The organism is Streptomyces sp. NPDC018263 (assembly GCF_055562575.1).
The window spans coordinates 507,156-618,492 of record NZ_JBVHFA010000003.1; the positions used below are offsets into that span (position 1 = coordinate 507,156).

Sequence of the window (111,337 nt, forward strand, 5' to 3'; positions counted from 1 at the left end):
CTTCGGCCTGGTCTACGCCCTGGTCTGGGAGGCCCTGTTCGGCTCCCTGGTCTCCGGCGCCCGCACCCTGAGCGTCCAGCAGTGGTCGCTCGCCGTCGCGCACAAGGTGGTCGGCAGCAACCTGATCACCTCCGACGTCGGCCTCCCCGCGGCCACCGCCCTGCTGGTCGTGGTCACCGTCGCCGCCACCTGGTACGCGGGGCAGCGGCTGCGCGCCTTGACCCTGGCGGGCGAGGAGTAGCGGGTGCCTTGACGGGGCCCTCGTCCCCGTCCGGGCACACCGGTGGTAAGCCGGACGTACGGCGAGGAGGACGCCCATGGTGCGGGAGCGGCCCGCCGGGGACGGGGAGACGGCGCCCGGCCCCTGGGACGGCGTCGAACCGGACGAGGACTTCGTCCGGGCCGCCGAGACCTCCGAGCCGTCCGCCCGCGCCGGGGTTAATTCGCTGGCGCCGGGCTTCCGGGCGGGGGCACAGTGGAGAAGCCGACGCCGGGTTCACGGAGCCCGGCGCGCCCCCGTACCGGGAGCGGAGCCGGACGACGCCATGTCCGGCTTCCGTGAGGACGGTCCGGGCGGGCTCCGGTGCGGTTGCTCCACCGTCGAGCCCGCTCCCGCACACGGACCGTCCGGGGCGGCCGCTTCGAGCACGCGATGTCGCTCTCGCGTGGGCCGCCCACCCGGAGAACCGGCTGAGAGGCAGGGCCCGACCCGGTCGCGCCCTGCCTCTCAGCCGAGCAGTCGCTCCAGCACCAGCGCGATGCCGTCCTCCTCGTGGGAGGCGGTCACCTCGTCGGCCACGGCCTTGAGATCCGCGTGGGCGTTGGCCATGGCCACGCCGTGCGCGGCCCAGGCGAACATCGGCACGTCGTTCGGCATGTCACCGAAGGCGATCGTGTCGGCCGCCTTCAGCTTCAGCCGCCGGGCCGCCAGCGACAGACCCGTCGCCTTGGACAGTCCGAGCGGGAGCAGCTCCACGATGCCCTCGCCCGCCATGACGACGGTGACGAAACCGCCCGCCGCGCGCGAGGCCGCGTCCGCCAGCTCGTCCGTGGAGAGCGTCGGATGCTGGATGTAGATCTTGTTCAGCGGGGCTTCCCACAGGTCGGCCGCGTCCGTGAACGCCTTGGCCGGCAGCCGCCCGGTGACCGCGTAACCGGGGCCCACCATGACCTCGCCGTCCAGGCCGTCCCGGCTCGCCGCCAGGTACAGCGGGCCCACCTCGGCCTCGATCTTGGCCAGCGCCACCCCCGCCAACTGCCGGTCCAGCGTCACCGAGGTCAGCAGCCGGTGCTGACCGGCGTCGTAGACCTGGGCGCCCTGGCCGCAGACGGCGAGGCCCTGGTAGCCGAGGTCGTCCAGGATGTGCCGGGTCCAGGGCACCGCCCGGCCGGTGACGACGATGTGCGCGGCACCCGCGGCCGTGGCGGCGGCGAGCGCCTCACGGGTGCGCGGCGAGATCGTCTCGTCGCCGCGCAGCAGCGTGCCGTCCAGGTCGGTCGCGACCAGCCCGTACGGGAAGGGGTTGCTCACTTGGCGACCGGCTCCAGGACTTCCCGTCCGCCCAGGTAGGGGCGCAGGACCTCGGGGACACGGACCGAGCCGTCGGGCTGCTGGTGGTTCTCCAGGATCGCCACGATGGTGCGCGGTACGGCGCACAGCGTGCCGTTGAGCGTGGCCAGCGGGCGGACCTGCTTGCCGTCGCGCATCCGGATCTGGAGCCGGCGGGACTGGTACTCGGTGCAGTCCGAGGTCGAGGTCAGCTCGCGGTACTTGCCCTGGGTCGGAATCCACGCCTCGCAGTCGAACTTGCGGGCGGCGGAGGAGCCCAGGTCACCGGTGGCCACGTCGATCACGCGGAACGGCAGCTCCAGCGAGGTCAGCCACTGCTTCTCCCAGTCCAGCAGGCGCTGATGCTCGGCCTCGGAGTCCTCCGGGGCGACGTAGGAGAACATCTCCACCTTGTCGAACTGGTGGACCCGGAAGATGCCGCGGGTGTCCTTGCCGTGCGAACCGGCCTCGCGGCGGAAGCAGGGGGAGAACCCGGCGTAGCGCAGCGGCAGCCGGTCCGCGTCGATGATCTCGTCCATGTGGTACGCGGCGAGCGCCACCTCGGAGGTGCCGACCAGGTACAGGTCGTCCTTGTCGAGGTGGTACACGTCCTGCGCGGCCTGGCCGAGGAAGCCGGTGCCCGCCATGGACTGGGGGCGGACCAGCGCCGGGGTCAGCATCGGGGTGAAGCCGGCCGCGGTGGCCTGCGCGATGGCCGCGTTGACCAGGGCCAGCTCCAGCAGGGCGCCGACGCCGGTGAGGAAGTAGAACCGGGAGCCGGAGACCTTGGCGCCGCGCTCGGTGTCGATCGCGCCGAGGATCTGGCCGAGTTCGAGGTGATCCTTGGGCGTGAAGCCCTCGGCGTCGAAGTCGCGGATCTCGCCGTGCGTCTCCAGGGTGACGAAGTCCTCCTCGCCACCGACCGGGACGGCGGGGTGGACCAGGTTGCCGAGCCCGAGCAGCAGGCGCTGGGTCTCCGCGTCGGCCTCGTCGCGCTCGGCGTCGGCCGCCTTGACGTCGGCCTTGAGCTGCTCGGCACGGCTGAGCAGCTCGGCCCGCTCCTCGGGAGTGGCCTTGGGGATCAGCTTGCCGAGCTGCTTCTGCTCGGCGCGCAGCTCGTCGAAGCGGACACCCGATGACCTGCGCCGCTCGTCGGCAGACAGGAGGGAGTCGACGAGCGCGACGTCCTCTCCACGAGCACGCTGGGAGGCGCGCGCACGGTCAGGGTCCTCACGAAGCAGGCGAAGGTCAATCACAGGCCCCAGGCTACCGGTGTGCGCGGACCGGCCGGGACCCGTATACCCGGGGTGCGCCCAGGGCTGCCGTGCGCATCCACACCCTGGGAAAAGTTATCCACAGGCTGTGTGGAGTGACTGTGGATTTCGGAATTGATCATTCCGAGTGTGTTGTCTCCCGAGGAATTCCCGGTTCAAACTCCCTGGATAACCACTTTCGAGTGGAAAGTGGTCGTCCCAAAAGCTGAATCGATGGAAACAGGTGGACGAAGGGTGATCCGGACTGGGCTGAATGCACCTGCGGGCTGTGGGCCGATTTGTCGATCCGGTGGGCCTTGTTGTCGACTTGTCCCCAGGTAGAGAAGCGGACCTGTGGATAACTTCTGTGGATAACGAAGAGCGCTAGAAACGGCCGTCCTGGCAGCGGGTCACCCAGTCGGACGCGGCGAGGAACTCCTGGTCCGAGGTGCCGGGCCGCAGGGGCCGGGCGCCCCCCGGCGCGATGTCGGCACGCGGATAGGAACCCAGGAATCGCACCTGGAGACAGACCCGCTTCAGCCCCATCAGCGCCTCCGCCATCCGCCGGTCGGAGATGTGCCCCTCGGCGTCCACGCAGAAGCAGTAGTTTCCGATGCCCTCGCCGGTCGGCCGGGACTGGAGCAGCATCAGGTTGATACCGCGGGTGGCGAACTCGTCGATCAGATCACGCAGGGCGCCGGGGTGGTCCTCCCGCTGCCACAGCACCACCGAGGTCTTGTCGGCACCGGTCGGCGCCGCGGGCCGGGCGGGCCTGCCCACCAGCACGAACCGGGTCTGCGCGTTCTCCGCGTCGTGGATGTCCGTCTCCAGCGGCACCAGGCCGTACCGCGCCGCCGCGAACTCGCCCGCGAAGGCCGCGTCGTAGCGGCCCTCCTGGACCAGGCGGGCGCCGTCCGCGTTGGAGGCGGCCGACTCCCACAGGGCGTCGGGGAGATGGGCGCGCAGCCAGTTGCGGACCTGCGGCTGGGCGGCGGGGTGGGCGGTGACCGTCTTGATGTCGGCCAGCTTCGTGCCCGGCCGGACCAGCAGCGCGAAGGTGATCGACAGCAGCACCTCGCGGTAGATCATGAGCGGCTCGCCCGCGACCAGCTCGTCCAGGGTGGTGGTGATCCCGCCCTCTACCGAGTTCTCGATCGGCACGAACGCGGCCTCCGCCTCGCCGGCGCGCACCGCGTCCAGCGCGGACTGCACCGAGACGTACGGGATCAGCTCGCGGGTCGCGGCCTCCGGGAGAGTACGGAGGGCGACTTCGGTGAAGGTGCCTTCGGGACCGAGATACGCGTAGCTCGCTGGCATGCCCTCACCCTAATGGCCCTGCGCCGACCCGGCCCGACCGTCTCATCACCGCCACCCTTCCGGGTGGTTTCGATCCCGGACGCCTGCGAAAAGGGCGCCGGAATGCCTGGTCAGCCCTCCAGCAGCCGTTGCCCGACGTACTCGCCCTCCGCCGCGCCGCCCGGCACCGCGAACAGTCCGCTGGCCTCGTGCCGCAGATAGCGCGACAGCGCGTCGCCCCGGTCGAGCTTGCGCTGCACCGGTACGAAGCCGCGCAGCGGGTCGGCCTGCCAGCAGATGAAGAGCAGCCCGGCATCGGGGGTGCCGTCCGCGTCGAAGCCGTCGTGGAAGGAGAACGGGCGGCGCAGCATCGCCGCCCCGCCGTTCTGGTCGGGCCGGGTGATCCGGGCGTGCGCGTTCAGCGGGACGACGTACTCGCCCTGCGCGTCCGCCTTCTCCAGGTCCATCGGCGTGGTCTCGTGGCCGCCGGACAGCGGGGCGCCGTCCGACTTGCGGCGGCCGATCACCGCCTCCTGCGCCGGGCGCGCCAGCTTCTCCCAGTCGTCCAGCAGCATGCGGATGCGGCGGACGACGGCGTAGGAGCCGTTCGCCATCCACGCGGGCTCGCCCGACGCGGGTACGAAGATCCGCCGGTCGAAGTCCGGCTCGGCGGGCTTGGGATTGCGGGTGCCGTCGATCTGGCCCATCAGGTTGCGCGTGGTCAGGGCGTGCGCGGTGGTACCCGGTGAGCGGTTGAAGCCGTTCATCTGCCAGCGGACGCGGGCCGCGTCGCCCGCCTCCTTCTGCAGCGTGCGCAGCGCGTGGAAGGCGACCAGCGCGTCATTGGCGCCGATCTGCACCCAGAGGTCGCCCTCGCCGCGCTTCTTGTCGAGGTGGTCGGCGGAGAAGTCGGGCAGCGGGTCCAGCGCGGCCGGCCGCTGCTTCTCCAGTCCGGTGCGGGCGAAGAAGCTGTGCCCGAAGCCGAAGGTGACGGTCAGCGAGGAGGGCCCGGCGTCGCGGGCCACGTCGGTGTCCTCGTGCGGGGCCGGCTCGCCCGCCATCAGCCGCTCGGCCGCCGCCGACCAGCGGCGCAGCAGGGCTGCCGCCTCCTTGCGGCCCGCGCCCGGCTTCAGATCGAAGGCGACGAGATGGCCGTGGGCCTGGAGCGCGTCGGTGATGCCGGGCTGATGTTTCCCGTGAAACATCGCGCGGTTCGTGCCGATCGAGGTGAGCGGGGTGGCCGGGGCGGGCGCGGCGGCGTACCCCACGGCGCCGCCCGCCGCGCCGAGCACGAGGCCGGTGGCCCCGGCGGTGCCGAGCAGGGTGCGGCGGGAGACGCCCCGGTTCTGCTCGGGGGCGGGCTGTGCGGCTTGTGGAGTGCGGGCCTGGGGGACGGACGGGTCGGGCATGGTGCGGTTCAGCCGATCTGCGCGTTCTTGGAGACGGTCACCTGGTCGATGTCGGAGGTCCGTACGGTGACGGCGACCTCCCAGTCGCCCGCCATGGGGACCTGGACACCGCTCGCCGCCCAGTGGCCGGTGGTGATGTGTTCCGGGGCCACGGGGAGCGGACCGATCTTCTTGGCCTTCAGGGTGAGGGCGACCTTCACCTCGGGGATGTCGTACGGGCGGCCGTCGGGGCGCTGGACGTACAGGTGCATCTCGTTGGCGCCTACGCGGGCCGGGTCGAGGTCGATGCGGACCAGGCCCTTGCCGTTCTTGCCGCCGGTGTCGAACGGCATGTCGAGGGTGAGGGCGCCGGAGGTGTCGGCCGGTGAACTCGCGGCCGGGGCGGTGGCCGCTCTGGCCTCCTGCTCGGTACGGCCCGGCTCGGTCTGCGTGAGCGCGGTGGTCACCGCGAGCAGCACGACCGCGACACCGGCCTCCGCCAGCACCGACCGACGCAGCCCGGCCCGACCCGGATCGGCATCCCGCACCCGCTTGCGCCGCGCGGCCTCAACAGCAACCCGCTGCCGGGCAAGCTGCGCGGCCCGACCGGGGTCGGTACCGACCGGCATGGTCACGACGGCGGGTGCCCGGGCCTCGGGCCGCGCGGTATCCGCCCCTGCCTCGGGCCCAGCCTCAGCCGTGCCCCCGTCCGCCAGCCGCCCCGTCCACCGCCGGGAGATCCACGCCAGTCCGATCATGACCGCCACGAGACCCAGCTTGATCAGCAGCAACTGGCCGTAGCGCGTGTCCGTGAAGGCCGACCAGGAGCCGAGCTGGCGCCAGGACTGGTAGACGCCCGTGGCGACCAGGGCGACGACGGAGCCGAAGGCGAGGCGAGAGAAGCGGCGGACGGCGTCCGTGCCGAGGGGGGTGTCGGCGGGGGCCCGGTACAGGGCGACGAGCAGGGCGGTCAGTCCGCCGAACCAGCAGGCGACGGCGAGCAGATGCACGATGTCGACCGGCATGGCGACGCCCGGCTGGAGCCCGGTGGACGCGTGCTCGGCCATCGCCCAGCTCGCAGCGAGCCCGGCCGCGACGACGACTCCGCCGATGGCGAGCCCGAAGCCGAGGTCACGCCGCTCGGCGGCCGCGTCCTCGTCGGTGCCCTCCTCTTCCTCCCGCCGCGCGTAGGTCCCGAAGAGCACCGCGACGAACAGCGCGGCGGCGGCGAGCAGCAACAGCCGGGAGACCAGCGCGGCCCCGGTCTTGGTCTGAAGCACCTGCCCCAGCAGATCGAGGTCGAAGACGTCCCCGAACTTGCCGGAGGAGGTGTACGAGCCCCGGAGCAGCAGCAGTCCCAGCGTGGCCGCGGTGAGCGTGAGCCAGCCCCCGACCACGAGCCGCTGCAGGGCCCGTACACCCGCGCCCTGCCGCCAGCAGGCCAGCACGAAGGCGGCGCCGCCGGCCAGCACGATGAAGCCCGCGTAGGAGAGGTACCGCCCGGCGGCGTACAGCCCGCCCACGGCGCCGCCGCCCGCTCCCGCCCCCGTGTCGGAGACGACCGTGCGCGAGGGCGCGCCGATGGAGAAGGTGTAGGCCCCGGCGACGGGGTGGCTGTCGGCCGAGACGACCTGGTAGGCGACGGTGTACGTGCCGTCCGCCAGCCCGGCGTGCAGCCGTACCGCGTAGGTGGTGCCGCTGACGTTCGCCGGCTTGCCGGACTGGACCGGCTTGCCCTTGGGGTCGAGCACGCGCAGCGAGTTGTCGCCCATCGCCACCTGCTCGGAGAAGGTGAGCGAGATCTGGGAGGGCGCCCGGTCGACCACCACCCCCTGCGCGGGGTCGCTGCCGGTCAGCGCGGCGTGCGCCGAGGCGGGCGCCGCGCCCGCGAACAGCACGCCGGTGACGGCGAGGAGCAGCAGTACCAGGGTGCGCAGCCGGGGGGTGATGGTCCGCGTCAAGGTGGTCCCTCCCTCAGTGTCCGGTCGACGGGTTGTACGTGGCTGACCGCACCGGCATCTCGACGGTGAGCGGACCGGACCGGGCGAAGCCCAGCTTGAGCGTGACGGTCTGGCCCTGGCGCGGCTTCTGCTTGAGCTGCTCGAACATCAGGTGGTTGCCGCCGCTTTTGAAGACGAGCCGGCCGTGCGCGGGCACCGCGAAGGAGGTGCGCTCGGCCATGGTGCCGCCGCTGGTGCTGTGCATGGTGACCCGGCCGATGTCGCTGCTGACCGAGGTCAGCTCGTCCTGCTCGCCCCCCTTGTTGGTGACGGTGAGGAAGCCCGCCGCCATGTCGGCGGCGACCGGCTGGGGCATGTAGGTGGCGCTCACCGACAGCTCGGGCTCGCCGGCCCCCTGTCCGGAGCCGCAGCCCGCGAGGGCGAGCGCGGCGGCGAGGGCGGTGACGGGCAGCGCGGCCCGCTTCACGGCTTCGCTCCGCGCACGAGCTCGGGCAGGTCCTTGGTCCAGTCGTCGACGGTGGCCTCCTCGCCGTAGAGGACGTAGCCGCCGTCCGTCTTCGGGGAGAAGGCGATGACCTGGGTGCCGTGGACGGAGACGGTCTTGCCGTTCTTGTCCTTGCTGGTCGGCTCGACCGAGATGCCGAGCGAGCGGGCGCCCGCCTGGATGGTGGAGAAGTCGCCGGTCAGACCGGTGAAGCGCGGGTCGATGCTCTTGAGCCAGGTGCCCAGCTCGGCCGGGGTGTCGCGGCCGGGATCGGTGGTGACGAAGACGACCCGCAGGTCGTCCTGCTCCGCCTTGGGCAGCGCCTTCATGGCGACGGCGATGTTGCTCATCGTCGTGGGGCACACGTCGGGGCAGTGGGTGTAGCCGAAGTAGACGAGCGTCGGGTGGCCCTTGGTCTCGGCCCGCAGGTCGTACTTCTTGCCGTGGGTGTCGGTGAGGACCAGGTCGGGCTTGGCGAAGGGCTGGTCGAGGACGGTGGCGGCCTTGTCGGAGCCGCCCTCCTCGGAGACCACGGAGACGGGCGAGGAGGAGTCGTCACCGCTGCCGCAGGCGGACAGGGTGAAGGCGGCGGTGGCCAGCAGCGCGGCCGCGGCCAGCGTCTTCTTGCGCGGAGAGAGCATGGAGAGATGTCCCAGGGTTCGAGAACTCCCGTGTGCGCCGGGGCCGTACCGGGCGGGCACGACCCCGGCGCACACGGATGAGGTGAGGGTCAGGCGGTGCGGCGGCGGCCGGCGAGGACGCCGTAGCCCACGCCCGCGACGCCGATCACGATGCCGACGACGCCCAGCACCCGGGCGGTGGTGTCGGTGCCGTCGGAGTCGGCGGCCGCCTCCTGGTGGGCGTCGGCGGCATCGCCATCGGCACCGCCCTTGGCGTCGTCACCGGCGGCGGCGGCCGCCGTGCCGTGGTGGTCGTCGGTCGCGGCGGACAGCGCCAGCGTCGGGGCCGGGTTCTCCGGCTCGTCCTGGCCCTCCTGCGGCACCTCGATCCAGCGGACGACCTCCTTGTTGGAGTACGTCTGGATCGCCTTGAAGACGAGCTGGTCGGCGTCCTCGGGCAGCGCGCCCAGCGAGAGCGGGAACTTCTGGAAGTAACCCGGCTGGATGCCCTTGCCGTCGGCGGTCCAGGTGACCTTGGTGACGGCCTCGCCGATCTTCTCGCCGTGCACGGTGAGCGGCTTGTCCAGCTTGGACTTGGTCACCTTCACGCTCCAGCCCGGCACCGGCTGCGGCATGACGGAGGCCAGCGGGTGGTCGGCGGGGAGGTTGACCTCGAGCTTGGTGGTGGAGGCGTTGTCGCGCTCGTTGGGCACCTTGAAGTCGACCGTGGCGTAGCCGCCCTTGGCCGCCGCGCCCTCCGGCTGGACGGTGACGTGCGCGAAGGCGGGGGCCGACACGGCGAGGACGGCCGCGCCCGCCACGGCGACGGCGGCGGTGACACGGGAGGCGGTACGGGAGATCTGCATGCTGGGGAAACTCCGCTCTTGAGCGAGATCCGGTGCTGAGCCCGGTGACGGTGAGGGGTGCGCGTGGCGCGTGGAAGGAGGCGCACGCGCGCGTGCCGCGCGACGGCGGCCCCTCCCCTCCCCGTACGTACGGGAGCGGTGGTCGCGTCAGGCGGCGAGACGGAACGCGTCGGCGGGCGGGCCGCGCCGGATCACCGAGTGCTGGAGCGCGGCGGCCCGCGGGACCGGCGCGTCGTCCCGCTCGGTACGGCGCAGGCGGGGGGCGGGGCCGGTCGCGGGCAGCAGCCCGGCGTACAGCGCGCGGGTCAGTGCGAGCGCGGCGCGCAGGGAGCGGACGAGCGCGCCCTCCGCGACCCCGTGCGTCGACAGCTCGACCAGCCGCAGCACGGCCAGATCGCCCCGGCGCAGTACCCAGGCCAGCGCGAGCGCCGCGAGGAGGTGGCCGAGAAGCATCGGCAGCGAGAGCAGCGACGGCACGGTCCCGGCCGAGGAGCCGGCCATGTCGGAGGCGTGCCCGCCCGTCGGCGCGTGCCCGGTGAAACGGCCCGAGGCGTCGATGAGACGGGCGTCGAGCAGCAGCCGGTAGGCATGGCCGGGGGTGAGGGTGGCCGGTCCCGACCCGCACAGCAGTTGGGCGGCCCGCTGGACCATCTCGTCGTCGGCCGGACCGGAGTGCGCCGTGCCCATGGACGCCATGGGCTGCGCGGTGTGCTGGCCGAGGCCGAACAGCGTGTGCAGGGCCACCTGGCCGAGGGTGAGGAGGGCCGCGATGGCGGGCACCGAGCGGGCCCGTCCGGCGAGCGGCGCCATGACCAGCAGGGAGCCCGCGAACCCGGCGCCCAGCGTCCACAGCGGGACGTTCGCGCAGGAGGCCACGGTGTGCCCGGCGGCGGCCAGCACGACACAGACCGCGGCGAAGACCGCGGCCCGCAGAAGCCGGACGCGGGGTCCGGGTCGCGCCGTGCGCGGACGGGGGGCACTCATGGCGGGGCTCATCATCGCACTGCGCCCGCCGCACCCCCGAGGCAGGGCCGCCGGATCGCGCCACGGCCGGGACGCGCGCTGCCGCGTCGGCCGTACCTCATACCCCGATTCGTCCCGGCGCACATCGACCATATGGGCGGCATCACGTCACTTGAGGGCTTACGGGCGCTCACGCGCGGCAATAGGTAACGGTATGTCGAGCCGCGGCCAGGAGGCTGGAGCATGAGCATCTGGTGGTCACTCCATCTGCGCCGCGATGCCGCGAGCGTCCCGCTCGCCCGGCGCCTGCTGATCGGCACCATGGAGACGGCCGGGGTCGACCCCGACGTCTCCTACGACATCTCCGTGGCCCTCACCGAGGCGTGCGCCAACGCCGTCGAGCACGGCGGGACCGCGTGCGGGGAGCACACGGAGGCGTACCGGGTGACCGCCTATCTGGACGGCGAGAAGTGCCGCATCGAGGTCGCCGACTCCGGGCCCGGTGTGGCATCCTCCCCGGCGCTGGGCATCCGGATGGCGCGTGTGGACGCCGAGGACGGCCGGGGCCTGTGTCTGATCCGGGAGCTGGCCGACCACGTGCACATCGGCGCCCGGCCGGGCCGCACCGGCACCGTGGTCAGCTTCGACAAGATCCTGAAATGGAAGAAGGACCCCTCGCTGCTCACCGCGTGAGGGGTCCTTCGTCGTGAGGGTCAGCCCTTGAGCGACGCCATCCACGCCTCGACGTCCTCGGAGCGGCGCGGCAGGCCCGCCGACAGGTTCCGGTTGCCTTCGGCGGTGACCAGGATGTCGTCCTCGATCCGGACGCCGATGCCCCGGTACTCCTCGGGCACCGTCAGGTCGTCGGCCTGGAAGTACAGGCCGGGCTCGACGGTGAGGACCATGCCGGGCTCCAGCGTGCCGTCGACGTACGCCTCGGTGCGGGCGACCGCGCAGTCGTGGACGTCCATGCCGAGCATGTGGCCGGTGCCGTGCAGGGTCCAGCGGCGCTGCAGGCCCAGCTCCAGGACGCGCTCGACCGGGCCCTCGACCAGGCCCCACTCCACCAGCTTCTCGGTGAGCACACGCTGGGAGGCGTCGTGGAAGTCGCGGAACTTGGCGCCGGGCCTCACCGCCGCGATGCCGGCCTCCTGGGCCTCGTACACCGCGTCGTAGATCTTGCGCTGGAGGTCGGTGTAGGTGCCGTCGACCGGGAGGGTGCGGGTGACGTCGGCGGTGTAGAGGGTGTGGGTCTCCACGCCGGCGTCGAGCAGCAGCAGGTCGCCGGAGCGGACCGGGCCGTCGTTGCGTACCCAGTGCAGGGTGCAGGCGTGCGCGCCGGAGGCGCAGATCGAGCCGTAGCCGATGTCGTTGCCCTCCACACGCGCGCGGAGGAAGAAGGTGCCCTCGATGTAGCGCTCCGAGGTGGCCTCGGCCTTGTCGAGGACCTTCACCACGTCCTCGAAGCCGCGCACGGTGGAGTCGACGGCCTTCTGCAGCTCGCCGATCTCGAACTCGTCCTTGACCAGGCGCTGCTCGGACAGGAAGACCCGCAGCTCCTCGTCGCGCTCGGCGGTGACCTTGTCGGTCAGCGCCGCCTCGATCCCGGCGTCGTGGCCGCGCACCACGCGCACCGGGCCGGTGGCCTCGCGCAGCGCGTCGGCCAGCTCGCGCACGTCGGCGGCGGGGATGCCGTACAGCGCCTCGGACTCGGCCAGCGAGTGGCGGCGGCCGACCCACAGCTCGCCCTGGCCGGAGAGCCAGAACTCGCCGTTCTCCCGGTCGGAGCGGGGCAGCAGGTAGACGGTCGCGCGGTGGCCGTCGGCGGTGGGCTCCAGGACCAGGACGCCGTCCTCGGTCTGGTTGCCGGTGAGGTACGCGTACTCGGTGGCGGCGCGGAAGGCGTACTCGGTGTCGTTCGAGCGGGTCTTCAGATTGCCGGCGGGGATCACCAGGCGCTCGCCGGGGAAGCGGGCGGACAGCGCGGCGCGGCGGCGCGCGGTGTCGGCGGCCTGCGGGATCGGCGCCAGGTCACGCAGCTCGGTGTCGGCCCAGCCGGAGCGCATGTTCTCCGCCAGCTCGTCGGAGACACCGGGGTAGAGGCCGTTCTTGCGCTGCTTGATGGGCTCCTCGGCCTCGGTGGCCTCGTCGGTAACGGCCGGGTTGAGCTCGTCGGACACTGATCCTCCTCGGTACGGCGTGTGGTCTCCCCCAGGGGGCACGCGGCGCTCGCGTCCACGCCCGAGCGAGGGTGCCTCCATCATCGTACGTTCGTACCGAAACCGGACCTGCCGGGCCTGCCTCTACTCAGTCGAAGCGGGCCGCCAGTAGCACCACGTCCTCGTCGCCGGCGGTGTCCTCCTCCGGCAGGAGGGTGGCGAGGACGTGATCGGCGACGGCGCCGGGGTCGGCGCGCAGGGCGCGGGGCACACCGGCCGCGGCCGCGTGCAGCCGGGCGAAGGCCCGGTCCATGGCCTCGCCGGTACGGCGCAGCAGCCCGTCGGTGTAGAGGAGAACCGTCTCTCCGGGCTCGACGCCGAACTCCACGCTGGGCGCCTCCCAGCAGGCCAGCATGCCGAGCGGGGCGGACAGGGAGGTCTCGGCGTACTCGGTGCGGCGCTCCCCGGTCAGCAGCGGCGGGCTGTGCCCGGCACCGGCCAGGGTGACCCGGCGCGCGGCGGGCTCGCAGTAGGCGAACAGGGCGGTGGCCGAGCGGGCGGGCTCGGTCAGCCGGAGCAGCAGCTCCAGGTCGGAGAGGACGGCGACCGGGTCCTCGCCCTCCATCACGGCGTACGCCCGCAGGGAGGCGCGGAGCCGGCCCATCGCGGCGACGGCACCCGGACCGCTGCCGGTGACGGAGCCGACGGAGAGGCCGAGGGCGGCGTCGGGCAGCGGCAGCGCGTCGTACCAGTCGCCGCCGCCGCGCGGGCCGGTGCGGTGCCGGACGGCGAGCTGGACGCCGGGGACGCGGGGGAGCCGGGAGGGGAGCAACTCCTCGGTGAGGGTGGCGGTGTGCAGGCGGGCGCGCTCCACCTCCAGCAGCAGGGCGAGATGCTCGGTGGCCTGGCGGAGGTAGAGCGCGACCAGATGTCTGTGGTGTTCGTCGGGGGCGGCCGGTTCGTCGTAGAGCCAGACGGCGGCGCCGAGGTGCGCGGTCTCGGTGGCCAGCGGCAGGGCGTGGCTGGCGGCGTAGCCGAGGCGGGCGGCGACCTCGCGGTGCCGGGGGTCGAGAGCGGGCTCGGCGAGGAGGTCGGCGGTGCCGGTCAGCAGGGAATCGCGCGGGACGGTCTCGATGTGGCCGAGATCGGCGCGGCCGAGGCCGAGACCGACGGTGGCGCGGGGGCCGAGCCCGTCACCGGGTTCCAGTACGACGAGACCGCGCCGGGCGCCCACGAGGGCGGCACCGGCGCGCAGCAGTTCATCGAGTGCGGCTGGCAGGGCGGATGTTCGGCACATCCGCTCGGTCAGCTCATGGAGGGTGGTGAGGTCGGAGACCCAGCCGGCCAGCCGGTCCTGGAGCAGGCTGCCGGGGGCTTCCGTGGCGGCGACGGGAGGCGGGGTGCCTGCCGTGGCGTCCGGTGCGGGACCGGCTTCCGGGGCGGGGGGTGCGGGCGCGACAGTGTGGGCGGGAGTGGGAACCGTGGGATCGATTCCGGCCACTTTCGGAGGGTGCGGGGCGTTCATGGCGTCCGGCTCTCGGACCGGTGCGTCTTACTGAAAAGCATCGCAAACCCCCATGTGATTCTGCGCCGCCAGCAGTGTCTCCACATGTACACGCACTCGTGAGGGGATGTCCAGCATTGTCCTGCGGGGATTCCTGGTGTTGGTGGGGCGTGGAAGGGATGCCCCGGAACCCCTTGCCCTACTGACAAGTTGGCTGGAAACTGCCTCGGGTGGAGCGTCATTGCGGTCGACTGGCCCTGCTCGACGGAGCGTCACCACGGCCGTGCGGGGTACGTACTCGAGAGAAGTCCAGGGGTGGCCACAGGCCGCCCGGAACCTGGCGAGAGACTCGGACGTCATAACCACCGACGGCCGAGCCCCATCCTCCCGTGGCGGAGGCGGAGAGAAACACGCGCGACGGCAAAACGCCAGACTTCGCCACCCCCGTGCCGTGTCCGTGCTCCTGAAGAACCGCACGTCGGACGCGACAGTTGCTCCATCCCTGGGGGTTCCCCCCGCCGTGTGCGGGGGCGTGATGCGCCAACAGGTACGCACAGTGAAGTGATCCACACATGTTGTGATGTCCACGGTGTTGCCAGCGGTGCAACGGAAAGGAACGAGCGCTCATGCGCGAGATCCTCGGAAGCCGAAGCGGGCTCCCGCCCCGGCGGGATGACCACGGCCCGGCGCTGATCGACGCGGCCTCGACCTTCGCGGCGACGTGGCGGTGGCCCGTACTGCCGGGCGCGGCCCCCGATCCGCAGGGCCCGGCCGGCTGCTCCTGCCCCGATCCCGCCTGCACGGTTCCCGGTGCCCACCCCGGCGACCCCGACCTGCTCGCGGCCACCACCGACGCGCGCATGGTGCGCTGGTGGTGGACCAGCCGGCCGGACGCGCCGATCGTCCTCGCCACCGGCGGCCAGGCCCCCTGCGCGGTCAGCCTCCCCGCCGGGGCCGGCGCCCGCGCGCTCGCGCTGCTGGACCGGCGCGGCATGCGGCTCGGCCCGGTCGTCGCCGCCCCGCACCGCTGGGCGATCCTCGTGAAGCCCTACTCCATGGAGCAGTTGGGCGAACTTCTGTACGCCAAGGACTTCGTCCCCGGCTCGCTCCGCTTCCACGGCGAGGGCGGCTATCTCGCCCTCCCGCCCTCCACCACCGGCCCGGGCGAGGTCCGCTGGGCGCGCGCCCCGCTGCCCGGCTCCGCCTCCCCATGGGTCCCCGACGTGGAAGCCGTGGTGGACGCGGTGGTCGAGGCCCTCACTCGTACGGGTGTGAGCGCGCCCGAGTTGTAGGGGTGTCGGGGGCGCGCGGGGCCTTCGGGCCGCGTGCGCTCGTTATGTTCCGCCCATGCTGCGAAATCACCGGTCCCGCGCGGGCGGGCCGGGATCCGGACCGCTCCGTACCTCCGCCCTGGCGGCCCTCGTCGCGGCGGCGCTGCTGCTGCCGCTGGGCGGGGCGTCGGCGGGACAGGTGGAGGGGCCGGTGGAGGGGCGGGGCGGAGGAGCGCGGGTGTCCGCGCCTTCGCAGCCGGCCTCGGCTGCTCCTTCGCGGGTCACGCTCACCCGTTGCGGTCCCGAACTCGCCTCGCCCGAGGGGTTGGAGGCGCAGACCTGTGTCCTGACGCGGGGCGGCGACACCTGGGCGCGGGTCTACTACCGCAACACCACCGGCGACGCCCTGGACGCCTACCTGAGCCTGCTGGGTCCGGACGGCCGGGCCGTGCGCACCACCTGTGCCACCGGCGCGGACGACGCGCCCGCCACCTGTGAGACCCCGCGCGAGCGCACGCGGGGCGCGGGGGCCGCCTACACGGCCGTCTCCGAGTTCGCGCGCGGCGCCGAGGGTCCGCTGCTGCTCCGCTCAGCCAGCAACTCCGTTGATGTAAATGGGAGTTGAAGGAGGCAACGGCTGAACCCGCCGGGCGCGGGCATGGAAAGGCCCGGTTGCTGGCGACGGGGGATGCACCAACAACCGGGCTACTGGAACGGTAACAAGAGATCGGCGGTTCGCAAATTCGGTCCGGCCCATTCGGACACCGATTCGCTTGTCAGGCCGAGGAGTTGTGACAGGAGTCACCTGTTCCCCAGGCGTCCGGCCAGGTCAGCTCAGGGTGACCTGGCGGTTGGTGAGGCCGCCGCGCGCCCGGCGCTCCTCCGGGGTGAGCGGCTCGGTCACCGCGAGGGCCGCGGCCAGCCGCTCGGCGAACTCGGCGGCCGGCTTCTCGATCTCCTCGGCGCCGACCCCGCTCGGCAGGTCCCACACCGGCACGGTCAGCCCGTGCGCGCGGAACGAGCCGACCAGCCGGGTGCCCTCACCGAGGCTGGAAGTGCCCGCCGCGTGCAGCCGGGCCAGCGCGTCCAGCAGGTGCTCCTCCTCGTGCGGCATGACCCAGCGCAGGTGGTTCTTCTCCGGGGTCTCGCACCAGTACGCGGCGTCCACCCCGGCCAGCTTGACCGTGGGGATCGCGGCGGAGTTGGCCCGCTCCAGGGAGGCGGCCACCTCGGGCGTCGCGTTCTCCGCGTCCGGCACCCAGAACTCGAACCCGCTGTGCACGACCGGCTCGAAGGCGCCCTCGGCGTCCAGCAGGTCCTGGAGGCGGGGCGCGCCGGAGGGGGCGCGGCGGCCCTCCACCGGCGTGCCCGGCTCGGCCACCAGCGCCCGCTGGAGGGTGTCGGCCAGGTCGCGGCTGATGTCGCCGGAGGCGGTGTCGTTCTGCAGGCCCAGCAGCACCGAGCCGTCGTCGCGGCGCAGCGCGGGCCACGCCATCGGCAGCACGGTGGCCAGGGTCACCGAGGGGACGCCCTCGGGCAGGCCGTCCTTCAGGGTCAGTTCGACGGTGGCGGCCGGAACCAGCTCGCGCAGCGCCACCCAGTCGCATTCGCCCGGCAGGCCCTCGAAGGGGCGCTGCACCAGCTCGGTCGCCGCGTGCGCGGCCGCCCGGCCGTGGCACGCCTTGTAGCGGCGGCCGCTGCCGCAGGGGCACGCCTCGCGGGCACCGACGACCGGAACCTCGCCCCCGGCCCCGTGCGGCTGCGGGCGGCTGCCCTTGGGCTGGGGTCGCTTCTTGGCCATCGTGGCTGTCTCCCGGTAACGGCTGGTCTCGTACGGGCGGGAGCCTAGCCGTTCGGGCCACGGGCCACGGGAACCTGTGGACGACGCGGGCCGGGGCGGCCGCTGCCTGTGGACAACCGCCCTTCTGGAGCCGCCCGTTCAGTCCAGGCTCTCGAACGCCTCCGTGAAGCCGAGTTCGGCCAGCGCGGTGACCGGCTCGGGGGTGGTGACGCGCGTAGCGAAAGATTCGAGCGGGGCGCCGGCATCGGGATCGTGCACGTCCGCGTGGACCACCACCCAGACCGTCACCTCGCCCGGTACGTCGTCCCGTACGCCCCAGTCGTCGGCGAGCGCGTCGATGATGCTCAGGCCGCGGCCGCCGTGCGCGGTGACCGAGGGGGTGGCCGGGGCGGGGCGGGTCGGGCCGCCGCCGTCGGTGACCTCCACGATGAGCCGTCCGCGCGGGTCGACACGCCAGTCCGCGCGCACCGCGCCGTCCCCGGCCCGCGCGCCGCCCAGCGGGCGGCCGTGCCGGTACGCGTTGCTCAGCAGCTCCGACAGAATCAGCACGGCGTCGTCCACGACCGGTTCCGGGACCCCGCCGCCGCGCAGTTGCGCACGCATCCGGTGCCTCGCCTGCCTCACGCCGGCAGGGCCATGAGGTACGGCCATGCTCGACGACGCGGGCACTTCCTGTGCCACCACCAACGCCACCCCCGAGACCTCCTTCGCCCCACGCCACGGTGTGGATGCCCCATTGGCCTGAACCGGAAACCGGCCAGTCTCGTTCCGGCGACGCATTCGCAACGTCCGCGCGGGGAGCGAACGCGCCGGAGCACTCCCCGAGGTGGCGGGAAGTCAGCGCCCGAGGCGGCCCAGCACCGCGCGCGGGCGGTTGGTGATGATGGCGTCGACCCCCAGGTCCACACAGAGGTCCACGTCGGCGGGCTCGTTCACCGTCCACACGTGCACCTGGTGACCGGCCTCCTTGAGCCGTCGTACGTACGCCGGGTGGCTGCGCGCGATCCGGATGGAGGGGCCCGCGATGGTGACGCCCTCGGGGAGGCGCCCGTCCCGCAGGCGGGGGGTGACGAACTGGGCGAGCAGCACCAGGGGCAGGGCCGGGGCGGCGGCGTGCACCCGGTGCAGGGAGCGCGCGGAGAAGCTCATGACGCGGACCGGGGAGGCTTCGGGGGAGGCGGGGGCGTGCAGCCCGTACCGGCGCAGCAGGGTCAGCAGCCGTTCCTCGACCTGGCCGGCCCAGCGGGTGGGGTGCTTGGTCTCGATGGCCAGCTCGACGCGGCGCCCGGCGTCGGCGACCAGTTGGAGCAGGCGCTCCAGGGTGAGGACGGAGGTCTCCTCGCGGTCCTCGGGCCGGTGTTCCCAGTCGGGCTCCTCGTCCCGGCCCGCGCGGCCCTTCCAGGAGCCGAAGTCGAGGGCGGAGAGGTCGGACAGCTCCAGGGCGGAGACGGCACCGCGGCCGTTTGAGGTGCGGTTCACCCGGCGGTCGTGGACGCAGACCAGGTGTCCGTCGGCGGTGAGCCGTACATCGCACTCCAGGGCGTCCGCGCCGTCCTCGATCGCCTTGCGGTAGGCGGCCAGGGTGTGTTCGGGGGCGTCCTCGGAGGCTCCACGGTGGGCGACGACCTGGATCGTGTGGTGTGGTGCGTGGGTCACCGCGTCATGGTGCCACCGACCGGGGGTTGTGCGGGGCGCGCGAGTGGGCAGGGGACGGGAGGAATGCGCCTCCGGGCGGGCCTCCGTGCATACTTATCTCACTTATGCCCGAGAAGTCTTATATAAAGGGTCCCCGCAGTCCCACAGGGACCGCTTACGGTGCCCTGACGGCCTGTGGGAAAAGCTGAGTGCGTACAACAGGAACACACACGGGACCATGTGCGGCCCGCTCGCGCCGGTCCGCGCGTCTCGGGTGACGGGCGTGCGCGCGGCCACGGGCATGACCGACCATGGACCGGCGCGAACCGTACGCGACCCGTTTACGACGTGACGCGACCGGTGGGCGACCGAGCATGATCGAGCGCGACCGACGACAACAGCCGTGGATCGAGGAGAGAAGAGCTGTGAGCACCGAGAACGAGGGCAACGCGGTACCCCCGGCCCCGTCCGCACCTCCTGTGCCGGTGGCATCTCCCGCTCCCCCGCAGGGTGACGCGGGTGCGACGGCTCAGCTTCCGCCGGTGCCCGCCGGCCCGCCGGAGCAGCACCCCTACGGGCCCGCCCCCACCGCGTCCTACGGCGCCCCCGAGGGCTCCTGGCCGCCTCCGCCGCCGCCCGGCACTCCGGGGTACGGCGAGGCGGGCGCGGGTGGCGCCGGCGGCGGCTGGGGTGCCGCGTACCAGCAGCCGGCGCCGAAGCCGGCCGGTGGCGGGCGCGGCGGGCTGATCGCCGCGGTGCTGGTGGCCGCGCTGGTCGCGGGCGGTCTGGGCGGCGGCCTCGGCTACACCCTGGCCAAGGACAACGACGGCCAGGGCTCCACCACCGTCTCCGCCGCTGACAACGGCGCCTCGCAGGTCAAGCGGGCGCCGGGCACCATCGCGGGCGTGGCCTCCAAGGCGCTGCCCAGCACGGTGACCATCGAGGCGGAGAGCAACAGCGGCGAGGGCGGCACGGGCACCGGGTTCGTCTTCGACACCCAGGGCCACATCGTCACCAACAACCACGTGGTCGCCGAGGCGGTCGACGGCGGCAAGCTGTCCGCCACCTTCCCCGACGGCCGCAAGTACGCCGCCGAGGTCGTGGGGCACGCCCAGGGCTACGACGTGGCCGTCGTCAAGCTGAAGAACGCGCCCTCGGACCTCAAGCCGCTCTCCCTCGGCAACTCCGACCAGGTCGCGGTGGGCGACGAGACGATCGCCATCGGCGCCCCCTTCGGGCTGTCCAACACGGTGACGACCGGCATCATCAGCGCCAAGAACCGCCCGGTGGCCTCCAGCGACGGCAGCTCCAGCAGCAAGGCGTCCTACATGAGCGCCCTGCAGACCGACGCGTCGATCAACCCGGGCAACTCCGGCGGACCGCTGCTGAACGCCTCCGGCGCGGTGATCGGCATCAACTCCGCGATCCAGTCCACCAGCGGCGGCAGCTTCGGCTCCGGCCAGTCCGGCTCGATCGGCCTCGGCTTCGCCATCCCGATCAACCAGGCCAAGTACGTCGCCCAGCAGCTCATCAAGTCCGGCAAGCCGGTGTACGCCAAGATCGGCGCCTCGGTCTCCCTGGAGGAGTCCGCCGACGGCGCGAAGATCACCGACCAGGGCACCGGCGGCGCCGACGCGGTCGAGCCGGGCGGCCCCGCCGCGAAGGCCGGCCTCAAGCCGGGTGACGTCATCACCAAGCTGGACGACTCCGTCATCGACAGCGGCCCCACCCTGATCGGCGAGATCTGGACCCACAAGCCCGGCGACAAGGTCAAGGTCACCTACACCCGGGGCGGCGACCAGCACACCGTCGACCTCACCCTCGGCTCCCGAGTCGGCGACAGCTAAGCCGGTTCCCCCGCCCGCTCCCCGCTCCCGGTACGCTGTACCCCGCTCCGCCCCAGGTGGGCGAAGCGGGGAGGTGTGCCCGAGCGGCCTAAGGGAACGGTCTTGAAAACCGTCGTGGCAGCGATGTCACCGTGGGTTCAAATCCCACCGCCTCCGCAGAGGTCAGAAGGTTGCAGGTCAGAAGGGGTGCCCTCTCCGGAGCGGCACCCCTTCTGCGTTCACCCTGTCTCACCCCGGATCGGGTCTGTACCGCCTCTGACCAGTACGTGTGGGCCATACGCGGGCCAGGATCAGGCGCCCTCAGCCTCCTCTAGCCCCTTCTGGATCAAGCTGTTCGCGTGGGCCGAACTCCCCTTGAGGAGCTTCGCGTAGAAGCGGTAGAGCACGGCCACGCTGTGGCCGGCGCGGTAGGCGACCTCCACCGGGTCTACCCCCTGCTTGATCCACAGGGACACGGCAGCGTGGCGCAGTACGGCACGCTGGCCATCTCCGACTTCACCTCAGCCGGAGTGAGGACGTCTTCACGGGCCGTGTCCCAGGCCGAGCAGTACTCATTCGACGTGAGCCGCCCGCCGCGAGCGGCCCAGAAGAGCCGACCGTCCGGGGCGAGGCCGCGTGCGATATGCGCCCGGACCATCCGCACGTACACCGGAGGGATGGGAACGGCCCGCACGGCGTTACGGGCCCGGTGTTTGAGCCCGCGCTGATCGTGAGACTTTCCGTCGTCCGTCCACCCCGCCCCTACCTCCGGGTGACTCTCGGAGATCAGTACTTCGCCCCATGCGTCCGGCTCACTCTCGGATGGAAGCGTGAAGTCCTGCTCCCGGAGGGAGACAGCCTCTCCAGGGCGGGTGGCCACGTAATAGATCGCTCCGAAGAACGTCTCCAAATGCTCACCGCGGGGGCCCTGCGCCGCGACCGCACTCAGGAGCCGCCGCGCAAGCCGAGGGTCCGGGACGTACCGGAAGTCGACTTCGTCCGAGGTGGTCGGTGCATTCCAGTCGACCGCGAGGAACGGGTGACGGTTCAGCAGTGTGCGCTCTTCGACTGCGTACCGAAAGGCATTGCTGAGGACCATGCGCTTTCGGTTCGCCGTGTTCTCGGCTGCGGGGGTCCCGTTCAGCTTCTTGGAACGCCGGACTACACGCCTACTACGAACGGCTCGGCTTCCGGCATGTCCGTACCGAGACGCCGCAGCACCGCCGTTCGGGATGGCTCGCACAGCGGCCGGCGGGGGAGCTAGCCATGCCGGACGACCTCTTGCCTGTCCACCCGGCCGCGAGCCAGGGCGGACCGACGGACGGCCACCTCGGACTCCCGCACCAAAGAGATTGAAGCGCAGGCCAACAGGCTTGGTGCTGAACGGATTACGCGCGATGGGCCTGGCCACTAAAGCCGGGCCCATCGTCTTCCCCGTCACCACGCACTCACTGGCCTGAGTCACCGGTGGGGGGGCAGGTGGGCGGTCCACCGCACCTCGGCGATGTCGCAGATCAGTAGGGCCCGGCGAACGTGATGGATCACACATCGGGTAGTTCTGGGGAGGCTACTACCTGGTCATGCCTGCGTCATACGACGTAGGCGCATCCCCCCGCTCCGAACTCGCACGTTGCGAGCCGACGCGGAAATACAGGTCTCAACAGCCGCGATTCGGTCGCTAGTTCGCAGCCCGCACTCCGTACGCATGGGTAACTACGATAATCAACTAATCGTCAAACGGCGATTATCGCCGGTAGTTGGGGCACAGATGCACGCTCGCTGACCGGTGTTGCACGTGGGACCCGGTAAGCTCGACCCGACAACTTCTCTCGCGTGGCGTAACCCGTCGATCGGTTGACCCGATCGGGGCCGATCGGCTCCGCGACCGAGAGGAGATGTTGCGTATGGAGAACCCGCCGGAAGGCGGGGAGCGGGTCCACCGGAAGATCGTTAAGAAGGCGTTCGGCTGGCTGGCACTGCAGGCACTGGGTGCCTGTTTGCGTCACCTGATCGACAAGTTCTTCTGAACGTCGAAGGCCCCCTGCTGGCACAGAGGGCCTTCCGGGAAAACGCTCCCAGACGCTGGCCCTGTGCCCCCGCCAACGGACTAGCGCTAGCCGTGGAGGTGCAGGGCCTCTTCGTAACTGATATCTGCGGACCGCTTCCCCAAAACCATGCGGCCAACGGCGTCTAACGTCGCTGATTTCCGCGTCAGCATCCACTTGTTCTGCCGCTAAAAGACACGACCGCCCAGGTCAGAGCGCCAGCGATCAAGAGGGCTAGACCGACCGTGGACACTGCAATGGTACCCCTAAAGTGGTCCCTGCGACGAGGGGAACACGTCAATGACACGGGGCATGACGAACTTCAGCCCTGCTGAGCTGCGGGCTCATCGGATGAACCTGTATGCCCAACCGCTTCGGACGTCGATGACTGCCGAAGAGTTGGCGGAGGCAGTTGGAGCTACCAAGGCACAGATTCTGGCCTACGAGAACGGGCACCGCGTGCCAGACCCGCCGCGCGTGCGCACCCTCGCTCGAGCTCTCGAAGTGCATCCCTGGCAGCTCATGGACTCCGAACGTGAATCCTGGACCCTGGCGGACTTCCGTCGTGCCTCCGGCCTGCGGGCTCAGGACGTTGTGGAGCGCCTAAGCGTCTCACCGAAGAACTATCGTCGCTTCGAGAACGAAGGCATCGTCCCAAGTCGGCGTCCCCAGTTCGTAGATCAGGTCGCCTCCGTCCTAGGGATCACTCACCAGATGGTCGAGCGGGCCATAGACCGAACACCTGCTGTACAACAGCGACAGTCTCGGGCCTTCGAGCTGGTTGTAGCCATGGCCGAACGGTACGTTCCGCATCCTGGTCCTTGGCGGGGGCCTTCGCTGGATGATCCATACCTGCTCGAACTAGCGGCTGCGTACGGCCGCCCAGCACAGCGCATACAGCGTGTCCTCGCATATGAGCTGGGCGAGCTACGGCAAAGCCACGTACGCGCCCAACGGGAGCGCGTCATCGCGGACTACGACACGGACCTCTCTCGGCAATCAAGCGCTCGCCATGCAATGAATCGCTGGTACGAGATGTTCGACAAGGAACTTCTCCGGATTCCACGTCGGCTGGAGAGGTTCCACCGCACAGCCCAGCCCTCAGACGTCTGGCAACTTCTCGTCGACCTGAACAACGTCGATGCTGCAGTGCGCCTCGATCCCTCAACGTGGGCTGTGACCAGACTGCTGTGCAAGGACGCGGACGTATTGCCTCGTTACCTGGTCGAGCGCACCCGTTTCCATGATGTGGAGGCTTGTCGCCTGACGGGGCCCGGCACGGCACACGTGCTGCAGTACGCGGGCCTGTACGCGGCGCTGTACCCAGGAGTCCGCAAGCCTCTTCGCGGGAGTACCCGCACCCTCACTAAGGGTCGCAGCACCGCAGGGCCGGACGCATTCACCCTCCCAAACCGGACCGAGCGCCTTGTGGTGCCGCAGCCAGTCCTCGAAGCGATGCGGGCCGTGATCGCGACCTCTAAGAACGGACTGTCTAGGTCTCTGAGCCCTACCTACGAACTCGTAGTGGGCTTGAACATCCTCGCAGCAGTGGTTCCGCATGAGGATGACAAGCCTCAGTGATGTACCGGACGGTCGTACCCATGCCGTGCTGCCCGATCAGGCGGGGAACACCGGGTGCCTCAGAAGCTGAGGCGAGAAGGCCCCCGGCCAGACAACCCGGCCAAGGGGCCTCACATTCAGGGGTGGACGCCGACGTGCATGAGAGTTCGGCCGTCGGCTGTCGTTGAACTGCCGGACGGACGTGGACCCCGGTGAACGCCTAGGTATCAGCCTGCTACTCCAACAGACTTGGAAGGCGTGTGGGCCATACGCGGGCCAGCGGGCTCGCACGCGTGACTGGAACGGTCCCTGACCTGCGCGGACTAGGTGGAAGCTCTACGGTCTTGAAAACCGTCGTGGCAGCGATGTCACCGTGGGTTCAAATCCCACCGCCTCCGCAGAGCAAGGGGCGCTCCCGTCCAAGGGGGCGCCCCTTCTGTGTGTGCTACGCCCCCTTGTCCTCCGGGTACCACCGCAGCTCGATGGTGTTCCCGTCCGGGTCCTGGATGTAGATCGACGTCGCCTCGCCCCGTGCGCCCGAGCGTTGGACCGGGCCCTCCAGGACGGTGAAGTGGCCCGTGGCGATGACCTCGGTCCAGTCCAGGGGGTCCACGACCAGGCAGAAGTGGTCGACGTTGGATTCGTGCCGGGGGCCCTCGACGATGTCGATGATGGTGTCCGGGGTGATGCGGACCGAGGGGAACGGGGCCTTGCCGGCGCGCCATTCGTCGACGTTCTCGGGCTGGAGGCCGAGCAGGGTGGTGTAGAAGCCGAGGGAGCGTTCGACATCGGCGACGTTGAGGACCAGGTGGTCGAATGCCTTGACGTGCAGGGCGGGCACTGTGCCTCCAGGGGCTGTCGGGGACGGGTCCACGATCCACCGGTGCGGGGGCTTCATCAAGGTCCCCCCGCCCTCCGCGCCGCCGACCCCAGCGTCGCCCGCGCCTCCGCCTCCGGCAGGCCGGTGTCCAGGGCCGCGTCCAGGAGCGGGCCCGACAGCGCCGCCCCCATGCCCTGTTCCCAGGCCCGGCACGCCGCCCAGAAGAGGCGGGAGTTGCGCTCGCCCTCGTGGGCGGTGCGGACGAAGTGGAGCAGGGCCGCGCCCCCGTCGGCGGGGTGGGCCCGCGAGGGCCGGGGCGGCGGGGGCAGGAGGAGGTGCAGCAGCGCCGGGGGACAGGGTGCCGGGCGGAGCCGGGCCGTACCCGGTGCCGTCGCGTACGTGCCGCGCGTACCCCGTGAGCCGGGGCCGACCAGGTAGCCGCCCACGCCCCGGATGTCGATGCCGGGGGCCAGCCGACTCGCGGAGTTGGGGACCGCCACGTCCGGGGGCCCGGTGAGCCAGAGGTGGCGGCCGCCGCTCGGGGTGAGGACGACGACCGTCTCGGGGATGGTGAACCGGTGCCGTGCCGCGAGGGCGCGCAGCGCGGCCGGGGAGTCCGTGCCGGGCTTGGCGTCCAGGTCGACGCCGATCAGGTGGTGCGGGGGCAGCCCGCAGGCGATGCCGTACCCGGTGGCCCAGGGTGCGGCGGCGAAGAGGGCGCGTACGCGGGCGGGGTCCGCGGAGGCGTCGTGCACCCCGTGCCCGAGCCGGCCGCACTCGCCGTGGCAGGGCGGGTGCGCGGGGTCGTCGTGGTGCGGGGAGCGCAGCGCCGGGAGCTTCCGCCGGGACAGGGGGATGACTGCCAGCCCGCGCGCGGCGGCCGACAGCGCGTGGGCGAGGGCCAGCGGCGTGGCCTGCCGGTGAGAGGTGGCCATGACTTCATGGTCGTACAGCCGTTCGAAAAGGGAAAGTGGGCGTCGATGTCCGGTGCGTGCGGCATGGCGAAGAAATGTGGTGATGGGGGTTTATCGACTTGTGGTCACGCTTGCGTGGTAATCGCGCCCCCTGAGGAGATTGGGGTGGGGTGGGGCGGGCAGTACTCCGGTGCGACGTCGCAGGAAAACGAGTCGGGACGGTCGGCCAACCACCCCGATTCAAGCCGTAGTCGGGTCTGGAGGAAGAGATGGACAGCAGTCACCGCGGACCTCTCCGGTGAGCCGGGGGCGGGGTCCCTGGGGAGGGGCTCCGCCGGGGTGTGCTTCGGGGTCATGACAGCGGCGCGGCCGGCACTTCGGTGCCCGCCGCGCCGCTGTCGTACGCCCGCCCGTCTCCAAGCCGTCCACGAGCCCCGAACCCCTCCGGGACAACCCCCAGGCCGGGTGGAGGTCCACTCCACCTTCAGGAGGTCCGGCGAGCCCCACCCCTACAACCTGAGGCGGACCCGTCTTCGGGACCTCCGGCCGATCCCCGGCGCCGTACCCGCTCCTAGCGTGGAGACATGACCGCACCCGTCTGCACCAGCGCCTCGGCCGCCGCCGCACCAGCGCGGCAGACTCTCCCCCACCCCAGGCTCGCACCGGCCGGAACCTCGCTGTACCCCTCCTTCGCCTCCTACGTCCGCGCCCGCCACCCGGCCCTGCTGCGCACCGCCCGCTCGCTCACCGCCAACCCGAGCGACGCCGAGGACCTGCTCCAGACCGCGCTGGCCAAGACGTACGTCGCCTGGGAGCGCATCGAGGACCACCGGGCGCTGGACGGCTATGTGCGCCGCGCCCTGCTCAACACCCGTACCTCGCAGTGGCGCAGACGACGGGTGGACGAGTTCGCCTGCGACGAGCTGCCCGAGCCCGAGCCGCGTCCCGGCGCCGACGACCCGGCCGAACGGCAGGCGCTGCGCGACGCCATGTGGCGGGCGATCCTGCGCCTGCCCGCCCGCCAGCGCGCGATGGTCGTCCTGCGCTACTACGAGGACCTCAGCGAGGCCCAGACCGCCGAGCTGCTCGGGGTCTCCGTCGGCACCGTGAAGTCCGCCGTCTCCCGCGCCCTCGGCAAACTCCGCGAGGACCCGGAACTCGGTCTCTCCCGCTGAGAAGCCCGCACGGGGCCCGGCCGCGAGGCGCAGGACACAGCGCCGACTTTCCCTCCCCCTAGTGACATACCGCGCGGTATGTGCGCAGAATCAGCGCGACTCTACTTCCGTACAGGCAACGCTGCCGGGGAGGACGCCCGCCGTGCTGAGCACCATGCAGGACGTACCGCTGCTGATCTCGAGGATTCTGACCCACGGCTCGACCGTGCACGGGTCGTCGCGGATCACCACCTGGACCGGCGAGGCCGAGCCGCACCGGCGCACCTTCGCCGAGATCGGCACCCGCTCCGCCCGGCTCGCGCACGCCCTGACCGGCCTCGGGGTACGGGACGACGACCGCGTCGCCACCCTCATGTGGAACAACGCCGAGCACGTGGAGGCGTACTTCGCCATCCCGTCCATGGGCGCCGTGCTGCACACGCTCAACCTGCGGCTGCCCGCCGAGCAGCTCGCCTGGATCGTCAACCACGCCGCCGACCGCGTGATCATCGTCAACGGCTCGCTGATCCCGCTCCTCGCGCCCCTGCTGCCCCAGCTCCCCACCGTCGAGCACATCGTGGTGTCCGGCCCCGGCGACCGCGCCCCGCTCGCGGCCGGCACCGCCCAGCTCCACGAGTACGAGGAGCTGCTCGCCGGCCAACCGGAGACGTACGACTGGCCCGAGCTGGACGAACGCCGGGCCGCCGCCATGTGCTACACCTCCGGCACCACCGGCGACCCCAAGGGCGTGGTGTACAGCCACCGTTCGGTCTACCTGCACTCCATGCAGGTCAACATGACCCAGTCGATGGGCCTGACCGACCAGGACACCTCGCTGGTGGTCGTCCCGCAGTTCCACGTCAACGCCTGGGGCCTGCCGGACGCCGCGTTCATGACCGGCGTCAACCTGCTGATGCCGGACCGGTTCCTCCAGCCCGCGCCGCTGGCCGAGATGATCGCCGCCGAGCGCCCGACGCACGCGGCCGCCGTCCCCACCATCTGGCAGGGCCTGCTCGCCGAACTCGGCGCCAACCCGCGCGACGTCTCCTCCCTCACCCAGGTCACCATCGGCGGCGCGGCCTGTCCGCCCTCCCTGATGGAGGCGTTCGACGCGCTCGGCATGCGGGTCTGTCACGCCTGGGGCATGACGGAGACCTCCCCCCTCGGCACGGTCGCCCGGCCGCCCGCCCACGCGATCGGCACCGACGAGGAGTTCGCCTACCGGCTCACCCAGGGCCGCTTCCCCACCTCCGTCGAGGCCCGCCTCACCGGCCCCGGCGGCGAACGCCTGCCCTGGGACGGCGAGTCGGCGGGCGAGCTGGAGGTGCGCGGCCCCTGGATCGCGGGCGCCTACTACAACGGCCCCGACGCCGAACCCCTGCGCCCCGACGACAAGTTCAGCGCGGACGGCTGGCTGAAGACCGGCGACGTCGGCACCATCTCCCCCGACGGCTTCCTCACCCTGACCGACCGCGCCAAGGACGTCATCAAGTCCGGCGGCGAGTGGATCTCCTCGGTCGCGCTGGAGAACGCCCTGATGGCCCACCCGGACGTCGTGGAGGCCGCCGTGGTCGCCGTGCCGGACGACAAGTGGGACGAGCGCCCGCTGGCCACCGTCGTACTGAAGGAGGGCGCGGAGGCCGGCTTCGAGGCGCTGCGCCTCTTCCTCGCCGAGGAGTGCGGGATCGCCCGCTGGCAGCTCCCCGAGCGCTGGACGATCGTCGAGACGGTCCCGAAGACCAGCGTCGGCAAGTTCGACAAGAAGGTGCTGCGCAGGCGGTACGCGGACGGCGAGCTGGACGTCACGCGGCTCTGAGTCCCCCGAGACGACGAAGGGGCCGAGGGTACGAACACCCCCGGCCCCTCTGTCAGTTGATGCCGCTCAGTTGGTGCCGATCCTGGCCAGCAGATCCACGATCCGCCCCTGCACCTCGTCGCTGGTGGACCGCTCCGCGAGGAACAGCACCGTCTCGCCCGACGCCAGCTTCGGCAGGTCCGCCTGCTCGACCGCCGCCGTGTAGACGACCAGCGGGGTCCGGTCGAGTTGCCCGTTGGCGCGCAGCCAGTCCACGATCCCGGCCTGGCGCTGCTTGGTCTGCATCAGGTCCATCACCACGAGGTTCGGCCGGAACTGCCCGGCCAGCGTCACCGCGTCGGCGTCGCTCGCGGCCCGCGCCACCTGCATCCCGCGCCGCTCCAGCGTCGCGGTGAGCGCCAGCGCGATCTCCGCGTGCTCCTCGATCAGCAGCACCCGCGGCGGATGCTGCTCGCTGTCGCGCGGCGCCAGCGCCTTCAGCAGCACGGCCGGGTCGGCGCCGTACGCCGCCTCGCGGCTCGCCTGGCCGAGGCCGGCCGTCACCAGCACCGGCACCTCGGCGGCCACCGCCGCCTGACGCAGCGACTGCAGCGCGGTCCGGGTGATCGGGCCGGTCAGCGGGTCCACGAACAGCGCGGCGGGGAACGCCGCGATCTGCGCGTCGACCTCCTCGCGGGAGTGCACGACCACCGGCCGGTAGCCGCGCGTGCTCAGCGCCTCCGCGGTCGTCACGTCCGGCGCGGGCCACACCAGCAGCCGACGCGGGTTGTCCAGCGGCTCCGGGGGCAGCTCGTCGTCCATCGGCTGCGGACGCGGGGTGTCCGCGACCTCCACGGCACCGCCGGGACCGTCCAGCGGCTCGGGCCCCTCGGCGGCGTTCGCGTCCGGCGCCCCTATGGCGTACGACCGTCCGACGCCCTCGGTACCCGGCGCCCGGCGCGGCTGCGCGGGCGTCAGCGTGGCCTCGGGGTGCGGACGGGCGCCCGCCTCGGGCTGCGCCTCCGGACGCGGCGGCGGGGTGCCCAGCTTGCGGCGCCGCCCGCCGCCGTTGGTCGCGTGCGGAGGCGGGGTCGCGGTCGGCTGCTGCACCTGCGCGGCCTGCCGCACGAACGGCACGCCCTGGCCCAGCGTGCGCACGCTGATCGCCCGGCCCTGGGTGGCGTCGGGCGCCTCGGCGGGAAGAGGCTGCGCGGCCCGCGCCTGCGGCGTGAACTGCGGCGGCAGCGCGGCACCGGGCAGACCCGCGCCCGCCGTGTCGTCGTCCTCGTCGTCGGGCCACGGCTGCGGAACGGGCGCCGAAGCGGCGGGCGCGGGCGCGGCCTCCGCGGGCAGCGGCTGCGCGGGTACGGCCGCCTCGGGGGCGGTCGCCTGCGCCGGTACCGGCACGGGCTGCGCGGGGGGCGCCGCCTGAGCCGGGATCGCCGCCTCCTGCTGCGCCGGCTGCGCCACGGCCCGGCGGCGCCTGCCGGTGGGCGCGGTGGTCGGATGCGGCTGCGGCGGCGTGTGGTCCTCGGACTGGTCCACGGGCACGGCGTCGTGCCGCCCACCGCCGGAGGGCTCACCCTCGGCGGGGGGCTGCGGCGGTACGGGGGCGGACTGGGCCGGGGCCGCCGGTACGGGGGGCTGGGCTGCGGCGGGGGCCGTGCCCGGAGCGGCGGGGCTCTGTACCGGAGCGGGACCCTGTGCCGGGACGGGCCCAACACCCGGCGCGGCGCCGGGCATCGGTGCGGGGCCTTGGGTCGGGACGGGCCCAACACCCGCAGCGGCGCCGGGCATCGGAGCGGGACCCTGTGCCGGGACCGGACCCGCACCCGCAGCGGCGCCGGGCATCGATGCGGGACCCTGTGCCGGGACGGGCCCAACACCCGGCGCGGCACCCGGCATCGGAGCGGGACCCTGTGCCGGGACCGGACCCGCACCCGCAGCGGCACCCGGCATCGGAGCCGGACCCTGTGCCGGAACGGGACCCGCGCCCGGAGCAGCACCCTGCACCGGAACCGGACCTGCCCCCACACCCTGACCAAGCCCCTGCACCGGAACCGGACCTGCCCCCGAAACCGGCCCCACACCCTGACCAAGCCCCTGCACCGGACCAACCCCCGGCCCGGCGTTCACCGTCATCCCGGGAGCAACCCCGACCCCCGCGGCCGTACCCGCCCCGGGAACCGGAGCTCCCGACAGCGGACCCACCCGCACACCCGGCGCGGCGGCCTCCGGCTCCGGCGTCCGGTCCGCCTCGGCAGGCGGCAGGGCGAAGACCGTACGCGCACCCGCGTCCTGCGCCGCCGCACGCTCGGCCGCGGCGGCCAGCGCACGCCGACGACGGCCGGTCGGCTGGGCATCCTCCGACGCGCCCTCCGCGCTCGGCGCGGGAAGGGCGGGCGGCAGCGCCGCCTGCTCACCGGCGCCCTGCGGAGCCCGCTGCCCGGCGGGCACCGGTACACCCTGCGGCGGCACGGCGCCACCAAGTCCCGTGTTGGAGGCGGCTGTTCCGGCGGCGTGCTCGGCCGCCGTCATCACGGCGCCCTCGGCCGCCACCCCGTCGCCGACCTCGGCGGGACGACCCCGCCGCCGGCCGGTGCCGCTGGAAGCCGTCTCTGCGCTCTCGATCGCGGCCGGGGCCAGTTCCTCGGCCGCCGGGGCACCGCGCCTGCGGCGCCGCCCGGTGGGCGCGGGAGCCCCCGGTCCCTCCGCTGCCTCGACCTCGCTCTCCAGGAACGCGTCGGTCGACGACCGCCGTGCCCGCCGCCGGCCGCCCTGCTCGCCCGCGTCACCCACGAGGGCGACCTCGGCACCAGAGGACACGGCGGCGCGCGGGTCCGGGACGCGCGCGGCGACCGTACCGGCGCCACCGCCGAGCGGGACTTCGAGGACGTAGGCACGCCCACTCATGCCCGGCACTTCATGTGTCTGGAGCACACCTCCGTGCGCCCGGACGATGCCCCGCACGATCGGCTCGTGCACCGGGTCGCCCCCGGCGTACGGCCCGCGCACCTCGATCCGCGCGACCTCGCCGCGCTGGGCGGCCGCGACCACCACGGTGTTGTCCAGGTAACCGGCCGAGGAGACGGGGGCGTTGCCGGTGGCGTCCACGCCCGCGACGTCCGCCACCAGGTGGGCCAGCGCGGTGGCGAGCCGCTGCGGGTCGACCTCGGCCTCGATGGGCGGGGCGTGCACGGCGAACTGCACGCGTCCCGGCCCGATCAGCTCCACGGCACCGTCGACACCGGCCGCGACGACCGCGTCCAGCATCACCTTGGTGCGGGCGATGTCCTCGGTGCCGGAGTCCAGGCGCTGGAAGCCGAGGACGTTGTCGATGAGGGCGGTGATGCGGGCGTACCCGGCCGAGAGGTGGTGCAGCACCTGGTTGGCCTCGGGCCAGAGTTGGCCCGCGTCGTCGGCGGCGAGGGCGGCCAGTTCACGGCGCAGCTCGTCCAGCGGGCCGCGCAGGGAGGAGGCGAGGAGGGTGAGGAGCTGCTCGTGGCGGGCGGCGAGGGCGTCGTAACGGTCCTTCTCGCGCTCGCCGAGGGCCGCGTACCGCTCCTCGCCCGCGGCCAGTTCCTCCTGGAGCTTCTCGCGCAGCTCGGTCAGTTCGGCGGCGCCGCGCTCGGTCAGTTCCTCGACCTCGGTGGCATGCTTCTGGCGCAGCGCGGTGAGGTCGGCGGCGTGCTCCTCGGCGAGCCGCTCCAGCTCCTCGGCGTGCGCCTTCTCCAGCGCCTCCTTCTCGTCGGCGAGGGACTGGTACGGGCGCCGGTCGGTGAAGGTCATCACGGCGCCGACGAGCTGGTCGCCGTCGCGCACCGGGGCGGTGGTCAGGTCGACGGAGACCTCGTCCCCGCTCTTGGACCACAGCACCTGCCCGCGCACCCGGTGCTTGCGCCCGGAGCGCAGGGTGTCGGCGAGCGGCGACTCGTCGTACGGGAAGGGGGAGCCGTCGGCGCGGGAGTGCAGTACGAGAGTGTGCAGTTCGCGGCCGCCCAGCTCACCGGCGCGGTAGCCGAGGATCTGCGCGGCGGCGGGGTTGACCAGCACGATCCGGCCGTCGGTGTCCGTGCCGACGACGCCCTCGGAGGCGGCGCGCAGGATCATCTCCGTCTGCCGCTGCGAACGGGCGAGTTCGGCCTCGGTGTCGACGGTGCCGGAGAGGTCCCGTACGACGAGCATCAGCAGCTCGTCGCCGGTGTACGCCGAACCGTCGTACGCCTGCTGGGGGTTCTCCAGGTTGGCGCTGGTGACCTCGACCGGGAACTCGGTGCCGTCGGTGCGCCGGGCGACCATCCGCGTCGGCTTGGTGCGGCCGGCCGGGTCCATGTGGTCGGGGCGGCGCATCGAGCCGGGGATCAGCTTCGAGTCGAACTGCGGCAGCAGATCGAGCAGGCCCCGCCCCACGAGTGCCGTACCGGGTGCCTCGAACGCCTCCAGGGCGATGGTGTTGGCGTTGACGACCGTGCCGTTGGCGTTGACCAGGAGCAACGCGTCGGGCAGGGCGTCGAGTATGGCTGCGAGGCGAGCAGCGCCTCGGGATGGCCTGCTGCTCACGAGACGCTTCCTCCCTGTCACCGCACCTTGCCGACCGCTCGGGCCATCTTGCCAAGCGGCCCGCGGGGTGTCACGCGAGGGAGTCTAAGGGCTCCGCCCGCGCGCACGCCGCCGGATGGGAGGGAGGTACCACGACGAAGTGACGCCGAACATATGCCCGCATCCCACCACGGGTCGCCTTTCCCCGCCCACGACTTGCCGCTGACGTGCGCCGCGGCCCGCGTCCTCCCGCGCGCCACCACTCCCTGAGACCTTCGCGGGACCTTTACGGGGATTTCTACGACCCGGCACCCGGCAGGAACGGCACCAGCCGGTCCCACCGCGCGATCTCGCACCCGTTCCTCCGGCTGAACTCCGCGTCCACCGGACGGCCGGCCCAGTACCCGGTGACGTGCGCGGTCGCGGGCCCGCCGTCGATCATCGTGCAGACGCTGTCCGGGGGGACGGGGGCGAAGGTGTCCCGCCCCCACTGAGTGCTCTCGTCGAGCACCCGGCAGGCGGCGCCGGGGTCGGGGTGATCACCGCCTCCGGGATGACAGAAGAGCTCCCGCACCCCGTCCCGGCCGGGCCCGGCGCCGCGGACGACAAGGGTGAGGTGGTCGGGGGTGCGGTCGTCGGGGAGCGGGGGTGGGGGGATGGCGGGGGTGGCGGTGCGGGCGGCGAGGGTTGGGATGGCGAGGGTGGCGGTGCGGGGGGCGAGGACTGGGATGGCGGGGGTCGCGCGGCCGGGAGCGGGCGGGACGGCATGAGCCGGGCTGGCGAGGGCGGCATGGGCGAGGGGGCTGGCAGTGGGCGTGCGGTCGAGGGTGACGGGGGCCGGGGCGGCGGGGTTCGCGCGGCCGGAGGCGGCCGGGACGGTGTGCGCCTCGTGCGCGAGGGGGCCGCCAGGGGGCGTGTGGGTGAGGGTGACGGGGGCCAAGGCGCCGGCGGTCGCGCGGGCTGGGGCGGCTGGGACCGCATGGGCCGGGCCGGGGGCGAGGCCGCAGAGGAGCGAGACGGCGGAGACGGCGAGGGACGCGATGCCGCGCCGCGGGAGAGCACTCATACCCACCCAACGCGCACCCTCGCCGGACGTTGCGCCCACCTGCGGTACCGCCCGTGGGAGCGGCTCGCGCCTCGCCGGGAGAAGCCCTTTGCCCTGCGGCCCTGGTGCCTAGTACCGTGGGGACCGATTGGTGACACCGCGCTTGCCTGTGTCATCATCTGCACGCACCATTCGCGCGCTCGCGGGAGTGGTTGTGCTGGAGGCGTCGCCTAGTCCGGTCTATGGCGCCGCACTGCTAATGCGGTTTGGGTCTTAAAGCCCATCGAGGGTTCAAATCCCTCCGCCTCCGCCCTGATCCGAAGCCCCGGTCCACCTGGACCGGGGCTTCGGCGTTGCCGGGACCCGTACGGGGTTGCTCGTTCGATCTAGGTTTCGACGTTTCCGCAGGTCAGGCAGGGTGCGGGGAACGGATTTCACATGACGGCGGCAGTCATGTAATGTTCTTCCTGTCGCCGGGACGGGCCGAAAGGCCAGGGAAACGGAGACAAAAACAAAAGAACAAGCACTCGTAGCTTAACGGATAGAGCATCTGACTACGGATCAGAAGGTTGCAGGTTCGAATCCTGCCGAGTGCACAGTAAAGAGGCCCCGGAGAAATCCGGGGCTTCTTGCGTTTTCCGTGGCGTCAGCAGCGAAGTACGGCAACTCGGTGTCCGCAGCGGGACGACGTCCCCCAGTTGTCAGTGGCGGCTGTTAGGTTCCCGTTCGCGCTGCCGAGGAGATCACTCGCCGCCCCCCTCAGCCCGATTTGATCGGTACCTGACATCGGCAGCCGTGTGCGTGATGCAGCCCGGTCCATCAGGACCGGGACCGCTCCTTGTGAAGGGGAAGCTTGATGAGAAGCAGTGTGCTGGGCCTCGGCCTGGCCCGTACGGTGGCTGTCCTCACGGCGGCCTTGGCCCTGGCGGTGACGGCGGCACCGCTGACGGGCACGGCGGAGGCCCACGAGGCGGTGACGGGATCGCTCAGCTTCGGCGGGGAGCCGGGCGAGTACATCTCCGGCGGCCAGTCGTACAGCTACACCCCCGAGACGACCGAGATGTTCGACATCTCGGGCCCGGTCTCCGAGTCCGCCGTGGGCGCCACTGTCGTCACGCCCGAGGGCGAGCGCTGGTACCTGCACATGGAAGCGCCCTACGGCCAGAAGCTGGCTTCCGGCACCACCTACACCAACGCCTCGAGCTGGCCCAACGCCCAGCCGGAGGACCCCAAACTGGAGCTGAGTTCGACCGACCGGTACTGCGACACCGGCACCGGCTCCTTCACCATCTCCCACATCGCCTACGGCCCCTACGGCTACATCAGCGAGGTCGACGCCACCTTCGAGCGGTACTGCAGCGGCTCCACGCTGCCCGTGCGCGGCGAGCTGCACGCCCGTATGGCCGAGCCGCCGGCGGAGCTGGCCATCGGCATGAGCCTGAACACCACGGGCACGGTCGACACCCACACCGGCGAGATCACTGTCGGCGGCGCGGTGACCTGCAACAGGCCGGCCCGCATCACCCTCACCGCCAGCGCTTACCAGACGCAGAAGACTGAAACCGCGTCCGGCTCGTACGAGGACCTGGTCGTCGTCTGCGAGCCCGGGGGCCCGGTCCAGTGGACTGTCTCCTTCCCCAGCAACATCGACCCCACCGCCTCCTTCAAGCCCGGCGCCGCCGTGCTCCGGGGCGTCGGCAGGGCGGACGACCCCGACTACCCGGTGACCGTCGACACCGGCTTCCCGAGCACCGACATCACTCTCGTCAAGCCCTGACGCCTGCGCGGGCCCGGCTGCGCATGACAGCCGGGCCCGCCTGGGGCGGTCGGACGGAACCCCGGGCCCGCCCCGAGGACGGGGTCACACCGCAAAGCACCGCGCTCGCCTTCCTCGACGCGTGACTTCGTCACTGACCCGCTTGTTCCCGCCCGCGAGTTCGGGTTCTCCACCACAACATCGCCTCCGCACCGAAGCCGGCCACCACGAGCAGGCATCCCAGCCAGAAGAGGGACGCGACGCGCCGCTCCACAGCGCCAAACAGCATCACGGCGATGCCGAGGACAGGAAGAAAGGTCGATCCGGCCCTCAACCACTGGCGCTTACGGGCCTGGACAACCGCAGAGCCCAGCCCGAGAACGAAGATCAGCGCCGTCACTGCCATGGCTGTCCGCATGAGAGCACTCTGCCGTGTCGTCCTGCCACGTCACACCTGTTCTCCTCAAGTGGGAGCGATGCTCGGAGGCCCGGGGCCGGGGCGGGGTTCCTGTGACGGAGGGCTTGTGCAGCGGCGGGTCGAGCCTCTCCGGTGCGTCAGGGCGACAGTTCCGCTCTCGACTCGTGGGCCAGGGCCGTCGCTCGGGTGAACCAATCGGTGATGACTGCCAGTTCGGCCGGGGTGTAGTCCGCGAACAGGGTCATCAGGCGGGTGTAGTGGGGGCCGTAGGCCGCCTCCACGCGGGAGACCGCCTCCGGGACCGCCGCGACACGGACACGGCGGCGGTCCGTGGGGTCCGGGCGGCGGGTCACGAAGCCGGCGCGTTCCAGGCGGTTCAGGATGCCCGTGACCGCGCCCGTCGTGACCTGGATGCGGGAGGCGAGGTCACCGGCGGTCAGGAGGTCGGGGCCTGCCTGGAGGACGTAGCCGAAGCAGGTGAGGTCGGTGACGGTCAGGCCCAGGCGCCGGGCCATTTCCTGCTGGCCGATCAGGTGCGCGGCGATGAGGTCGTCCATCGCGGTCAGCGCCTGCGCGGGGGTCGCGGGCGGGCGGGGCGTGCCGTCCATCTTCCTTGATTCCTTAGTTCGTGAGATATTCGATGTATAAATCTCTTAGGACGTGAGAGACCTGGAGGAGGTCAGCCATGAGTCTGTACGACGAGGGTCACACGATCGCCGGGTGGACCGGGTGTGCCGTCGCCACCGTCGGCAGTGGTGTCGTGGGTGCGGGAGTGTGTACGGGGTCCGTTCCGGCTCTCGTGGGCGGCGGGGTGCTCGTGGCGGTGAGTGTGCTGGTCACCTGGGTGCTTCATCTCGCCGGCTGGGGGAAGCCTCCGGGCGTCCGGCCGCGGGAGGAGTGGCGGCTGGGGGTGCGGGACACCCAGGCCCGTGACGGGCACGCCGGGTGCGTGGGCTGTGCGCTGGCGGGCCGCCGCCCCGCTTCCGCGCCCGTGGTCGCCCGTGCCGAATCGATACCTCTGCCTTCTATCGAGTGAACGTGCCCTGCACCGGACGTAGTTGCTGATCAGCCTCCCTAGCTTCCGGGGTGGAGGTGATGCTCGATGTACGAGCACAACGACACGACCCGGCTGCCCGAGCGCGGCGCCATCGACGTTGACGACTTCGTGTTCGCGGCCACTGGAGCCCGTGTGCGGAGGCTGACCACTCCGGACGGCGAGCACTGGTTCCCGGCCGTCGACGTGGCGACGAGGCTCGGGTACGTGAATACGCGACAGGCTCTGCTGCACCATGTCTCGCCGAGTGGCCACCAGACTCTCGAAGACCTGGTGCGAAGCGTCTATGGAAGAACTACTTCGCGCAAAATCGCAGGTCACGGGCTCAAGAAGTCGATGCGGATGGTGAATCTCCGGTCCCTGATCATCCTGGTGAACGGATGCACCAAGCCCGAGAGCGCCCCGTTCAAAGCCTGGGTTGCCGAGGTGATCGCCACCATCCAGCAGAGCGGCACCTACAGCCTCGCCCCCGCCCCCCTCCAGACCACCGAGGGCACCTCCTACGTCATGCCCCCGCAGGTAGCCGACGCCATCGTCCGCCTTGAGGAGCGCAACCTCCGAGCTGACGAAGCCCTCGCCGCCGCCCAGGCCGAGCACCTCGCGGAACTCCGCCGTGCGAACGAGGAGCGCAGCCGGGTCAGCGAACAGCTCGGCACCCTCACCCACCGAGTAACCGGCGTCCAGGACGTCCTCACCCGCATCGCCGACGCCCTCGACCAGATCGTCGACCGCATGCGCCCCACCCCACCCCCCGAGCCGCAGCAAGCAACACTGACCCCCCAACACCTCCTCGCCACCTGGCGAGACCGCAACCTCGTCGTCACCGATGACGTGCACGCCGTAGCCGCTCACCTCGCCCCCGCCCTGGTGCACGGCCCCGTCGCCTGCCGCCTGGAGGACGTCGCCGCGCGCACCGGCCTCACGCTCGCCCGCGTGCACGACTGCGTACGCATGCTGATCAAGCGGGGCTGCGTACGGCAGACCGGCAGCGCGGCGGACGGCGTCCCCGTCTACGCACTCCCGTAGTCAAAGAAACAGAGCCCGAAGTCGCACTCAGAGGATGCGGCTTCGGGCTCTTCACGTACCGTACCCGCCCCAGCCGCCGGACGGGCGATGTCGGCGGCATCTCCTACCCTCACGAGTGATGGCAGCACAGATGTGGACGTGTACGGGACTGCGCTGGTCCCCTGAAGGGCCCGGGCTGGTCTGGTCCGGTGGCCGGCGCAGCGCGCTGACGTGGGGAAAGCGGATCGCGTTCGGGGTACGGGAGGACAGCGGACGGCACTGCGTCGGCGCGCGGGGCCACGCGTGCCCCACCCGCACCCCCGTACCGGCGCGCAGCACCGGCGCCCGCTGTGAGGGCTGCGCCCGCCTGGACCGCGCGCACTCCGTGGCCGCCGACACGATCGCCGACGACCCCCGCCCGTACCGCGTCTACCTCGCCTGGTTCGGCCCCGGACTGCTCAAGGTCGGCATCACCGCCGAAGAGCGCGGGTCGGCACGGCTGCTGGAGCAGGGTGCCGTCTGTTTCACCTGGCTCGGCACCGGCCCACTGATGGCCGCCCGCCGCACCGAGGAGCTGCTGCGGGCCGCGCTCGGCGTCGCGGACCGCATTCCGTACGCCCAGAAGCGCACCGTACGCGCCACCCTCCCGGCCGGAGCGGAGGAGCGGGCGGCGGAGGTGCGGGAGTTGCACGCACGGGCCCTCTCCCTCGGGAACTGGCCGGAGTCCGTCACCAGCGAACCGTGCCAAGTCACGGACCACCTGGCCGACTTCAACCTCCAGCACGCCGGCCCCGCCACCGGCGCCGTGACCGAGCTGGTCGCCGGAGGACACGTGGCCGGGGAACTCGTCGCCGCCGCAGGCCCCGACCTGCACCTGGACACCGGGGCATCGAGAGGCGTACTCGTGCTCGACACCCGTCTGCTCCCCGGCTGGGAGCTGACTCCGGCTCGGCCGAGCAGCGAAATCACCCTGCCTGTAAAGGACTTCGCCGCCCGTCAAGACGGCCTCTTCTGACCCCCGCCCCTTTCTCAGCGAAATCACAGACTCCCGAAAGGGCTCTCTCAGAGCGGGCGGACAAGGTCCCACCATGACCACGACCTCGCCCCAGGGGCGCACCGAACTGCTGAGGCCGGACGGCAGCCCCGTCCGCGTGCTGGTGGTGGACGACGAGCTGTCGATCACCGAACTGCTGAGCATGGCGCTGCGCTACGAGGGCTGGCGGATAAGGAGCGCGGGGGACGGTCAGGGCGCGCTGCGCGCGGCGCGCGAGTTCCGGCCCGACGCGGTGGTCCTGGACATGATGCTGCCGGACATGGACGGCCTGACCGTGCTGAGCCGGCTGCGCCGTGAACTCCCGGACGTACCGGTGCTGTTCCTCACGGCCAAGGACGCGGTGGAGGACCGTATCGCCGGGCTCACCGCGGGCGGGGACGACTACGTCACCAAGCCGTTCAGCCTGGAGGAGGTCGTGGCCCGGCTGCGCGGGCTGATCCGGCGCTCCGGCGCCACCGACCGGCGCCCGGACTCCGTGCTGGTGGTGGGCGATCTCAGCCTGGACGAGGACAGCCACGAGGTCTGGCGGGGCGGGGAGTCCATCCACCTGACCGCCACCGAGTTCGAGCTGCTCCGCTTCCTGATGCGCAACCCGCGCCGGGTGCTGAGCAAGGCGCAGATACTGGACCGGGTCTGGTCGTACGACTTCGGCGGGCAGGCGAACGTCGTGGAGCTGTACATCTCCTATCTGCGCCGGAAGATCGACGCGGGCCGCGAGCCGATGATCCACACCCGGCGGGGGGCGGGTTACCTGATCAAGCCCGCCGTGTCGTGAGGCTCGCTCGCCGCGCGGGCACCCCACGCACCCTCCGGACGCGGCTGGTCGTCGCGTCCGTCGTGCTGATCGCCGTGGTCTGCGCGGTGATCGGTACGGTGACCACGCTCGCCCTGCACGAGCACCTGTACCAGCAACTCGACGGCAAAGTGCGGGAGATGGCCGAGCGGGCGGTCGGCCGCCCGCGCCCGAACCTGGGCGCTCCGGACCCGGCCGCCGCCGCGCTCGCCTCGGCGGTGGCCACCGAGAGCCCCGCCGAACGGGTCACCAACCTGCTCACCCGGGGGCCCACCCAGAAGCAGACCGTCGCCGCCTACGTGCGCGACGGCGCGATCGTCTCCGGGGCCGTGTCCGACGAGCAGAAGGACGGCAGCGGTGTCTTCCGGCGGATGCGCGCCGCCCAGCTCAGCAAGGCCCAGACCGACGCCCTCGCCACCGTCCCCCGGGACGACAGCGCCCACACGGTCCACCTCCCCGGCCTCGGCGACTACCTCGTCCGGTACGCGGAGAGCCACGACAGCGCCGACCGGTACTACGTCGCCCTGCCCACCGCCGACATGGACGGCGTCGTCGACACCCTGATCCTGGTCGAGGTCTGTGTCACCGTCGCCGGTCTCCTCGCGGCCTCGCTGGCCGGCACGGTCATCGTCGGTGTCGCCACCCGCCCCCTGCGCCGGGTCGCCCGCACCGCCACCCGCGTCTCCGAACTCCCCCTGCACTCCGGCGAGGTGAACCTCCACGAGCGCGTCCCGGAGTCCGAGTGCGACCCGCACACCGAGGTCGGCCGGGTCGGCGCCGCGCTCAACCGGATGCTCGACCACGTCAACGGCGCCCTGCACGCCCGCCAGGAGAGCGAGACGCGGGTCCGGCGCTTCGTCGCCGACGCCAGCCACGAGCTGCGCACCCCGCTCGCCTCGATACGCGGCTACGCCGAGCTGACCCGGCGCGGCCGGGAGCGGGTCGGCCCGGACACCCGGCACGCGCTGGCCCGGATCGAGTCCGAGGCGGGCCGGATGACCCTGCTGGTGGAGGACCTCCTGCTGCTGGCCCGGCTGGACGCGGGCCGCCCGCTCCAGTTCGACCGCACCGACCTGGTGCCGCTGGTCGTGGACACGGTCAGCGACGCCCGCGCGGCCGGGCTCGACCACACCTGGCGGCTCGACCTGCCCGACGAACCGGCGCCGGTGACCGCCGACGCGGCCCGGCTCCAGCAGATTCTGGTCAACCTGCTGGGCAACGCCCGCAGCCACACCCCGCCGGGCACCACGGTGACCGCGCGGGTGCGCCGGCAGGGCGACCGGATGTGCGTCCAGGTCGAGGACGACGGGCCGGGCATCCCGGCCGCGCTGCTGCCGCACGTCTTCGAACGGTTCGCGCGCGGCGACTCCGCCCGCACCCGCGCCACCGGCTCCACCGGGCTCGGCCTCGCCATCGTGCGGGCCGTCGTCACCGCGCACGGCGGCTCCGTGGACGTGTCGAGCGCGCCCGGCCGGACCGTGTTCACCGTACGGCTGCCCGCGGCCGGACCCGAGCCGGTGCCGCCCTCACAGCCGGGCCATAGCGTCACCACACGGGCGCGACAGGGGAGTTGAGAAGAGTCGGTCCCATGCGAACCGACTCTTCTCCCGGCGCCCTCCCGGCACGGGAGCACCTCCCCGCCACGGCCGCCGGCACCCCGGTGCTGGACGTGGTCATCCCCGTCCACAACGAGGAGAAGGACCTGCGCCGGTGCGTGCTCAGACTGCGGGAGCACCTGGCGCGCACCTTCCCCTACGCCTTCCGGGTCACCATCGCGGACAACGCCTCCACCGACGGCACCCCGCTCATCGCCGCCGAACTCGCCGCCCGCTACCCGGAGGTGACCAGCTTCCGGCTGGAGCGCAAGGGCCGGGGGCGTGCCCTCGGCACGGTGTGGTCCGCCTCCGACGCGCCGGTCCTCGCGTACATGGACGTCGACCTCTCCACCGACCTCAACGCCCTGCTGCCGCTGGTCGCCCCGCTGATCTCCGGCCACTCCGACCTGGCGATCGGCTCCCGGCTCAGCCGGACCTCGCGGGTGGTGCGCGGGCCGAAGCGGGAGTTCATCAGCCGGGCCTACAACCTGATCCTGCGCGGCTCGCTCCAGGCGCGGTTCTCCGACGCCCAGTGCGGCTTCAAGGCGATCCGGCGCGAGGTGGCCCAGGTGCTGCTGCCGCTGGTGGAGGACACCGGCTGGTTCTTCGACACCGAGATGCTGGTACTGGCCGAGCGGGCGGGGCTGCGTATCCACGAGGTGCCGGTCGACTGGGTCGACGACCCTGACTCCACCGTGCACATCGTGCGCACCGCGACCGACGACCTGAAGGGCGTATGGCGGGTGGGGCGGGCCCTGACCACCGGTTCGCTGCCGCTGGACCGGCTGGCGCGGCCGTTCGGCGACGACCCCCGCGACCGCGAGATCACCGACGTGCCGAAGGGCCTGGCCCGCCAGCTCGTCGGGTTCTGCGTGGTCGGCGGCCTCTCCACCCTGTTCTACCTGCTGCTCTACAGCGGTTTCCGGCAGTTCGGCGGCTCGCAGGCGGCCAACGCGCTCGCCCTGCTGCTCTCCGCGCTCGCCAACACGGCCGCCAACCGCCGCCTCACCTTCGGGGTACGCGGCCGGGGCGGTGCCGTACGGCATCAGGCGCAGGGCCTGGTCGTCTTCGCCATCGGCCTCGCCCTGACCAGTGGCTCCCTGGCCGCCCTGAACGCGGCCACCACCAGCCCCGCGCACACCACCGAGATCGCGGTCCTGGTCGTCGCCAACCTCGCCGCGACCGTCCTGCGCTTCCTCCTCTTCCGCGCCTGGGTCTTCCCCGACCGCCGCGACCCGGCGCCGGTACCCGGCCCCGCTCCCGCACACGCCGAACTCACCACCATCTCTACGGGGGACCCCCGATGACCACCCAGTACGACCAGCCCCCGCAGGTTGCCGAGATGCCATCGGCGCCACGAGCCTCCCTCGCACAGCGTGCGTGGCGTGGCCGCCCCGAGGACCCGAGCTGGGCCCGCCCCGCCTTCTGGGCGCTGCTCGCCGCGACCTTCGTGCTCTACCTCTACGACCTGAGCGCCTCCGGCTTCGCCAACTCCTTCTACTCGGCGGCCGTCCAGGCGGGCAGCACCTCATGGAAAGCCTTCTTCTTCGGCTCGCTGGACGGCGGCAACGCCATCACCGTCGACAAGCCCTCGGCGTTCCTGTGGCCCATGGAGCTGTCGGTCCGGATCTTCGGCCTGAACTCCTGGGCGGTCCTGGTCCCCCAGGTCCTCATGGGCGTCGGCGCGGTGGCGGTCGTCTACGCGGCCGTACGGCGCCGGTTCAGCGCGGTGGCCGGACTGGTCGCGGGTGCGGTGCTGGCGCTGACCCCGGTCGCGGCGATGATGTTCCGGTTCAACAACCCGGACGCGATGCTGGCCCTGCTGATGGCGCTGGCCTGCTACTTCACCGTCCGCTCGATCGAGGACGGCCGGACCCGCTGGCTGGTCTGGGCGGGCGTCGCCATCGGCTTCGCCTTCCTCGCCAAGACCCTCCAGGCGTTCCTGATCCTGCCTCCGCTGGCGATCGTCCACGCGGTCTGCGCGCCGGTGCGGCTGGGCAGGCGGCTGCTCCAGCTCGCTCTGGCCACGCTCGCGCTGGTGGTGTCCGGCGGCTGGTGGGTCGCGGTGGTCGAGCTGTGGCCGGCCTCCTCCCGCCCGTACATCGGCGGCTCGCAGCACAACAGCTTTCTGGAGCTGACCTTCGGCTACAACGGGCTCGGCCGGATCAACGGCGACGAGACCGGCAGCGTCGGCGGCGGAGGCGGCGGCATGGGCGGCGGCGGTGGCCGCTGGGGCTCGACCGGCTGGGACCGGATGTTCGGCGCCGAGGTCGGCGGCCAGGTCTCCTGGCTGCTCCCGGCCGCGCTGATCCTGCTGATCGCGGGCCTGTGGGCCACCCGCAGGCTGGGCCGCACCTCGGTCACCCGCGCGTCGTTCCTGGTCTGGGGCGGCTCGCTGCTGATCACCATGGCGGTGTTCAGCTTCATGGCCGGCATCTTCCACCAGTACTACACGATCGCCCTCGCGCCGTACCTCGCCGCCGTGGTCGGCATGGGCGCCGGGCTGCTGTGGGAGCGCCGGAAGGAGACCTGGGCCGGCTGGGCGCTCGCGGCCGCGTCGGTGGCCTCCGGCGCCTGGGGGTACGTGCTGCTCAACCGCACCTCCGACTATCTGCCCTGGCTGAAGTGGCTGGTGCTCGTCGGCGGCCTGCTGGCCGCGCTCGGCCTGCTGTTCCTCGGCCGCGCGCCCCGGAACCTGACGCTCGGCGCGGCCGCCCTGGGCCTGATCGCGGCGCTCGCCGGGCCGACGGCGTACACGCTGAGCACGGTGAATTCCGCTCACACCGGGTCGATTCCGACGGCCGGTCCGGCGGGGGCCGGCATGATGGGGTTCGGCGGGGGAGGGCCGGGGGGCCGGGGCATGCGCGGGGGCTTCCCGGGCGGGATGCCGGGTCAGCAGGGCCAGGGCCAGGGCCGGCCGAACCAGCAGGGGCAGACCCCGCCCGACGGCGGCACCGGCCAGAACGGCGGCCAGGGCTTCCCCGGCGGCGGCTTCCCAGGCCAGGGCGGCCAGAACGGACAGAACGGCCAGCCCGGCCAGAACTTCCCCGGCAACACCCGCACCGGCGAATCCGGCCGCATGGGCGCCCCCGGCGGCGCGGGCGGCCTCCTCAACGGCGCCACCGTCTCCGCCAAGGCCAGGAAGCTCCTCCTGGCCGACGCCGGCTCCTACACCTGGGTCGCCGCCTCCACCGGCTCCCAGAACGCGGCCAGCTACCAACTCGCCACCAACAAAGCGGTGATGGCGATCGGCGGCTTCAACGGCACCGACCCCTCCCCGACCCTCGCCCAGTTCAAGCAGTACGTCGCCGACGGCAAGATCCACTACTACATCGCGGGCGGCGGCATGGGCGGCGGCATGGGCATGGGCCGCACCGGCGAAGGACGCGGCATGGGCGGCGCCAGCGGCACCGCCTCCGCCATCAGCACCTGGGTCGAGGCCAACTTCGAGAAGGTGACGGCCGGTTCGGCCACCTTCTACGACCTCACCCGGAAGAAGGCGAGCTGACCGAAAACACCCCCGGCCGATAATGCCGTACACCGTATAGGGAAACCGCTATACGGTGTACGGCATGTCCGCTCCCGACGTCTCGGCACCACCGCTCCCGAAGGCCCCCCAGGGCCACCCCCGCCGCTGGCTGATCCTCGGCGTGATCTGCCTCGCCCAGCTCACCGTGCTGCTCGACAACACCGTGCTGAACGTGGCGATCCCCTCGCTCACCCACCGGCTGCACGCGGCCACCTCCGACATCCAGTGGATGATCAACGCGTACTCCCTGGTCCAGTCCGGCCTGCTGCTCACCGCGGGCAGCGCCGCCGACCGGTACGGCCGCAAGAAGATGCTGATCGCGGGCCTCGCCGTGTTCGGCCTGGGCTCGCTGGCCGCCGGACTCTCCACCACCACAGGTCAGTTGATCGCCGCCCGCGCCGGGATGGGCATCGGCGGCGCCCTGCTGCTGACCACCACGCTCGCGGTCGCCATGCAGATCTTCGCGCCCGAGGAGCAGCCGAAGGCGATCGGCATCTGGGCCGCGGTGAACTCGCTCGGCTTCGCGGCCGGCCCGCTGATCGGCGGCTTCGTGCTCGACCACTTCTGGTGGGGCGCCATCTTCCTGATCAACCTCCCCGTGGCCGCCCTGGGCCTGGTCGCCGTGGTGGTCCTCGTCCCGGAGTCCAAGGCCACGCGTGCCGTCGGCGCCTCTGGGCTGCCCGCCCGCCCCGACCTGCTGGGCGCGCTGCTCTCCACGATCGGCATGACCGCCCTGGTGTTCGCGGTCATCTCCGGCCCGCACCACGGCTGGACCTCGGCCCGCGTGCTGGGCTCGGCGGCGGTCGCGGTGGCCGTGCTGGCGGTGTTCGCGTACTGGGAGAGCCGGGTCGAGGAGCCGATGCTCGACCTCGCGTTCTTCCGGGACCGCAGGTTCACCGGCGCGGTCGCGGGTGCGGTGCTCATCACCTTCGGCATGGGCGGCGCCCTGTTCCTGCTCACCCAGCACCTCCAACTGGTCCTCGGCTACGGCCCCCTGGAGGCGGGCGCGCGTACCGCACCGCTGGCGCTCACCGTCGTCCTGCTCAACTTCAGCGGGCTCTCCGCCAAGTGGGCGGCCAGGCTGGGCACCCCGGTGGCGATCGCCCTGGGCATGGCGCTGATGGCGGGCGGCCTGGTCTCCATCGCCGAGCTGGCCTCCTCCGGGTACGCCGGGACGCTGCTCGGCCTGGTGCTGATCGGCGCCGGATGCGCGCTGGCCAACCCGGCCATGGCGCACGCGATCATGAGCGCCATCCCGCCGGAGAAGGCCGGGGTCGGCGCCGGGATCAACGGCACGCTGGCCGAGTTCGGCAACGGGCTCGGGGTGGCCGTGCTGGGCGCGGTGCTCAGCTCCTTCCTGGCCGACGGCCGCACCCTTTCGGCCGGACTCAGCGCCGGGCAACTGGTCGGCTCCGTCTCCGTGCTGGCCGGTGGCCTGGTCGCGGCGGCCCTGCTCAAGCGGGCCCAGCGCGATGCCGTCTGAGCCGGGGTGGTTGAGCCGCCCGGACCTGGCAAGGTGTGCGGTGAGCGACGGCCCACGGAGGGAAGCCCGGTGGTGAAGGAAGACGGCCCCCATGAGGACCGCCCCAAGGCCGGGCGACGCGGCAGCGTCTGGCTGACCGGCAAGGAGCGGCGCGGCCGGGGCGGCCAGCCCTCCGGCCTGGACCGGGCCCGGATCACCGCGACCTCCGTCGCCCTGCTCGACGCCGAGGGCCTGGACCGCTTCTCCATGCGCCGCCTGGCAGGCGAGCTGAACGTGACCGCGATGTCCCTGTACTGGTACGTCGACACCAAGGACGACCTGCTCGAACTCGCCCTCGACACCGCCTTCGGCGAGCTTTCGCTGCCCGACGCCGAGGACACGGAGGCCGACTGGCGCGAGCAGCTCCGCGCCCTGGCGACCGACTACCGGGCGATGATGGTCCGCCACCCCTGGCTGTCCCCGATCGCGGGCCGCTTCCTCAACATCGGCCCGAACTCCCTGGCCTTCTCCCGCGCGGTGCAGCGGGTCGTCGGCCGGGCCGGGCTGCCCGCGCACGGGGTGACGGGCGCGATCTCGGCCGTCTTCCAGTTCGTGTACGGCTACGGCACGATCGAGGGCCACTTCCACGCCCGGATCGCGGACACCGGGCTGAGCGCCGACGAATACTTCCAGCAGTCCCTCACCGTCGCCTCCGAGGTGGCCGGCACCTCCGAGGTCCTCCGGGAGTCCCGTGCCCTGATGGCCGCGCGCGGCGGCGACACGGTGCAGGAGATGCTCGACCGCGACTTCGCCTTCGCCCTGGACCTGCTGGTCGCGGGCATCGAAGCGATGGTGGCCCGCGGCTGACCCTTGCGAGGGGCCGGCCACGGGCCACCAGAGTGCTGTTCTACGAGTCGGACGCCAGCCGTGCCGGGAACCCGCCCGTCGCCACCGGCCCCCACCGCTCCGGCGTGACGCGGATGATGGACTTGCCCTGCTCGGCCATGGCCTTGCGGTACTCGTCCCAGTCCGGGTGCTCACCGGCGATGTTCCGGTAGTACTCGACCAGCGGCTCGACGGAGTCCGGGGTGTCCAGCACCTCGGCCGTGCCGTCGACCTGGACCCAGGGCCCGTTCCACTCGTCGCTCAGCACGATCAGACTGACCCGCTCGTCCCTCTTGGCGTTCCGGGTCTTGGCCCGTTCCGGGTACGTGGAGGCCACGATCCGGCCGGAGTCGTCCACCCCGCAGGTCAGCGGGGAGCCCTGCGGCGAGCCGTCCGAGCGCCGGGTCAGCAGGATGGCGCGATGGCGGGGTCGTACGAAGTCCAGCAGTTCCGGCAGGGTCACTCGGGTGTTCGTAGCGATGTCGGGTGCCATGCGCCGAGCGTAGGACCTACCGGTGTCAGAGGGCGGGCAGCGCGTCGCCCTGGACCGCCTGGATGTCCAGCTCGATCCGCAGGGTGGTGCCGATGGCGGCGATGCCGGCGGCGAGGACCTGGTTGTAGTTCATGGCGAAGTCGTCCCGGTGCAGCTCGGCCGTCGCGCGGAACGCGGCCCGCGTGCCGCCCCAGGGGTCGGCGCCGGTGCCGAGGTAGGCGAGGTCCAGGTCGACCGGGCGGACGATCCCGTGCATCGACAGCTCGCCGTGCACGGTCCAGCGGTCCGGCCCGGCCTGGGTCAGCCCGGCCGAGCGGTAGGTCAGCTCGGGGTACTTCTCCACGTCCAGGAAGTCCGCGGAGCGCAGGTGGGTGTCCCGCATCCCGTTGCCCGTGTCGATGGACGCGGCCCGGATGACCGCCTCCACGCGGGACTTGGTGATGTCGTCGGGCGCGATCTCGATGCTTCCGCCGAACTCGGTGAACCGGCCCCGCACGCTGGAGATGCCCAGGTGCTGCGCGACCGCGCCGACCGAGGAGTGCACCGGGTCGATGGTCCACGGGCCGGGCGGCGGCAGCTCGCTGCCGCCCTGCCGGGCCAGGGTGACCGAGCCGACCTCGGCCCGGCCGCTCGCGGTGACCAGCGCGCTGGAGGCGACGGGCGCGTACCCGACGGCGGTCACGATCACCGTGTACGCCCCCGGAGCCAGCGCGGTGTCGTCGCGCACCACGCCCTCGGCGTCGGCCTCGGCCCGCAGCACCTGCGTACCGGTCATGTCGGCCACCGTGACCACCGCGTGCGAGACGGCCCAGCCGTCACGGGTGCGGATTCTCGCGGTCAGTGCCATGGCGTTCTTCTCCCTGCGCGGCTGAGCGCGCGTCGATCAGGGGACCGGCCCGTGGCCCGCCCTCGAAGGCGGGCCACGGGCCGGTCGGGTGAACTACTCGCCGGGGTGGGCGAGTTCGATGTCGTGACCGTCCGTGCCGGTTCCGGCGACGGTCAGCGCGGTGGCCACCGGCGGGTAACCCGTGGCGATCACGGTGTACTCGCCGCCGTCCAGGTCGGTGAAGGCGTACGCGCCGTCCGCACCGGTGGTGGCGGTGCCGACCACGTTGCCCGCCTGGTCGACCAGGGTGACGCGGGCGTCGGCCAGCGGACCGTGCGGGGCCCGGACGACACCGCTGAGCAGCGCGCCGGTGTCCAGGTCGACCTCCACGCGGGTGACCCCGGTGGTGGCGACCTCCACGGGCAGCGCGCGCGGCCGGTAGCCGGCGGCGTTGACCGCGATCGTCACGGTGCCGGGCACCAGCTCGGTGAACCCGAACTCGCCCTGCTCGCCGGTCTGCGCGGCGGCCAGCAGATCACCGCGCACATCGGTGACGACGACCATCGCGTCCTTCACCGGCAGCGCGTTCCCGGCGGCCCGGACCACACCGGTCAGCCCGCTGGTGCCGCTGAGCAGGATGTCGTACGACAGCGGCTCCTCGCCCACCACGACGGTGGACGCCTGCGGCTGGAAGCCGTCCGCGGAGGCGATCAGCACGTACGAGCCGGTGCCGGGGGCGGCCAGCGCGTAGGAGCCGTCGCCCTGGGCGACCGCGCGGCCGAGCTGGCGGCCGGCCAGCGAGATCAGCGTGACCGCCGCTCCCGGGACCGGGGCGCTCTCGGCGCCGCGCACGAAGCCGTGCACCGGGGTGCCGCCGGCCGGAGCGGGCTCGGCGGCCATGGCGACCGCCGTGACCTGCGGGGCGGTGGCGGTGGCCGTGCCGTCGGCCGAGGGGGTGCCCTCGGTGGTGGCGAAGGCCATGGCCGGGACCTGCTGGGCCTCGGCGACCGCGGGGACGGCGGCCGGGTCCGTGACGGGGGCCTCGGACGCGGAGGACTGCGCGAGCGCGCCCTTCGTCTTCAGCGGGACCTCCTTGATGAACAGCGTGATCAGGAAGGCGACGGCGGCGAGGCCGCCCGCGATGAGGAAGACATCGGCGATGCCGTGGCCGTAGGCGCTCTCCAGCAGGTTCCGGATGGGACCCGGGAGGCTGTCCATGTCCGGGATGGTGTCGGTCGAGCCGGACTTGGCCATCGCGGCCTGGTACTTCGGGCTGAGCCCGCCGATGCCGTCCGTGACGTAGTGCGTGATCCGGTGGGCCATCACCGCGCCGAGCGCCGAGACGCCCACCGCGCCGCCCAGGGAGCGGAAGAAGGTGACCGTGGAGCTGGCCGAGCCGAGGTCGGAGGGCGCCACCTGGTTCTGCGTGGCGAGCACCAGGTTCTGCATCATCATGCCGATGCCGAGACCCAGCAGGGCCATGAAGATGGCCATCTTCCAGTAGTCCGTGTCGTACCGGATGCCGCCCAGCAGCAGCAGTCCGGCGGTCACCAGGACGCCACCGCTGACCAGCCACGCCTTCCAGCGGCCGGTACGGGTGATGAACTGGCCCGAGACGGTCGAGGAGACGAACAGACCACCGATCATCGGGATGGTCAGGACACCGGACATCGTCGGGGACTTGTCGCGGGCGAGCTGGAAGTACTGGCTGAAGAACACGGTGCCGCTGAACATGGCCACGCCGACGAACAGCGAGGCGAGCGAGGCCAGCGTGATGGTGCGGTTCTTGAACAGGCGCAGCGGGATGATCGGCTCGCTGGCCTTGGCCTCGACGAGCACGAACAGCGCGCCGAGCACGATCGAGCCGGCCACCATCGCGTAGGTCTGCCAGGACAGCCAGTCGTACTTGTCACCGGCGAAGGTGACCCAGACCAGCAGCAGCGAGACGGCCGCGGAGATCAGCGCGGCGCCACCCCAGTCGACCTTGACCTCACGCTTGACCACGGGCAGGTGCAGGGTCTTCTGGAGCACGATCAGCGCGAGGATCGCGAAGGGGACACCGACGTAGAAGCACCAGCGCCAGCCGAGCCACGAGGTGTCGGTGATGACACCGCCGAGCAGCGGGCCGCCGACGGTGGCGACGGCGAAGGTGGCGCCGAGGTAGCCGGAGTAACGGCCGCGCTCACGCGGGGAGATCATCGCCGCCATGACGATCTGCGCCAGGGCGGACAGACCGCCGACGCCGATGCCCTGGACGACACGGCAGGCGATCAGCATGCCGGGGTTCTGCGACAGACCGGCCGCCATCGAGCCGACGACGTAGATGACCAGGGCTATCTGGACGAGCGCCTTCTTGCTGTACAGGTCGGCGAGCTTGCCCCACAGGGGGGTGGCGGCCGTCATCGACAGCAGGGCCGCGGTGACGACCCAGGTGTAGGCGGACTGGCCGCCACCGAGGTCACCGATGATGTGCGGGAGGGCGTTGGAGACGATCGTGGACGACAGGATCGCCACGAACATGCCGAGCAGCAGCCCGGAGAGCGCCTCCATGATCTGCCGGTGGGTCATCGGGGCCTCGTCGGCCCCGCCCCCGTGCTTGGCGTGAGCCCGCACACCGGATGGTGTGGTCGTTGCCATGGGCTTCCTTTACTTACGTGATCGCGGGTGTACGGGTTTCTGCGGAAACGGGGGCGGCCGGTCTCGGCACACCGGAGCGGCAGTCGCCGAACGACGCGCGCAGCCGGCTCATGAGCTGGATGAGCTGGGCGACCTCGTCGTCGGTCCAGTCGCTCAGCCGCTCTTCGAGCAGCCGGCTGGTGCGCAGCGACAGCTCCGCGAGCTGGTCGTCGCCCGCGGGCGTCAGGCGCAGGATGCGCGAACGCTTGTCCGCCGGGTCCGGCGACCGCTCGATCCAGCCGCGCGCGGCCACGTGGGCGACATGCCTGCTGGTGACCGACATGTCGACGGCGAGCAGCTCGGCGAGCTTGCTCATGCGCATCTCCTCGTGGCGGCCGAGCAGGGTCAGCACGGCGGCCGAACCGGCCGGGCAGTCGGGCGGGAGTATCCGCCCGATGTCGCGCTTCACGGCACCGACGGCACTGAGCTGACGTGCCAGCTCCTCGAACTGCGCCTGCCCGGCCATCACACCTCCCGTATTCGTTGCTTTGGGCAACCATAGAGATGCTTGGTTGCTGTAGGCAAATAAATCGGCGGCCAACGGCGCAAAAACTTGGCAAAGGCAAGTATTGCGATCGTAAACATGCAGGTGGACGCGGGTGACCTGCCCGCCTCTGTCCCCATGGCCCCGCACTTGGGGTGGGCACCCGGATTCGCTAGTGTCTCGGCCCATGGCTAACACCCAGGGCCCCCAGGGCAATTACGACCCCGCAGGCAGCACTCAGATGTTCCGCGCGTTCGTCGACGAGACTCCCCCGGCTCGCCAGCAGGAGGCGGCTTCCTCCGGCCCCCGCGTCGGCCTGATCATCGGCGTCGTCGTGGCCGTGGCCGTCGTCGCGGCCGTCGCCTGGCTCGCGCTGAAGTGACCCCCGGCTCCGTCACGGAGCCCCTCGAAAGGCCCGCGGCCCGCGTCCGCGCCGAAGCGCGCGACACGGGCCGGGCGGGCCTTCTCGGTCCGTCGGTTCTCGGGTCCGTCAGTCCGAGACGAGACCCTCGCGGAGCTGGGACAGCGTCCGGGTCAGCAGCCGCGAGACGTGCATCTGCGAGATGCCGACCTCCTCGCCGATCTGCGACTGGGTCATGTTGGCGAAGAAGCGCAGCATGATGATCCGGCGCTCGCGCGGCGGCAGCTTGGCCAGCAGCGGCTTGAGCGACTCCCGGTACTCCACGCCCTCCAGCGCCGTGTCCTCGTAGCCGAGGCGGTCGGCCAGCGAGCCCTCGCCGCCGTCGTCCTCGGGGGCCGGGGAGTCGAGCGAGGAGGCGGTGTAGGCGTTGCCCACCGCCAGACCGTCGACCACGTCCTCCTCGGAGACACCGAGCGCGACCGCCAGCTCCGGCACGGTCGGGGAACGGTCGAGCCGCTGGGACAGCTCGTCGCTCGCCTTGGTCAGCGCCAGGCGCAGCTCCTGGAGCCGGCGCGGCACCCGCACCGACCACGAGGTGTCGCGGAAGAACCGCTTGATCTCGCCCACGACCGTCGGCATGGCGAACGTCGGGAACTCCACGCCCCGTTCGCAGTCGAAGCGGTCGATCGCCTTGATCAGGCCGATGGTGCCGACCTGGACGATGTCCTCCATCGGCTCGTTGCGCGAGCGGAACCGGGCCGCCGCGTACCGCACCAGCGGGAGGTTCAGCTCGATCAGGGTGTCCCGGACGTAACCCCGCTCGGGGCTGTCCTCACCGAGCGCGGCGAGCCGCAGGAACAGGGAACGGGACAGCGTGCGGGTGTCGATGTCCCCCGAGGGCACCGGAAGTTGTGCGGCCTCCTCGACGGCCGGGGCCACGTCGGGCGCCGGGGCCGGGACGGCGGGGGCGGGTGCGGCGTCGAGGGCCGGAGCACCCTCGAAGCCGTCGAGGACGTCGAGAGCGTCGAGCTTCTGCGGTGCTGCCACGGTCTTCGTGAGCACCTTCGAGCTGCCCTGTTCTGCGGACATGCCACCCCCTTTGGGTCGCGGGACGGTCGCGGCGCACTGCCCTGATCGGACAGCGCGGCCTTCACCTGAATACCGGAGCCGAAGCCTCGGCAAACGCGCTTCCCGCAGAATGTCACATGTCGGCAACGCGCTGTAGTGACATGTCGACACGTGAGACGCCAATAAGCCCTGGCAGAACGGGGTCTGACGGGCTTTCGGCGCACAATTGCCGACACTGTCGACGTGCCGTGATTCGCTCCTGACGGTGATCTTTCGATCCCGCATGCGAACGGGCTCTACCTGCTGTTTTCCGTTCCGTGCTCCCGTGCGCCGGTCATGCCTCGATCCGGTTGGCCGATCTGAGCCGCTGGAAGCTCCGGGCGAGCAGCCGGGAGACATGCATCTGGGAGACACCGAGCTCGGCGCTGATCTGCGACTGGGTCAGGTTGCTGTAGTAGCGGAGCAGCAGGATGCGCTGCTCGCGCTCGGGGAGCTGGACCAGCAGGTGCCGGACCAGGTCGCGGTGCTCGACGCCGTCCAGCGCCGGGTCCTCGTACCCGATGCGGTCCAGCAGTCCGGGCAGCCCGTCGCCCTCCTGCGCGGCCTCCAGCGAGGTGGCGTGGTACGAGCGGCCCGCCTCGATGCAGGACAGCACCTCCTCCTCGCTGATCCTGAGGCGCTCGGCGATCTCGGCGGTGGAGGGTGATCTGCCGAGCGCGGTGGTGAGGTCCTCGGTGGCCCCGTTCACCTGCACCCACAGCTCGTGCAGCCGGCGCGGTACGTGCACGGTGCGGACGTTGTCCCGGAAGTACCGCTTGATCTCGCCGACCACGGTCGGCATGGCGAAGGTGGGGAACTGCACGCCCCGGTCGGGGTCGAAGCGGTCGATGGCGTTGATCAGCCCGATGGTGCCGACCTGGACCACGTCCTCCATCGGCTCGTTGCGGGAGCGGAAGCGGGCGGCGGCGTAGCGCACCAGCGGGAGGTTGGCCTCGATGAGCGCCCCGCGGACCCGGTTGTGCTCCGGGGTGCCCGGCGTCAGGTTCTTCAGCTCGCCGAAGAGCACCTGGGTCAGGGCCCGGGTGTCGGCGCCCCGGCGCTTCTCGGGAGGGGGTGCGGCGGAGGGTTCGGCGGAGGGCTCGGGGAGGGTCGCGGGCGCCTCCGCCTGGGGCGGCGCAGTACTGGCCGACACGGTCAACGCCACCTCTTCATCGGTCAATCATCCGTCAAAAGCGGTCATAGCATCACAAGACATGTGCACTGTGTGCAAGCACCGCATAACGCCGTGTTGGCCCTCAAACGACGCCAATGGATGGATCGCCGGACACGGGAAAGCCCCCCCGCCGTAACGGCGGAGGGCTCGTGTTCCGGGGGCGCCCGGCCCTCAGAACTCGTAGTCGGCGATCACCCACGTGGCGAACTCCCGCCACAGCGCGACGCCCGCCTGATGGGCGGGGTGCTCCAGGTACCGCTGGAGGGCGCCGGTGTCCTCGACGGAGGAGTTGATCGCGAAGTCGTAGGCGATGGGGCGGTCGGTGACGTTCCAGCCGCACTCCCAGGAGCGCAGCTCGTCGATCTGCCCGCCGAGCGCGCGGAAGGCGGCCACGCCCTCCTGGACGCGCGGGTCGTCGCGCTCGACACCCTCGTCGAGCTTGAACAGGACCAGGTGCCGGATCATGCGACGTACCTCTTGCTCTTGCGGCCGGTCAGTTCTTCGCGCCGCCCACGACCCAGGTCATGAAGTCCCCGATGGCCCCGGCGGCGTCCGATATGCCCTCGAAGGCTATCTGGACGTAGTCGGCCGCCTTGGCCGGGTCGGTGATGATCACGTACATGGCGAAGACCACGAGCGCGAACACGACGATCTTCTTGGCGTTCACCGCCACCGCGGCCTCCCCTGTCTCTCGAAGTCCCTCGAACCCCACTGACCTGCCTGCGGCGGCGAGTGTAACCGCCACGGTCCTGCGCGCACCCAACAGGACGGCCACGATTGTCGATTGAGGGCCCCTGAGGCCCAAGGCCGGGACGCACGAAGGGCCCCGTCCGAAGACGGGGCCCTTCTCAAGCGGTAGCGGAGGGATTTGAACCCTCGGTGACTTGCGCCACACTCGCTTTCGAGGTCTGTTCGTACTGGTCAGAGCCGCATTCGAGGCAGTTCAGGCCCGTTCATTCCCGTACTCACGCCGTCCGCGTGAACCGCTGTGGACGGCATTGGACGGGGCTGAATGAGACGGAAACTGAGACGGAGCGCCCCGGGCTGACCTGCGCATTAACCATCCGAAGAGGCCAATAGGCCGAGGGCCGCAAGCACGGTTTCGGGGTCGCCCTCATACAAGAGGTGTGGTTCGTCCGGCTGAGGGGGGATGAACCGCGTCCGGTACCGCTGTAGGTCGCTCTCCGAGAAGAAGATGGAGTTGGGATCGCTCTCGTGGAAGTCGTTGCGCTTGCTGATCCGCGCCCAAAGCTGGTCGTGGCTGGCAGCCAGGTAGACGAGAACGGGGACAGCGCCGGCGTCTGTAGCGATGGCCTGCCACCTCGCTCGGTCCTCCGGGGTCCAAAAGCCGTGGTCGACCACCACGTCATTGCCTGCCTTGAGCTGTTCTCTGAGGTCAGCGGCCACATCTTCGAGAACCGGTCGCTCAAGCGTGGGAAAGATACCGCGGGGGAAGTCCACGCCGTAGACGCCATGCCGCCGGTACATCTCTTCATCGGGGCAGAGCCGTGCGAAGCCTCGGGCCGTGAGGACGCGTGAAAGCGTCGTCTTCCCTGAGCCGGGCAGTCCGGCCATCAGCACGCAGAACGGCGGACGGGGGATCGTCACGAGGAGACCTCCGACTCCGTACGCCATGTGCGGTTGGGTCCGCCGAGGTCTACACCGTATTCCACGATGTTTCCCTCGCTGTCGATGAACTTTGCAGTCATCACGACCACAGGTTCCGCAGGCGGGTTGTCGGGGTCAAGTTCCAAGAGGCGCGCGTCTTCAGGCGTGAGCAGTCGCGCGGATGCGGTGTCGATCCGGTGGCTGATCGGGTGACCGGTCGCCTGAGCGATGAGCTGAAGCGACGTTCCCCCCGTCAAACGCTCACTCGCCGCTAGCTGAGGGATCAGCTCGCCGTACTGAGCGGGAATCCACGACGTGCTGTGGGCCACGATGCCATGTCGATCCCTGTAGACCCGGCTACGGCGGATCACGTCGGCGCCGCGTTCGATGTCCAGCGCTTGTGCGACGTCTGCGGGCGCAGAGACCACGGACGCTTGGTGTGAGTCGGACCTCTCTCCCTGCCCCCAGCTAGAGCCGGTGCGCCGTCCCCGGTCTAGGCGCTGGGAACCCGAAGACATGGCGGCCGGCTGGTCCAACACCTCAGTTCCGATGCCGTGGATACCGCGAACGAGACCATCGTTGCGGAGCTTACGCAGGGCTTTCTCGGCGGTCGCGGTGCTTACCTTCCACTCTTCCGAGAGGTTCTTGATGCTCGGCAAGAGAGACCCCGGCTGAAGCTGACCGGACGAAATCAGCTCCGTGTAGTGGGCGGCAATCTTCGCGTAGGGCGCCCGATTGTCGGCCTGACCTGCCATGTCGGCTGCTCCTTGTCGTCACTTCCCTTAGGTTCCCTAGCTTACCGCTTGACACCGCAGGGAACCCTAGGGAACCTTAGGGATGTGCCCGACGGTCAGTCAGATCGGCCAACGGGTGCGGGATCTCGACATGCCCGGTTCCACGAAGGGCTGGTCGAGGTCAAGGGGCCCGGGACAGAGCGGGCCGAGGGACCCGGACCCCTGGTCAACCGGAGGGCTTGAGACCGAAAGGTCACATCTCCATACGCCTGAAACGGGAGCCCGTGTTCCCGAAGGAGACACACCCGCATGACCACAACTCCGCAGCTCACAACGCTGCGCCGGTTGCCTCCGCTGCTCGTCTCGTACGAGCAGCGCTGAGGGGAGCCGGATGTTCCGACTTCAACGGCGCGCGGCCCCGGTGCTCGAACACCGGGGCCGCTGTTCGGGCCGTTCCTCTCTGGAAGGAACCAGACCCAATGAGCCACATCGTTACTGTTCAGGACGCTGTTACCGCGTTCGCCGACTTCATGGAGCCCACCGACGCCGAGTTGGACGCGATCGAGCTGGAGATGCCGCTGATCCTGGCGGACGTCGACCTGCTCGACGCGCAGATCGTCACCCTCGACCGCACCCCGACCGAGCTGGACATCCGGCGCATCCGCCGGGCCCGTCGCCGGGCGCTCGCCGCGCGGGTCGCTCTGCTCAACCGGACGGCCGGCGCGCTCGCGCCGGGTGGTGCGGCATGAGCGGGACGAACCTGCCCGCGCTGCGGGCGCAGATGTCGCTGCGGGACGGCCGTGAGTGGCGCGTGTACGTGTGCGCCGGTTACTGGCCGACGCACTCGTTCGCTCGTGCGCTGCCGGTGCCGACCGTGACCGAGCGGGCGGAAGCGCTCGCGGTCCTCGGGTTCGAGCCGGTGCCGGGTGCGGTGTGGGACTGGTCGGAGGACGCGCAGGACGTCGGGGACCCGTTCTCGCCGGCCGTGCTCATCACCGGCGTGGCCGTGCGCCCGATCGGGGGTGCGCGGTGAAGGCCAAGACCGTACTGCCGGCCGTCGCGATGACGGCCGTCTCGATGGTCCTCACGCTGGCCGTGGTGGTGATGTGGCTGGGCACAGCGATGCCGTGGCTGGTCGCGCTGGTCGTCGGTCTCGGCATCGACGGCGGATGGCTGGCCACCCTCGCCTACGAACGCCGGCTCGCCGCGCAGGGAGACCACAGCCCCGTCGTGACCGCCGTCGGCTGGTGCTTCGGTCTGATCGCGGCCGGTGTTCTGGTCGCGCACGCGCTGACCGCCGAGTCGTCGGCCGGCGCGTGGCTGGCCGTGGCGTGGCTGCCGATCGCGGCGAAGGCGCTGTGGCTGGTGCACGGGCTGTGGGAGCGGACCGCGCTCACCCCGTCCGCGCTCGGAGCCATCCGGGGAATCCAGCAGGAGGCCCGGGACGAAGCGGCCGTGGCCCGCGCCCGACTGCGGGCGGAAGCGGCCACGGAGGAGACGCGGCTGACGGCCGTGACGGAGGCCGGAGCCCGCGTCGCACGCGTCCAGGCGAAAACCGCGCAGACCCTCGCGGGGGCGTGGTCGACGCTGGAGACGGCCCGGGACGGGGAGGACACCGGCAGGGCGCTGACCAGCGTGACGACCCGCGTCACACCCGGCGTCACACCCATGTGGGAACTGCCCGTCTGGGGCCCCTCGGAGCCCGTCCCGGCGCTGGAGACCGGACCCGCGTTGTCCGATGACGCGCTGGACGCCCTGGTGGACGCGATCCGCCTCAGCGAGGTGCCGGCGCTGTCGTACCGGGAGATGGCCGCCCGGTTCCGTGCGTCCGGCCACGCCGCCTCCGAGGTCCGCCTGCGGGCCGCGTGGAAGCGGGTCGCCTGATGGCCGCGCTGCCGGTCTACCGGTGGCGGCTCGCCCCGGACGGCTACGCCACCCGCCGACAACTCCGTGCGCGGGGTCTGCGGCCGGGTGGTCAGGAGGTGGCGGCGCAGCTCGAACGGCCGTGCCGCCGCCGGGGCCCGCTGGTCGCGTACCTGTACCGGGTCGACCTGGCCAAGCCGGTGCGCCCGATGACCCCGGCCCGGTGGGCGGCGCTCGCTGCGGCCAACCGTGCCCGCCGCGTCTGCCCGCGCTGCCGGCGGGAGGCGGGCTACGTCATCCCCTCTTCGCTCGGCACCTGCGTGCCCTGCGCGGAGCCGGCATCTGCCACCTGAACTGCGGCCACTCACACGAGGAGTCCTCCATGGCCTGGCACCCCTATTCCTGCTGCCCGGGCTGCCGCAAGCCCGTCCCGCAGCCGAACCCCCGCACGTGCCCGAAGTGCGGCATGCCCCTCAACCCCAACCCCCGCTGACCCGCCCCGCCGCCTGGCGACGAATTCGACAACTGGGAGCACCGACATGGGCAAGCGCGACACCCGCCGCCTGGACAAGGCGATCCAGCAGGCCACCCGCAACCTCGAAGCGGTCAAGAACCGGGAGATGTGGCCGCTGGACGGCCGCGAGCGCCGCGCCGTCCTCGGCGGCGCCGTCAGCGGCTCGTACCGGATCGCCCGGGGCCGGAGTGCCGGTGGTGCCGAGAGCCGGATCGACACCGCGTGGCAGAGCGCGGAGATCCGGCTGATCGCGGAGATCACCGCGTTGCAGACCGAGCGGACGCGGATCGTGCGCGAGGCCGCCGCCGACAAGGCCGCGAAGAAGTCCTCCGGCTGGTTCTGAACCGACCCGCCTCCCTCCCCAACTTCCGACCCCCCGAGGGGTCGTCAGGAGTCTTCCTGCCATGAGCGAAACCGTCGTTCACCTGCACGAGAGCCCTGAACCGTACACCCCCGACGCCTATCCCCCGCTGACCTTGGCCCCTGACTGGCAGGCACCTCCGGCGCCGTCGGTGCCGCTGTGGGTGCGCTCCGGACGCGCCCTGCGCACGGCCGTCACGCACGAGAACACCCGCACGACCGCCCGCGCGGTGGCCCGACACTCCCTCTACATCGCCGGCGGCGCCCGCATCGTCGGCAAGCGGGCGTGGGACGGCCGGACCGCCGCCCGCTACGAGCGGTACATGCGCACGGCGGAGGCGGCGGGGAACTTCGAGGCGGCGGCGGAGTGGGAGGAGCGCGGGCAGCGCTTCCGCGACGCCCGCCACCGCCGCCGTATGGACCTGCTGCACTCCCCGATGGACGCGGCCAAGGGCGCCGCCGCCACGGCCGGCATGGGCATGGGCGGGCTGGTCCTGCTCGGCATCGCCATGGCCATCGCCACGAAGGACGCCACCGAGATCGTCACGCCCCTCATGGCGGTCATCAAGTTCATCAACCTGATGGTCACCATCGTGCGCGTGGTGTGGGGACCGGCCGTGTCCGTTGCCCCGTTCCTCGCGCTGCTCGCCCTGTGGTCCGTCGGCGCACACCAGCAGGCCGCACCCCAGTGGGCGCTCCCCGACCGCGTCCGCAACGGCGAGGGCGAGCCCATCACGCCCTCGATCGTGGTCAAGGCCCTGCGCGACCTCGGGGTTCCGGCGCTGCGCAACGCCATCAAGGAGATGGGCGACGCCGGCGCGTCCATGCTGGGTCCGATCGTCATCGCCGGATGCGGCGTGGAGGTCGACGTCACGCTCCCGTCGGGGGTGTCGACCAACGAGGTGCAGAGCAAGCGCCGCAAGCTCGCCGAGAACCTGTCCCGGCACGAGCACGAGGTGTTCATCACCATCCCGACCGCCGCCCGCACCGTCCGGCTGTGGGTGGCCGACTCCGGTGCGCTCGATGAGCCGATCGGCCCGTCTCCGCTGGTCACCGACGAGACCATCACCGCCGACTACGCCAAGGGGAAGGCCCCGTGGGGTCAGGACCTGCGCGGCGACGCCGCTTCCTTGAGCCTGTATCAGCGGCACCTGCTCATCACCGGCCTGTCCAACCAGGGCAAGACCGCCGCGCTGCGAGCGCTCGCCCTGTGGCTTGCCCTCGATTGCACGGTTGAGTTCCGGGTCGCTGACCTTAAGGGCGCGGGTGACTGGGCCATGTTCGACGGGCTCGCCACCCGGCTGATTCAGGGCCCGACCGACGACCACGTGGTCGAGGCGACCGAGATGGTCGAAGGCGGGGTGTCGGAGATGGAACGGCGGTTGACCGCGCCTCCCGGCACGCAGTTCCCGCCGCTGATCGTGCTGGTCGATGAGGCGCAGGTCGCGTTCATGTGCCCGGCCAAGGATGAGGACAAGCGCCCCTACGGCGGGTCCAAGGCCACCTCCCGGTACTTCATGGCCGCCCGCAAGATTCACAACCAGGGTCGGGCCGTGAACGTGCTGCTGTGGCAGGGCACGCAGGACCCCACCGACCAGAACCTTCCCAAGCTCGTGCGGGAGGGTGCCCACACGCGTGCCTCGCTCGCGCTGGGCACGGAGTCTCAGGCGCGTATGGCGCTTGGGGACAAGGCCGTGGACGGCGGCGCGGCGCCGAACCTGCTGCGTCCGGGGCTGGACAAGGGCACGGTCGTGGTCGCCTCCGACGGGATCGCCATCCCCGCCGGTCAGGCGTCCATCACGGTGCGGACGCACTACATCGACACCGACACGGCCACCGAGATCGCGGACCGGGCCAAGGCCATGCGGGATGGGGTCACCACGCTGCGGGTCATCGACCGGGGCGAGGACCGCGACCCGCTCGCCGACATCGCCGGCGTTTTCGGGACCGCCACGCGGTTGTTCACGCAGGACGTTCTCAAGCGGCTCGCCGCGCTCAACGAGACGGCCTACGGCGCGTGGACGCCGGGCGACCTCCGGCGCGTGCTGGAGGGTACCGGTGCTGAGCCGTACAAGTCCGACGGGCGCATGGTCGTCGCCCACGACCGCGTCACCCGCGCGCTCGCCAACCGTGATGACGAGGGTTCCGCTTCCGCCTCCGAGTGACAGGGAGCCGACACCTCCCGGGTCAGGGAGTCAGGGAGAACTCCCTGGCAGCCTCCCTGACCCGCCTCCCTGGCTCTGACCAGCACGAATGATCGTGCAGGGAGTCAGGGAGGAACGCAGGTCAGCGCCCCTGAAACCCCCTCCACAGCCACCCCGCAAGGGGGTGGTTCCGCCTCCCTGACCGCGCACCGGAAGGGATTCCACATGTACCCCGAACACACCGCCGCCGCGCCCGTGCTGCGGGCCGTCGAGGTCCACCAGCCCACCCCTGCCGTCGCCATGCCGGCGCCCCTCATCCCCATGCAGCCGGCCACGGTCCCGGCGGTGGCGAGCGTGGTCCTGCCCGACGGCCGCGTCGTCACCGGCTACGCCGTCCACCCCGCACAGCCGGAGCCGATCACCGCGAAGCCGGTCGTCTCCCGCGCCGCGGTGAACGTCGCCCTCGGGGGCGTCGGGTTCCTCGCCGTGTGCGGCGGGCTGCTGATGCTCACCACCTTCATCACCGCCCTGACCGCGCTCATCACCCAGCTCATCACCCTCGCCGCCGTGCTGTTCGGCGGGTTCATCGCCGTGCAGGTCCTCACCGCCGGCCGCCACAACAGCGGCGGGACCACGGTGAACATCCGCCGGGCGGTCTTCAAGCGCAACCACTTCCACGGCTGACCAGAAAGGCCAACCACCTTGAAGCGAATCCGCCTTGAGGTCATGGACTACCCCCGCCGGACACTGGTCCTGACCGACACCCCCCGCCCCGACTGCCCCGACTGCGACGGCGTCGGCGGCATCGAGAGCTACTACGGCGACAACGACACCGGCGAGTACGCCGGCAGCGACTGGGACCCCTGCGACTGCGGCACCGAGTGGCGCATCGTCCTGCTGCCGCTCCCGCGCCTGCCCCGCTGGCTGCGCCGCAACGCCGCGCACCGCGACCCGTGGGGCGACGAACCGCCCTTCTAGATACGCCAAGGGCGGCCCCCGTCTCGCCAAAGTCACGGGCCGCCCTTGTCACCCAGCACCCTGCAACAGGACTGGAGACACCCAGCATGACCCAAGACCCCCGATCCGCGCTGCTACGCGCAGCACTGAACGCCGCCGCCCGCGGCTGGCACGTCTTCCCCCTGCGTCCCGGAGGCAAGCCGCCGGCACTGCACGGCGAGCAGTCCTGTCCCCGCACCGGCGAGTGCGCGAGCGGGCACCGGAAGTGGGAGGAGCGGGCCACCACCGACCCCGGCCGCGTCCGCGCCGCCTGGTCGCGGGCCCCGTTCAACGTCGGTATCGCCACCGGCCCCTCACGGCTGGTCGTCATCGACCTCGACATGCCCAAGGACAAGGGCAGTTCGGACGCGCCTTCCGGCGCGACGACCTTTCGAGCGCTCTGCGAGCGCGCCGGCCACGCCGTCCCCCACACCTACCGGGTGCGGACCGCGAGCGGCGGGGAGCACCTGTACTTCACCGCCCCCGACGGGGTCAGGCTCGCCAACACTGCCGGGACCGTGGCGACTTCGGTCGACACCCGCGCATGGGGCGGATACGTCGTCGCGGCCGGCAGCATCACCCCCGCCGGACCGTACGAGGCTCTGTGCGGCCCTGAGGCGGCCGTACTGCCCCCGTGGCTCCAAGGCGTCCTGCAACCCGCCCCCAAGGCGCCTCAGGCCCCCTCGACGGCCGTCACGGGGCAATCCCGCCGATACGCGGATGTAGCACTCACCGCGGAGACACGAAACGTCGCATCGGCCCAACAGGGTTGCCGCGAGGGGACGTTGTTCCGGGCGGCGCGCGCGTTGGGGCGGTTCGTCGCGTGGGGCGACCTCCCCCGACATGTGGTGGAGCAGGCTCTTCAGGAGGCGGGGGAGGCGGCCGGACTGTCCGCGGCCGAGTGCCGCTCGACGCTCCGTAGCGCGCTGAACTGGTCCATCTCCCACAACCAGGCACGCCGGGCGGCGGCATGAACCACCCCTCCCGTCCCCGCCTGAAGAGCATCACCACCATCCCCGCCGGGCCGTGCGCCGCCGAACCGGCCGCGTCGCCGGCGGCCGTGGGCGAGCCGAAAGGCGCCGCCCGCAAGGGCGTCGTAACTGCCCTTCGCTCGAACCGGTTCCGGACCGCCGACGTGCGCCCCAGCGCTGATCCGACGCCGGAGCGGCCCGGTATCCGGATCTTCGCTCCGCCGGTCTACCGCGACCACTGGGACGGGGCCCGCTGGTCCACGCGTCCCGGCGCCACCCCCACCGCCGCCTACGCCTGCGCGTGCGGGGAGACCGCCACCGCCACGGGCACGGACGCCGTGGCCGCACTCGTCTGGGAGTACGCCGCTCACACGTCCGCCTGCACCGGCACACCCGCCTCGCTCACCGACGGGAGGAACGCCGCATGACCCCCACGCCCATCGACGGGGCCGCGCTGCTCAACGAGGTGGAAGCCTTCCACCGGCGCTTCAACGTCTTCCCCACCGAAGCCGCCTACGTCGCCGTCGCCCTCTGGGACGCCCACGCCCACCTGCTCGACTGCTTCGACTCCACCCCGCGGCTCGCGTTCCTGTCCCCGGAGCCCGGATCGGGCAAGTCCCGCGCGCTGGAAATCGTGGAAACCCTCGTGCCACAGCCCATGGTCGCGGTGAACGCCTCCGCCGCCGCCCTGTTCCGCGCCGTGTCCGGGCAGAACGGCCGACCCACGATCCTGTTCGACGAGATCGACACGATCTTCGGCCCGAAGGCGGGCGACAACGAGGAACTGCGCGGCTTCCTGAACGCCGGCCACCGCCGCACCGGGGTCACCTACCGGTGCATCGGCGACGGCGGCAACCAGACCGTTCAGGCGTTCCCCTCGTACTGCGCGGTCGCGGTCGCCGGACTCGGCTCCCTCCCGGACACGATCCTGACCCGCTCCGTCGTCATCCGCATGCGCCGCCGCGCCCGCAACGAGCGGGTGGAGCCCTTCCGGGCCCGCGTCCACGAGGCGGAGGGGCACAAGCTCCGTGACCGACTCGCCGACTGGACGGAGCAGGCACGCGGGTTCGTCATGGGCGCCTGGCCCGACATGCCCGACGGTGTCACCGACCGCCCGGCGGACGTGTGGGAACCGCTGCTCGCCGTCGCCGACGCGGCCGGCGGGGACTGGCCGCGCCGGGCGCGGGAGGCGTGCGTGACGCTGGTCAAGGCCGCGCAGTACACCGACAAGCACAGTCTCGGTATCCGGCTGCTGACCGACCTGCGGGATCACGTGCTGATCGGTGTGGACCGGTTGCCCACCATCGCCATCCTGGACCGGCTCAACGCCCTGGACGACGCGCCGTGGGCCGATCTGGACGGCAAGGCGCTCGACAACCGCAGGTTGTCGCGGATGCTCGGGGAGTACATGACCGGGGACAACGAGCCGATCCGGTCCCGGAACATCCGCACGACCGGCGGTGTCCTCAAGGGCTTCCACGCCGTCGACCTGACCGACGCGTGGTCCCGCTACTGCCCTGCCCCCCAGGGCTCCGCTACATCCGCTACGCCGCTACAGCCCAGCTCAGAGCCCCTGAATCTGTAGCGGCACCGCAGCGTGTAGCGGCTACGCACGCCAACCCGCAATGCGTGCGTAGCCGCTACACGCCACCCCTCCGCTACAAAAAACCAGCCGCTGACCTGCGATGTAGCGGCGTAGCGGATGTAGCGGACTTCTCGGAAGGGGGCCGAAGAGCCCCCGCTCCTCCCCGCGAGACGAAGGAGCACCACGCGCATGGACACGGCCCGACTCGCCGAAGTCGTAGACCCCTCCCTTGTGCTGCTGACCGTCGAAGAGGCCGCCCGTCGCCTCCAGATCGGTCGAACCGTCTGCTACCGGCTCATCAGCTCCGGAGAGCTGGAGTCCATCACCGTCGGCCACCTCCGCAGGGTCCCGGCCGACGCCGTCCCGGAGTTCGTTTCCCGCCTCCGCAAGACCGCACGTACCACGCACACCGCCCACGCCGCCTGAGGAGCACCTGTATGGCCGAAGAGAAGAACGACAAGAAGCGCACCCGACAGCCCAACGGTCGAAGCTCGATCTACCTCGGCAAAGACGGCAAGTGGCACGGCCGCGTCACCGTCGGCATCCGCGACGACGGCACGCCGGACCGCCGCCACGTCGAGCGCAAGACCCGGGCCGAAGTGACGGCCGCCGTCCGTGAACTGGAGAAGCAGCGCGACGCCAAGACCCTCGCCAAGCCGGGGAAGCCCTGGACGGTCAAGACGTGGCTGACCCACTGGGTGGAGACCATCGCACCGCTCGCGGTGAACGAGAACACCATGGTCGGCTACGGCGTCGCCGTCCGAAAGCACCTGATCCCCGCCCTCGGTGCCCACCGGCTCGACAAGCTCAGGCCGGAACACATCGAGCACTTCTACGGGAAGATGCAGGCCGATGGCCGTAAGGCCGGCACGATTCACCAGATCCACCGGACCTTCCGCGCCGCGCTGAACGAGGCGGTACGGCGTGGCCACCTCGGACGGAACCCTGTCCAGCTCGCCAAGGCGCCCCGCCTGCGGGAAGAGGAGGTGGAGCCGTACACCGTCGAAGAGGTGCAGCGGCTCCTGCGGACCGCCGACGACCGCCGGAACTCTGCACGCTGGGCCGTGGCGCTTGCGCTCGGGCTCAGGCAGGGTGAGGCTCTGGGTCTCAAGTGGACCGATGTGGACCTGACGCGAGGTGTTCTGATGGTCCGTCGGAGCCGCCGCCGCCCGCGATACGCCCACGGATGTGGGGACACCTGTGGCAGGAAGGCGGGCTACTGCCCGCAGCGTCAGCGGACCAACCCCGAGACGGCAGACACCAAGTCTCGCGCGGGCCGGCGCGCTGTGGGCTTGCCCTCACAGCTTGTGGACCTGCTCAGGCTGCACCGCACCAGGCAGGACGCCGAACGCACGGCGGCCGGCGACGACTGGGCCGACGAAGGGTGGCTGTTCGCGACGCCGACCGGGCGGGGCACATCCCCTCGAACGGACTACGACGACTGGAAGGAACTGCTCGCAGCGGCCAAGGTCCGCGATGGGCGCTTGCACGACGCGCGTCACACGGCCGCTACGGTCCTGCTCATCCTCGGAGTCTCCGAACGGGCCGTGATGGGCCTCATGGGATGGTCGACAACGGCCATGGCTGCGCGGTACCAACACATGGTGGACAGCGTCCGGAGCGAGGTCGCGCAACGGGTCGACGGACTCATCTGGAAGTCACCCGGAGACGGGGCGGACGACGATGACGACGGGCTCGCCGGGGCCCTCGTACCGGCCAACTGAGACGGAAACTGAGACGGACGCCGAAGAGGCGCCAAGCTCAATGAGCCTGGCGCCTCTTCTACCTGCGGTAGCGGAGGGATTTGAACCCTCGGTGACTTGCGCCACACTCGCTTTCGAGGCGAGCTCCTTCGGCCGCTCGGACACGCTACCGAGGGAGACCTTACAGCAAGGTGCCCCATGGGCAGAAATCGATACCCGGAGCCTCTCCCAGCAGGGCTTTCGGCGCCTCTTCAGCGCCCTCTGAAGAACTCCGTCAGCGGCCGGGCGCACTCCTCGGCGAGCACGCCCTCCACGACCTCGGGCCGGTGGTTGAGCCGCCGGTCGCGTACGACGTCCCAGAGCGAGCCGGCCGCGCCCGCCTTGTCGTCGCGGGCGCCGTAGACGACCCGGTCGACGCGGGACTGCACCAGGGCGCCCGCGCACATCGTGCACGGCTCCAGCGTCACCACCAGCGTGCAGCCGGTCAGCCGCCACTCGCCGAGCGCGGCGGCGGCCCGGCGCAGCGCCAGCACCTCGGCGTGGGCGGTCGGGTCGCCGGTCGCCTCGCGCTCGTTGTGCCCGGTGCCCAGCACGGTGGTGCCGTCCGGGCCGAGCACGACGGCGCCCACCGGGACGTCACCGCCGAGCGCGGCCCGCCCGGCCTCGGCCAGGGCGAGCCGCATCGCGGGACGCCAGGGGTCGCGCACCGGGTCCATGTTCCTCGGGGGCCTCGGGATCTCGTGCGGCGCGGTCAGCGGACGGTCTCCAGTACCTCCGAGGCGCCCAGCACCTCGGCGATCGTGCCCAGGGCGTCATTGGCGTCCAGGGCACGCAGCTCCCTCTCGCCGATCCCGAGATCGCCGAGGATCTCGCGGTCGCCGACCGGGCTGTGCGGGACGGCTTCGCCGTCCGGGGCTTCCTCGGCCTCCTCCGGCTCCTCGGACTCGCCGTCCTCGGTGCCGTCGAGGTCCAGGGAGTCGAGGTCGGGACCGTCGTCGGCGCCGGGCTCGCGGCCCAGCAGCTCATCGGTGAGGAGCAGCTCCCCGTAGGCGCTGCGGGCTGCTGCGGCGGCGTCGGAGACGTAGATACGGGGGTCCTCCTCCCCGTCCACCCGGACGACCCCGAACCAGGAGTCCTCCTGCTCGATCAGGACGAGCACCGTGTCCTCCTCCGGCGACGCCTCACGGGCGAGGTCGGCCAGATCGGACAGGGTCTCCACATCGTCGAGCTCCGTGTCGCTCGCTTCCCACCCGTCTTCGGTGCGCGCGAGCAGTGCGGCGAAGTACACCGTGACTCTCCCACTGGTCATAGGTGTGCCGGTCGGGGGGTCCCCCCGGCGGAGGTCCGGGCGGGGGAGCAGGTGCGCTCCGGGGTCCGCCCACTGGGAATCGTGGCAGAAACAAGTCGCTCAGGGGACGTCTTCGGCTCCCTGTGTCCGGCTGTTTCGGTCGTCCGTCACCGAACGGCCGACCGTGGGTCCGTGAAGGGCTCACCAGCACACCCGTCGCCGCCACCTGCGGATCGTACGCGGCGTCGCGAGCGCCGATGACAGGACCGTACGACGGCCGGGGCTACCAGCGGAACGTTCGCATGCGCATGGCGTGGCGCAGCCGGGCCGCCTTGGCGCGGCGCGGCTGGACCCGGTCGCGCAGTTGCCGGGCCTCGGCCAGGTCCCGGAGGAACTGGGCCCGCCGGCGCCTGCGTTCGGCGTCCGTCTCGGGCCGCGGGGGCCTGAAGGGTCCGGTCTCCCCGGTCGTCGCCGGGCCGTTGTTCGGCAGGTTCGGCAGGTCAGCCACGGTTTCACCACCCCGGTCGGTCCTGTGCGCATTCCCCCGGACGGGCGGTTTGATGCCGAGACGAGGCACAGGGCGGGCACGGTTACTGTTGAAGGCATGCGTCTCCACGTCGTCGACCACCCCCTGGTCGCTCACAAGCTCACCACGCTGCGCGACCAGCGCACCGACTCCGCGACCTTCCGCCGTCTCGCCGACGAGCTGGTCACCCTGCTCGCCTACGAGGCCACGCGGGACGTGCGCACCGAGGCCGTCGACATCCAGACCCCGGTCGCCCGGACCACCGGCGTCAAGCTCGCCCGCCCGCGCCCGCTGGTGGTGCCGATCCTGCGCGCCGGCCTCGGCATGCTGGACGGCATGGTCCGGCTGCTGCCGACCGCCGAGGTGGGCTTCCTGGGCATGATCCGCAACGAGGAGACGCTCCAGGCGGAGACCTACGCCTCCCGTATGCCGGACGACCTGTCCGGCCGCCAGGTGTACGTCCTGGACCCGATGCTGGCCACGGGCGGCACCCTGGTCGCGGCCATCCGCGAGCTGATCGGCCGCGGCGCCGACGACGTGACCGCCGTGGTCCTGCTGGCCTCCCCCGAGGGCGTGGAGATCCTGGAGCGCGAGCTGGCCGGCACCCCGGTCACCGTGGTCACCGCCGCGGTGGACGAGCGGCTGAACGAGCAGGGCTACATCGTGCCGGGCCTGGGCGACGCGGGCGACCGCCTGTACGGCGCGGCCGAGTAGGCACGAGGACGGCGAGAAGGGGGGCCGCCCGGCCGGGCGGCCCCCCTTCCGCGTGCCGTCGGGCTCAGCAGGTCTTCTTCTTGGCGGTCGTGACCGCGGCCACCTGTTCCGGCGCGGTCAGCTTGGTCACCGCGCTGTCGGCCGCCGGCCGCTGGGTCAGGGCCTTGAACCTGTCCCCGATGACCAGGTCCAGCTCGGCGCCCTTGCGGGCCGCGTCCGTACGGCGCTCGGCGTCGGTGAGCTGGGTGCTCAGTACCGGCAGCGTGGTGTCGAGGGCGGTGGCGGGACCGATGAGCATCCCGGTGCCCTTGACCTTCTTGTCGAACTGCTTGTCCGCGTTGCCCACGTCGCCGATCTTGAAGCCGCGCTTCTTCAGCTCGTCCGCCGTCTGCTTGGCGAGCCCGGAGCGCGTGGTGGCGTTGTAGACGTTCACGGTGATGGTGCCGGGCTTGGGCAGGGCCTTGACCGGAGCCGCCTTGGCGACCTTGGTGCGGCAGTCCGCCGCGTGGCCGGACACCGAGCCGTCGCCGCCGGTGAAGACGTCGATGAGCTGCAGCGTGCCCCAGCCGGCGACGCCCAGCGCGGCCACGGAGGCCACGACGGCGGCGACGAGCCTGCCGCGTCGCCGGGGCGGGCGCATCCGAGGGTAGGTGTCCCCTGTGATCCGGTATTTACCGCCCATGCCGGGGGGAGTCAGCATGCTCATGAGCGCAGCGTAGTGCGCCGAGGCCGCGATGCCTATTAGATGATCAGTCCATCCGGCGTAGCCGAACCCGAAAGGGGTAACCGGCGGCCCGTACGGGCCAGTCGGGCTTGCGCGGAACGCCCGTCAGCCCAGTTCGAGGACGCGGGCGTGCAGCACCTGGCGCTGCTGGAGCGCGGCGCGGACCGCGCGGTGCAGCCCGTCCTCCAGATAGAGGTCGCCCTGCCACTTCACGACGTGGGCGAAGAGGTCGCCGTAGAACGTGGAGTCCTCGGCGAGCAGCGTCTCCAGGTCGAGCTGCTGCTTGGTGGTCACGAGCTGATCGAGGCGGACCGGGCGCGGCGCGACGTCCGCCCACTGCCGGGTGCTCTCCCGGCCGTGGTCGGGGTACGGCCGGCCGTTTCCGATGCGCTTGAAGATCACACGGAAAGCCTACCGGCCCAGACGTTCCGGGCGCAGCCATGGCGGCGGAGTGCGACGCTGAAAAAGACACGGCAAAGCGGGCATTACGGCGACTACCGGCAGTGCCGGTCGCCGGGACGAGGGGCCTTGAGATGAGCGACAGCGCGACCACGCCCGCCCCCGACGGCTCCGCCCCGGCACAACTGCCCGCCGCGGCCCGCCCGATCGCGGCCGGCTACGCCTTCACCGGCCCCGCGCTGGACCTCGGCGCGCTGCTGTGGGACGGGGTGTGCCACCCGGAGGCGCAGGTACGGGTGCCGCTGCCGATGCTGAACCGGCACGGCCTTGTCGCGGGCGCCACCGGCACCGGCAAGACCAAGACGCTCCAGCTCGTCGCCGAGCAACTCTCCGCCCAAGGCGTCCCGGTGTTCCTCGCGGACGTCAAGGGCGACCTCTCCGGCATCGCCCGGCCCGGCCCGGGCGGGGACCGGGTCGGCACGCGGGCCGCCGAGACCGGACAGAGCTGGTCGGCCGAGGGCTTCCCCGTGGAGTTCCTGGCGCTCGGCGGGATCGGCCACGGCATCCCGGTGCGGGCCACCGTCACCAGCTTCGGGCCGGTGCTGCTGTCCAAGGTGCTGGGCCTGAACCGCACTCAGGAGCAGTCCCTCGGCCTGATCTTCCACTACGCCGACACCAAGGGCCTGGAGTTGATCGACCTCAAGGACCTCCGCGCGGTCGTCGCCTTCCTCACCTCGGACGAGGGCAAGCCCGAACTGAAGGGCATCGGCGGCCTGTCCACCGCCACGGCCGGGGTGATCCTGCGCTCGCTGACCGCGTTCGAGGCGCAGGGCATGACGGACTTCTTCGGCGAGCCCGAGTTCGACACCGCCGACCTGCTGCGCCTCGCGCCGGACGGGCGGGGCCTGGTCTCCGTGCTGGAGCTGCCCGCGGTGCAGGACAAGCCGCAGTTGTTCTCCACGTTCCTGATGTGGCTGCTGGCCGACCTCTTCCACGACCTGCCTGAGGTGGGGGACGCGGACAAGCCGAAGCTGGTGTTCTTCTTCGACGAGGCGCATCTGCTCTTCCACGACGCCTCGGACGCCTTCCTGGACGCCATCACGCAGACCGTGCGGCTGATCCGGTCCAAGGGCGTCGGCGTCTTCTTCGTGACCCAGACCCCCAAGGACGTCCCCTCCGACGTGCTCGGCCAGCTCGGCAACCGCGTCCAGCACGCCCTGCGCGCCTTCACCCCGGACGACCAGAAGGCGCTGAAGGCGACCGTGAAGACCTTCCCCGACTCCCCGTACGACCTGGAGGAACTCCTCACCGGGCTGGGCACCGGCGAAGCCGTGGTCACCGTGCTCAGCGAGAACGGCGCCCCCACCCCGGTCGCCGCCACCCGGCTGCGCGCCCCTGAGTCCCGCATGGGCCCGGTGGACCCGGCCGAGCTGGACCGGGCGGTACGCCGGTCACCGCTGTACGGACGTTATGCACAGGCTGTGGACCGCGAGTCGGCGTACGAGAAGCTGACGGCGGCCCAGGCACCGTCTCCCGCCGAGGCGCCGAGGGCGAAGCGGGAGAAGGCCCCGGCCGAGGAGCCCTCGCTGGTGGAGCAGGTGGTCGGCAGCCAGATGTTCAGGTCGCTGGCGCGCTCGGTGGGCACACAGCTCGGCCGGGAGATCACCCGTTCCCTGTTCGGCACGGCCCGGCGGGGGAGATAGGGGGGTCGTCTGGACCAGTTCGACGACGCGGGGTCAGGCACGCACTCCCCCAAGCTCTGCGAGCAGGGGGGGGGACCCCCAGCCGCGGTGTTGTCGGTCCCCGACTCCCCACGCTGGACGACACCCCCTGGCCCGCCCCCGCCGGTGCGTCAGCGGCGCTTCTCCTTCTGCGGCCGCTGCCGCTGAGCCGTCTCGGCCCGCTGGTCGGGCGCGTTGCGCCGGGCCTCGGCGCGCAGCAGGGCGCGCAGAACCGCGTAAAGGTCGGTGGGCATGGCTGTGGTCCTCCTGCTTTCGAGCTGACATGAGCGGTGCCGACTGCTCGGCCCGCTCAGCAGCGCAGGACGACCGTGCGCAGGAGGGGTGCGGGGTGCGGGGGCCGCGTGCGCTCCGGGTCCGGTGCCGCGCCGGTGGGGCCGGACGCGGGCGGGGGAGCGGTGCGGTCGGGGAGGTCGGCGTGGTGCCGGGTGCGGGCGCCTGGGCGGGCCGGGGTGGCGGGCAGATCGTGCTCGCACTCCTGGGCCATGCCCGGCACCGGGCCCGGCTGCGCCAGGGCCACATGGCCGCCGGGCACCGACAGGGCGAGCAGCAGCACGAGCGCCCGGAACCAGCTCCGGGCGCGGGAGACACGAGGACGCGCGGTGCTCACGAAGGTCATCTCCCCACCGGAGCCCGCCGCTCCGCCTCCGGCCGCCCAAGTCCGCCCGCACGGCGTACGACGGCGGCGGGAGGTTGACGACCGGAGGGGGCGGGGGGAACCGGGAGGTCAGACCGTCTGCGGGATGTCCTTGGCGCGGCCCTTGATCCGGATGGAGGTGATGATCTCGACGATGCCGACGACGATCAGCCACCAGCCGCCGACCAGGGTCAGCACGGCCACCGACTCGAAGGGGGAGTCGATGAGGACGATGCCGGCGATGAAGGTGACGACGCCGAGGAAGATGTGCCAGCCGCGCGCGGGCATCCCCTTGTCGGAGATGGCGGCCATGGTCTGGGTGACGCCCCGGATCAGCCAGCCGATGCCGATCCACAGTGCCAGCAGCAGGATCGACTGCATCGGCCCGCGGAAGCAGAGCAGGCCCAGCAGGATCGACAGACCGCCGCTGAGGAAGGCCAGCACCCGCAGCGAGGTCTTCTTGTGCGTGCCGAAGGCGGAGACCAACTGGAAGACGCCGCTGACCAGGAGATAGAGGCCGAACAGCACGCCCACCGCGACCAGGGTGGCCCCCGGCCAGACGAGCACCAGGATGCCCAGGATCAGCGAGGCGATGCCGGTGAGCAGGACCACCTGCCAGGCCGCCTGGGACAGCATGTGCAGCGGTCCCTCGAACGGTTCTTCCTGGTCGTGGCGCTCCCGCTCCGCGCGCTCGCGGTCCTTGTCCATGCGGACCGCGTCGGGGCCGGGGGCGGGACCGGGCTGGGCCGGGCCGGCGCCGGGGTTCGGGTCGTACGGGCCGCCCTGCGTGGGGCCGCCGATGGGAGGCTCGGTCATGTTCCATGCTTGGACCGAACGGGGACATTCCGCCACTCGGGGGGCGCCCGGCGGGTGCTATTCCTTCGCCCCGGCCGCCTTCGCCGCCTTCGCCGCCTTGGCGGCCGCCTTCATCTCCTGCTTGTGGGCCCGCACCTTGGCCAGCGACTCCGGCCCGGTGATGTCGGCGACGGAGCGGTACGACTTCTCCTCGCCGTACGCGCCCGCCGCCTCCCGCCACCCCTGAGGCGTCACCCCGAGCTGCTTGCCGAGCAGGGCGAGGAAGATCTGCGCCTTCTGCTTGCCGAACCCCGGCAGCGCCTCCAGCCGCTTCAGCAGCTCGGGCCCGCTGCCGGCGTCCCGCCACACCGCCTCGGCGTCACCGTCGTAGTGCTCGACCAGGTACTGGCACAGCGTCTGCACCCGCTTGGCCATCGACCCCGGATAGCGGTGCACGGCCGGCTTCTCGGAGAGCAGCGCGGCGAACTCCTCGGGGTCGTGGGCGGCGATGTCGTGCGCGTCCAGGTCGTCGGCGCCCATGCGGCGCGCGATCGTCTCCGGGCCCTTGAACGCCCACTCCATCGGGATCTGCTGGTCCAGCAGCATCCCGGTGAGCGCGGCGAGCGGGCTGCGGCCGAGCAGCGCGTCGGCGTCGGGGTCCTGGGCGAGGTGCAGGGTGACGTCCATGGGCCCATGATCCCGCGCGCGGGATCAGTCCGCCCGCCAGTACCCCAGCGCGTGCACGCGCTGCTTGGGCACGCCCAGCTCCTTGCGGACGTACGAGCCGAGGGCGCGGGTCGTCGCGGTGTCGCAGGCGATCCATACGTACGGGTGCTCGGTGCCGGACAGGATCTCGGGCAGCTCGGCGCGGACCCGCTCGACCAGGTGCTTCCCGGCCTCCTGGCGCGGTACCTCGCGGATCTCGTGCCGTGCCGGGTCGGCGCCGGAGGGAAGTCCCTCCAGCGTGCCCTCGAACCAGACCGTCGCCGGGGCCGAACCCAGCTCCTTGAACAGGGAGTTGATCGCGGGCAGGGAGGCGGTGTCGCCGACCACCAGGACGTGCGAGGGGTCGGGCTCGGGGCGCTGGAAGCCGGTGCCCTGGACGGTCGCCTCGACGGTGTCACCCTCCTTGGCCGCACGGGCCCAGTCCGAGGCGCACCCCTCGTGCAGGGCGAACTCCAGGGCGAAGGTGCCGGTGGCCGGGTCGGGGTCGACCAGGGTGTACGCCCGCTGGTGGGGGCGGCCGTCGTCGGAGAACCACAGGCGGACCCACATCGTGGGGTGCACGCCGGTCGCCGCGAGCAGGCCGCCGTCGGCCATCCGCAGCCGCCGGTAGTGCGGGGTGACGTCCTCGGCGCCGGTCACCGTGAACGTGAAGTCCTTCGCCCGCAGCAGTCTGAGTACCGCGCCCTCCCAGCCCCGACCCTGACCCATCGTGTCTCCACCCCTCGCGTACGATTCCTTCACTTGGCTGTGAAGTTAGGCAAGGCTAACCTAAAAGGGAAGGGTCCTCCAGGGTGACCACCGAGACCTACCGCGACGCCTGGGGCATCCCCCATCTGCGTGCCACCAGTGCCCGTGAACTCGCCCGCGCCCAGGGCCGGGTGACCGCGTTCGACCGCGCCTGGCAACTCGAGGTCGAACGGCACCGCGCGCAGGGCACCTCCGCGTCCTTCCTCGGCGCCTCAGCCCTCCCCTGGGACGTGTTCGCCCGCCGCGCCCGCCTCGACGACACCGCCAGACGCTGCTTCGCCGCGCTGGAGAGACGGGACCCGGAGACGGCGGACTGGGTTCGCGCCTACGTCGACGGCGTCAACGCGGGCCTCGCCGAAGGGGCCGTCCGCACACCGGAGTTCGCGCGGGTGGGTCTCGCTCCCGGCCGCTGGGAGCCGTGGACCCCGCTCGGCGTCTGGCTCGGCACGCACATCCTGTTCGCCGGCTTCCCGGCCAAGCTGTGGCGCGAGGAGGCGATACGGCACCTCGGCCCCGACGCGGTCGGTCTCTTCGCCACGGACGGCCCCGGCACGGCCGGCAGCAACGGCTGGCTCCTCACCGGCGCCCGCACCACCACCGGCCTCCCCCTCCTCGCCGGCGACCCCCACCGCTTCCTGGAGGAGCCCGGTGTCTACCAGCAGATCCGCCTCTCCTGCCCCGAGTTCGACGTCATCGGCCTCGCCGTCCCCGGCGTCCCCGGCATAGCCCACTTCGCCCACACCGGCCCCGCCGCCTGGTCCATCACCAACGCCATGGCCGACTACCAGGACCTCTACCGCGAACGCCTCCGGCGCACCGGGGCGGGCGTGGAGGCCCTGTCCCCGGCAGGGGTATGGCAGCGGGCGGTCCGGCACGTGGAGATCGTCGAGGTCGCGGGGGAGGGGGTGGTGGAGATCGAGGTCATCGAGACGGAGCGCGGGCCGGTGATCGCCGGTGGGCCGGAGGGACTCGGGGGACTGGACCCCGCCACGGCACTGGCACTCCGCTACCCACCCCGCGTCACAGAGGACCTCGGCTTCAGCGCCCTCCTCCCCCTCCTCAGAGCCCGCACGGTCGCCGACATCGACAGGGCCCTGGACGCCTGGGCCGAGCCCGTCAACGTCGTACAGGCCGCCGACACCACAGGCGCCGTACTGCACAGGATCGCCGGCCGAGTCCCCGTACGCCCGCGTGCCAACAGCCTCCGCGTGGTCCCCGCCTGGGAGAAGGGCCACGAATGGCAGGGCTGGCACACACCCCCGTACGCCTCCGTGGACAACGGCACGGCCGTGATGGCGAACCAGCGCGGCCCCGCCGCACCCCTGGGCATCGAGTTCGCCCCACCGCACCGGGCCGACCGCATCCGGGCCCTCCTCGAACAGCGCCCCACCTGGTCCGCCACCGACCTCCCCGCCATCCACACGGACACCCACCTGGCCTCGGCGGCGCCCCTCCTGGCCCACCTCGCGGAACTCCCCACCCTCACAACGCAAGCCACCCGCCTCCGCGAGAACCTGCTGTCCTGGAACCGCCACATGGACGCGGACAGCACGGAAGCAGCCGTATACGCGGCGCTCCGCACAGCGGTCGTCCGCCGCCTCGCCGCCCACCCCGCCTTCGCGCCCCTCACGGAACCCCCCGCCTACCCCGAGGTCCTCCTCCCCTGGATGTCCCTCTCGGCCCGTATCGGCTTCGCCCTGGAACACCTGCTGAGCGCCGAGGAGTTGTTCGGCATCGACCGCCGGGAGACCGTACGGGCGGCCCTGGAGGAGATCGCGACGGCGCCCCCCGTCACCCCCTGGTCCGCCACCCACCGCGTGGCCCCCTGGCGAGCCCTCCCCGAACCCTCGTACACGGAACCGGGGTTGGCAGGCGACCACGACTGCGTCAACTGCACCACCGCGGTCCCCGGCATCACCGACCTGGCGGCCCGAGGTCCCGCCGCCCGCTACGTCTGGGACCTGAACGACCGCGAGAACAGCCGCTGGATCGTCCCCTTCGGCGCGGACGGCGTACCCGGCAACCCCCACCACCGCGACCAACTCCCCTTGTGGCTCAGGGGAGACCTCGCCCCGGTGGTCACCGACTGGACCCGACTCACCCTCGAACACACCGACACCCCCGAGGAAGCACATGCCTGAGACCCCGTCCCACGAACAGCACGTCCCCGACTACGGCACGGTCGCCATCCGCCCCCTGGACCTCGCCACGGACGCCCGAGTGATCCACGCCTGGGTCAGCGAGGAGAGAGCCGCCTTCTGGGGAATGACGAACCTCACCGAGGCCCAAGTGGCGGAGATCTACGCCCACATGGCCACCCTCGACACCCACCACGCCCACCTCGTCACCAAGGACGGCGCCCCCGCGGCCCTCCTCCAGACCTACGACCCCGCCGCCGACCGGGTGAGCGAGTGCTACGAGGTCCGCCCGGGAGACATAGGCGTCCACCTCCTCCTCGCCCCCGCCGCCCCCGGCGCCCACCGCCCCGGCTGGACCTCGGCCCTGCTGACCGTGGTCGCGGACTACGTCCTGCGCGTACTGGACCGCACCCGCGTCGTGGTCGACCCGGACGTACGCAACACCAAGGCCATCACCCGCTTCGCGCGCCAGGGCTTCACCACCGGCCCCGAGGTCGTCCTCCCCGAAATCGACCTGCCGGACGTGTACCTGCCTCAGAAGCGGGCCCGTCTGGCCTTCCTCACCCGCGAGCGGGCCTTCGCGGAGGCCACCGGTACGGTTTGAGCGCGCCGCCGCGAAGATCCGTACAGGCGGGGGACAGGGCGGGGTCCGACGACGGAGGCGGGACGACGTGCGCGACCGTGAAAGAGCGCTCCGGCGCGTGCTGTTGGTGCTCGCGAGCCTGCTGCTGCTCGCCCTCGGCACCGCCTCCCCCGCCTCCGCGCACGCGGCCCTGCGCGCGACCGACCCCGAAGACGGAACGATCCTCCAGCGGGCCCCGCGCACGCTGACCCTGACGTACACCGAGTCGGTCGGCCTGCTCACCGACTCCTTCCGCGTCTACGACCCCGAGAACCACCGCCTGAGCACCGGCCCGGCGGACCACGCCCCGGGCCGGGCGGACACGGTCCGCGTACCGCTGCCGGCGCGGATGGCGAAGGGTACGTACGTGGTGGCGTGGCGCGTGGTGTCCGCCGACAGCCACCCCGTCTCCGGGGCGCTCACCTTCTCGGTGGGCGAGCGCACGGTGACGAGGGCGACGGCTCCCGGCCAGGTGGAGAACGGTACGACCACGGCTCTCTACAACATCGCCCGGTACCTGGCGTATCTCGCACTGGCGCTGGTGCTGGGCGCGGCCGCGTTCGTCGCGTACTGCCGTCCGCCTCAACGCGCCTCGCTGCGCCCGCTGTTCACCGTCGGCGCCGCCGGCCTGCTCGTCTCGACACTGGCCCTGCTCCTGCTGCGGGGCCCGTACGAGGAGGGAACGGCACCGGAGTTCACCTCGCTCGGCCACACCCTGACCACGCGCCCCGGTGAACTCCTGCTCGCGCGGCTGGCGTTGCTGCTGCTGGCGGTGGTCTTCGGGTGGGCCGCGCGTCGCCGGCCCGTAGCGCGCCCCGCCGTAGTGACCGCAGGCGCGGTTCTCGCCGTCGCCCTCGCCCTGACCTGGTCGGCCGCCGAACATGCCTCGGCCGGCATCCAGGTCCCGCTCGCCATCGCCTCCACCACCCTCCACCTGCTGGCGACGGCGGCCTGGCTGGGCGGCCTCGCGGCCCTGCTCCTCACCCTGCGGGCGTCGGCCGTCCCACCCCAGGTCGTGACCCGCTTCTCCCGCCTCGCCCTGACCTCGGTGACCGTCCTGGTCGTGACCGGCGTCTATCAGTCCTGGCGCGGCCTGGGCACATGGCAGGCACTGACGGACACGACGTACGGGCGCGTACTGCTGGCGAAGCTGGTGGCGGTGGGGTTGCTGCTGGTGGCGGCGGGGTGGTCGCGGAGGTGGACGGGGCGGCTGTCGAGGACGGTCCCGCAGCCCGCCGGCGGCGCCGCACTCCCCACGGAGTCTTACGCCCCCGAACCCGGCCTCCCGGTACGCCGGCTGCGCCGCACGGTACTGGCGGAGGCGGCCGTAGGCGTGGTGGTCCTGGTTCTGACGACCCTCCTGACCAGCACACTTCCGGGCCGCGCTGCCGAAGAGGCGGCCAGCGCGGAGACGGGCATCCCGGCGGCCTCGGTCATTACGGTCCCGTTCACCGTGGGCGAGAACGGCCGCGGCAAGGTCCAGATCACCTTCGACCCCGGCCGGGTGGGCCCCAACTCCGTCCAGGCGGTGGTCTACGGCGCGAACGGCGCCCTGGCCGCCGTCCCCGAACTCCGCATCACCATGACCCTCCCGGCCCAGCGCCTCGGCCCCCTGGACACCGGCGTCACCGACCGGGGCGGCTACTGGGCCACGAACTCCTTCGCCCTCCCGATCCCCGGCACCTGGACCATGAAGGTGACGGTCCGCGTCTCCGACCTGGACCAGACGACGGTCTCCCGCGAGCTACGGGTGACACGCTGAGGGGCGATGCACACGGAGCGAGTGACGATCGAGAACGTGCCCTTCGAGACCACCCTGCACCTGGCCGGCCCCATCGGCCTACTGGCCCTGCACGGCGGGGTGGAGGGCGGCACGGCGGAACTGGCGGCGGAGGTGGCCGCCCGCACGGGCGCGACTCTGCTGACCTTCACCCAGCCGACGGGCCCTGCGACCCACATCCCCTCCACCCGCATGTCCCCCTGCGCCCCCCTGACCACCTTCCTCACCCACACCACCCTCACGATCTCCCTCCACGGCCACAACCGCCGCTCCTCCCCCCGGACGATCTACGTAGGCGGCTCCAACCGCCCAGCGGCCCGAGCCCTGGCCACCGCCCTGACCGCCTCCCCCTTCACCCCGGTCACCACCCTGTCCGACATCCCTCACCCCCTACGCGGCCTCCACCCGGACAACCCGGTCAACCGGACCAGAGACGGCGGCGTCCAACTGGAACTCCCGGTTCTGGCCCGCACGAGCCACCCGACACCGACGGTCCCGGAGATCCCGCCGCAGGCGGTCGTGGACGCGCTCGTGGCGGGGACACGGACGCTGATGGCAAGAGAGGGAGCCCGTTGGTGACTCCCCGAAGCGCCACGCTCACGGCCGTCGCGGCGCTGACCCTGACGATCCCTGCCTCGGCCGCAGTCCTCTGGACCACGAGCGACCGCCCACTGGACCAGGCGGCGGGCGCCCACTGGGCCAAGGGGGTCACCCCGGAGTGGATGAGCGCCCACATGGACCTGGAGCTCCCCGACTCCGCCCACTCGGCCAGGGCGGCATACGAGACGACATCCCGCTTCGACACGGGCCTGCTGACCTTCACCCTGACCCGAGCGGAGGCGAAGCAGTACCTGACGAAGTACCCGCCGGACGGCAAGTGGCTGACCCCGCCACCCTCCCCGCCGGCCAAGACCCCGCACGACTTCGCCCACCTGGGCCTCCCCGAACCGGAAACCCTCACCACAGGCATGCGCTACGGCGATGTCTGCCCCGGCGCCTCCGACACCACGGACGACCGGTACGCGACCTCCAACCCCCAGTGCGTGACCCTCTACGCCCACGACTACACCCCGACCCGCACCCGCATCTACATCCGGGCCCACTATGAACCGGGCATCAGCCCGACCGCCCTGCCCACGACCTTCTCGTCGAGTGCCCACACGAGCGCGCGCAGCTCCCGTGCGCTCTTCTTCGGCAAGGCGTGCAGTACGACCTCGAGGTGTTCCCGGAAGCCGTAGCTGTAGCACCCACACGTGAGAACAGCGCAGCAATCCGTCCCGCCGAAGGCGTCCTGGAGCTGCCGAAGCGGCCCGTGAGCCAGCGCCTCCCAGTGCCAGAACGCCGCTTCCGTGTCCTCGCCCCAGCCCCGCTCCCGCTCGAGCCGCCGAAGACCGGCCACACAGGCCCCGGACAGCCCATCGATATCCGGAAACCGCCGCCTACAACGCCGCCCCATCCACTCGCCCCGCAGGGCCGAAGGCCGCCTACGCGGCATTGCCTCTTTGCATGTCAGCCATGAGCGGCAAGCTACAACGCGGGCCACCGCCGACCCAACGCAATTGGCGTGCATGCGGGCACGGATCGACTGAACTTGCTTGTCAGTGCTGCTCGTTAGCCTGGCGGCGTGATTCATGATCCGGAACGTGCGTTCCCGCCCGCGCTGGCTGCTGCCCTTGCCGTGCCGTTCGATGACGACGACGGGCGGGGAGTGGACTTCGAGCCCTTCCCGGCCTTTGTGTCCGAGGCCGAGACGACGGACTGGTTCCAGGCCTGGACGGGGAACCCCGAGGTGGACGGTGGCGCGTTCCGCGTCTTCGGACAGGACGGTACGGGGGGCTACGTGGCGTTCTGGCTGGTCCGAGGGTCCCGCCCACTGAGCGAGCAGCCGGTGGTGTTCCTCGGCTCCGAGGGCGAGACGGGAGTCGTAGCGTCTGACCTCGCCGGGTTCCTGTGGCTGCTGGCCGACGGCTTCGGCCCGGGGGAAGCCGCCGCGTACGACTCCGAGTGGTCGCCGGGGCGCAACGACGAGCTGGAAGCAGTAGCGACCCGCTTCGCGGCCGACAGCCGTCAGCCGGCGTCCGATGTCATCCGACGGGCCGCCGAGGAGTTCCGGGACTTCGACGACATCGTCATGGCGCTCTGCCGCTGATCGGCACATGCCATCATCCACACGTGCTCAAGATTCCGGGATACGAATCCGGTCCTCTCGTCCAGGACAGTGCCTACGTGGACGATCCGCTGTTCTGGCCCGTGCACCTCGGCACTTCTCTCCAGGGCGAGGACGTGCAGCGAGCCGCGTTCGGTGCCGACTGGGACGCGGCCATGGATCTGTATCGTCGGCTGTCCTCCGAGTCCGAGTGGCCGGTGTTCAGCGTGCCACTGGTCTCGGGACACACCATCCATGTCGTTTATCGCAACATTGAGGGCGACCGCGGGGTGGACTACCTGATACATCACCCGACCTGGCTCGCGGCGGAATACCTTGCCGTGGATGACGGTCACTTCATGGGGCCGGGCACGGCCTGGCCGGAGCTGCTGTCCGCTACCCGACAGCCGGCCGCGGAGGGACTTGGCGACCCTGACGCGCGTCTCCTGCTGCTCTTCCCGACACTCGGGGATGCGCGACTGCCCGACGACGCGGCCACCGTCCTCACCACTGCTCTCGCCGCCCTCACCTTGATCGAAGAGCCTGCCGAAGTGGCGGCCGTCCTCCTGGAGAACCAGGGCCAATGGGCTGCCGCTCACTGGAGGCAGGCAGACGGCGCTTTGATCAACGACGGCGGACACTCGTACCGGAACCCCGACAACGCCTTCGCTCTACCCGTGGGGCGCCTTCGCGAGATCAGTGCCGCACTGGCCGGCGCGTGACGGCAAGTTCCACCGAGACAGACGAAAGTCGATGGGCCCCGCTGCAAGCAGCGGGGCCCATCGACTTAGTGCCCGGTGAGGCACTTGGCGGAGGATACGAGATTCGAACTCGTGAGGGGTTGCCCCCAACACGCTTTCCAAGCGTGCGCCCTAGGCCTCTAGGCGAATCCTCCGAGGGAGACATTACATGACCGGAAGGAGTGGTCGCGAACTCGTCCCCCCGCCCCCGGATCAGGTACTCTTTGCGCAGCCCCTCACGCGGCGCTATCTGACTGAACTCCCCCAGGGCCGGAAGGCAGCAAGGGTAGGTTGGCTCTGGCGGGTGCGTGGGGGGCCCTTGCGTTTCCGGGGGCGGCAGGACCGCGGCCGGTTCGGGTGACCCGGGTGGGTGTACGGCCGAAGAGGAGTCGCGTACCCCTCTGACCTGCGCCGAAGCCGGATGTCCGTGGGCGCCTATAACCTCGTATGCGTGTCGTCTCTCGCGTTGTACCGCCGCTACCGCCCCGAGACCTTTGCCGAGGTCATCGGGCAGGAGCACGTAACCGACCCGCTGCAGCAGGCGCTGCGGAACAACCGGGTCAATCACGCGTACCTGTTCAGCGGGCCGCGCGGCTGCGGCAAGACGACCAGTGCCCGCATCCTGGCCCGCTGTCTCAACTGTGAGCAGGGTCCCACCCCCACCCCCTGCGGCGAGTGCCAGTCCTGCCGCGACCTCGCGCGCAACGGCCCCGGCTCGATCGACGTCATCGAGATCGACGCCGCCTCCCACGGTGGTGTGGACGACGCCCGTGAGCTGCGCGAGAAGGCGTTCTTCGGGCCCGCGGGCAGCCGGTACAAGATCTACATCATCGACGAGGCCCACATGGTCACGTCGGCCGGCTTCAACGCGCTGCTGAAGGTGGTCGAGGAGCCGCCGGAGCACCTCAAGTTCATCTTCGCCACCACCGAGCCCGAGAAGGTCATCGGGACCATCCGGTCGCGTACGCACCACTACCCCTTCCGGCTCGTCCCGCCCGGCACCCTGCGCGAGTACCTCGGCGAGGTGTGCCAGAAGGAGGACATCCCGGTCGCGGAGGGTGTGCTCCCGCTGGTCGTGCGCGCGGGTCAGGGCTCCGTGCGTGACTCCATGTCCGTCATGGACCAGCTCCTCGCGGGCGCGGGCGCCGACGGGGTGACGTACCCCATGGCCACCTCCCTCCTCGGCTACACCGACGGCTCCCTCCTCGACTCCGTCGTCGAGGCTTTCGCCACCGGTGACGGCGCCGCGGCCTTCGAGGTCGTGGACCACGTCATCGAGGGCGGCAACGACCCCCGTCGCTTCGTCGCCGACCTGCTGGAGCGGCTGCGTGACCTGGTGATCCTCGCGGCCGTGCCCGACGCCGCCGAGAAGGGGCTCATCGACGCCCCCGCCGACGTCATCGAGCGCATGCGGGCCCAGGCCGAGATCTTCGGCGCCGCCGAGCTGAGCCGCGCCGCCGACCTGGTTAACGAGGGCCTCACCGAGATGCGCGGCGCCAACTCGCCCCGCCTCCAGCTCGAACTCATCTGCGCGCGCGTGATGCTGCCCGCCGCGTACGGCGACGAGCGGTCCGTCATGGCCCGCCTCGACCGGATCGAGCGGGGCGTGAACTTCTCCGCCGGTACGGGGGCTCCGGCGATGCAGTATGTGCCCGCGCCGGATGCCCATCCCGGCGCGGTGGCTCCGGTCGCGAATCCCGTGCCGCCCGGTGGGGGGCCCGCTGCCGCTCGCGCGGCCGTACGGAATCCCGGTGGGCCCGGTGCGGGTACGGCACCTGCGCCGGCGCCCGCCCCGGCCCCCGCTCCGGCGGCGCAGGCCCCCGCGCCTACCCCGCCCGCGCCCGCGCCCACCTCGGCGCCCGAAGCCCCCGCCCCGGCTGCTCCGGGCGCTTGGCCCACCGCCGCTTCCGCCGGTGGGGGCCGCCGCTCCGGGGCGTGGCCCACCGCCACCCCGGCGGGCCAGGGCCAGCCGCAGCAGCAGACTCCGCCCAGCCGGCCGCAGGCCCCGAGCCAGCCCCAGCAGCCCGCGGCTCCCGCGCCGGCGGCGCCCGCCCCCTCCGGTGGCCTCGACCCCCGAATGCTCTGGCCGAACATCCTGGAGGCCGTCAAGAACCGGCGCCGCTTCACCTGGATTCTGCTCAGTCAGAACGCCCAGGTGACGGGTTTCGACGGCACGACGCTCCAGCTCGGCTTCGCCAGTGCCGGCGCCCGTGACAACTTCTCCGCCAGCGGTAGCGAGGACGTACTCCGGCAGGCGCTGGCCGAGCAGTTCAACGTGCAGTGGAAGATCGAGGCGGTCATCGACCCGTCCGGCGGTGGCTCGGCCCCGCCGCCCTCCGGCGGCGCGCCCAGCTTCGGCGGAGGCGGAGGCGGAGGCGGCGCGGCGAACGCGGGGGGCTACGGCGCCCCGGCCCCCTCCCGCCCAGCGGCCCCCCAGCAGAGCGCCCCCTCCCAGAGCGCCCAGCCGGCCCCGGCCCCCAGACCCCCGGCCCCCGAGCCGCCCTCCGTCTCCCTTGAAGACGACACCCCCGCGGACGACGACCCCGACCTGGACGAATCCGCCCTCTCGGGCCGCGACTTGATCGTCCGCGAACTCGGCGCCACCGTCCTGGACGAGTTCTCCCACGACCAGTAGGTCCCGAGTGGGCAGGTGCGAGGCCGTCGTGGCCGGTCGCGCAGTTCCCCGCGCCCCCGGGGTGGGTCCAGGGCGGGCTTCTGGCGTGCCGGAGGTGCGTCTCGCGGGCGGGAGTGCCGTGGGCAGGTGCGGGGCCGTCGTGGCCGGTCGCGCAGTTCCCCGCGCCCCCGGGGTGGGTCCAGGGCGGGCTTCTGATTCGCCGGAGGTACGTCTCGCGGGCGTGGGCGGCTGCGGGCCCGTCGTGGCCGGTCGCGCCGTACCCCCCGCCCCTGAGGCGGGTGCGGCGCAGGTCGGCCGGGAGGCCCTGGCCGCTCTCTCGCCGATCGCGCTCGGCAAACCGTCTCGGCAGAGTTCAGCCATCCCCACCCAGGGGCGCGGGGAACTGCGCGACCAGCCCCCACGGACCCGCAACCCGCCCACGGACCGCACCCCCGCACCCGTCTAGTAGGTTCCTCCAACTTCCCCGCCCCCCGACCTTCGGCAACCCAGCCGATAAACTGCCCCCGTGAAGGTCCTCCTCATCGGCGGCGGCGCCCGCGAACACGCCCTGTGCCGCTCCCTGTCCCTCGACCCCGACGTCACCGAACTGCACTGCGCGCCAGGGAACGCGGGCATCGCCGAGGTTGCCCAGACGCACCAGGTGGACGCGCTCGACGGCAAGGCCGTAGCCGCGCTGGCCGGAGAGCTGGAGGCCGACCTGGTGGTGATCGGCCCGGAGGCCCCGCTGGTGGCGGGCGTCGCCGACGCCGTGCGCGAGGCGGGGTTCCCGGTGTTCGGCCCGTCCCGTGAGGCGGCCGTGCTGGAGGGCTCGAAGGCGTTCGCGAAGGACGTCATGGCCACGGCAGGCGTGCCCACCGCACGCTCGTACGTCTGCACCACCCCCGACGAGGTCGCGGAGGCGCTCGCCGCCTTCGGGGCGCCGTACGTGGTCAAGGACGACGGGCTGGCCGCGGGCAAGGGCGTCGTCGTCACCTCGGACGTCGAGGAGGCGAAGGCGCACGCGGCCGGCTGCGAGCGGGTGGTGATCGAGGAGTTCCTCGACGGCCCCGAGGTCTCGCTCTTCGCGGTGACGGACGGCGAGACGGTCGTACCGCTCCAGCCCGCGCAGGACTTCAAGCGCGCGCTCGACGGCGACGAGGGCCCCAACACCGGCGGCATGGGCGCGTACTCCCCGCTGCCGTGGGCCGACCCGGAGCTGGTGGACGACGTGCTGCGCACCGTGCTCCAGCCGACCGTCGACGAACTGCGCAGGCGCGGCACCCCGTTCTCGGGGCTGCTGTACGCCGGGCTCGCCATCACCTCGCGCGGAGTCCGGGTCATCGAGTTCAACGCCCGCTTCGGCGACCCCGAGACCCAGGTCGTGCTGGCCCGCCTGAAGACCCCGCTCGGCTCCCTCCTGCTCGCCTCCGCGAACGGCACCCTCGCCGACCTGGAGCCGCTGCGCTGGAGCGAGGACGCGGCCGTCACCGTGGTCGTCGCCTCGCACAACTACCCCGGTACCCCGCGCACCGGCGACCCGATCACCGGCCTGGCCGAGGTGGCCGCCGAGGACGCCCCGCACGCCTACGTCCTGCACGCCGGGACGAAGCAGGACGGGGACACCGTCGTCAGCGCGGGCGGTCGTGTCCTGTCCGTCACGGCCACCGGCGAGGACCTCGCCGAGGCCCGCGAGCGCGCGTACCGGGCGGTGGCCCGGATCGGTCTCGACGGCTCGCACCACCGCACGGACATCGCGGCGAAGGCGGCCGACACGGCCACGACCGGCGTGGCATAAGAAGCCCGCGCTGAAGCCGGCCGCTGACGCCCCAGCCGAAGCCCCGCTCCACCCCAGGCCCCGGACCCCGAAATCCGGGGCCTGACCTTTGCCGTCTGTCACCCAGCTCTGACCAAGGCCATTCCATCGAGTGAGCAATGCGCCATCCGGCTGACGGGGGCCGGGGCCCCAACTATGGTGCGGCGCAAGCGGTCCGGCACTTGGCCCACCGGCATTGCGATGTCAGTGGCGGGTGCCACAGTGGGGGAGTGGGCACCGCAAGGACAGCACGCGATCGGCAGGCAGGGGGTGAGCGTCGCGCATGACCGGAACCGGTGGGGAGCTGGGCGCCAGGGCCGCGCGTTCGCGCGCGCTGGCCGTGCTGCGGGTGCGCAGCAGGGCGCTGGCCGTGGCGCTGCTGCCCGCGGCCGTCGAGGTGATCCTGCTGACCGGCGCGGCCACCGGCCAGTTCACCGGGCAGGGCTGGCACACCGCCCGCTGGGTGGTGGGCGTCCTCGCGGTGCTGGTGCTGCTGGCGGGCGCCGGCATCGCCCTGGTCGTGGCCCGCGCGCGCCCCGCCGCGAGCCCCACGGTCCCGGTGGACGAGCGCTCCGCCCCTGACCTGTACCGGATGGTGCGCGACCTGGCCGACCGCCTCGACGTGCCCGCCCCCTCCGCGATAGCGCTCACCCCGGACTGCGACAGTTGGCTCGAGGACCGTACGCACCCGGCGCACGCTCCGCCCGTCACCCGCGCGCACGACGAGCGGGTGGTCCCCGGTGCCCGCCCTGAGCGGCGGCCGGCCGTCCCGGCGCCGGTGCTGGTGATCGGCTCGCCGTTCCTGTGGTGGATGCGGGTCGCCGAACTGCGCGCTGTGCTCGCCCCAGTCGTCGCCGGTACGGGTCCGTCCGCGCAGCCCGACATAGCCGCCGCCCGCCGCTTCGTGCGCGGACTGGACGCCGCGGTGGCCGTCGCCGACGCGCCGGGCCGCGGCCCGTTGACGCGGGGTGTGTACGCGGTGCTGGGCCGGGTGGCCCGGCTGCTGCTGCGGGGCTGCCGTGAGCATGCCGCGCTGATGGAGCGCGGGGTCGCCACGGCCGCCGCCGAGCGCGCCCACGGCGTGGACTACGGCCCCCGCATCGCCGCCCAGGAGCAGGTCGGCCTGGCGTACGCGGGCTGGGACCGGCTGCTGACCAAGGTGGCGCTGCCCGCCTGGCGGATGGGCCGCTGGCCCTCCCGGCTGGACGTGGGCGTGGCCGCCGCGCTGACCGAGCTGTCCCGGCGCGACCGGCTGGCCGACGGCTTCGCCGCCCGGCTCGGTGAGCGCCCGGCGTGCGACCTGCTGGAGGAGCCCGGCGTGGTGGACGAGGCGGTGTCCCTGCTCACCGCCCGCCTCTTCCACGGCGGGCCGGCGGAGCCGGGCCCGAGCTGGGCGCCGGTGGACTGGCAGGCGTACCCGGAGGAGGTCGTGGACCGCACCTGGCGCGCGGAGGCGGCCCGGCTGCACCGGGTACTGGACTCCCTGGGCGTCAGCCCCAGCCTCGACCCGGCCACCCCCGACCCCGGCGGCCCCACCCTGGCCCGCGTTTTGGACCACCTCAGCGAGCCCGCCCCCGGCACTGCCCCCACGGTCCCGGCACCCACGGCACCCCCCGACGACGAGGCCGGCGCGGATCACGCCGACAGCGCCGACCCCGACCCCGCCACCGAGCGCAGCGCCCTCCTCGCGGCCGGCCTCAGCGCTGCCCTCGCCCGCGAGGAGCGCGAGGGGAACGACGGGAACGAGGCGAGTGCCGTACCGCAGGGCGCGCGGGCGCAGGGGCCCGACAGCGCGCTGTGGGAGGACGATCTGCCGCTCTTCCCGCTCCAGCCCCCGCGCACCGGGCGCGAACTGCTCGCCGCGCACATCACCGCGATGATCTGCTGCGCCGCTGTCGACACCGCCGGAGCCGCCCCCGGCCTGGACTGGCTGGACGGCCCCACCCTGCTGCTGGACGGCGAGCGCGCCGCCGACCTCACCCCCAAGGTGCTCAGCCTGATCGAGGAGGGCGATCCGGGCCCGCTGCGCGCCTGGCTGGCCGAGTCCGGGATACGGCCGGAGAAGCCCGTCCGGTTGGTCTGAGCCAGAAGGCACAGAAATCGTCACCGGGCGCAGGAGCCCCGGCCGTCCACCGGTGTAACGGAGCAGCGCCTTCCACTTCAGGCCAATTCACAACGAACAGTGACCGGAGTCGTGCGTTATGTGATGTGCTGGGACCGGCACGCACATGGCACGGGCATACGACACACGCCCGCACGGCCGAGCGATCCGGCGCACCGAGCACACCCGAGACGAGCAGGCGACGACACCGGGTTCCGGTCCTGGCACCACAGACAACGCCATCTTGGCAACGGGGGACACGAGGGAGGGGGCGTCCATGACCTCGGAGCACATCCGCCGGTGGGAGTCGGGAGCGCTCGCGCACGCCGTCACCGATCCCTTCGGCCTGGGCCCGGTGCCCTGGCTGCGCGGCAGTGAGACCTACTTCGACGACACCGGACACGTGGTGCCCTGGTACGTCGACCCCATCCAGCCCGCCCCGGCCACCACCCGGTCCGGCCGTCCCGGCGCGCGCGTCCCGGCGCCGCGCTCGGCCGGACCCGGCCCGCGCTCGGCCGACGACGTGGGCCGCCAGATCAAGGGGTTCGCGTCCACCGGCGCGGTGGCGCCCGGCGAGGCGATCGACTTCCACATCACGGTCGACCCGCCGCAGGAGTTCAGCGTCGACATCTACCGGATCGGCCACTACGCCGGGCACGGCGCCGCGAAGATCACCACCAGCCCCCGGCTCTCCGGCATCGTCCAGCCCGCGCCGCTCGCCGCCGACCGTACGGTCTCCTGCCATCACTGGTGGCTGTCCTGGCGCCTCCAGGTGCCCGCCGAGTGGCGGGTCGGGGCGTACGTCGCGGTCCTCACCACCGCCGACGGCTACCGCTCCCACGTGCCCTTCACGGTCCGCGACGACGAGCCCGCCGACCTGCTCCTGCTGCTCCCGGACGTCACCTGGCAGGCGTACAACCTCTACCCGGAGGACGGCCGCACCGGGGCCAGCCTCTACCACGCGTGGGACGAGAAGGGCTCCCTGCTCGGCGAGGCCGACGCGGCCACCACCGTCTCCTTCGACCGCCCCTACGCCGGTGCGGGCCTGCCCCTGCACGTGGGCCACGCCTACGACTTCATCCGCTGGGCCGAGCGCTACGGCTACGACCTCGCCTACGCCGACGCCCGCGATCTGCACGCCGGCCGGATCGACCCCACCCGGTACCGGGGCCTGGTCTTCCCCGGCCACGACGAGTACTGGTCGGCGCCGATGCGGCGGGCGGTGGAGGAGGCCCGCGACCGGGGCACCTCGCTGGTCTTCCTGTCCGCCAACACCATGTACTGGCAGGTGGAGTTGTCGCCCTCCGCGTCCGGGGTGCCGGACCGGCTGCTGACCTGCCGCAAGCGCAAGGGCCCCGGAAAGCCGGTGCTGTGGCGGGAGATCGACCGCCCCGAACAGCAGGTGATCGGCATCCAGTACGCGGGCCGGGTGCCCGAGCCGCACCCGCTGATCGTCCGCAACGCCGGGCACTGGCTGTGGGACGCCACCGGTGCCCGCGAGGGCGACGAGATCCCCGGCCTGGTCGCGGGCGAGGCCGACCGGTACTTCCCGCGCACCGCCCTGCCCGAGCACGAGGAGCGCGTGCTGCTCGCACACTCCCCCTACACCGACGGCGAGGGCGTCCGGCGCCACCAGGAGACCTCCCTGTACCGCGCCCCCTCCGGAGCCTGGGTGTTCGCCTCCGGCACCTTCGCCTGGTCCCCCGCGCTGGACCGGCCCGGCCATGTGGACGCCCGTGTCCAGCGGGCCACCGCCAACCTGCTGGACCGCATCTGCAAGCGGGACTGACCCTGCCAGTGGCCCGATCACCGGCATACGGGAGAATCGAGGCAGTTGGACAGAACCACGGGGAGGAACCGTGTCCGGATTCGTAGAAAAGCCCGAGCCGATCCAGGTTCCGGGTCTGGTGCACCTGCACACCGGCAAGGTGCGCGAGCTGTACCGCGACGAGGCGGGCGACCTCGTGATGGTCGCCAGCGACCGCATCTCCGCGTACGACTGGGTGCTGCCCACCGAGATCCCCGACAAGGGCCGGGTGCTGACCCAGTTGTCCCTGTGGTGGTTCGACCAGCTCCGGGACCTGGCGCCCAACCACGTCATCAGCACCGAGCTGCCCAAGGGCGCCCCGGACGACTGGGCGGGCCGCACCCTGGTCTGCAAGTCGCTGGACATGGTCCCGGTGGAGTGCGTGGCGCGCGGCTACCTGACCGGCTCGGGCCTCGCGGAGTACCGGGAGTCGCGCACGGTCTGCGGGCTCGCGCTGCCCGAGGGGCTGGTGGACGGCTCGGAGCTGCCCGGCCCGATCTTCACCCCGGCCACCAAGGCCGAGGTCGGCGAGCACGACGAGAACGTGTCGTACGAGGAGGTGGCCCGCCAGGTCGGCGCCGAGACCGCCGCCCAGCTCCGCCAGCTCACCCTCGCCGTGTACGCCCGCGCCCGCGACATCGCCCGGGAGCGGGGGATCGTACTGGCGGACACCAAGTTCGAGTTCGGCTTCGACGGCGACACCCTGGTCCTCGCCGACGAGGTGCTCACCCCCGACTCGTCCCGCTTCTGGCCGGCCGAGACATGGGAGCCGGGCCACGCCCAGCCGTCGTACGACAAGCAGTTCGTGCGGGACTGGCTCACCGGCCCCGAGTCCGGCTGGGACCGCGCGAGCGAGCAGCCCCCGCCCGCGCTGCCCGAACAGGTGGTGGAGGCGACCCGCGCCAAGTACATCGAGGCGTACGAGCGCCTGACCGGCACCCGCTGGAGCTGAGACGAGAGAAGCCCCCGGTTCGAAAACCGGGGGCTTCTTCATGGAGCGGACGACGAGGCTCGAACTCGCGACCTCAACCTTGGCAAGGTTGCGCTCTACCAACTGAGCTACGTCCGCAGTGCGCCGTGGCGCGGAGCCAACTATACCCAACCCCGGTCGCGTGCGAGACGCACCGCGGTGTGCCGGTTCTCCGCGCCCAGCTTGGTGACGGCCGAGGAGAGGTAGTTCCGTACCGTCCCCGGTGAGAGCGCGGCCCGCTCCGCGATCTCCGTGACCGGCGCCCCGTCGGCCGCCAGTTCCAGCACCTCGGCCTCCCGCGCGGTCAGCGGGGAGTCACCGGCGGAGATCGCGTCGGCGGCCAACTCGGGGTCGACGTAGCGGTTTCCGGCGTGCACGGTACGGATGATCTCCGCGAGCCGTTCGGCGCTGACCGTCTTCGGCACGAACCCCCGCACACCGGCCGCGAGCGCCCGCTTCAGGTGGCCCGGCCGCCCGTGCCCGGTCACGATCAGCACCCGGCATCCGGGCAGCTCGGCCCGCAGGGATGTGGCCACACTCACACCGTCGGCACCCGGCATCTGAAGATCCAGCACGGCGACGTCGGGGGTGTGCGCCCGCGCCATCGCCAGTGCCTCGGGCCCGCTGGCCGCCTCCGCGACGACCAGCAGGTCCTCCTCCAGGGAGAGCAGGGCGGCGAGCGCGCCCCGGATCAGATGCTCGTCGTCGGCGAGCAGCAGCCGCAGGCGAGCGGGGGGTGTCGTCATGGGGTCCTCGTCGGTGGATGGAACCTGGTTCACCGGTGCGTCCCCTCCGCCGAGAGTTCCGGCACGCCGTCGGACGGACCCGATGGCGCCGCCTCGCCGGACGGGCTCAGCGGTACGCGTGCCGTCAGCCGGTAGCGGCCGTCTCCCGCCGGCCCGGCACGCAGGGTGCCGTCGAGGCCGGCCAGGCGTTCGCGCAGGCCCGCCAGGCCCGACCCCGGGCGGTCGCCGGAGGGCGAGGGGCGTACGCCGTCGTTCTCCACGCGCAGCTCCACACCGGAGTCCGTCACGGACAGGGTCACGGCGCACTCCCGAGGGTCGCCGTGCCGCAGCACGTTGGTCGCGGCCTCCCGGACCACCCAGGCGAGCGCGGAGCGCACCGGAGCCGGCAGCTCGGCCGCCGACCGGCTGCCGGTGATCGAGCAGTCGATACCGGCGGCCGTCAACACGCCCTGCGCGCCCGCAAGTTCCGCCGCGATGTCGACCTCCCGGTAGCCGCGGACCACCGCGCGCACCTCGCGCTGCGACTCCTGAGCCAGCCGCTGCGCCTCGATCATCTGCTCCACCGCCTCCGGGCTGCCGCGCCGCCCCAGCCGCACCGCCAGCTCGGCCTTCAGGGCGATCACCGCCAGATTGCGGCCCAGCACGTCGTGCAGGTCGCGTCCGAAGCGCAGCCGCTCCTCCGCGACGGCGAGCCGCGCGCGGGTCTCGCGGGCCTCGTCCAGCTCGTAGACGGCGTTCAGCAGCCAGACGGAGAAGAGCGAGGTGAAGGCGAGGAACCCGGCGCCGATCAGCACCGCCAGCGTCGTGCCGAGCCCGGTGAGCCCGGGGATGTGCAGCGGGAAGGTGTACAGGCCCGCGCCGGCCGCGAAACCCACCACGATGGCGAGCACCCGGCGCCGGTCGCGCACGCCGAGCGCGATGGTGCCGCCGCCGAAACTGAGCGAGCCCGCGAAGAGCGTTCCCGTCCCCGTCGCCACGGCGTCGCCGTGCGGGCCGCGCTGGGCGACGGCGACGCTCGTCACCGCGACGGCCGCGGTGACGGCGGCCAGCGTCCACAGCAGCCGCACCGGCTGGGGGCGCAGCCCACGCGTCCAGTCCAGCGACCGGGCCGCGGTCACGGCGCAGACACCGGCGTGCAGGAACACGAGCAGGACGAGCCACATCCCCGAGGCGCCCGGAAGCTGAGAGAGGACGGGCAGCCCGACCGACATGACCTCCAGCACGGCGAAGACGTGGAACGACCACCGGGTGTACGTCTCGACCTTGGCCGGCGTGCTCTTCCCGCGCCACCAGCCGACCGGCCCGCGCATGTCCCGCCCCCCTTTCCGGTCCTCCGGAACCGGCCGTCCCGGCCGGTTCAGCGCCGGGGCTCCCACCGGAACCACCGCCGTACAGCAAACACGGCGGCGCCCGTCCAGACCAGCGCGACGGCCACCGCCCGCAGGGCGTCGCCCGCGCCGAGGTCACCGGTCCAGCCGGCGCGTACCAGGGTGATCACCGGGGTGAGCGGCAGCAGTTCGCAGAGGCGGGCCAGCCGTTCGGGGAAGAGTTCCAGCGGGATGACGATGCCGGAGCCGAGCGCCGAGAGGAGCACCAGGGGGACCGTGGTCATCTGGGCGCTCTCACCGGTGCGGGTCCACACGGCGGTGAGCGCGGCGGACGCCCCGCACAGCACCACCCCCGACACCACGCCGAGCAGGGCGAGTTGGGGAGAGCGCGGGGCGGGGACGTGCAGCAGGACCGTGCACGCGGCCGTCAGGACCGCGCACTGGGCGAGCGCGACGGCGACGGCCGGCAGGGCGGAGGCGGCGAGGATCTCGGCGTCCCGCGGCTCGCCGGTACGCAGGCGCTTGAAGACGAGCTGTTCGCGCCGGGTGACGAACACGCCGACGAGGGTGGAGTAGACGGCGAACAGCAGCGAGAAGCCGATGGACGCGGGCACCATCACCAGTCCGACGGTGAGACCCGTGTCCTTCAGATCCAGCCGTCCGACCCCCGAGCGCACACTGAACGGCAGGACCAGCGGCACGAGCACGGCGGCGGCCAGCGTGCCCCGGTTCCGGGCGAACGAGGACAGCTCGGCGCGGGCCAGCGCGGCCATGCGGCCGAGCGGGGTGGTGCGGGCGGTCGACGGCCGTGGGGCGAGGTGTGTGCCGCTCATCGGGCGTACTCCTTCCGGCGGGGCCCGGAGGTCCCGCGCGCGATCTCCAGGAACGCCTCCTCGAGCGAGGCGGACCGGGCGTCCAGGCCGTGCAGTTCCACTCCGGCCCCGCGGGCCCACACCAGCAACTCGGTCGCGGTGCGCTGGAGTTCATGTGTGCGCAGCCGGATGGTCCGGGACTCGACGTCATGGCCGCAGGCGCCCAGTTCGTGCAGTGGCGGCAGGTCGCCCGGGAACCAGCCCTCGGGCAGGCGGAAGGAGATCCGGGACGGCTGGGCCGCGCTCACCTCCGCCGGGGTGCCGGTGACCGCGAGGGAGCCCTCGCGCAGGATGGCGAGCCGGTCGGCGAGCCCCTCCGCCTCCTCCAGGTAGTGCGTGGTGAGCAGCACGGTCGTGCCCGCGTCGCGCAGCGAGCGCACCAACTCCCAGGTCTCCCGGCGCCCTTCGGCGTCCAGCCCGGTCGTCGGCTCGTCCAGGAACAGCACTTCGGGATCGCCGAGCAGCGCGAGCGCCAGGTCGAGCCGGCGCCGCCCACCCCCGGAGAGCTGCTTCACGCGTACGCCGCTCTTCCCGGCGAGGCCCACGCGCTCCAGCACCTCCGCCCCGGGCCGGGCCCCGCTGGTGCAGCCCGCCCACATGCGGGTGGTCTCCGCGACCGTGAGGTCGGAGGGGAAGCCGCCCTCCTGGAGCATGACCCCGGTACGGGGGCGTACGGCGGCGCGCTCGCGGTAGGGATCGTGGCCGAACACCCGGACCCGGCCGCCCGCTGGAGGGGCCAGCCCCTCCAGCAGTTCGACGGTCGACGTCTTGCCCGCGCCGTTGGTGCCGAGCAGGGCGAAGACCTCCCCGCGCGCCACGGAGAAGGTGATGCCGCGCACGGCCTCGAATCCGGTGCCGTAGACGCGCCGCAGGTCGGTGACCTCGATCACGTGGTCTTGCTCGTCGCTGTCCATGCTGTCCATGAACTCAGCGTCCCGGCGTCCCGGCCGGTCCGGCAGTGCGCGATGTCATCGGCCGGCATGACAAATGTCAGCCCTCATCGGGCAGCCATCGCATCGGGGCATGCAAAAGGCCCCGGTCCGAAGACCGGGGCCTTTTCGCTGAGCGGACGACGAGGCTCGAACTCGCGACCTCAACCTTGGCAAGGTTGCGCTCTACCAACTGAGCTACGTCCGCACTGCTCCCGACCGGCTCCCACCGATCGGTGCGAGCACCAGCCTACCTGATCCAAAAGGATGGTCATGACCGGTGCCAGAGCGGGTGACAGGAATCGCACACTGCGCCTCCCCCCTGGAAGGGGGGTGTTCTACTACTGAACTACACCCGCACGCTCCGTGGGTTTCGGCCTTTCGGCTTCGCCCCTCGGCGTGAGCCAGACATTAGCCGATCAGCAGGGGGGTTGCGCAAGTCGGTTCCCCGCGGGGACAGGTGAACGAGTCTCAGGGCCCGAGGTCCGGGGCCCTGAGGGGTGAGGCCCGCAGGGTTCAGCGGGCCTCGCTGAACGCCTCGTAGACCTTCTTGGGGATGCGGCCGCGCGCGGGCACGTCCATCTTGTTGGCCTGGGCCCAGGCGCGGATGGCGGACGGGTCGGGAGCGACCTCGGTCTGCCGGTACGCCTTGCCGGACCGGGCGCGCTTGCGGCCGGCCTCCACGTAGGGCGCGAGCGCCTTGCGCAGTTTCTTGGCGTTGGTTTCGTTCAGGTCGATCTCGTACGACTTGCCGTCGAGTCCGAAGGCGATCGTTTCCGCCGCTTCCGAGCCGTCGATGTCGTCGAAGAGCGTGACCACGACCTTTTGCGCCACGGATATCGGTCCCTTCGTGCGGCACGCCGGTTCGCCAGTCCTGACCGGCAATGACGTGCCGAGTATCGGCTATTGCCAATTCATTTGTACAGTGCGCGCCAATGAATTGGGAAGCCCTACTGAATACGTCCGCGTGTCCGGACTCAATAGGCATCACCGGCGGCCCGCAGAACTTTCCCAGAAATTTTCTCCGGGGCCGGTGCCCGACACCCGATCGTGATGCGGGTCACGTAGAAACCTCCAACTCTACTCGCGTAGAAATTTTGTACGGGTAGTCTGAAGGGACCTGCTCAGCACCACACACCGGGAGTGCCAGTGGCACGCGTCGTAGTCGACGTCATGCTCAAGCCGGAGATCCTCGACCCCCAGGGCCAGGCGGTCCAGCGTGCGCTGCCGCGCCTGGGTTTCAGCGGGATCTCGGACGTCCGTCAGGGAAAGCGATTCGAGCTGGAAGTGGAGGGGCCGGTCGACGAGGCCGCGCTCGCCCGCATCCATGATCTGGCGGAATCCTTCCTCGCCAACACCGTGATCGAAGACTTCACCGTGAAGGTGGAGGAAGTAGCGGGGGCCGCAGAGTGACCGCTCGTATTGGCGTCGTCACATTTCCGGGAAGCCTCGACGACCGTGACACCCGGAGGGCGATCACGCTCGCGGGTGCCGAACCGGTCGCGCTGTGGCACAAGGACAAGGACCTGAAGCAGGTCGACGCCGTGGTGCTGCCCGGCGGTTTCTCCTACGGCGACTATCTGCGCGCCGGCGCGATCTCCCGCTTCTCGCCGGTGATGGAGTCCGTCATCGAGCAGGCGAAGGCCGGTCTTCCGGTCCTCGGCATCTGCAACGGCTTCCAGGTCCTCACCGAGGCGCACCTGCTGCCCGGCGGGATGCTCGGCAACGACCACCTCCACTTCATCTGCCGCGACCAGAAGCTGCGGGTGGAGAACGCGGGAACGGCCTGGACCGGCGACTACCGCCAGGGCCAGGAGATCCACATCCCGCTGAAGAACATGGACGGCCGGTACGTCGCCGACGAGTACACGCTCGACAAGCTGGAGGCGGAGGGCCGGGTCGTCTTCCGCTACCTGGACATGAACCCCAACGGCTCGCTGCGGGACATCGCCGGCATCACCAACGAGGCCGGGAACGTCGTCGGCCTCATGCCGCACCCCGAGCACGCCGTCGAGCCGCTGATCGGCACGGGCCGCACCGACGGCCTCCCGTTCTTCACCTCGATCCTCAAGAAGCTGGTCAACGCATGAGCCGGACGCCTCTGGACACGGTCGACAACGCGGCCGCCACCCCTGACGTCGAGCTGCCCTGGGCCGAACTCGGTCTGAAGAAGGACGAGTACGACCGCGTGGTCGAGATCCTCGGCCGCCGCCCGACCGGCGCCGAACTCGCCATGTACTCGGTGATGTGGTCCGAGCACTGCTCGTACAAGTCCTCCAAGGTCCACCTGCGCCAGTTCGGCGAGAAGGCGCCCCAGTCGGACGCCATGCTCGTCGGCATCGGTGAGAACGCCGGTGTGGTGGACGTCGGCCAGGGCTACGCGGTCACCTTCAAGGTCGAGTCCCACAACCACCCGTCGTACGTGGAGCCCTACCAGGGCGCCGCGACCGGCGTCGGCGGCATCGTGCGCGACATCATCGCCATGGGCGCCCGCCCGGTCGCGGTCGTGGACCCGCTGCGCTTCGGCGCCGCCGACCACCCCGACACCAAGCGCGTCCTGCCCGGCGTCGTCGCCGGCATCGGCGGCTACGGCAACTGCCTGGGCCTGCCCAACATCGGCGGCGAGGTCGTCTTCGACGCCTGCTACCAGGGCAACCCGCTGGTCAACGCCGGTGCCATCGGCGTCATGCGGCACGAGGACATCCACCTCGCCAAGGCGTCCGGCACGGGCAACAAGGTCATCCTCTACGGCGCCCGCACCGGCGGCGACGGCATCGGCGGCGCCTCGATCCTCGCCTCCGAGACCTTCGACGACGCCAAGCCCTCGAAGCGCCCGGCAGTCCAGGTCGGCGACCCCTTCCAGGAGAAGCTCCTCATCGAGTGCACCCTGGAGGCGTTCAAGGAGAAGCTCGTCGTGGGCATCCAGGACCTCGGCGCGGCCGGGCTCTCCTGCGCCACCAGCGAGCTGGCCTCCAACGGCTCCGGCGGCATGCGCGTCACCCTGGACGACGTGCCGCTGCGCGACTCCACGCTCTCGCCCGAGGAGATCCTCATGAGCGAGTCGCAGGAACGCATGTGCGCGGTGGTCGAGCCGGAGAAGGTCGACCGCTTCCTGGAGATCTGCGAGAAGTGGGACGTCATCGCCACCGTCATCGGTGAGGTCACCGACGGCGACCGGCTGGAGATCTTCTGGCACGGGCAGAAGATCGTCGACGTCGACCCGCGCACCGTCGCCCACGACGGCCCGGTCTACGAGCGTCCCTACGCCCGCCCCGACTGGCAGGACGCCCTCCAGGCCGACGACGCGAACAAGCTGCCCCGCCCGGCCACGCCCGAGGAACTGCGCTCGCAGATCCTCAAGCTGGTCGCGTCGCCCAACCAGGCGTCGAAGAAGTGGATCACCTCGCAGTACGACCACTTCGTGCAGGGCAACACCGTCCTCGCCCAGCCGGAGGACTCCGGCATGATCCGCGTGGACGAGGAGACCGGCCTCGGCGTCGCCATCGCCACCGACGGCAACGGCCGCTACGCCAAGCTCGACCCGTACACCGGCGCGCAGCTCGCGCTGGCGGAGGCGTACCGGAACGTGGCGACGACCGGTGCCAAGCCGCTCGCCGTCTCCGACTGCCTGAACTTCGGTTCGCCCGAGGACCCGGCCGTGATGTGGCAGTTCGCGGAGGCCGTGCGCGGTCTGGCGGACGGCTGCCTCCAGCTCGGTACCCCGGTGACCGGCGGCAACGTCTCGCTGTACAACCAGACCGGCGAGGCGGCCATCCACCCGACCCCGGTGGTCGCGGTCCTCGGCGTCATCGACGACGTGGCCCGGCGCACCCCGGTCGCCTTCCAGGAAGAGGGCCAGCTCCTCTACCTGCTGGGCGACACCTCCGAGGAGTTCGGCGGCTCGGCCTGGTCCCAGGTCGTCCACGACCACCTCGGCGGACTGCCCCCGAAGGTCGACCTGGAGCGGGAGCGGCTGCTCGCCGAGATCCTGATCTCCGCCTCCCGCGACGGCATGGTCGACTCCGCGCACGACCTCTCCGACGGCGGCCTCATCCAGGCCGTGGTCGAGTCGGCACTGCTCGGGGACAAGGGCGCGCGGCTGGTCGTCCCGGACGGTCTGGACGCCTTCACCTTCCTCCTCTCGGAGTCGGCCGGCCGCGCGCTGGTCGCCGTACCGCGCTCGGAGGAACTCCGCTTCACCGACATGTGCGGGGCGCGCGGCCTCCCGGCCACCCGCATCGGCGTCGTCGACGGCGACTCGGTCGACGTCCAGGGCGAGTTCACCCTCCCCCTGGCCGAGCTGCGCGAGGCGCACGAGAACACGATCCCGGCACTGCTGGCGTGACGACCGCGGACGGCCCCCGCCCCGCCCGGGCGGGGGCCGTCCCGGCATAGGGTCGCTCCATGCCTCCGGCCAAGAAGCGTCCCCGTAAGTACGACCCCCTGCGGACCCGTGGTGCCGTGCTCGCGCAGCTCGGTGCGGTGCGGGAGGCCGTGGAGGGGCTTGATCCCGGTCAACTCGCGCTGCCCACACGGCGGGAGGGGATGACCGTGCGGGAGCTGGCCGCGCAGGCCGCCGCGTCCGTCGTCGCCGTGCGGCAGGCGGTGGAGCGGCCGGCGCAGTTCAAGCAGACGCTGCCGCTGGCCGAGTGGCCGTTGCGCAGGGCCGTCGCCTTCACACCCGTACCGCTCGATCTCGCCGCCGCCGAGGACGATCTGCGGAACCTGCTGGCCGACCATCCGGGCAGCCCGCTCGTGGACACCGGTGCCGGGGTGCTGCCGCTCAACGAGTTCCTGGTCACCCGTGCCGTGGAGCTGGTCCTCGTCGCCGACGACCTGTCCGACGCGGTGCCCGGACTCGAGGTGCCGCAGGACCGGCACGCGCTGGCCGCCGCGACCCGGCTGCTCGCCGACGCCCTCGCCGCGAAGGCGCCCGGCGGGTCCACCGAGGTACGGGTGCCCCCGTACGCGGTGGTGCAGTGCGTCGAGGGGCTCAGACACACGCGGGGGACGCCGCCCAACGTGGTCGAGACCGGCCCGCTCACCTGGGTCCGGCTCGCCACCGGTCGCCTGACCTGGGCGGACGCCATCGCACGGGCCGAGGTCAGCGCCAGCGGGGAGCGTGCCGACCTCTCCGGTCTGCTGCCACTCGGCCGATAGCGGGGAACCCCGGCCGCGCCGCGCACGTCGGAGGGGTATGGACCGGCACACGCAGCGCATCACACTGACCGTGGCCGCCGCGCTCGTACCGCTCGCGGTGGCCTGTGGGAACGACAGCGCCGACACCGGCAGCGGCTCGGTGGCTCCGCCGCCCAGGCTGACCGGCACCGACTGGCGGGTGGACAGCGTCACCGAGGGCGGGACCACCCACCGCGCCCCCGCGGCCGCCCGCATCCGCATCGACGACGAGGGCCGCGCGACCGGCAACCTCGGCTGCAACACCTTCTCCGCGCCCACCACGATCGACGACGGCCGGATCGACTTCGGCACCCTGCGCACGACCCGCATGGCCTGCGACGAACCCCGGATGACCTTCGAACGCGCGCTGACCCGCGCCCTCAACTCCGGTGCCCTGACCGCGCGTACCGACGACGGGGCGCTCACCCTCACCACGGGCGGGGGCGGGCGCATCCAGCTCACGCCGGGCGCGTCCCGATGATGTGCGACAACTCACTCAGAATGGGCCCCAGAGGCTCCGGGAGTGCTCACCTGAGCCCCGGCCACCCGCGCCCCGACGCGCGATCACCTCTCTGACCTGCGCAAACGCGAAATCAACCAAGGTGATCGCGAGTCCGGGTTCGGCGGGGGCCACATATCCCCAATTCGGCCCAGCGGTCTACCTCGCCTACACTCGGAAACGTGCCACGTGGTGACGGTCGACTCAATCACGATCTGCTTCCCGGCGAAAAAGGCCCCCAGGACGCTTGCGGCGTCTTCGGTGTCTGGGCGCCGGGTGAAGAGGTCGCAAAGCTCACGTACTTCGGGCTCTACGCCCTCCAGCACCGGGGCCAGGAATCCGCGGGAATCGCGGTCAGCAACGGCTCCCAGATCCTCGTCTTCAAGGACATGGGCCTGGTCTCCCAGGTCTTCGACGAAACCTCCCTCGGTTCGCTCCAGGGTCATATCGCGGTCGGACACGCCCGCTACTCGACCACCGGCGCCTCCGTGTGGGAGAACGCCCAGCCGACGTTCCGCGCCACCGCGCATGGTTCGATCGCGCTCGGCCACAACGGCAACCTGGTCAACACCGCCCAGTTGGCGGAGATGGTCGCCGACCTGCCCAAGGACACCAACGGCCGTTCCACCCGCGTCGCGGCCACCAACGACACCGACCTGCTGACGGCACTCCTGGCCGCGCAGGTCGACGAGGACGGCAAGCCGCTGACCATCGAGGAGGCCGCCCACGCGGTGCTCCCCAAGGTCAAGGGCGCCTTCTCCCTCGTCTTCATGGACGAGCACACCCTCTACGCCGCCCGTGACCCGCAGGGCATCCGCCCGCTGGTCCTCGGCCGGCTGGAGCGCGGCTGGGTGGTCGCCTCCGAGTCCGCCGCGCTCGACATCTGCGGCGCGTCCTACGTCCGGGAGATCGAGCCGGGCGAGTTCATCGCCATCGACGAGAACGGCCTGCGCACCTCCCGGTTCGCGGAAGCGAAGCCCAAGGGCTGTGTCTTCGAGTACGTGTACCTGGCCCGCCCGGACACCGACATCGCCGGCCGGAACGTGTACCTGTCCCGCGTCGAGATGGGCCGCCGCCTGGCCAAGGAGGCGCCCGCCGAGGCCGACCTGGTCATAGCGACGCCGGAGTCCGGCACCCCGGCCGCGATCGGGTACGCCGAGGCGTCCGGCATCCCCTTCGGCAACGGCCTGGTGAAGAACGCCTACGTCGGCCGGACCTTCATCCAGCCCTCGCAGACGATCCGCCAGCTCGGCATCCGGCTGAAGCTGAACCCGCTCAAGGAAGTCATCAAGGGCAAGCGCCTGGTCGTCGTGGACGACTCCATCGTGCGCGGCAACACCCAGCGGGCCCTGGTCCGCATGCTGCGCGAGGCGGGCGCCGCCGAGGTCCACATCCGGATCTCCTCGCCCCCGGTGAAGTGGCCCTGCTTCTTCGGCATCGACTTCGCCACCCGCGCCGAGCTGATCGCCAACGGCATGACGATCGAGGAGATCGGCACCAGCCTGGGCGCCGACTCGCTCGCGTACATCTCCCTCGACGGCATGATCGAGGCGACCACCATCGCCAAGCCGGACCTGTGCCGCGCCTGCTTCGACGGTGAGTACCCGATGGACCTGCCCGATCCCGAGCTGCTCGGCAAGCAGTTGCTGGAGACCGAGCTGGCGGCCGGGCCCGCCACCACCGCCGCGGCCGACGCCATCCGGCGTCCCTGAGCCGCGCCGTCCGAGCCGTACGACAGGAAAGTTCTCTCAAGTCATGTCCTCTGAGACCACGGGCGTCAGCTACGCGAGCGCGGGCGTCGACATCGAGGCGGGCGACCGCGCCGTCGAGCTGATGAAGGAGTGGGTGAGGAAGACCCGCCGCCCCGAGGTCCTCGGCGGCATCGGCGGCTTCGCCGGCCTCTTCGACGCCTCCGCCCTCAAGCGCTACGAGCGCCCGCTGCTGGCCTCGGCCACGGACGGGGTCGGCACCAAGGTCGACATCGCGCGCCGCCTCGGCGTGTACGACACCATCGGGCACGACCTGGTCGCCATGGTCATGGACGACATCGTGGTGTGCGGCGCCGAGCCGCTGTTCATGACCGACTACATCTGTGTCGGCAAGGTCCACCCCGAGCGGGTCGCCGCGATCGTCAAGGGCATCGCGGAGGGCTGTGTGCTCGCCGGGTGCGCCCTGGTCGGCGGCGAGACCGCCGAGCACCCCGGACTGCTGGGCCCGGACGACTTCGACGTGGCCGGCGCCGGCACCGGCGTGGTGGAGGCCGACCGGCTGCTGGGCCCCGACCGCATCCGCTCCGGCGACGTGGTGATCGCCATGGCGTCCTCCGGGCTTCACTCCAACGGGTACTCCCTGGTCCGCCACGTCCTGCTGGAGCGGGCCGGGCTGGCGCTGGAGAGCGAGGTCGCGGAGCTGGGCCGGACGCTCGGCGAGGAGCTGCTGGAGCCCACCAGGATCTACTCGCTGGACTGCCTGGCGCTGACCCGTACCACCGAGGTGCACGCCTTCTCGCACATCACCGGCGGCGGCCTCGCGGCCAACCTCGCCCGGGTGATCCCGGACGGGCTGTACGCCACCGTGGACCGCTCCACCTGGACGCCGGGCGCGATCTTCGACCTGGTCGGCCGGACGGGCGACGTCGAGCGCCTGGAGCTGGAGAAGACGCTGAACATGGGCGTCGGCATGATGGCCGTCGTCCCGGCGGAGTCCGCCGAGGCGGCGCTGACCACGCTGGCCGACCGGGGCGTCGAAGCCTGGGTGGCCGGCACGATCGCCGAGCGCGGCGAGCAGGAGAGCGCGGCCGGCCTCGTCGGCGACTACGCGGTCTAGCCGGGCCGGGCGGTCAGGGCGGCCCGGCGGGCCGCGGCCGCCCGCCCGCTTCCGGACAACACGAAAGCCGGTCGGTGGCAGTGCCATCGACCGGTCTTCCGGTGCTCATCGCAAGATGCTCAGTACAAGGTCAAGCGCCGCGACGGTGCTGTGAGGGACCGTCGTCCTCGTCCTCGTCGTCGTCCTCATAGAGGTCGGCGTAACGGGAGTAGAGGTCTTCCTCGTCGTCCTCATCGTCCTCGAACGGCTCGCTGTTCGGCGGCTGGTTCGAAGTAGATGCGCCCAGTTCACTGGCCAGACGCGACAGATCAGTCCCACCGCTGTTGTACTTCAGCTGGCGGGCGACCTTCGTCTGCTTGGCCTTGGCCCGGCCGCGCCCCATGGCTCGACCCCCTCGGTGACGGGGCTCAACGGCCCCAGAGTCTGACACGCGTTCATGATCCGAAACGGACTCCCCGCAGAGAGGCCGGTCCGTAGGGCTTCCACGGTACCTGAGCCCGCGCCCATACGGTACGTCGCCCGCAGCACGCGCGTGTGCACAGGACCCACGAGGAGCCCTGTCCTCGCTGGTCAATGGCGATTTTAACCACTTATCGGGGTACGACCCGCCGACGGAAGTGACAGTTCTCTCCAAGTTGCCCCCGGCGGGTACCGCCGGGGGCACCGGGTGCCCGCCCCGGCGCGGGCCGGGCAAGATCGCCCGGCCCGCGTTTCCCCGGCGTGTCGGTCAGCGGGCGGCGCGCGCGTCGGCCATCCGCTGCTCGGCGATCCGGTCGGCCGCGGCGGCCGGCGGAACCCCGTCCTCCTTCGCACGTGCGAAGATCGCCAGCGTGGTGTCGAAGATCTTCGCGGCCTTCGCCCGGCACCGCTCGAAGTCGAAGCCGTGCAGCTCGTCGGCGACCTGGATGACCCCGCCCGCGTTCACCACGTAGTCCGGCGCGTAGAGGATGCCCCGGTCCTGGAGGTCCTTCTCCACGCCCGGGTGGGCGAGCTGGTTGTTGGCCGCGCCGCACACCACGGACGCGGTGAGCACCGGCACCGTGTGGTCGTCCAGGGCCCCGCCGAGCGCGCAGGGGGCGTAGATGTCGAGCCCCTCCAGCCGGATCAGCGCCTCGGTGTCCGCGACCCGGCGCACGGCGGGGTGGGCCGCCACGATCGCGTCCACGGCCTCGCCGCGGACGTCGGTCACCACGACCTGGGCGCCCTCCGCGAGCAGGTGCCCGACCAGATGGCGGCCGACCTTGCCGACGCCCGCGATGCCGACCACCCGGTCCCGCAGCGAGGGGTCGCCCCACAGGTGCTGGGCGGAGGCGCGCATGCCCTGGTAGACGCCGAAGGCGGTGAGCACCGAGGAGTCGCCGGCGCCGCCCTGCTCGGGGGAGCGGCCGGTGGTCCAGCGGCACTCGCGGGCCACCACGTCCATGTCGGCGACATAGGTGCCGACGTCGCACGCGGTGACGTAGCGGCCGCCGAGCGAGGCGACCATGCGGCCGTAGGCGAGCAGCAGCTCCTCCGTGCGGTCCCGCGCGGGGTCACCGATGATCACGGCCTTGCCGCCGCCGTGGTCGAGCCCGGCCATGGCGTTCTTGTACGACATCCCGCGCGCGAGCTGGAGCGCGTCGGCCACGGCCGCCGCCTCGTTCGGGTACGGGTGGAAGCGGGTGCCGCCGAGCGCGGGGCCCAGCGCGGTGGAGTGGATGGCGATGACGGCCTTCAGGCCGGTGGCGCGGTCCTGGCAGAGCACGACCTGCTCATGGCCGCCCTGGTCCGAGTGGAACAGGGTGTGCAGGACATCTGTGGTGACGCCGGTTACCTCGGTCACTGTGGTGACTCCTGTGCAAGAAGCGGCGGGCGGGGCCGGAGTGCCCCTGGGGGTTTCCCCACACTTTTGGTGGCGGGGGAGGGTGGCTGGGTGCTGCCACGCGGCGGTTGGGCCGCACGGCTGAGAGTAGAGCCTGCGCCCGTCCCACGACCGGCCTCCGGAGAGGATCACCCGCAGGTGCGACGCCGGCGCGGTGCCGTGGCACGATTTGCAGTGGTTTCGAGGTGACCCCGACGGGGAGGGAGCAGGCGTGGCCAAGGTGTCCTCGGTGGTCGTCCCCTACGCCGCCTACCTGCGCGTGTACGAGCCCCTGGCCGCCTTCCCGGAGCCGGAGCGCGATCACTGGGCCCGCTACGCCCGCCGCGCCGACCGCCCCACCTATCAGGACGAGCTGCGCCGCTCGCTGGCCGACCTGCTGCCCACCCCGCCCGTCGCGGTGCCGGTGCACGAGAGCGCCGACGCGTTCGTGCTGGAGCGGGACGGCGTGGTCTGCGTCTGCCCCTGGCGCACCCGGCTGCGCGGCTGGCAGGCGCTGGCGGGCCTGGGCGAGGAGCTGCCCACCCCGGTGCTGGACGCGGTGCTGCCGCCCCTGGTGCGCGACCAGGCCGCCCAGGACTACGAGCGCTGGCTGGAGCGCAACCCCGAGGCGCGCCCCTGGATTCGCGGGGCGGCCTGGCAGATCCCGCTGAACTGGTTCGTGCTGGTCGCCGACGAGGAGCGCCGCTTCGAGCCGCGCAGCGGCGAGACCCCGGCCCTGCTGCGCTACCGCACGCCGATGGTGCAGGCCCGCCGCCGGGTGGCGCGGGCGCTGCGCACCCTGAGGGACACGGTGCGGGAGAGCCCGCTGATCGACGGTGTGCTGGACGTCGGCCGCTGGCTGGAGGAGTTCCACCCGCGCTCGGTGGTGGAGCTGGACTACGGCGGCCTGGTGCACGCGGTGCCGGCCGGGACGCTGGAGGAGGACCACTCCGCGGCGGACGTGGCCGCCGGCATCGACGCGCTGCGCCGGGGCGACGAGAGCGCCGCGACCCACGCCTACACCCGGCTCGCCGTCCGCTGGCGGTCGATCCGGGACCTGCGCTCGGCGAACTGAGCCCGCACGGAGTGACGCACGTCACGGTCGAAATAGGCTCGAACAGCGTACGGTCTACGGAACTTGGACCGTTTGACGGGGCGTTGGCCTCGAACCGGGCTTTTGCCTCATTGGGTGATGGACGGCACTTACACGGCCCTTGCGTCTCTTGCCACTCCTCGTGCCAAAATAGGACAAGGAGTCCGGGGAGGGCTCTGTCTGCCCATCTGTGCTCCACTGTGGGCGGATTCTCCGCATTGCTAGCTTTGGGGGGTCTTGTGACTCCCGAGCGCCATGTGACTGATCGTCACGTCGGCGTGACTGTCCGCTATGGCATGGTCCATCGGCTTCCGTCGTGGATGAACACCTGGGAGGGCAATTCCATCGGTTTGGCCGACGCGGCTGGACAGATGGTGTAGTTGTAGTGCCGAGGACAAGCCGTTCGTCCTATAACCGACTCGACTCGCGTCCGCCATTTCGGGCAACGCGGGTCAAGGTGCAGAATTTAGAGGAAAGAACCGAGAAGGTTCGGTTCTCCCGAGGAGGCCGCTCATGACCGCTCGCACCCCTGATGCCGAGCCGCTGCTGACCCCGGCTGAGGTCGCCACCATGTTCCGTGTCGACCCCAAGACGGTCACGCGGTGGGCGAAGGCCGGCAAGCTCACGTCGATCCGCACGCTCGGCGGGCATCGTCGCTACCGCGAGGCGGAGGTCCGCGCTCTGCTCGCGGGCATCCCGCAGCAGCGCAGCGAGGCATAACAACTGAACAACCGGGCAAAACGACCGGCCCCCAACCGGCCGAAGTGCCCGAACCCTAGCTCCAAACGACGCGGGCCTGCCCCAACAGGCCCCATGCCCACGCCGGACGAACTTTCCAAGGCACGTGGCACCGGGTGCGTCATAGATCGCGCTGGACTCCGCCGGGTCCAGCGCGATCTTTTTTGTGCGCTCGCGAGCGCCCCCCGGGGCCCCGCGTGAGCGGCCCTGTCGGAGTCTGGGGAGGGCTGTGGGAAGTCCCCCGCATCTGATCGGGGAGCCGGGCGGGACACCCTCGGGGAGAGTGCAATTGCACATATTAAATTGACCTGTTGTAGGGCAGCGGTAAAAACCTGAGTTTCAAAAACTCATGCCGTGACTCCCGTCACACCACAAGACGCTTGTTGTCCCGTGCACAGGTGCGCTATTGGCGCTCTTCCCGTCTCACCATCCCCTGCGGGAACGGGTGTTGGGGCGGCGGCCGGTGTGCGGTGCCGGCGGGGTGAGGTGGCCGCCAGGGGCGCCCTCAGGGGCGCCCGCGTCCCGTGCCGGGGGATACCGCCGTACGTCACCTCCGCAGGCCGTACAGGGGGAAGGGAGCCTGCCGTCTGGGTACCGGCGGGACGTGACCCCGTCAAGGGTGCCGACGGGCACCCGGAACGGCGGAAGGGCCCCCGGAGATCCGGGGGCCCTTCTCGTTACTGCGGTCCTGACGGGATTTGAACCCGCGGCCTCCACCTTGACAGGGTGGCGAGCACTCCAAACTGCTCCACAGGACCATCTGGTGCGGCGCTTCACTTCTGCGTTGCGCTGCGAGAAGGACTGTACAGGAGTCCGGGTGCCCGGGTCGAACTCACCCGGTGCGACCGCGCGATTACGGTACGGCCGCGTCGATCGCCTTCACGATCCGCTTGTCGGAGACGGGGTAGGCGGTGCCCAGCGCGTGGGCGAAATAGCTGACCCGCAGCTCCTCCAGCATCCAGCGGATGTCCAGCACCCGCCGGGGCACCGGCCGCCCCTGGGGAAGCTGCTCCAGCAGCCAGGCGTACTCGTCCCGCATCTCGTGCACCTTCTGCATGCGGGTGGTGTCCCGCTGGACGTTGCCCGGCATCTGCTGCAGCCGCCGGTCGGCGGCCACCAGGTAGCGCATCAGGTCCGGCAGCCGCGCGATCCCCGCCCAGGTGACGAAGCCGGGCTTCACCAGCGCGTCCAACTGCTGCCGTACGTCGGTGAGGTTGGCCAGCAGCACGGGGCTGGAGACGGTCTTCAGGCGCCGTTCGCACGCCTGCCAGGCGGCCAGCACCTGCTGCACCTGGCCCACCGCACGCACGGTGGTGTCCACGATGTCGGCCCGCACCTTGTCGTAGAGCTTCCGGTACGACTCCTCGTCCCACACCGGGCCGCCGAAGTCCGCGATCAGCTTGTCGGCCGCCGCCATCGCGCAGTCGTCGAACAGCGCCTGCACCGAACCGTGCGGGTTGGCGGAGAGCGCGAGCTTCTGCGCGTTGGTCAGCTTGTCCGACGCGAACTTCGCCGGGTTCACCGGGATGTTGCGCAGGATCAGCCGGCGCACGCCCTTCCACATCGCCTCGGCCTGCTCCTCCTCGGTGTCGAAGAGGCGGACCGAGACCGTGTCGCCGTCGTCCACCAGCGCCGGGTACGCCTTCACTGGCTGCCCGGCCCGGCGGGTCTCGAAGACCCGGCTGAGCGTGCCGATCGACCAGTCGGTCAGGCCGGAGCGCTCCAGCGAGGGGCCGCCCTGCCGGGACGCGGTGGCGGCGGCCGCCTGCGAGATCGCCTGGCGTGCCTTGGGGCGCAACTGAAGCTTGAGCGCCTCCAGGTCCTTGCCCTCGGCCAGCTTGCGGCGGCGCTCGTCCACGATCCGGAAGGTGACCTTCAAGTGGTCCGGCACCTTCGACCAGTCGAAGTCCTCGGCCTCGAAGGGCACGCCCACCATGCGCTTCAGCTCACGCGCCATGGTCGTCGCCAGCGGCTCCTGGAGAGGGACCGCCCGCTGAAGGAACTTCTTGGCGTAGTTCGGCGCCGGGACGTAGTGGCGGCGGATCGGCTTGGGCAGCGAGCGGATCAGCTCGGTGACCACGTCCTCGCGCAGGCCAGGGATCTGCCACTCGAAGCCCTCGTCGGTGACCTGGTTGAGCACCTGGAGCGGGATGTGCACGGTCACACCGTCGGCGTCCGCGCCGGGCTCGAACTGGTAGGTCACCCGGAACTTCAGCTCGCCCTGGCGCCAACTGTCGGGATAGTCGGCCTTGGTGACCGCCTCCGCCGACTCCCGGATGAGCATCTCCCGCTCGAAGTCCAGGTATTCGGGCTGCTCGTGCCGCTTGCGCTTCCACCAGGAGTCGAAGTGGGCACCGGAGACGACGTGTTCGGGCACGCGCTGGTCGTAGAAGTCGAACAGGGTCTCGTCGTCCACGACGATGTCCCGGCGCCGCGCCCGGTGCTCCAGCTCCTCGACCTCGCTGAGCAGCCTGCGGTTGTCGGCGAAGAACTTGTGGTGGGTGCGCCAGTCGCCCTCGACCAGGGCGTTTCGGATGAACAGCTCACGGGAGATCTCCGGGTCGATCCGCCCGTAGTTCACCTTGCGCTGGGCGACGATCGGCACGCCGTACAGCGTCACCTTCTCGTACGCCATCACGGCCGCCTGGTCCTTCTCCCAGTGCG

The 111,337-nt window shown here is 71.8% G+C and carries 105 protein-coding genes, 9 tRNA genes, 1 other RNA gene and 1 pseudogene (2 of these 116 only partly in view); 61 read left to right on the top strand and 55 right to left on the bottom strand.

Translation table 11 applies throughout. The features are described 5' to 3' along the window. Together ACZ3HQ_RS11425 and ACZ3HQ_RS11430 are read left to right on the top strand one after the other, a co-directional pair. Positions 1-241, top strand: partial view of an ABC transporter permease subunit gene (locus tag ACZ3HQ_RS11425; RefSeq protein WP_031179129.1) — the end only. Its footprint begins 479 nt before the window's first position; only the last 241 of its 720 coding nucleotides appear in the window; the start codon falls outside the window, past its left edge; the stop codon is at positions 239-241. Positions 242-317: 76 nt separating this feature from the next. Beyond that, a pseudogene (locus ACZ3HQ_RS11430) lies at positions 318-425 on the top strand (SCO2583/SCO2584 N-terminal domain-containing protein); the annotation flags it as partial. A gap of 302 nt (positions 426-727) precedes the next feature. Here ACZ3HQ_RS11430 and ACZ3HQ_RS11435 read toward each other — a convergent pair. From ACZ3HQ_RS11435 to ACZ3HQ_RS11475, 9 genes are all read right to left on the bottom strand, one after another. Continuing rightward, a complete protein-coding gene (locus ACZ3HQ_RS11435; protein WP_467509650.1) occupies positions 728-1,531 on the bottom strand; it encodes an HAD family hydrolase in 804 nt (267 codons plus the stop codon). Further along, positions 1,528-2,805: a serine--tRNA ligase gene (gene serS / locus ACZ3HQ_RS11440; protein ID WP_135787162.1), complete on the bottom strand. Its 1,278-nt coding sequence runs from the start codon at positions 2,803-2,805 to the stop codon at positions 1,528-1,530. Before serS ends, ACZ3HQ_RS11435 begins: the two co-directional genes overlap by 4 nt. Before the next feature lie 381 nt (positions 2,806-3,186). After that, positions 3,187-4,119 carry a prephenate dehydratase gene (pheA, locus tag ACZ3HQ_RS11445; protein ID WP_467509652.1) on the bottom strand — a complete coding sequence of 311 codons (933 nt, stop codon included), beginning with the start codon at positions 4,117-4,119 and terminating at the stop codon, positions 3,187-3,189. Between the two features lie 110 nt (positions 4,120-4,229). Then, entirely contained in the window at positions 4,230-5,507 is a 1,278-nt protein-coding gene (gene efeB / locus ACZ3HQ_RS11450; protein WP_467509654.1) for an iron uptake transporter deferrochelatase/peroxidase subunit, read from the bottom strand. 8 nt (positions 5,508-5,515) lie between these two features. Then, positions 5,516-7,447, bottom strand: coding sequence for a copper resistance CopC/CopD family protein (locus ACZ3HQ_RS11455; RefSeq protein ID WP_467509656.1), 1,932 nt, complete (start codon positions 7,445-7,447; stop codon positions 5,516-5,518). Positions 7,448-7,460: 13 nt separating this feature from the next. Further along, entirely contained in the window at positions 7,461-7,913 is a 453-nt protein-coding gene (locus ACZ3HQ_RS11460; protein WP_467509658.1) for a copper chaperone PCu(A)C, read from the bottom strand. Beyond that, positions 7,910-8,572, bottom strand: coding sequence for an SCO family protein (locus ACZ3HQ_RS11465; RefSeq protein WP_467509660.1), 663 nt, complete (start codon positions 8,570-8,572; stop codon positions 7,910-7,912). The genes ACZ3HQ_RS11460 and ACZ3HQ_RS11465 overlap by 4 nt, the downstream gene beginning before the upstream one ends. An 89-nt stretch (positions 8,573-8,661) precedes the next feature. Further along, positions 8,662-9,417 (bottom strand): YcnI family copper-binding membrane protein, encoded by a 756-nt coding sequence (locus ACZ3HQ_RS11470; protein ID WP_467509662.1) that lies wholly within the window; start codon positions 9,415-9,417, stop codon positions 8,662-8,664. Between the two features lie 147 nt (positions 9,418-9,564). Next, positions 9,565-10,401: a hypothetical protein gene (locus ACZ3HQ_RS11475; protein ID WP_467509664.1), complete on the bottom strand. Its 837-nt coding sequence runs from the start codon at positions 10,399-10,401 to the stop codon at positions 9,565-9,567. 222 nt (positions 10,402-10,623) lie between these two features. On the opposite strand from ACZ3HQ_RS11475, the gene ACZ3HQ_RS11480 reads away from it, so the two are divergent. Continuing rightward, positions 10,624-11,073 (top strand): ATP-binding protein, encoded by a 450-nt coding sequence (locus ACZ3HQ_RS11480; RefSeq protein ID WP_467509666.1) that lies wholly within the window; start codon positions 10,624-10,626, stop codon positions 11,071-11,073. 20 nt (positions 11,074-11,093) lie between these two features. Here the strand turns inward: ACZ3HQ_RS11480 and ACZ3HQ_RS11485 are convergent, their stop codons facing one another. Further along, positions 11,094-12,560 carry an aminopeptidase P family protein gene (locus ACZ3HQ_RS11485; RefSeq protein ID WP_467509668.1) on the bottom strand — a complete coding sequence of 489 codons (1,467 nt, stop codon included), beginning with the start codon at positions 12,558-12,560 and terminating at the stop codon, positions 11,094-11,096. A 127-nt stretch (positions 12,561-12,687) separates the two neighbouring features. Further along, positions 12,688-14,064: a PP2C family protein-serine/threonine phosphatase gene (locus ACZ3HQ_RS11490; RefSeq protein WP_467509670.1), complete on the bottom strand. Its 1,377-nt coding sequence runs from the start codon at positions 14,062-14,064 to the stop codon at positions 12,688-12,690. Positions 14,065-14,669: 605 nt separating this feature from the next. Between ACZ3HQ_RS11490 and ACZ3HQ_RS11495 the strand changes: the two genes are divergently transcribed. Both ACZ3HQ_RS11495 and ACZ3HQ_RS11500 read left to right on the top strand, forming a co-directional pair. After that, positions 14,670-15,335, top strand: a complete 666-nt coding sequence (locus ACZ3HQ_RS11495; RefSeq protein ID WP_467509672.1) for a bifunctional DNA primase/polymerase — start codon at positions 14,670-14,672, stop codon at positions 15,333-15,335. 55 nt (positions 15,336-15,390) lie between these two features. Beyond that, on the top strand, positions 15,391-15,939 hold the full coding sequence (locus tag ACZ3HQ_RS11500) for a hypothetical protein (protein WP_467509674.1): 549 nt from the start codon (positions 15,391-15,393) through the stop codon (positions 15,937-15,939). A 204-nt stretch (positions 15,940-16,143) separates the two neighbouring features. Here ACZ3HQ_RS11500 and ACZ3HQ_RS11505 read toward each other — a convergent pair whose 3' ends face one another. From ACZ3HQ_RS11505 to ACZ3HQ_RS11515, 3 genes are all read right to left on the bottom strand, one after another. Continuing rightward, on the bottom strand, positions 16,144-17,115 hold the full coding sequence (locus ACZ3HQ_RS11505) for a DUF5926 family protein (protein ID WP_467509676.1): 972 nt from the start codon (positions 17,113-17,115) through the stop codon (positions 16,144-16,146). Positions 17,116-17,253: 138 nt separating this feature from the next. After that, complete coding sequence (locus ACZ3HQ_RS11510; RefSeq protein ID WP_467509678.1) at positions 17,254-17,895, bottom strand: ATP-binding protein; 642 nt, start codon at positions 17,893-17,895, stop codon at positions 17,254-17,256. Positions 17,896-17,952: 57 nt separating this feature from the next. Beyond that, the gene (locus ACZ3HQ_RS11515; protein ID WP_467509680.1) at positions 17,953-18,771 is read right to left on the bottom strand and encodes a glycerophosphodiester phosphodiesterase; all 819 of its coding nucleotides are present in this window, start codon (positions 18,769-18,771) and stop codon (positions 17,953-17,955) included. 404 nt (positions 18,772-19,175) lie between these two features. Here ACZ3HQ_RS11515 and ACZ3HQ_RS11520 point away from each other — a divergent pair, with 404 nt between their 5' ends. Further along, complete coding sequence (locus ACZ3HQ_RS11520; protein ID WP_467509682.1) at positions 19,176-20,597, top strand: S1C family serine protease; 1,422 nt, start codon at positions 19,176-19,178, stop codon at positions 20,595-20,597. A 69-nt stretch (positions 20,598-20,666) separates the two neighbouring features. After that, positions 20,667-20,753 (top strand) — tRNA-Ser (locus tag ACZ3HQ_RS11525). Positions 20,754-20,887: 134 nt separating this feature from the next. On the opposite strand, the gene ACZ3HQ_RS11530 is transcribed toward ACZ3HQ_RS11525, so the two are convergent. Next, positions 20,888-21,052: a hypothetical protein gene (locus ACZ3HQ_RS11530; RefSeq protein WP_467509684.1), complete on the bottom strand. Its 165-nt coding sequence runs from the start codon at positions 21,050-21,052 to the stop codon at positions 20,888-20,890. Between the two features lie 1,428 nt (positions 21,053-22,480). Between ACZ3HQ_RS11530 and ACZ3HQ_RS11535 the strand changes: the two genes are divergently transcribed. Further along, on the top strand, positions 22,481-22,603 hold the full coding sequence (locus ACZ3HQ_RS11535; RefSeq protein WP_467509686.1) for a hypothetical protein: 123 nt from the start codon (positions 22,481-22,483) through the stop codon (positions 22,601-22,603). Between the two features lie 330 nt (positions 22,604-22,933). Beyond that, positions 22,934-24,202: a helix-turn-helix transcriptional regulator gene (locus ACZ3HQ_RS11540; RefSeq protein WP_467509688.1), complete on the top strand. Its 1,269-nt coding sequence runs from the start codon at positions 22,934-22,936 to the stop codon at positions 24,200-24,202. Between the two features lie 424 nt (positions 24,203-24,626). On the opposite strand, the gene ACZ3HQ_RS11545 is transcribed toward ACZ3HQ_RS11540, so the two are convergent. After that, the gene (locus ACZ3HQ_RS11545; protein ID WP_467509690.1) at positions 24,627-25,022 is read right to left on the bottom strand and encodes a VOC family protein; all 396 of its coding nucleotides are present in this window, start codon (positions 25,020-25,022) and stop codon (positions 24,627-24,629) included. A gap of 56 nt (positions 25,023-25,078) precedes the next feature. Then, positions 25,079-25,936, bottom strand: a complete 858-nt coding sequence (locus ACZ3HQ_RS11550) for a bifunctional DNA primase/polymerase (RefSeq protein ID WP_467509692.1) — start codon at positions 25,934-25,936, stop codon at positions 25,079-25,081. 563 nt (positions 25,937-26,499) lie between these two features. On the opposite strand from ACZ3HQ_RS11550, the gene ACZ3HQ_RS11555 reads away from it, so the two are divergent. After that, positions 26,500-27,090, top strand: coding sequence for a SigE family RNA polymerase sigma factor (locus ACZ3HQ_RS11555; protein ID WP_467509694.1), 591 nt, complete (start codon positions 26,500-26,502; stop codon positions 27,088-27,090). Between the two features lie 142 nt (positions 27,091-27,232). Beyond that, positions 27,233-28,885, top strand: coding sequence for a long-chain fatty acid--CoA ligase (locus ACZ3HQ_RS11560; protein WP_467509696.1), 1,653 nt, complete (start codon positions 27,233-27,235; stop codon positions 28,883-28,885). A gap of 66 nt (positions 28,886-28,951) precedes the next feature. Here ACZ3HQ_RS11560 and ACZ3HQ_RS11565 read toward each other — a convergent pair whose 3' ends face one another. Together ACZ3HQ_RS11565 and ACZ3HQ_RS11570 are read right to left on the bottom strand one after the other, a co-directional pair. Beyond that, positions 28,952-33,424, bottom strand: coding sequence for a hybrid sensor histidine kinase/response regulator (locus ACZ3HQ_RS11565; protein WP_467509698.1), 4,473 nt, complete (start codon positions 33,422-33,424; stop codon positions 28,952-28,954). 277 nt (positions 33,425-33,701) lie between these two features. After that, a complete protein-coding gene (locus tag ACZ3HQ_RS11570) occupies positions 33,702-34,469 on the bottom strand; it encodes an SSI family serine proteinase inhibitor (protein WP_467509700.1) in 768 nt (255 codons plus the stop codon). Positions 34,470-34,667: 198 nt separating this feature from the next. Between ACZ3HQ_RS11570 and ACZ3HQ_RS11575 the strand changes: the two genes are divergently transcribed. The 3 genes from ACZ3HQ_RS11575 (at position 34,668) to ACZ3HQ_RS11585 (ending at position 36,225) form a co-directional block, all read left to right on the top strand. Further along, a tRNA-Ser gene (locus ACZ3HQ_RS11575) sits at positions 34,668-34,758 on the top strand. A gap of 213 nt (positions 34,759-34,971) precedes the next feature. Further along, a tRNA-Arg gene (locus ACZ3HQ_RS11580) sits at positions 34,972-35,044 on the top strand. A 260-nt stretch (positions 35,045-35,304) separates the two neighbouring features. Further along, entirely contained in the window at positions 35,305-36,225 is a 921-nt protein-coding gene (locus tag ACZ3HQ_RS11585) for a hypothetical protein (protein ID WP_467509702.1), read from the top strand. A 130-nt stretch (positions 36,226-36,355) separates the two neighbouring features. Here the strand turns inward: ACZ3HQ_RS11585 and ACZ3HQ_RS11590 are convergent, their stop codons facing one another. Both ACZ3HQ_RS11590 and ACZ3HQ_RS11595 read right to left on the bottom strand, forming a co-directional pair. Next, positions 36,356-36,622, bottom strand: coding sequence for a hypothetical protein (locus ACZ3HQ_RS11590; RefSeq protein ID WP_467509704.1), 267 nt, complete (start codon positions 36,620-36,622; stop codon positions 36,356-36,358). Positions 36,623-36,759: 137 nt separating this feature from the next. Beyond that, positions 36,760-37,230, bottom strand: coding sequence for a MarR family transcriptional regulator (locus ACZ3HQ_RS11595; RefSeq protein ID WP_467509706.1), 471 nt, complete (start codon positions 37,228-37,230; stop codon positions 36,760-36,762). 77 nt (positions 37,231-37,307) lie between these two features. Here ACZ3HQ_RS11595 and ACZ3HQ_RS11600 point away from each other — a divergent pair, with 77 nt between their 5' ends. From ACZ3HQ_RS11600 to ACZ3HQ_RS11640, 9 genes are all read left to right on the top strand, one after another. Beyond that, a complete protein-coding gene (locus tag ACZ3HQ_RS11600) occupies positions 37,308-37,658 on the top strand; it encodes an HGxxPAAW family protein (protein ID WP_467509708.1) in 351 nt (116 codons plus the stop codon). A gap of 66 nt (positions 37,659-37,724) precedes the next feature. After that, positions 37,725-38,702: a BRO-N domain-containing protein gene (locus tag ACZ3HQ_RS11605; protein WP_467509710.1), complete on the top strand. Its 978-nt coding sequence runs from the start codon at positions 37,725-37,727 to the stop codon at positions 38,700-38,702. A 118-nt stretch (positions 38,703-38,820) separates the two neighbouring features. Beyond that, positions 38,821-39,696, top strand: coding sequence for a DUF2797 domain-containing protein (locus tag ACZ3HQ_RS11610; RefSeq protein ID WP_467509712.1), 876 nt, complete (start codon positions 38,821-38,823; stop codon positions 39,694-39,696). Positions 39,697-39,769: 73 nt separating this feature from the next. After that, positions 39,770-40,510 (top strand): response regulator transcription factor, encoded by a 741-nt coding sequence (locus ACZ3HQ_RS11615; protein ID WP_467509714.1) that lies wholly within the window; start codon positions 39,770-39,772, stop codon positions 40,508-40,510. Then, positions 40,507-42,102, top strand: coding sequence for a sensor histidine kinase (locus tag ACZ3HQ_RS11620; protein ID WP_467509716.1), 1,596 nt, complete (start codon positions 40,507-40,509; stop codon positions 42,100-42,102). The genes ACZ3HQ_RS11615 and ACZ3HQ_RS11620 overlap by 4 nt, the downstream gene beginning before the upstream one ends. Positions 42,103-42,116: 14 nt before the next feature. Next, a complete protein-coding gene (locus ACZ3HQ_RS11625; protein ID WP_467509718.1) occupies positions 42,117-43,430 on the top strand; it encodes a bifunctional glycosyltransferase family 2/GtrA family protein in 1,314 nt (437 codons plus the stop codon). Further along, complete coding sequence (locus tag ACZ3HQ_RS11630; RefSeq protein ID WP_467509720.1) at positions 43,427-45,631, top strand: ArnT family glycosyltransferase; 2,205 nt, start codon at positions 43,427-43,429, stop codon at positions 45,629-45,631. Before ACZ3HQ_RS11625 ends, ACZ3HQ_RS11630 begins: the two co-directional genes overlap by 4 nt. Before the next feature lie 64 nt (positions 45,632-45,695). Next, positions 45,696-47,135, top strand: a complete 1,440-nt coding sequence (locus ACZ3HQ_RS11635; protein WP_467509722.1) for an MFS transporter — start codon at positions 45,696-45,698, stop codon at positions 47,133-47,135. 69 nt (positions 47,136-47,204) lie between these two features. Further along, positions 47,205-47,981, top strand: coding sequence for a TetR/AcrR family transcriptional regulator (locus ACZ3HQ_RS11640; protein ID WP_467509724.1), 777 nt, complete (start codon positions 47,205-47,207; stop codon positions 47,979-47,981). A 40-nt stretch (positions 47,982-48,021) separates the two neighbouring features. Here the strand turns inward: ACZ3HQ_RS11640 and ACZ3HQ_RS11645 are convergent, their stop codons facing one another. From ACZ3HQ_RS11645 to ACZ3HQ_RS11660, 4 genes are all read right to left on the bottom strand, one after another. After that, positions 48,022-48,492 carry a PPOX class F420-dependent oxidoreductase gene (locus ACZ3HQ_RS11645; protein WP_467509726.1) on the bottom strand — a complete coding sequence of 157 codons (471 nt, stop codon included), beginning with the start codon at positions 48,490-48,492 and terminating at the stop codon, positions 48,022-48,024. A gap of 25 nt (positions 48,493-48,517) precedes the next feature. Beyond that, complete coding sequence (locus tag ACZ3HQ_RS11650; protein ID WP_467509728.1) at positions 48,518-49,339, bottom strand: YceI family protein; 822 nt, start codon at positions 49,337-49,339, stop codon at positions 48,518-48,520. Positions 49,340-49,432: 93 nt separating this feature from the next. Then, positions 49,433-51,886, bottom strand: a complete 2,454-nt coding sequence (locus tag ACZ3HQ_RS11655) for an MFS transporter (RefSeq protein ID WP_467510011.1) — start codon at positions 51,884-51,886, stop codon at positions 49,433-49,435. 82 nt (positions 51,887-51,968) lie between these two features. Then, entirely contained in the window at positions 51,969-52,460 is a 492-nt protein-coding gene (locus tag ACZ3HQ_RS11660) for a MarR family winged helix-turn-helix transcriptional regulator (RefSeq protein ID WP_467509730.1), read from the bottom strand. A gap of 205 nt (positions 52,461-52,665) precedes the next feature. On the opposite strand from ACZ3HQ_RS11660, the gene ACZ3HQ_RS11665 reads away from it, so the two are divergent. Continuing rightward, entirely contained in the window at positions 52,666-52,860 is a 195-nt protein-coding gene (locus ACZ3HQ_RS11665) for a hypothetical protein (RefSeq protein ID WP_451220856.1), read from the top strand. Positions 52,861-52,968: 108 nt separating this feature from the next. Here the strand turns inward: ACZ3HQ_RS11665 and ACZ3HQ_RS11670 are convergent, their stop codons facing one another. The 6 genes from ACZ3HQ_RS11670 to ACZ3HQ_RS11695 form a co-directional block, all read right to left on the bottom strand. After that, positions 52,969-53,928: an RNA polymerase sigma factor SigF gene (locus ACZ3HQ_RS11670; RefSeq protein WP_467509733.1), complete on the bottom strand. Its 960-nt coding sequence runs from the start codon at positions 53,926-53,928 to the stop codon at positions 52,969-52,971. A gap of 313 nt (positions 53,929-54,241) precedes the next feature. Continuing rightward, the gene (locus tag ACZ3HQ_RS11675) at positions 54,242-55,105 is read right to left on the bottom strand and encodes an RNA polymerase sigma factor SigF (protein WP_423511663.1); all 864 of its coding nucleotides are present in this window, start codon (positions 55,103-55,105) and stop codon (positions 54,242-54,244) included. 186 nt (positions 55,106-55,291) lie between these two features. Then, entirely contained in the window at positions 55,292-55,585 is a 294-nt protein-coding gene (locus ACZ3HQ_RS11680) for a Dabb family protein (RefSeq protein ID WP_467509735.1), read from the bottom strand. Positions 55,586-55,613: 28 nt separating this feature from the next. Beyond that, complete coding sequence (locus ACZ3HQ_RS11685; protein ID WP_130337669.1) at positions 55,614-55,793, bottom strand: hypothetical protein; 180 nt, start codon at positions 55,791-55,793, stop codon at positions 55,614-55,616. Positions 55,794-56,176: 383 nt separating this feature from the next. Then, entirely contained in the window at positions 56,177-56,728 is a 552-nt protein-coding gene (locus ACZ3HQ_RS11690) for a P-loop nucleotide/nucleoside kinase family protein (RefSeq protein WP_467509738.1), read from the bottom strand. After that, complete coding sequence (locus ACZ3HQ_RS11695) at positions 56,725-57,483, bottom strand: GntR family transcriptional regulator (protein ID WP_467509740.1); 759 nt, start codon at positions 57,481-57,483, stop codon at positions 56,725-56,727. The genes ACZ3HQ_RS11690 and ACZ3HQ_RS11695 overlap by 4 nt, the downstream gene beginning before the upstream one ends. A gap of 458 nt (positions 57,484-57,941) precedes the next feature. Here ACZ3HQ_RS11695 and ACZ3HQ_RS11700 point away from each other — a divergent pair, with 458 nt between their 5' ends. From ACZ3HQ_RS11700 to ACZ3HQ_RS11760, 13 genes are all read left to right on the top strand, one after another. Then, complete coding sequence (locus ACZ3HQ_RS11700) at positions 57,942-58,211, top strand: DUF6284 family protein (protein WP_467509742.1); 270 nt, start codon at positions 57,942-57,944, stop codon at positions 58,209-58,211. Further along, positions 58,208-58,495 (top strand): DUF6303 family protein, encoded by a 288-nt coding sequence (locus ACZ3HQ_RS11705; RefSeq protein WP_467509744.1) that lies wholly within the window; start codon positions 58,208-58,210, stop codon positions 58,493-58,495. The genes ACZ3HQ_RS11700 and ACZ3HQ_RS11705 overlap by 4 nt, the downstream gene beginning before the upstream one ends. Further along, positions 58,492-59,346 (top strand): protein spdB, encoded by an 855-nt coding sequence (locus ACZ3HQ_RS11710; protein WP_467509746.1) that lies wholly within the window; start codon positions 58,492-58,494, stop codon positions 59,344-59,346. Before ACZ3HQ_RS11705 ends, ACZ3HQ_RS11710 begins: the two co-directional genes overlap by 4 nt. After that, complete coding sequence (locus ACZ3HQ_RS11715) at positions 59,346-59,678, top strand: RRQRL motif-containing zinc-binding protein (RefSeq protein WP_467510014.1); 333 nt, start codon at positions 59,346-59,348, stop codon at positions 59,676-59,678. The genes ACZ3HQ_RS11710 and ACZ3HQ_RS11715 overlap by 1 nt, the downstream gene beginning before the upstream one ends. Positions 59,679-59,864: 186 nt before the next feature. Next, complete coding sequence (locus ACZ3HQ_RS11720; RefSeq protein ID WP_467509748.1) at positions 59,865-60,182, top strand: hypothetical protein; 318 nt, start codon at positions 59,865-59,867, stop codon at positions 60,180-60,182. Between the two features lie 61 nt (positions 60,183-60,243). Further along, complete coding sequence (locus ACZ3HQ_RS11725; protein WP_467509750.1) at positions 60,244-62,364, top strand: ATP-binding protein; 2,121 nt, start codon at positions 60,244-60,246, stop codon at positions 62,362-62,364. Positions 62,365-62,568: 204 nt separating this feature from the next. After that, the gene (locus ACZ3HQ_RS11730) at positions 62,569-63,027 is read left to right on the top strand and encodes a hypothetical protein (RefSeq protein WP_467509752.1); all 459 of its coding nucleotides are present in this window, start codon (positions 62,569-62,571) and stop codon (positions 63,025-63,027) included. 42 nt (positions 63,028-63,069) lie between these two features. Beyond that, the gene (locus ACZ3HQ_RS11735) at positions 63,070-63,321 is read left to right on the top strand and encodes a hypothetical protein (protein ID WP_467509754.1); all 252 of its coding nucleotides are present in this window, start codon (positions 63,070-63,072) and stop codon (positions 63,319-63,321) included. Between the two features lie 86 nt (positions 63,322-63,407). Continuing rightward, complete coding sequence (locus ACZ3HQ_RS11740; protein ID WP_467509756.1) at positions 63,408-64,313, top strand: bifunctional DNA primase/polymerase; 906 nt, start codon at positions 63,408-63,410, stop codon at positions 64,311-64,313. Then, complete coding sequence (locus ACZ3HQ_RS11745; protein WP_467509758.1) at positions 64,310-64,738, top strand: hypothetical protein; 429 nt, start codon at positions 64,310-64,312, stop codon at positions 64,736-64,738. The genes ACZ3HQ_RS11740 and ACZ3HQ_RS11745 overlap by 4 nt, the downstream gene beginning before the upstream one ends. Then, positions 64,735-65,895 carry a DUF3631 domain-containing protein gene (locus tag ACZ3HQ_RS11750; RefSeq protein WP_467509760.1) on the top strand — a complete coding sequence of 387 codons (1,161 nt, stop codon included), beginning with the start codon at positions 64,735-64,737 and terminating at the stop codon, positions 65,893-65,895. Before ACZ3HQ_RS11745 ends, ACZ3HQ_RS11750 begins: the two co-directional genes overlap by 4 nt. 189 nt (positions 65,896-66,084) lie before the next feature. Beyond that, positions 66,085-66,321, top strand: a complete 237-nt coding sequence (locus ACZ3HQ_RS11755; RefSeq protein WP_467509762.1) for an excisionase family DNA-binding protein — start codon at positions 66,085-66,087, stop codon at positions 66,319-66,321. A gap of 11 nt (positions 66,322-66,332) precedes the next feature. Next, positions 66,333-67,619 (top strand): tyrosine-type recombinase/integrase, encoded by a 1,287-nt coding sequence (locus ACZ3HQ_RS11760; RefSeq protein ID WP_467509764.1) that lies wholly within the window; start codon positions 66,333-66,335, stop codon positions 67,617-67,619. Positions 67,620-67,684: 65 nt separating this feature from the next. Here ACZ3HQ_RS11760 and ACZ3HQ_RS11765 read toward each other — a convergent pair. The 4 genes from ACZ3HQ_RS11765 to ACZ3HQ_RS11780 form a co-directional block, all read right to left on the bottom strand. Next, positions 67,685-67,769, bottom strand: a tRNA-Ser gene (locus ACZ3HQ_RS11765). A gap of 80 nt (positions 67,770-67,849) precedes the next feature. Beyond that, complete coding sequence (gene tadA, locus ACZ3HQ_RS11770) at positions 67,850-68,314, bottom strand: tRNA adenosine(34) deaminase TadA (protein ID WP_467509766.1); 465 nt, start codon at positions 68,312-68,314, stop codon at positions 67,850-67,852. Positions 68,315-68,349: 35 nt separating this feature from the next. Further along, positions 68,350-68,886 carry a tRNA adenosine deaminase-associated protein gene (locus ACZ3HQ_RS11775; RefSeq protein WP_467510016.1) on the bottom strand — a complete coding sequence of 179 codons (537 nt, stop codon included), beginning with the start codon at positions 68,884-68,886 and terminating at the stop codon, positions 68,350-68,352. Between the two features lie 283 nt (positions 68,887-69,169). Next, complete coding sequence (locus tag ACZ3HQ_RS11780) at positions 69,170-69,394, bottom strand: hypothetical protein (RefSeq protein WP_451220865.1); 225 nt, start codon at positions 69,392-69,394, stop codon at positions 69,170-69,172. Between the two features lie 96 nt (positions 69,395-69,490). Here ACZ3HQ_RS11780 and upp point away from each other — a divergent pair, with 96 nt between their 5' ends. Continuing rightward, a complete protein-coding gene (upp, locus tag ACZ3HQ_RS11785) occupies positions 69,491-70,126 on the top strand; it encodes a uracil phosphoribosyltransferase (RefSeq protein WP_030806344.1) in 636 nt (211 codons plus the stop codon). A gap of 64 nt (positions 70,127-70,190) precedes the next feature. On the opposite strand, the gene ACZ3HQ_RS11790 is transcribed toward upp, so the two are convergent. After that, the gene (locus ACZ3HQ_RS11790) at positions 70,191-70,832 is read right to left on the bottom strand and encodes a LytR C-terminal domain-containing protein (RefSeq protein ID WP_467509769.1); all 642 of its coding nucleotides are present in this window, start codon (positions 70,830-70,832) and stop codon (positions 70,191-70,193) included. Between the two features lie 123 nt (positions 70,833-70,955). Beyond that, entirely contained in the window at positions 70,956-71,252 is a 297-nt protein-coding gene (locus ACZ3HQ_RS11795; RefSeq protein WP_003986294.1) for a type II toxin-antitoxin system VapB family antitoxin, read from the bottom strand. A gap of 131 nt (positions 71,253-71,383) precedes the next feature. Here ACZ3HQ_RS11795 and ACZ3HQ_RS11800 point away from each other — a divergent pair, with 131 nt between their 5' ends. Next, positions 71,384-72,952: a helicase HerA-like domain-containing protein gene (locus tag ACZ3HQ_RS11800; RefSeq protein ID WP_467509771.1), complete on the top strand. Its 1,569-nt coding sequence runs from the start codon at positions 71,384-71,386 to the stop codon at positions 72,950-72,952. A gap of 149 nt (positions 72,953-73,101) precedes the next feature. Here ACZ3HQ_RS11800 and ACZ3HQ_RS11805 read toward each other — a convergent pair whose 3' ends face one another. From ACZ3HQ_RS11805 to ACZ3HQ_RS11825, 5 genes are all read right to left on the bottom strand, one after another. Further along, positions 73,102-73,224 carry a hypothetical protein gene (locus ACZ3HQ_RS11805; protein ID WP_467509773.1) on the bottom strand — a complete coding sequence of 41 codons (123 nt, stop codon included), beginning with the start codon at positions 73,222-73,224 and terminating at the stop codon, positions 73,102-73,104. Positions 73,225-73,280: 56 nt separating this feature from the next. Next, positions 73,281-73,607 (bottom strand): hypothetical protein, encoded by a 327-nt coding sequence (locus tag ACZ3HQ_RS11810; RefSeq protein ID WP_467509775.1) that lies wholly within the window; start codon positions 73,605-73,607, stop codon positions 73,281-73,283. 108 nt (positions 73,608-73,715) lie between these two features. Beyond that, complete coding sequence (locus tag ACZ3HQ_RS11815) at positions 73,716-74,441, bottom strand: HdeD family acid-resistance protein (RefSeq protein ID WP_467509777.1); 726 nt, start codon at positions 74,439-74,441, stop codon at positions 73,716-73,718. Positions 74,442-74,498: 57 nt separating this feature from the next. Next, a complete protein-coding gene (locus tag ACZ3HQ_RS11820) occupies positions 74,499-75,107 on the bottom strand; it encodes an HhH-GPD-type base excision DNA repair protein (protein ID WP_467509779.1) in 609 nt (202 codons plus the stop codon). A gap of 24 nt (positions 75,108-75,131) precedes the next feature. Beyond that, positions 75,132-75,854: a siderophore-interacting protein gene (locus tag ACZ3HQ_RS11825; RefSeq protein WP_467509781.1), complete on the bottom strand. Its 723-nt coding sequence runs from the start codon at positions 75,852-75,854 to the stop codon at positions 75,132-75,134. 83 nt (positions 75,855-75,937) lie between these two features. Here ACZ3HQ_RS11825 and ACZ3HQ_RS11830 point away from each other — a divergent pair, with 83 nt between their 5' ends. From ACZ3HQ_RS11830 to ACZ3HQ_RS11860, 7 genes are all read left to right on the top strand, one after another. Continuing rightward, on the top strand, positions 75,938-78,034 hold the full coding sequence (locus ACZ3HQ_RS11830) for a penicillin acylase family protein (protein ID WP_467509783.1): 2,097 nt from the start codon (positions 75,938-75,940) through the stop codon (positions 78,032-78,034). Beyond that, positions 78,027-78,635: a GNAT family N-acetyltransferase gene (locus ACZ3HQ_RS11835; protein WP_467509785.1), complete on the top strand. Its 609-nt coding sequence runs from the start codon at positions 78,027-78,029 to the stop codon at positions 78,633-78,635. Before ACZ3HQ_RS11830 ends, ACZ3HQ_RS11835 begins: the two co-directional genes overlap by 8 nt. 100 nt (positions 78,636-78,735) lie before the next feature. Further along, entirely contained in the window at positions 78,736-80,415 is a 1,680-nt protein-coding gene (locus ACZ3HQ_RS11840) for a copper resistance CopC/CopD family protein (RefSeq protein WP_467510018.1), read from the top strand. A gap of 6 nt (positions 80,416-80,421) precedes the next feature. Further along, entirely contained in the window at positions 80,422-81,012 is a 591-nt protein-coding gene (locus ACZ3HQ_RS11845; protein ID WP_467509787.1) for a poly-gamma-glutamate hydrolase family protein, read from the top strand. Continuing rightward, positions 81,009-81,671 carry a hypothetical protein gene (locus tag ACZ3HQ_RS11850; RefSeq protein ID WP_467509789.1) on the top strand — a complete coding sequence of 221 codons (663 nt, stop codon included), beginning with the start codon at positions 81,009-81,011 and terminating at the stop codon, positions 81,669-81,671. Before ACZ3HQ_RS11845 ends, ACZ3HQ_RS11850 begins: the two co-directional genes overlap by 4 nt. 386 nt (positions 81,672-82,057) lie before the next feature. After that, positions 82,058-82,582 (top strand): SMI1/KNR4 family protein, encoded by a 525-nt coding sequence (locus tag ACZ3HQ_RS11855; RefSeq protein WP_467509791.1) that lies wholly within the window; start codon positions 82,058-82,060, stop codon positions 82,580-82,582. 23 nt (positions 82,583-82,605) lie between these two features. Beyond that, the gene (locus ACZ3HQ_RS11860) at positions 82,606-83,301 is read left to right on the top strand and encodes a hypothetical protein (RefSeq protein WP_467509793.1); all 696 of its coding nucleotides are present in this window, start codon (positions 82,606-82,608) and stop codon (positions 83,299-83,301) included. A gap of 85 nt (positions 83,302-83,386) precedes the next feature. Here ACZ3HQ_RS11860 and ACZ3HQ_RS11865 read toward each other — a convergent pair. Beyond that, positions 83,387-83,474, bottom strand: a tRNA-Ser gene (locus tag ACZ3HQ_RS11865). Positions 83,475-83,547: 73 nt separating this feature from the next. Here ACZ3HQ_RS11865 and ffs point away from each other — a divergent pair. From ffs to ACZ3HQ_RS11895, 6 genes are all read left to right on the top strand, one after another. After that, positions 83,548-83,642, top strand: an RNA gene (gene ffs / locus ACZ3HQ_RS11870) — signal recognition particle sRNA small type. A 128-nt stretch (positions 83,643-83,770) separates the two neighbouring features. Beyond that, positions 83,771-85,954, top strand: a complete 2,184-nt coding sequence (locus ACZ3HQ_RS11875) for a DNA polymerase III subunit gamma and tau (RefSeq protein WP_467509795.1) — start codon at positions 83,771-83,773, stop codon at positions 85,952-85,954. Positions 85,955-86,459: 505 nt separating this feature from the next. Then, a complete protein-coding gene (gene purD, locus ACZ3HQ_RS11880; protein ID WP_467509797.1) occupies positions 86,460-87,728 on the top strand; it encodes a phosphoribosylamine--glycine ligase in 1,269 nt (422 codons plus the stop codon). A gap of 301 nt (positions 87,729-88,029) precedes the next feature. After that, positions 88,030-89,829: a M48 family metalloprotease gene (locus ACZ3HQ_RS11885; protein WP_467509799.1), complete on the top strand. Its 1,800-nt coding sequence runs from the start codon at positions 88,030-88,032 to the stop codon at positions 89,827-89,829. Positions 89,830-90,124: 295 nt separating this feature from the next. Beyond that, positions 90,125-91,636, top strand: a complete 1,512-nt coding sequence (locus ACZ3HQ_RS11890; RefSeq protein ID WP_467509801.1) for a N,N-dimethylformamidase beta subunit family domain-containing protein — start codon at positions 90,125-90,127, stop codon at positions 91,634-91,636. A 70-nt stretch (positions 91,637-91,706) separates the two neighbouring features. Beyond that, positions 91,707-92,606 carry a phosphoribosylaminoimidazolesuccinocarboxamide synthase gene (locus ACZ3HQ_RS11895; RefSeq protein WP_467509803.1) on the top strand — a complete coding sequence of 300 codons (900 nt, stop codon included), beginning with the start codon at positions 91,707-91,709 and terminating at the stop codon, positions 92,604-92,606. Between the two features lie 41 nt (positions 92,607-92,647). Here the strand turns inward: ACZ3HQ_RS11895 and ACZ3HQ_RS11900 are convergent. The 8 genes from ACZ3HQ_RS11900 to ACZ3HQ_RS11935 all read right to left on the bottom strand — a co-directional run bounded on the left by ACZ3HQ_RS11900 (position 92,648) and on the right by ACZ3HQ_RS11935 (position 97,333). Then, positions 92,648-92,723: transfer RNA gene (locus ACZ3HQ_RS11900), tRNA-Gly, on the bottom strand. A 23-nt stretch (positions 92,724-92,746) separates the two neighbouring features. After that, positions 92,747-93,370 carry a response regulator gene (locus ACZ3HQ_RS11905; protein WP_467510020.1) on the bottom strand — a complete coding sequence of 208 codons (624 nt, stop codon included), beginning with the start codon at positions 93,368-93,370 and terminating at the stop codon, positions 92,747-92,749. 29 nt (positions 93,371-93,399) lie between these two features. Then, a complete protein-coding gene (locus tag ACZ3HQ_RS11910) occupies positions 93,400-94,680 on the bottom strand; it encodes a sensor histidine kinase (RefSeq protein WP_467509805.1) in 1,281 nt (426 codons plus the stop codon). A 47-nt stretch (positions 94,681-94,727) separates the two neighbouring features. Beyond that, positions 94,728-95,531 carry an ABC transporter permease gene (locus ACZ3HQ_RS11915; RefSeq protein ID WP_467509807.1) on the bottom strand — a complete coding sequence of 268 codons (804 nt, stop codon included), beginning with the start codon at positions 95,529-95,531 and terminating at the stop codon, positions 94,728-94,730. Beyond that, positions 95,528-96,484 (bottom strand): ABC transporter ATP-binding protein, encoded by a 957-nt coding sequence (locus ACZ3HQ_RS11920; protein ID WP_467510022.1) that lies wholly within the window; start codon positions 96,482-96,484, stop codon positions 95,528-95,530. The genes ACZ3HQ_RS11915 and ACZ3HQ_RS11920 overlap by 4 nt, the downstream gene beginning before the upstream one ends. A 150-nt stretch (positions 96,485-96,634) precedes the next feature. Beyond that, positions 96,635-96,707 (bottom strand) — tRNA-Gly (locus ACZ3HQ_RS11925). Between the two features lie 79 nt (positions 96,708-96,786). Further along, positions 96,787-96,858 (bottom strand) — tRNA-Gly (locus tag ACZ3HQ_RS11930). Between the two features lie 157 nt (positions 96,859-97,015). Then, positions 97,016-97,333 carry a histone-like nucleoid-structuring protein Lsr2 gene (locus ACZ3HQ_RS11935; RefSeq protein ID WP_030816899.1) on the bottom strand — a complete coding sequence of 106 codons (318 nt, stop codon included), beginning with the start codon at positions 97,331-97,333 and terminating at the stop codon, positions 97,016-97,018. A 315-nt stretch (positions 97,334-97,648) separates the two neighbouring features. Here ACZ3HQ_RS11935 and purS point away from each other — a divergent pair, with 315 nt between their 5' ends. The 7 genes from purS (at position 97,649) to purM (ending at position 105,002) form a co-directional block, all read left to right on the top strand. Continuing rightward, positions 97,649-97,912 carry a phosphoribosylformylglycinamidine synthase subunit PurS gene (purS, locus tag ACZ3HQ_RS11940; protein WP_366573092.1) on the top strand — a complete coding sequence of 88 codons (264 nt, stop codon included), beginning with the start codon at positions 97,649-97,651 and terminating at the stop codon, positions 97,910-97,912. Further along, entirely contained in the window at positions 97,909-98,589 is a 681-nt protein-coding gene (purQ, locus tag ACZ3HQ_RS11945) for a phosphoribosylformylglycinamidine synthase subunit PurQ (RefSeq protein WP_030816895.1), read from the top strand. The genes purS and purQ overlap by 4 nt, the downstream gene beginning before the upstream one ends. Beyond that, positions 98,586-100,844, top strand: a complete 2,259-nt coding sequence (gene purL, locus ACZ3HQ_RS11950; RefSeq protein WP_467509809.1) for a phosphoribosylformylglycinamidine synthase subunit PurL — start codon at positions 98,586-98,588, stop codon at positions 100,842-100,844. Before purQ ends, purL begins: the two co-directional genes overlap by 4 nt. Positions 100,845-100,903: 59 nt before the next feature. Then, positions 100,904-101,659 (top strand): sterol carrier family protein, encoded by a 756-nt coding sequence (locus ACZ3HQ_RS11955; protein WP_467509811.1) that lies wholly within the window; start codon positions 100,904-100,906, stop codon positions 101,657-101,659. A 37-nt stretch (positions 101,660-101,696) separates the two neighbouring features. Beyond that, entirely contained in the window at positions 101,697-102,158 is a 462-nt protein-coding gene (locus ACZ3HQ_RS11960; protein ID WP_467509813.1) for an META domain-containing protein, read from the top strand. 200 nt (positions 102,159-102,358) lie between these two features. Beyond that, the gene (gene purF / locus ACZ3HQ_RS11965; RefSeq protein WP_030816890.1) at positions 102,359-103,888 is read left to right on the top strand and encodes an amidophosphoribosyltransferase; all 1,530 of its coding nucleotides are present in this window, start codon (positions 102,359-102,361) and stop codon (positions 103,886-103,888) included. 43 nt (positions 103,889-103,931) lie between these two features. Then, positions 103,932-105,002 (top strand): phosphoribosylformylglycinamidine cyclo-ligase, encoded by a 1,071-nt coding sequence (gene purM / locus ACZ3HQ_RS11970; RefSeq protein WP_467509816.1) that lies wholly within the window; start codon positions 103,932-103,934, stop codon positions 105,000-105,002. Positions 105,003-105,132: 130 nt separating this feature from the next. Here the strand turns inward: purM and ACZ3HQ_RS11975 are convergent, their stop codons facing one another. Both ACZ3HQ_RS11975 and ACZ3HQ_RS11980 read right to left on the bottom strand, forming a co-directional pair. Then, the gene (locus tag ACZ3HQ_RS11975) at positions 105,133-105,384 is read right to left on the bottom strand and encodes a DUF3073 domain-containing protein (protein ID WP_030816885.1); all 252 of its coding nucleotides are present in this window, start codon (positions 105,382-105,384) and stop codon (positions 105,133-105,135) included. Positions 105,385-105,729: 345 nt separating this feature from the next. Next, entirely contained in the window at positions 105,730-106,824 is a 1,095-nt protein-coding gene (locus ACZ3HQ_RS11980; protein WP_467509818.1) for a Leu/Phe/Val dehydrogenase, read from the bottom strand. Positions 106,825-107,074: 250 nt separating this feature from the next. Between ACZ3HQ_RS11980 and ACZ3HQ_RS11985 the strand changes: the two genes are divergently transcribed. Further along, the gene (locus ACZ3HQ_RS11985; RefSeq protein WP_467509820.1) at positions 107,075-107,917 is read left to right on the top strand and encodes a DUF8083 family protein; all 843 of its coding nucleotides are present in this window, start codon (positions 107,075-107,077) and stop codon (positions 107,915-107,917) included. Between the two features lie 531 nt (positions 107,918-108,448). Continuing rightward, entirely contained in the window at positions 108,449-108,655 is a 207-nt protein-coding gene (gene bldC, locus ACZ3HQ_RS11990; protein ID WP_003949541.1) for a developmental transcriptional regulator BldC, read from the top strand. 701 nt (positions 108,656-109,356) lie between these two features. Here bldC and ACZ3HQ_RS11995 read toward each other — a convergent pair. Both ACZ3HQ_RS11995 and hrpA read right to left on the bottom strand, forming a co-directional pair. Further along, positions 109,357-109,431: transfer RNA gene (locus tag ACZ3HQ_RS11995), tRNA-Asp, on the bottom strand. 95 nt (positions 109,432-109,526) lie between these two features. Further along, positions 109,527-111,337 carry the end of an ATP-dependent RNA helicase HrpA gene (hrpA, locus tag ACZ3HQ_RS12000; protein ID WP_467509822.1) on the bottom strand. It continues 2,134 nt past the right edge of the window, so only the last 1,811 of its 3,945 coding nucleotides appear in the window; the start codon falls outside the window, past its right edge — the gene reads right to left on this strand; its stop codon occupies positions 109,527-109,529.

What these genes read in the sequence shown, in the direction of transcription:
- ACZ3HQ_RS11555 (WP_467509694.1), top strand. Translation starts at nt 26,500, where the DNA reads ATGACCGCACCCGTCTGCACCAGCGCCTCGGCCGCCGCCGCACCAGCG.
- ACZ3HQ_RS11745 (WP_467509758.1), top strand. Translation starts at nt 64,310, where the DNA reads ATGAACCACCCCTCCCGTCCCCGCCTGAAGAGCATCACCACCATCCCC.
- ACZ3HQ_RS11570 (WP_467509700.1), bottom strand. Translation starts at nt 34,469, where the DNA reads ATGAGTGCTCTCCCGCGGCGCGGCATCGCGTCCCTCGCCGTCTCCGCC.
- ACZ3HQ_RS11705 (WP_467509744.1), top strand. Translation starts at nt 58,208, where the DNA reads ATGAGCGGGACGAACCTGCCCGCGCTGCGGGCGCAGATGTCGCTGCGG.
- efeB (WP_467509654.1), bottom strand. Translation starts at nt 5,507, where the DNA reads ATGCCCGACCCGTCCGTCCCCCAGGCCCGCACTCCACAAGCCGCACAG.
- ACZ3HQ_RS11505 (WP_467509676.1), bottom strand. Translation starts at nt 17,115, where the DNA reads ATGGCCAAGAAGCGACCCCAGCCCAAGGGCAGCCGCCCGCAGCCGCAC.
- bldC (WP_003949541.1), top strand. Translation starts at nt 108,449, where the DNA reads ATGACCGCTCGCACCCCTGATGCCGAGCCGCTGCTGACCCCGGCTGAG.
- ACZ3HQ_RS11550 (WP_467509692.1), bottom strand. Translation starts at nt 25,936, where the DNA reads ATGGCCACCTCTCACCGGCAGGCCACGCCGCTGGCCCTCGCCCACGCG.
- ACZ3HQ_RS11715 (WP_467510014.1), top strand. Translation starts at nt 59,346, where the DNA reads ATGGCCGCGCTGCCGGTCTACCGGTGGCGGCTCGCCCCGGACGGCTAC.
- ACZ3HQ_RS11630 (WP_467509720.1), top strand. Translation starts at nt 43,427, where the DNA reads ATGACCACCCAGTACGACCAGCCCCCGCAGGTTGCCGAGATGCCATCG.
- ACZ3HQ_RS11740 (WP_467509756.1), top strand. Translation starts at nt 63,408, where the DNA reads ATGACCCAAGACCCCCGATCCGCGCTGCTACGCGCAGCACTGAACGCC.
- ACZ3HQ_RS11800 (WP_467509771.1), top strand. Translation starts at nt 71,384, where the DNA reads ATGAGCGACAGCGCGACCACGCCCGCCCCCGACGGCTCCGCCCCGGCA.
- ACZ3HQ_RS11760 (WP_467509764.1), top strand. Translation starts at nt 66,333, where the DNA reads ATGGCCGAAGAGAAGAACGACAAGAAGCGCACCCGACAGCCCAACGGT.
- ACZ3HQ_RS11720 (WP_467509748.1), top strand. Translation starts at nt 59,865, where the DNA reads ATGGGCAAGCGCGACACCCGCCGCCTGGACAAGGCGATCCAGCAGGCC.
- ACZ3HQ_RS11910 (WP_467509805.1), bottom strand. Translation starts at nt 94,680, where the DNA reads ATGCGCGGGCCGGTCGGCTGGTGGCGCGGGAAGAGCACGCCGGCCAAG.
- ACZ3HQ_RS11725 (WP_467509750.1), top strand. Translation starts at nt 60,244, where the DNA reads ATGAGCGAAACCGTCGTTCACCTGCACGAGAGCCCTGAACCGTACACC.
- ACZ3HQ_RS11470 (WP_467509662.1), bottom strand. Translation starts at nt 9,417, where the DNA reads ATGCAGATCTCCCGTACCGCCTCCCGTGTCACCGCCGCCGTCGCCGTG.
- ACZ3HQ_RS11510 (WP_467509678.1), bottom strand. Translation starts at nt 17,895, where the DNA reads ATGCGTCGCCGGAACGAGACTGGCCGGTTTCCGGTTCAGGCCAATGGG.
- ACZ3HQ_RS11535 (WP_467509686.1), top strand. Translation starts at nt 22,481, where the DNA reads ATGGAGAACCCGCCGGAAGGCGGGGAGCGGGTCCACCGGAAGATCGTT.
- ACZ3HQ_RS11480 (WP_467509666.1), top strand. Translation starts at nt 10,624, where the DNA reads ATGAGCATCTGGTGGTCACTCCATCTGCGCCGCGATGCCGCGAGCGTC.
- ACZ3HQ_RS11495 (WP_467509672.1), top strand. Translation starts at nt 14,670, where the DNA reads ATGCGCGAGATCCTCGGAAGCCGAAGCGGGCTCCCGCCCCGGCGGGAT.
- ACZ3HQ_RS11665 (WP_451220856.1), top strand. Translation starts at nt 52,666, where the DNA reads ATGGCTAACACCCAGGGCCCCCAGGGCAATTACGACCCCGCAGGCAGC.
- upp (WP_030806344.1), top strand. Translation starts at nt 69,491, where the DNA reads ATGCGTCTCCACGTCGTCGACCACCCCCTGGTCGCTCACAAGCTCACC.
- ACZ3HQ_RS11845 (WP_467509787.1), top strand. Translation starts at nt 80,422, where the DNA reads ATGCACACGGAGCGAGTGACGATCGAGAACGTGCCCTTCGAGACCACC.
- ACZ3HQ_RS11650 (WP_467509728.1), bottom strand. Translation starts at nt 49,339, where the DNA reads ATGGCACTGACCGCGAGAATCCGCACCCGTGACGGCTGGGCCGTCTCG.
- ACZ3HQ_RS11835 (WP_467509785.1), top strand. Translation starts at nt 78,027, where the DNA reads ATGCCTGAGACCCCGTCCCACGAACAGCACGTCCCCGACTACGGCACG.
- ACZ3HQ_RS11730 (WP_467509752.1), top strand. Translation starts at nt 62,569, where the DNA reads ATGTACCCCGAACACACCGCCGCCGCGCCCGTGCTGCGGGCCGTCGAG.
- ACZ3HQ_RS11960 (WP_467509813.1), top strand. Translation starts at nt 101,697, where the DNA reads ATGGACCGGCACACGCAGCGCATCACACTGACCGTGGCCGCCGCGCTC.
- purL (WP_467509809.1), top strand. Translation starts at nt 98,586, where the DNA reads ATGAGCCGGACGCCTCTGGACACGGTCGACAACGCGGCCGCCACCCCT.
- ACZ3HQ_RS11475 (WP_467509664.1), bottom strand. Translation starts at nt 10,401, where the DNA reads ATGAGTGCCCCCCGTCCGCGCACGGCGCGACCCGGACCCCGCGTCCGG.
- ACZ3HQ_RS11610 (WP_467509712.1), top strand. Translation starts at nt 38,821, where the DNA reads ATGGCAGCACAGATGTGGACGTGTACGGGACTGCGCTGGTCCCCTGAA.
- ACZ3HQ_RS11645 (WP_467509726.1), bottom strand. Translation starts at nt 48,492, where the DNA reads ATGGCACCCGACATCGCTACGAACACCCGAGTGACCCTGCCGGAACTG.
- ACZ3HQ_RS11540 (WP_467509688.1), top strand. Translation starts at nt 22,934, where the DNA reads ATGACGAACTTCAGCCCTGCTGAGCTGCGGGCTCATCGGATGAACCTG.
- ACZ3HQ_RS11790 (WP_467509769.1), bottom strand. Translation starts at nt 70,832, where the DNA reads ATGAGCATGCTGACTCCCCCCGGCATGGGCGGTAAATACCGGATCACA.
- ACZ3HQ_RS11670 (WP_467509733.1), bottom strand. Translation starts at nt 53,928, where the DNA reads ATGTCCGCAGAACAGGGCAGCTCGAAGGTGCTCACGAAGACCGTGGCA.
- ACZ3HQ_RS11825 (WP_467509781.1), bottom strand. Translation starts at nt 75,854, where the DNA reads ATGGGTCAGGGTCGGGGCTGGGAGGGCGCGGTACTCAGACTGCTGCGG.
- ACZ3HQ_RS11615 (WP_467509714.1), top strand. Translation starts at nt 39,770, where the DNA reads ATGACCACGACCTCGCCCCAGGGGCGCACCGAACTGCTGAGGCCGGAC.
- ACZ3HQ_RS11750 (WP_467509760.1), top strand. Translation starts at nt 64,735, where the DNA reads ATGACCCCCACGCCCATCGACGGGGCCGCGCTGCTCAACGAGGTGGAA.
- ACZ3HQ_RS11590 (WP_467509704.1), bottom strand. Translation starts at nt 36,622, where the DNA reads ATGCGGACAGCCATGGCAGTGACGGCGCTGATCTTCGTTCTCGGGCTG.
- ACZ3HQ_RS11755 (WP_467509762.1), top strand. Translation starts at nt 66,085, where the DNA reads ATGGACACGGCCCGACTCGCCGAAGTCGTAGACCCCTCCCTTGTGCTG.
- ACZ3HQ_RS11915 (WP_467509807.1), bottom strand. Translation starts at nt 95,531, where the DNA reads ATGAGCGGCACACACCTCGCCCCACGGCCGTCGACCGCCCGCACCACC.
- ACZ3HQ_RS11490 (WP_467509670.1), bottom strand. Translation starts at nt 14,064, where the DNA reads ATGAACGCCCCGCACCCTCCGAAAGTGGCCGGAATCGATCCCACGGTT.
- ACZ3HQ_RS11605 (WP_467509710.1), top strand. Translation starts at nt 37,725, where the DNA reads ATGTACGAGCACAACGACACGACCCGGCTGCCCGAGCGCGGCGCCATC.
- ACZ3HQ_RS11680 (WP_467509735.1), bottom strand. Translation starts at nt 55,585, where the DNA reads ATGATCCGGCACCTGGTCCTGTTCAAGCTCGACGAGGGTGTCGAGCGC.
- ACZ3HQ_RS11805 (WP_467509773.1), bottom strand. Translation starts at nt 73,224, where the DNA reads ATGCCCACCGACCTTTACGCGGTTCTGCGCGCCCTGCTGCGCGCCGAG.
- ACZ3HQ_RS11905 (WP_467510020.1), bottom strand. Translation starts at nt 93,370, where the DNA reads ATGACGACACCCCCCGCTCGCCTGCGGCTGCTGCTCGCCGACGACGAG.
- ACZ3HQ_RS11810 (WP_467509775.1), bottom strand. Translation starts at nt 73,607, where the DNA reads ATGACCTTCGTGAGCACCGCGCGTCCTCGTGTCTCCCGCGCCCGGAGC.
- purM (WP_467509816.1), top strand. Translation starts at nt 103,932, where the DNA reads ATGTCCTCTGAGACCACGGGCGTCAGCTACGCGAGCGCGGGCGTCGAC.
- ACZ3HQ_RS11955 (WP_467509811.1), top strand. Translation starts at nt 100,904, where the DNA reads ATGCCTCCGGCCAAGAAGCGTCCCCGTAAGTACGACCCCCTGCGGACC.
- pheA (WP_467509652.1), bottom strand. Translation starts at nt 4,119, where the DNA reads ATGCCAGCGAGCTACGCGTATCTCGGTCCCGAAGGCACCTTCACCGAA.
- ACZ3HQ_RS11820 (WP_467509779.1), bottom strand. Translation starts at nt 75,107, where the DNA reads ATGGACGTCACCCTGCACCTCGCCCAGGACCCCGACGCCGACGCGCTG.
- ACZ3HQ_RS11595 (WP_467509706.1), bottom strand. Translation starts at nt 37,230, where the DNA reads ATGGACGGCACGCCCCGCCCGCCCGCGACCCCCGCGCAGGCGCTGACC.
- tadA (WP_467509766.1), bottom strand. Translation starts at nt 68,314, where the DNA reads ATGGACCCGGTGCGCGACCCCTGGCGTCCCGCGATGCGGCTCGCCCTG.
- ACZ3HQ_RS11700 (WP_467509742.1), top strand. Translation starts at nt 57,942, where the DNA reads ATGAGCCACATCGTTACTGTTCAGGACGCTGTTACCGCGTTCGCCGAC.
- ACZ3HQ_RS11660 (WP_467509730.1), bottom strand. Translation starts at nt 52,460, where the DNA reads ATGGCCGGGCAGGCGCAGTTCGAGGAGCTGGCACGTCAGCTCAGTGCC.
- ACZ3HQ_RS11655 (WP_467510011.1), bottom strand. Translation starts at nt 51,886, where the DNA reads ATGACCCACCGGCAGATCATGGAGGCGCTCTCCGGGCTGCTGCTCGGC.
- ACZ3HQ_RS11465 (WP_467509660.1), bottom strand. Translation starts at nt 8,572, where the DNA reads ATGCTCTCTCCGCGCAAGAAGACGCTGGCCGCGGCCGCGCTGCTGGCC.
- ACZ3HQ_RS11500 (WP_467509674.1), top strand. Translation starts at nt 15,391, where the DNA reads ATGCTGCGAAATCACCGGTCCCGCGCGGGCGGGCCGGGATCCGGACCG.
- ACZ3HQ_RS11885 (WP_467509799.1), top strand. Translation starts at nt 88,030, where the DNA reads ATGACCGGAACCGGTGGGGAGCTGGGCGCCAGGGCCGCGCGTTCGCGC.
- ACZ3HQ_RS11920 (WP_467510022.1), bottom strand. Translation starts at nt 96,484, where the DNA reads ATGGACAGCGACGAGCAAGACCACGTGATCGAGGTCACCGACCTGCGG.
- ACZ3HQ_RS11735 (WP_467509754.1), top strand. Translation starts at nt 63,070, where the DNA reads ATGGACTACCCCCGCCGGACACTGGTCCTGACCGACACCCCCCGCCCC.
- ACZ3HQ_RS11625 (WP_467509718.1), top strand. Translation starts at nt 42,117, where the DNA reads ATGCGAACCGACTCTTCTCCCGGCGCCCTCCCGGCACGGGAGCACCTC.
- ACZ3HQ_RS11975 (WP_030816885.1), bottom strand. Translation starts at nt 105,384, where the DNA reads ATGGGGCGCGGCCGGGCCAAGGCCAAGCAGACGAAGGTCGCCCGCCAG.
- ACZ3HQ_RS11695 (WP_467509740.1), bottom strand. Translation starts at nt 57,483, where the DNA reads ATGGCAGGTCAGGCCGACAATCGGGCGCCCTACGCGAAGATTGCCGCC.
- ACZ3HQ_RS11890 (WP_467509801.1), top strand. Translation starts at nt 90,125, where the DNA reads ATGACCTCGGAGCACATCCGCCGGTGGGAGTCGGGAGCGCTCGCGCAC.
- ACZ3HQ_RS11635 (WP_467509722.1), top strand. Translation starts at nt 45,696, where the DNA reads ATGTCCGCTCCCGACGTCTCGGCACCACCGCTCCCGAAGGCCCCCCAG.
- ACZ3HQ_RS11815 (WP_467509777.1), bottom strand. Translation starts at nt 74,441, where the DNA reads ATGACCGAGCCTCCCATCGGCGGCCCCACGCAGGGCGGCCCGTACGAC.
- ACZ3HQ_RS11585 (WP_467509702.1), top strand. Translation starts at nt 35,305, where the DNA reads ATGAGAAGCAGTGTGCTGGGCCTCGGCCTGGCCCGTACGGTGGCTGTC.
- ACZ3HQ_RS11600 (WP_467509708.1), top strand. Translation starts at nt 37,308, where the DNA reads ATGAGTCTGTACGACGAGGGTCACACGATCGCCGGGTGGACCGGGTGT.